General features: G+C 60.5%; 99 protein-coding genes, 2 tRNA genes, 4 pseudogenes and 1 riboswitch (1 of these 106 running past the window's edge). Of the genes and pseudogenes, 69 read left to right on the top strand and 36 right to left on the bottom strand.

From position 1 onward, the window contains the following. The 4 genes in view from BFP95_RS07415 to BFP95_RS07400 are tightly spaced (at most 53 nt apart) and all read left to right on the top strand, a layout consistent with a single transcriptional unit that may run on beyond the window. Positions 1–367 carry the 3' portion of a PIG-L deacetylase family protein gene (locus BFP95_RS07415; protein ID WP_065909703.1) on the top strand. It extends 1,019 nt beyond the left edge of the window, so the window shows 367 of its 1,386 coding nt (coding positions 1,020–1,386); its start codon lies off the left edge, out of view; it ends in the stop codon at positions 365–367. Continuing rightward, positions 367–1,323, top strand: coding sequence for a glycosyltransferase family protein (locus BFP95_RS07410; RefSeq protein WP_065909701.1), 957 nt, complete (start codon positions 367–369; stop codon positions 1,321–1,323). The genes BFP95_RS07415 and BFP95_RS07410 overlap by 1 nt, the downstream gene beginning before the upstream one ends. A gap of 53 nt (positions 1,324–1,376) precedes the next feature. Next, positions 1,377–2,138 (top strand): glycosyltransferase family 2 protein, encoded by a 762-nt coding sequence (locus tag BFP95_RS07405; RefSeq protein WP_065875254.1) that lies wholly within the window; start codon positions 1,377–1,379, stop codon positions 2,136–2,138. Between the two features lie 46 nt (positions 2,139–2,184). After that, entirely contained in the window at positions 2,185–3,270 is a 1,086-nt protein-coding gene (locus BFP95_RS07400) for a glycosyltransferase (RefSeq protein ID WP_065879879.1), read from the top strand. Here the strand turns inward: BFP95_RS07400 and BFP95_RS07395 are convergent. Continuing rightward, a complete protein-coding gene (locus tag BFP95_RS07395) occupies positions 3,259–3,825 on the bottom strand; it encodes a toluene tolerance protein (protein WP_175402998.1) in 567 nt (188 codons plus the stop codon). The two genes, BFP95_RS07400 and BFP95_RS07395, sit on opposite strands and share 12 nt — an antisense overlap. A gap of 148 nt (positions 3,826–3,973) precedes the next feature. Here BFP95_RS07395 and BFP95_RS07390 point away from each other — a divergent pair, with 148 nt between their 5' ends. From BFP95_RS07390 to BFP95_RS07365, 6 genes are all read left to right on the top strand, one after another. Then, positions 3,974–5,152 (top strand): O-antigen ligase family protein, encoded by a 1,179-nt coding sequence (locus BFP95_RS07390; RefSeq protein ID WP_065879882.1) that lies wholly within the window; start codon positions 3,974–3,976, stop codon positions 5,150–5,152. A gap of 9 nt (positions 5,153–5,161) precedes the next feature. Continuing rightward, entirely contained in the window at positions 5,162–6,970 is a 1,809-nt protein-coding gene (gene msbA / locus BFP95_RS07385) for a lipid A export permease/ATP-binding protein MsbA (protein WP_065875250.1), read from the top strand. Between the two features lie 153 nt (positions 6,971–7,123). After that, on the top strand, positions 7,124–7,828 hold the full coding sequence (locus BFP95_RS07380) for a sulfotransferase family 2 domain-containing protein (RefSeq protein WP_065875249.1): 705 nt from the start codon (positions 7,124–7,126) through the stop codon (positions 7,826–7,828). Beyond that, positions 7,821–8,429, top strand: coding sequence for an adenylyl-sulfate kinase (gene cysC, locus BFP95_RS07375; RefSeq protein WP_065889117.1), 609 nt, complete (start codon positions 7,821–7,823; stop codon positions 8,427–8,429). Before BFP95_RS07380 ends, cysC begins: the two co-directional genes overlap by 8 nt. Before the next feature lie 103 nt (positions 8,430–8,532). Then, positions 8,533–9,957 (top strand): bifunctional D-glycero-beta-D-manno-heptose-7-phosphate kinase/D-glycero-beta-D-manno-heptose 1-phosphate adenylyltransferase HldE, encoded by a 1,425-nt coding sequence (gene hldE / locus BFP95_RS07370; protein WP_065879885.1) that lies wholly within the window; start codon positions 8,533–8,535, stop codon positions 9,955–9,957. Then, positions 9,950–10,876, top strand: a complete 927-nt coding sequence (locus tag BFP95_RS07365; RefSeq protein ID WP_065909699.1) for an NAD-dependent epimerase/dehydratase family protein — start codon at positions 9,950–9,952, stop codon at positions 10,874–10,876. Before hldE ends, BFP95_RS07365 begins: the two co-directional genes overlap by 8 nt. 213 nt (positions 10,877–11,089) lie before the next feature. On the opposite strand, the gene BFP95_RS07360 is transcribed toward BFP95_RS07365, so the two are convergent. From BFP95_RS07360 to BFP95_RS07345, 4 genes are all read right to left on the bottom strand, one after another. Next, complete coding sequence (locus BFP95_RS07360; protein WP_065875245.1) at positions 11,090–12,049, bottom strand: metal ABC transporter ATPase; 960 nt, start codon at positions 12,047–12,049, stop codon at positions 11,090–11,092. Between the two features lie 41 nt (positions 12,050–12,090). Continuing rightward, positions 12,091–12,903, bottom strand: coding sequence for an aldo/keto reductase (locus BFP95_RS07355; protein ID WP_065875244.1), 813 nt, complete (start codon positions 12,901–12,903; stop codon positions 12,091–12,093). After that, entirely contained in the window at positions 12,900–14,075 is a 1,176-nt protein-coding gene (locus tag BFP95_RS07350) for an NAD(P)/FAD-dependent oxidoreductase (RefSeq protein ID WP_065909698.1), read from the bottom strand. Before BFP95_RS07350 ends, BFP95_RS07355 begins: the two co-directional genes overlap by 4 nt. A 120-nt stretch (positions 14,076–14,195) precedes the next feature. Beyond that, on the bottom strand, positions 14,196–14,531 hold the full coding sequence (locus tag BFP95_RS07345) for a DMT family transporter (RefSeq protein ID WP_049710328.1): 336 nt from the start codon (positions 14,529–14,531) through the stop codon (positions 14,196–14,198). Between the two features lie 102 nt (positions 14,532–14,633). On the opposite strand from BFP95_RS07345, the gene BFP95_RS07340 reads away from it, so the two are divergent. Together BFP95_RS07340 and waaA are read left to right on the top strand one after the other, a co-directional pair. Further along, positions 14,634–15,524, top strand: coding sequence for a LysR family transcriptional regulator (locus BFP95_RS07340; RefSeq protein WP_049710327.1), 891 nt, complete (start codon positions 14,634–14,636; stop codon positions 15,522–15,524). A gap of 23 nt (positions 15,525–15,547) precedes the next feature. Further along, positions 15,548–16,825: a lipid IV(A) 3-deoxy-D-manno-octulosonic acid transferase gene (waaA, locus tag BFP95_RS07335; protein WP_065909696.1), complete on the top strand. Its 1,278-nt coding sequence runs from the start codon at positions 15,548–15,550 to the stop codon at positions 16,823–16,825. Between the two features lie 121 nt (positions 16,826–16,946). On the opposite strand, the gene BFP95_RS07330 is transcribed toward waaA, so the two are convergent. Continuing rightward, positions 16,947–18,386 carry a TolC family outer membrane protein gene (locus BFP95_RS07330; protein ID WP_049710325.1) on the bottom strand — a complete coding sequence of 480 codons (1,440 nt, stop codon included), beginning with the start codon at positions 18,384–18,386 and terminating at the stop codon, positions 16,947–16,949. A gap of 195 nt (positions 18,387–18,581) precedes the next feature. Next, positions 18,582–18,687: riboswitch (TPP riboswitch) on the top strand. A 149-nt stretch (positions 18,688–18,836) separates the two neighbouring features. On the opposite strand from BFP95_RS07330, the gene thiC reads away from it, so the two are divergent. Continuing rightward, positions 18,837–20,741, top strand: a complete 1,905-nt coding sequence (gene thiC / locus BFP95_RS07325; RefSeq protein ID WP_065909694.1) for a phosphomethylpyrimidine synthase ThiC — start codon at positions 18,837–18,839, stop codon at positions 20,739–20,741. Positions 20,742–20,907: 166 nt separating this feature from the next. Next, positions 20,908–22,197 carry a putative hydroxymethylpyrimidine transporter CytX gene (gene cytX, locus BFP95_RS07320; protein ID WP_065889113.1) on the top strand — a complete coding sequence of 430 codons (1,290 nt, stop codon included), beginning with the start codon at positions 20,908–20,910 and terminating at the stop codon, positions 22,195–22,197. Here the strand turns inward: cytX and BFP95_RS07315 are convergent. After that, positions 22,166–22,903, bottom strand: coding sequence for an RsiV family protein (locus BFP95_RS07315; RefSeq protein ID WP_065889111.1), 738 nt, complete (start codon positions 22,901–22,903; stop codon positions 22,166–22,168). The two genes, cytX and BFP95_RS07315, sit on opposite strands and share 32 nt — an antisense overlap. 190 nt (positions 22,904–23,093) lie before the next feature. Here BFP95_RS07315 and BFP95_RS07310 point away from each other — a divergent pair, with 190 nt between their 5' ends. The 8 genes from BFP95_RS07310 (at position 23,094) to BFP95_RS07275 (ending at position 32,046) form a co-directional block, all read left to right on the top strand. Continuing rightward, a complete protein-coding gene (locus tag BFP95_RS07310) occupies positions 23,094–23,711 on the top strand; it encodes an NUDIX domain-containing protein (protein WP_065889109.1) in 618 nt (205 codons plus the stop codon). After that, positions 23,702–24,151 (top strand): DUF1249 domain-containing protein, encoded by a 450-nt coding sequence (locus tag BFP95_RS07305; RefSeq protein ID WP_012721893.1) that lies wholly within the window; start codon positions 23,702–23,704, stop codon positions 24,149–24,151. Before BFP95_RS07310 ends, BFP95_RS07305 begins: the two co-directional genes overlap by 10 nt. A gap of 97 nt (positions 24,152–24,248) precedes the next feature. Further along, positions 24,249–25,064: a 3',5'-cyclic-AMP phosphodiesterase gene (gene cpdA, locus BFP95_RS07300; protein WP_065874375.1), complete on the top strand. Its 816-nt coding sequence runs from the start codon at positions 24,249–24,251 to the stop codon at positions 25,062–25,064. A 204-nt stretch (positions 25,065–25,268) separates the two neighbouring features. Then, entirely contained in the window at positions 25,269–25,877 is a 609-nt protein-coding gene (locus tag BFP95_RS07295) for a YqiA/YcfP family alpha/beta fold hydrolase (protein WP_065879899.1), read from the top strand. A 44-nt stretch (positions 25,878–25,921) separates the two neighbouring features. Then, positions 25,922–27,826, top strand: coding sequence for a DNA topoisomerase IV subunit B (gene parE / locus BFP95_RS07290; protein ID WP_049710318.1), 1,905 nt, complete (start codon positions 25,922–25,924; stop codon positions 27,824–27,826). Next, positions 27,826–28,821 (top strand): esterase-like activity of phytase family protein, encoded by a 996-nt coding sequence (locus BFP95_RS07285; RefSeq protein ID WP_065874373.1) that lies wholly within the window; start codon positions 27,826–27,828, stop codon positions 28,819–28,821. Before parE ends, BFP95_RS07285 begins: the two co-directional genes overlap by 1 nt. A 73-nt stretch (positions 28,822–28,894) precedes the next feature. Further along, positions 28,895–31,159, top strand: a complete 2,265-nt coding sequence (parC, locus tag BFP95_RS07280) for a DNA topoisomerase IV subunit A (protein ID WP_065879901.1) — start codon at positions 28,895–28,897, stop codon at positions 31,157–31,159. A 176-nt stretch (positions 31,160–31,335) separates the two neighbouring features. After that, positions 31,336–32,046 (top strand): PqiC family protein, encoded by a 711-nt coding sequence (locus BFP95_RS07275; protein WP_065874371.1) that lies wholly within the window; start codon positions 31,336–31,338, stop codon positions 32,044–32,046. 191 nt (positions 32,047–32,237) lie between these two features. Here BFP95_RS07275 and BFP95_RS07270 read toward each other — a convergent pair whose 3' ends face one another. Beyond that, a complete protein-coding gene (locus BFP95_RS07270; protein WP_049710314.1) occupies positions 32,238–33,740 on the bottom strand; it encodes an AhpA/YtjB family protein in 1,503 nt (500 codons plus the stop codon). Between the two features lie 133 nt (positions 33,741–33,873). Between BFP95_RS07270 and serB the strand changes: the two genes are divergently transcribed. Further along, positions 33,874–35,088 (top strand): phosphoserine phosphatase SerB, encoded by a 1,215-nt coding sequence (gene serB / locus BFP95_RS07265; protein WP_027604912.1) that lies wholly within the window; start codon positions 33,874–33,876, stop codon positions 35,086–35,088. Positions 35,089–35,210: 122 nt separating this feature from the next. Here serB and asd read toward each other — a convergent pair whose 3' ends face one another. From asd to BFP95_RS07250, 3 genes are read right to left on the bottom strand one after another with little or no spacing between them, the layout of a single operon-like run. Further along, the gene (gene asd / locus BFP95_RS07260) at positions 35,211–36,071 is read right to left on the bottom strand and encodes an archaetidylserine decarboxylase (protein ID WP_065889104.1); all 861 of its coding nucleotides are present in this window, start codon (positions 36,069–36,071) and stop codon (positions 35,211–35,213) included. Positions 36,072–36,086: 15 nt separating this feature from the next. Then, a complete protein-coding gene (locus tag BFP95_RS07255; protein ID WP_065879902.1) occupies positions 36,087–36,902 on the bottom strand; it encodes a rhodanese-like domain-containing protein in 816 nt (271 codons plus the stop codon). A 57-nt stretch (positions 36,903–36,959) separates the two neighbouring features. Beyond that, positions 36,960–38,495: an HDOD domain-containing protein gene (locus BFP95_RS07250; protein ID WP_065874381.1), complete on the bottom strand. Its 1,536-nt coding sequence runs from the start codon at positions 38,493–38,495 to the stop codon at positions 36,960–36,962. Between the two features lie 166 nt (positions 38,496–38,661). On the opposite strand from BFP95_RS07250, the gene motA reads away from it, so the two are divergent. Both motA and motB read left to right on the top strand, forming a co-directional pair. Then, complete coding sequence (gene motA, locus BFP95_RS07245) at positions 38,662–39,513, top strand: flagellar motor stator protein MotA (protein WP_049710310.1); 852 nt, start codon at positions 38,662–38,664, stop codon at positions 39,511–39,513. Positions 39,514–39,516: 3 nt separating this feature from the next. Then, positions 39,517–40,536, top strand: a complete 1,020-nt coding sequence (gene motB / locus BFP95_RS07240) for a flagellar motor protein MotB (RefSeq protein ID WP_065909692.1) — start codon at positions 39,517–39,519, stop codon at positions 40,534–40,536. 63 nt (positions 40,537–40,599) lie between these two features. Here motB and rsgA read toward each other — a convergent pair whose 3' ends face one another. Beyond that, positions 40,600–41,631, bottom strand: a complete 1,032-nt coding sequence (rsgA, locus tag BFP95_RS07235; protein ID WP_065909689.1) for a small ribosomal subunit biogenesis GTPase RsgA — start codon at positions 41,629–41,631, stop codon at positions 40,600–40,602. Positions 41,632–41,740: 109 nt separating this feature from the next. Here rsgA and orn point away from each other — a divergent pair, with 109 nt between their 5' ends. Both orn and BFP95_RS07225 read left to right on the top strand, forming a co-directional pair. Further along, entirely contained in the window at positions 41,741–42,283 is a 543-nt protein-coding gene (gene orn / locus BFP95_RS07230; RefSeq protein ID WP_003171343.1) for an oligoribonuclease, read from the top strand. A gap of 160 nt (positions 42,284–42,443) precedes the next feature. After that, positions 42,444–43,061 carry a trimeric intracellular cation channel family protein gene (locus BFP95_RS07225; RefSeq protein WP_175403002.1) on the top strand — a complete coding sequence of 206 codons (618 nt, stop codon included), beginning with the start codon at positions 42,444–42,446 and terminating at the stop codon, positions 43,059–43,061. Here the strand turns inward: BFP95_RS07225 and queG are convergent. Continuing rightward, on the bottom strand, positions 43,058–44,122 hold the full coding sequence (queG, locus tag BFP95_RS07220) for a tRNA epoxyqueuosine(34) reductase QueG (RefSeq protein ID WP_065909687.1): 1,065 nt from the start codon (positions 44,120–44,122) through the stop codon (positions 43,058–43,060). The genes BFP95_RS07225 and queG overlap by 4 nt on opposite strands. Before the next feature lie 63 nt (positions 44,123–44,185). Between queG and BFP95_RS07215 the strand changes: the two genes are divergently transcribed. From BFP95_RS07215 to BFP95_RS07160, 12 genes are all read left to right on the top strand, one after another. Then, on the top strand, positions 44,186–45,046 hold the full coding sequence (locus tag BFP95_RS07215; protein WP_065909685.1) for an NAD(P)H-hydrate dehydratase: 861 nt from the start codon (positions 44,186–44,188) through the stop codon (positions 45,044–45,046). After that, entirely contained in the window at positions 45,034–45,504 is a 471-nt protein-coding gene (gene tsaE / locus BFP95_RS07210; RefSeq protein ID WP_065874365.1) for a tRNA (adenosine(37)-N6)-threonylcarbamoyltransferase complex ATPase subunit type 1 TsaE, read from the top strand. Before BFP95_RS07215 ends, tsaE begins: the two co-directional genes overlap by 13 nt. Positions 45,505–45,519: 15 nt before the next feature. Then, positions 45,520–46,941, top strand: coding sequence for an N-acetylmuramoyl-L-alanine amidase (locus tag BFP95_RS07205; RefSeq protein ID WP_065874364.1), 1,422 nt, complete (start codon positions 45,520–45,522; stop codon positions 46,939–46,941). After that, positions 46,941–48,857 carry a DNA mismatch repair endonuclease MutL gene (gene mutL, locus BFP95_RS07200; RefSeq protein WP_065874363.1) on the top strand — a complete coding sequence of 639 codons (1,917 nt, stop codon included), beginning with the start codon at positions 46,941–46,943 and terminating at the stop codon, positions 48,855–48,857. The genes BFP95_RS07205 and mutL overlap by 1 nt, the downstream gene beginning before the upstream one ends. Then, positions 48,857–49,828, top strand: coding sequence for a tRNA (adenosine(37)-N6)-dimethylallyltransferase MiaA (gene miaA, locus BFP95_RS07195; RefSeq protein WP_065874362.1), 972 nt, complete (start codon positions 48,857–48,859; stop codon positions 49,826–49,828). Before mutL ends, miaA begins: the two co-directional genes overlap by 1 nt. A 94-nt stretch (positions 49,829–49,922) precedes the next feature. After that, positions 49,923–50,183: an RNA chaperone Hfq gene (hfq, locus tag BFP95_RS07190; RefSeq protein ID WP_049710299.1), complete on the top strand. Its 261-nt coding sequence runs from the start codon at positions 49,923–49,925 to the stop codon at positions 50,181–50,183. A 12-nt stretch (positions 50,184–50,195) separates the two neighbouring features. Beyond that, on the top strand, positions 50,196–51,497 hold the full coding sequence (gene hflX, locus BFP95_RS07185; protein WP_065909683.1) for a ribosome rescue GTPase HflX: 1,302 nt from the start codon (positions 50,196–50,198) through the stop codon (positions 51,495–51,497). Between the two features lie 96 nt (positions 51,498–51,593). After that, positions 51,594–52,769, top strand: a complete 1,176-nt coding sequence (gene hflK, locus BFP95_RS07180) for an FtsH protease activity modulator HflK (RefSeq protein ID WP_065874360.1) — start codon at positions 51,594–51,596, stop codon at positions 52,767–52,769. Then, on the top strand, positions 52,769–53,635 hold the full coding sequence (gene hflC, locus BFP95_RS07175; RefSeq protein WP_010213607.1) for a protease modulator HflC: 867 nt from the start codon (positions 52,769–52,771) through the stop codon (positions 53,633–53,635). Before hflK ends, hflC begins: the two co-directional genes overlap by 1 nt. Before the next feature lie 295 nt (positions 53,636–53,930). Beyond that, positions 53,931–55,118: an ATP phosphoribosyltransferase regulatory subunit gene (locus BFP95_RS07170; RefSeq protein WP_049710297.1), complete on the top strand. Its 1,188-nt coding sequence runs from the start codon at positions 53,931–53,933 to the stop codon at positions 55,116–55,118. 54 nt (positions 55,119–55,172) lie between these two features. Beyond that, the gene (locus BFP95_RS07165) at positions 55,173–56,462 is read left to right on the top strand and encodes an adenylosuccinate synthase (RefSeq protein WP_010213605.1); all 1,290 of its coding nucleotides are present in this window, start codon (positions 55,173–55,175) and stop codon (positions 56,460–56,462) included. Positions 56,463–56,601: 139 nt separating this feature from the next. Further along, positions 56,602–58,536, top strand: a complete 1,935-nt coding sequence (locus tag BFP95_RS07160) for a methyl-accepting chemotaxis protein (RefSeq protein ID WP_065874358.1) — start codon at positions 56,602–56,604, stop codon at positions 58,534–58,536. A gap of 98 nt (positions 58,537–58,634) precedes the next feature. Here the strand turns inward: BFP95_RS07160 and BFP95_RS07155 are convergent, their stop codons facing one another. The 4 genes from BFP95_RS07155 to BFP95_RS07140 all read right to left on the bottom strand — a co-directional run bounded on the left by BFP95_RS07155 (position 58,635) and on the right by BFP95_RS07140 (position 61,710). Further along, a complete protein-coding gene (locus BFP95_RS07155; RefSeq protein WP_065909677.1) occupies positions 58,635–60,200 on the bottom strand; it encodes an ABC transporter permease in 1,566 nt (521 codons plus the stop codon). Further along, on the bottom strand, positions 60,200–61,225 hold the full coding sequence (locus BFP95_RS07150; protein WP_065909675.1) for an iron ABC transporter substrate-binding protein: 1,026 nt from the start codon (positions 61,223–61,225) through the stop codon (positions 60,200–60,202). Before BFP95_RS07150 ends, BFP95_RS07155 begins: the two co-directional genes overlap by 1 nt. Positions 61,226–61,383: 158 nt before the next feature. After that, a tRNA-Leu gene (locus BFP95_RS07145) sits at positions 61,384–61,470 on the bottom strand. Positions 61,471–61,623: 153 nt separating this feature from the next. Next, positions 61,624–61,710: transfer RNA gene (locus BFP95_RS07140), tRNA-Leu, on the bottom strand. A gap of 224 nt (positions 61,711–61,934) precedes the next feature. Here BFP95_RS07140 and rnr point away from each other — a divergent pair. The 13 genes from rnr to BFP95_RS07075 all read left to right on the top strand — a co-directional run bounded on the left by rnr (position 61,935) and on the right by BFP95_RS07075 (position 80,235). After that, the gene (rnr, locus tag BFP95_RS07135; RefSeq protein WP_065874355.1) at positions 61,935–64,571 is read left to right on the top strand and encodes a ribonuclease R; all 2,637 of its coding nucleotides are present in this window, start codon (positions 61,935–61,937) and stop codon (positions 64,569–64,571) included. After that, a complete protein-coding gene (gene rlmB, locus BFP95_RS07130) occupies positions 64,568–65,329 on the top strand; it encodes a 23S rRNA (guanosine(2251)-2'-O)-methyltransferase RlmB (protein ID WP_065889097.1) in 762 nt (253 codons plus the stop codon). The genes rnr and rlmB overlap by 4 nt, the downstream gene beginning before the upstream one ends. A 321-nt stretch (positions 65,330–65,650) precedes the next feature. Next, positions 65,651–66,073 (top strand): 30S ribosomal protein S6, encoded by a 423-nt coding sequence (gene rpsF, locus BFP95_RS07125; protein WP_003236224.1) that lies wholly within the window; start codon positions 65,651–65,653, stop codon positions 66,071–66,073. Between the two features lie 28 nt (positions 66,074–66,101). Continuing rightward, entirely contained in the window at positions 66,102–66,332 is a 231-nt protein-coding gene (gene rpsR / locus BFP95_RS07120) for a 30S ribosomal protein S18 (protein WP_002551829.1), read from the top strand. A 36-nt stretch (positions 66,333–66,368) separates the two neighbouring features. Continuing rightward, complete coding sequence (locus BFP95_RS07115) at positions 66,369–67,262, top strand: hypothetical protein (RefSeq protein WP_065889095.1); 894 nt, start codon at positions 66,369–66,371, stop codon at positions 67,260–67,262. A gap of 18 nt (positions 67,263–67,280) precedes the next feature. Continuing rightward, entirely contained in the window at positions 67,281–67,727 is a 447-nt protein-coding gene (gene rplI / locus BFP95_RS07110) for a 50S ribosomal protein L9 (RefSeq protein ID WP_003171376.1), read from the top strand. A 110-nt stretch (positions 67,728–67,837) separates the two neighbouring features. After that, positions 67,838–69,232: a replicative DNA helicase gene (dnaB, locus tag BFP95_RS07105; protein ID WP_003217484.1), complete on the top strand. Its 1,395-nt coding sequence runs from the start codon at positions 67,838–67,840 to the stop codon at positions 69,230–69,232. Positions 69,233–69,329: 97 nt separating this feature from the next. Further along, on the top strand, positions 69,330–71,630 hold the full coding sequence (locus tag BFP95_RS07100; RefSeq protein ID WP_065874352.1) for a YgiQ family radical SAM protein: 2,301 nt from the start codon (positions 69,330–69,332) through the stop codon (positions 71,628–71,630). 210 nt (positions 71,631–71,840) lie between these two features. After that, positions 71,841–72,773, top strand: a complete 933-nt coding sequence (locus tag BFP95_RS07095; RefSeq protein ID WP_065879908.1) for an NAD synthetase — start codon at positions 71,841–71,843, stop codon at positions 72,771–72,773. Then, positions 72,770–73,219 carry a hypothetical protein gene (locus tag BFP95_RS07090; RefSeq protein ID WP_065874350.1) on the top strand — a complete coding sequence of 150 codons (450 nt, stop codon included), beginning with the start codon at positions 72,770–72,772 and terminating at the stop codon, positions 73,217–73,219. Before BFP95_RS07095 ends, BFP95_RS07090 begins: the two co-directional genes overlap by 4 nt. A gap of 187 nt (positions 73,220–73,406) precedes the next feature. Further along, the gene (locus BFP95_RS07085) at positions 73,407–76,697 is read left to right on the top strand and encodes a transglutaminase family protein (protein ID WP_065874349.1); all 3,291 of its coding nucleotides are present in this window, start codon (positions 73,407–73,409) and stop codon (positions 76,695–76,697) included. A 161-nt stretch (positions 76,698–76,858) separates the two neighbouring features. After that, positions 76,859–79,345, top strand: coding sequence for a circularly permuted type 2 ATP-grasp protein (locus BFP95_RS07080; protein WP_065874348.1), 2,487 nt, complete (start codon positions 76,859–76,861; stop codon positions 79,343–79,345). Continuing rightward, positions 79,345–80,235 carry a transglutaminase family protein gene (locus BFP95_RS07075; RefSeq protein ID WP_065874347.1) on the top strand — a complete coding sequence of 297 codons (891 nt, stop codon included), beginning with the start codon at positions 79,345–79,347 and terminating at the stop codon, positions 80,233–80,235. Before BFP95_RS07080 ends, BFP95_RS07075 begins: the two co-directional genes overlap by 1 nt. 46 nt (positions 80,236–80,281) lie before the next feature. On the opposite strand, the gene BFP95_RS07070 is transcribed toward BFP95_RS07075, so the two are convergent. Continuing rightward, on the bottom strand, positions 80,282–80,464 hold the full coding sequence (locus BFP95_RS07070) for a hypothetical protein (protein WP_065909673.1): 183 nt from the start codon (positions 80,462–80,464) through the stop codon (positions 80,282–80,284). 331 nt (positions 80,465–80,795) lie between these two features. On the opposite strand from BFP95_RS07070, the gene azu reads away from it, so the two are divergent. Continuing rightward, positions 80,796–81,242 carry an azurin gene (azu, locus tag BFP95_RS07065; RefSeq protein ID WP_065874345.1) on the top strand — a complete coding sequence of 149 codons (447 nt, stop codon included), beginning with the start codon at positions 80,796–80,798 and terminating at the stop codon, positions 81,240–81,242. Between the two features lie 195 nt (positions 81,243–81,437). Here the strand turns inward: azu and nadE are convergent, their stop codons facing one another. The 3 genes from nadE to BFP95_RS07050 form a co-directional block, all read right to left on the bottom strand. Then, positions 81,438–82,265: an ammonia-dependent NAD(+) synthetase gene (gene nadE, locus BFP95_RS07060; RefSeq protein ID WP_065874344.1), complete on the bottom strand. Its 828-nt coding sequence runs from the start codon at positions 82,263–82,265 to the stop codon at positions 81,438–81,440. A gap of 3 nt (positions 82,266–82,268) precedes the next feature. Continuing rightward, positions 82,269–83,483 carry a nicotinate phosphoribosyltransferase gene (gene pncB / locus BFP95_RS07055; RefSeq protein WP_012721934.1) on the bottom strand — a complete coding sequence of 405 codons (1,215 nt, stop codon included), beginning with the start codon at positions 83,481–83,483 and terminating at the stop codon, positions 82,269–82,271. Between the two features lie 207 nt (positions 83,484–83,690). Then, positions 83,691–84,581, bottom strand: coding sequence for a LysR family transcriptional regulator (locus BFP95_RS07050; RefSeq protein ID WP_065874343.1), 891 nt, complete (start codon positions 84,579–84,581; stop codon positions 83,691–83,693). Between the two features lie 154 nt (positions 84,582–84,735). Between BFP95_RS07050 and BFP95_RS07045 the strand changes: the two genes are divergently transcribed. From BFP95_RS07045 to BFP95_RS07005, 9 genes are all read left to right on the top strand, one after another. Next, positions 84,736–86,226: an L-piperidine-6-carboxylate dehydrogenase gene (locus BFP95_RS07045; RefSeq protein ID WP_065874342.1), complete on the top strand. Its 1,491-nt coding sequence runs from the start codon at positions 84,736–84,738 to the stop codon at positions 86,224–86,226. Between the two features lie 170 nt (positions 86,227–86,396). Then, a complete protein-coding gene (locus BFP95_RS07040; protein WP_065909671.1) occupies positions 86,397–87,680 on the top strand; it encodes an L-pipecolate oxidase in 1,284 nt (427 codons plus the stop codon). 374 nt (positions 87,681–88,054) lie between these two features. Then, positions 88,055–89,191: a branched-chain amino acid ABC transporter substrate-binding protein gene (locus BFP95_RS07035; RefSeq protein ID WP_065874340.1), complete on the top strand. Its 1,137-nt coding sequence runs from the start codon at positions 88,055–88,057 to the stop codon at positions 89,189–89,191. A gap of 235 nt (positions 89,192–89,426) precedes the next feature. Beyond that, complete coding sequence (locus tag BFP95_RS07030) at positions 89,427–90,341, top strand: ABC transporter permease subunit (protein ID WP_048727385.1); 915 nt, start codon at positions 89,427–89,429, stop codon at positions 90,339–90,341. 2 nt (positions 90,342–90,343) lie between these two features. Further along, on the top strand, positions 90,344–91,621 hold the full coding sequence (gene livM / locus BFP95_RS07025) for a high-affinity branched-chain amino acid ABC transporter permease LivM (RefSeq protein ID WP_065874339.1): 1,278 nt from the start codon (positions 90,344–90,346) through the stop codon (positions 91,619–91,621). Further along, a complete protein-coding gene (locus tag BFP95_RS07020) occupies positions 91,618–92,493 on the top strand; it encodes an ABC transporter ATP-binding protein (protein WP_049710276.1) in 876 nt (291 codons plus the stop codon). Before livM ends, BFP95_RS07020 begins: the two co-directional genes overlap by 4 nt. Then, the gene (locus BFP95_RS07015) at positions 92,490–93,206 is read left to right on the top strand and encodes an ABC transporter ATP-binding protein (RefSeq protein WP_065874337.1); all 717 of its coding nucleotides are present in this window, start codon (positions 92,490–92,492) and stop codon (positions 93,204–93,206) included. The genes BFP95_RS07020 and BFP95_RS07015 overlap by 4 nt, the downstream gene beginning before the upstream one ends. Before the next feature lie 730 nt (positions 93,207–93,936). Continuing rightward, positions 93,937–94,704 (top strand): SDR family oxidoreductase, encoded by a 768-nt coding sequence (locus BFP95_RS07010; RefSeq protein ID WP_049710274.1) that lies wholly within the window; start codon positions 93,937–93,939, stop codon positions 94,702–94,704. A gap of 166 nt (positions 94,705–94,870) precedes the next feature. Further along, positions 94,871–95,776: a cation diffusion facilitator family transporter gene (locus tag BFP95_RS07005; protein WP_065874336.1), complete on the top strand. Its 906-nt coding sequence runs from the start codon at positions 94,871–94,873 to the stop codon at positions 95,774–95,776. A gap of 119 nt (positions 95,777–95,895) precedes the next feature. Here BFP95_RS07005 and BFP95_RS07000 read toward each other — a convergent pair whose 3' ends face one another. The 5 genes from BFP95_RS07000 to ureE all read right to left on the bottom strand — a co-directional run bounded on the left by BFP95_RS07000 (position 95,896) and on the right by ureE (position 99,572). Beyond that, positions 95,896–97,005 (bottom strand): AGE family epimerase/isomerase, encoded by a 1,110-nt coding sequence (locus BFP95_RS07000; RefSeq protein WP_065909670.1) that lies wholly within the window; start codon positions 97,003–97,005, stop codon positions 95,896–95,898. A gap of 173 nt (positions 97,006–97,178) precedes the next feature. Further along, the gene (locus BFP95_RS06995; protein WP_065874334.1) at positions 97,179–97,751 is read right to left on the bottom strand and encodes a HupE/UreJ family protein; all 573 of its coding nucleotides are present in this window, start codon (positions 97,749–97,751) and stop codon (positions 97,179–97,181) included. A gap of 22 nt (positions 97,752–97,773) precedes the next feature. After that, positions 97,774–98,388, bottom strand: a complete 615-nt coding sequence (gene ureG, locus BFP95_RS06990; protein WP_065874333.1) for an urease accessory protein UreG — start codon at positions 98,386–98,388, stop codon at positions 97,774–97,776. Positions 98,389–98,400: 12 nt separating this feature from the next. Next, positions 98,401–99,075 (bottom strand): urease accessory protein UreF, encoded by a 675-nt coding sequence (locus BFP95_RS06985; RefSeq protein ID WP_065874332.1) that lies wholly within the window; start codon positions 99,073–99,075, stop codon positions 98,401–98,403. Further along, entirely contained in the window at positions 99,072–99,572 is a 501-nt protein-coding gene (gene ureE, locus BFP95_RS06980) for an urease accessory protein UreE (RefSeq protein WP_010213559.1), read from the bottom strand. The genes BFP95_RS06985 and ureE overlap by 4 nt, the downstream gene beginning before the upstream one ends. Before the next feature lie 277 nt (positions 99,573–99,849). On the opposite strand from ureE, the gene BFP95_RS06975 reads away from it, so the two are divergent. Continuing rightward, complete coding sequence (locus BFP95_RS06975; RefSeq protein ID WP_065879915.1) at positions 99,850–100,347, top strand: C40 family peptidase; 498 nt, start codon at positions 99,850–99,852, stop codon at positions 100,345–100,347. Positions 100,348–100,352: 5 nt separating this feature from the next. Here BFP95_RS06975 and BFP95_RS06970 read toward each other — a convergent pair whose 3' ends face one another. Continuing rightward, on the bottom strand, positions 100,353–100,985 hold the full coding sequence (locus BFP95_RS06970) for a TetR family transcriptional regulator (protein ID WP_049710266.1): 633 nt from the start codon (positions 100,983–100,985) through the stop codon (positions 100,353–100,355). A gap of 149 nt (positions 100,986–101,134) precedes the next feature. Beyond that, positions 101,135–101,587 carry a hypothetical protein gene (locus tag BFP95_RS06965; protein WP_065874329.1) on the bottom strand — a complete coding sequence of 151 codons (453 nt, stop codon included), beginning with the start codon at positions 101,585–101,587 and terminating at the stop codon, positions 101,135–101,137. Positions 101,588–101,946: 359 nt separating this feature from the next. Between BFP95_RS06965 and BFP95_RS06960 the strand changes: the two genes are divergently transcribed. Further along, the gene (locus BFP95_RS06960; RefSeq protein WP_065889084.1) at positions 101,947–104,016 is read left to right on the top strand and encodes an AsmA family protein; all 2,070 of its coding nucleotides are present in this window, start codon (positions 101,947–101,949) and stop codon (positions 104,014–104,016) included. Between the two features lie 86 nt (positions 104,017–104,102). Here BFP95_RS06960 and BFP95_RS30275 read toward each other — a convergent pair. From BFP95_RS30275 to BFP95_RS06940, 6 genes and pseudogenes are all read right to left on the bottom strand, one after another. Beyond that, positions 104,103–104,537 (bottom strand): annotated as a pseudogene (locus tag BFP95_RS30275) (methyl-accepting chemotaxis protein); the annotation flags it as partial. Between the two features lie 102 nt (positions 104,538–104,639). Next, a pseudogene (locus BFP95_RS30270) lies at positions 104,640–105,326 on the bottom strand (PAS domain-containing protein); the annotation flags it as partial. A 160-nt stretch (positions 105,327–105,486) separates the two neighbouring features. Continuing rightward, positions 105,487–106,008 (bottom strand): annotated as a pseudogene (locus tag BFP95_RS30265) (methyl-accepting chemotaxis protein); the annotation flags it as partial. Between the two features lie 609 nt (positions 106,009–106,617). After that, a pseudogene (locus tag BFP95_RS30260) lies at positions 106,618–107,127 on the bottom strand (MCP four helix bundle domain-containing protein); the annotation flags it as partial. A 476-nt stretch (positions 107,128–107,603) separates the two neighbouring features. Further along, positions 107,604–108,134, bottom strand: a complete 531-nt coding sequence (locus tag BFP95_RS06945; protein ID WP_065874325.1) for a ferritin-like domain-containing protein — start codon at positions 108,132–108,134, stop codon at positions 107,604–107,606. 98 nt (positions 108,135–108,232) lie between these two features. Next, positions 108,233–109,132 (bottom strand): LysR substrate-binding domain-containing protein, encoded by a 900-nt coding sequence (locus BFP95_RS06940; RefSeq protein ID WP_065874324.1) that lies wholly within the window; start codon positions 109,130–109,132, stop codon positions 108,233–108,235. Between the two features lie 136 nt (positions 109,133–109,268). Between BFP95_RS06940 and BFP95_RS06935 the strand changes: the two genes are divergently transcribed. Both BFP95_RS06935 and BFP95_RS06930 read left to right on the top strand, forming a co-directional pair. Further along, a complete protein-coding gene (locus BFP95_RS06935; protein WP_065874323.1) occupies positions 109,269–109,910 on the top strand; it encodes an FMN-dependent NADH-azoreductase in 642 nt (213 codons plus the stop codon). 100 nt (positions 109,911–110,010) lie between these two features. Next, complete coding sequence (locus BFP95_RS06930; protein WP_065874322.1) at positions 110,011–110,901, top strand: esterase/lipase family protein; 891 nt, start codon at positions 110,011–110,013, stop codon at positions 110,899–110,901. A gap of 19 nt (positions 110,902–110,920) precedes the next feature. Here the strand turns inward: BFP95_RS06930 and BFP95_RS06925 are convergent, their stop codons facing one another. After that, entirely contained in the window at positions 110,921–111,796 is an 876-nt protein-coding gene (locus tag BFP95_RS06925; RefSeq protein ID WP_065879918.1) for a DMT family transporter, read from the bottom strand. A 97-nt stretch (positions 111,797–111,893) separates the two neighbouring features. Here BFP95_RS06925 and BFP95_RS06920 point away from each other — a divergent pair, with 97 nt between their 5' ends. From BFP95_RS06920 to BFP95_RS06910, 3 genes are all read left to right on the top strand, one after another. Beyond that, positions 111,894–112,682: an AraC family transcriptional regulator gene (locus BFP95_RS06920; RefSeq protein WP_065909668.1), complete on the top strand. Its 789-nt coding sequence runs from the start codon at positions 111,894–111,896 to the stop codon at positions 112,680–112,682. A gap of 70 nt (positions 112,683–112,752) precedes the next feature. Beyond that, positions 112,753–113,055, top strand: coding sequence for a PsiF family protein (locus BFP95_RS06915; RefSeq protein WP_065874319.1), 303 nt, complete (start codon positions 112,753–112,755; stop codon positions 113,053–113,055). 196 nt (positions 113,056–113,251) lie between these two features. Next, positions 113,252–114,265 carry an AI-2E family transporter gene (locus BFP95_RS06910; RefSeq protein ID WP_065874318.1) on the top strand — a complete coding sequence of 338 codons (1,014 nt, stop codon included), beginning with the start codon at positions 113,252–113,254 and terminating at the stop codon, positions 114,263–114,265. A 431-nt stretch (positions 114,266–114,696) separates the two neighbouring features. Here the strand turns inward: BFP95_RS06910 and BFP95_RS29980 are convergent. Then, positions 114,697–115,343, bottom strand: a 647-nt coding sequence (locus tag BFP95_RS29980; protein WP_256534141.1) for an Hsp70 family protein, incomplete at its 5' end; no start/stop codon positions are given.

Below are 115,343 nucleotides of genomic sequence, written 5' to 3'. Positions count from 1 at the left end.
GGAAGCCTTGCAAGGTCTTGAGTGGCAGCCAACGACAGTACTGGGCTACGCCAACCATCTGCATGACAACGACCGCTGGCCCATGGGCAACGCCGGAGCCGGTATTGCGTTGCCACCGTTGTTCGACGCGACCGTGGAGTTGCTGCCGTGCAGCCTGCCACTGACGTTGGCGCAGCAGCGTGATAAGGCCATGGCGCTGGGCATGATGCATGACTTGCAGCCGGCACCGCCGTTCAAGCGCCGTGTGCGACGCTGGTTGCAGCGGGTGTTGGCAGGTCGCGCGAAATCGCCTTACGGTGAGAACGAATTTTTCCGTAAGGCCGTACGACGGCATGAGTTGTTCTGGCGTTTGGGAAAGGATAAGTAATGAAAGTCTTGTTTCTGGTGCAGAAAGAGCAGCGCGCCATCCTCGACCGCTTGTACGAAGGTGTGGCCGAGCACTGCGAATGTGATATCCGCTGGTTGAGCAGCGATGAGCAGCGCAACCTGCGCGGTTACTTTCGGCGCGAAGTCGACGTGACCCATTACGACCGCATTGTGTTCTTCCTGCGCTTCAAGCAGGAGATCCGCCAGGCCGGGTTTATCCGCACGATCCCAAACCTGGTGATCCTCGAGCACGACGCTTACCAGAACTACATTCCCTGCAAGTACACCGGCAAGTTCAGTGCCCATTACCGTCGCTTGCCGTGGGTTCGCGTGATCAGTTCAGGCTACATGGTGACCGAGCGCCTGCGCACCGAAGGTTTCGATGCGGTGTTCGTGCCCAAGGGCTATGACCAGGCACTGCTGCAGCCCCAGGATCGTGAACGAGATATCGAACTGGCGTTTGTCGGCAGCACCAACAGCGTGGCCTATAGTGGTCGCAAGGCTCTGCTCGATGAACTGGCGCGGGTTGAACCTTTGGTGGTGACGCGCACCAAATCGGGTGAGGAATACTGCGCGACCCTCAACCGGATTCGTTTTTTCGTCAGTGCCGATGTGGGCATGGGCGAGTACATGATCAAGAACTTCGAAGCCATGGCCTGTGGTTGCGTGTTGCTGGCGTTCGATCAGGGAGCCGAGGAGAACGCGGCCCTCGGGTTTGAGGACATGGTCAATGTGGTGTTCTACCAGGACATCCCGCAGTTGCAGGAAAAACTGGCCGTGCTGCGGTCCAATCCGCAACTGGCCGCGGACATTGCGCGCAGTGGGCAGGACTTGGCCGTCGGCCAGTTCGGTTTCGCCCGTATCGGCCAGCGTATTGTCGAAGCCCTCGAGCCGCCCTTGCGGCCTCGTGCGCCGTTGAATGTGCTGGAAAGGTTACGTCTGAAGCTGGGCGTTTAATACCGGTCAGATATGGCTGCGAATAGTGGCTATGTGATATTATCGAGGCTTGAATGCAGTTCTCCGATCAAAGCGACATAACGCTCGTGGTGACCAGTTGTGGTCGCTTCGATTTATTGAAGCGGACGCTCGAGAGCTTCGATCTGTTCAATACGGCGGATATCCGCGAAGTTTTCATTACCGAAGACTCCGGCGATGAAGCCGTGCGCCTTGCGGTGCCGCCGCACTGGCACAGCCATTGCACTTTCCTGATCAACCGCCCGAAGCTTGGGCAGTTGGCATCCGTCGATTTGGCCTACGAGTCGGTCAAGACCCCCTACATATTCCATTGCGAGGATGATTGGGCGTTTTATCGACCAGGCTTTGTCGAAGACTCCAAGGCGGTACTGGAGCAGCGACCCGATATTTTGCAGGTGTGGTTGCGCAACTACGTTTACGACTTGCAGGTGCACAGCCCTTATATCCATCTGGGGCCACGTGAGGTGATTGGCGGGGTGCCGTGTTATCCCCTGCTGTCCGACAAGCCTGAGTGGCAGGGTTTTTCGTTGAATCCAGGGTTGCGGCGTATCAAGGAATATCGCTTGTGCGCGCCCTACGCCGGGTTCGAGGGTGAGAAGGGGCTATCGAAGCGTTACGCGCAGCTGAACCTGGCGGCCGTGACACTGGAAGGCGATGCGGTTTTGCACACGGGTTTCGGTTTGCATGTGGCGACGGCAGAAGAGCGCTTGACCAAGGCGCGGCGCAAGCGGCGAGAGCGGATCAAGCTGGCAGTCATGCTGGTACTGGGTGTCGGTATCGGCTGGTTGATCCATTAAGTACACGCAGAAAGCCACCACAACGCCGCAAAAGGTCATTTTTCAGATGAGTATCCTCAACATCATGTGGGCCGGTGGTTCTGCATTCGCTTCGGTGCAGAAGGTTCACCAACAGATACTTTCCCACGCCGTTTGCCGGGCACCGATCACTACCTGGTTGCTGCAAGGCGGTTCGGACGAGAGCGAGCCGGCAGTGGAATGGAACTTCTCCTCCGCCCAGCTCAAGGGTCGGCACCTGTGGAAGTTGCTGGCACCCTGGATGCGCGCGCGTTTTCAGAAGGCGCTGCCTGACGATCTGGAAGTTGTGCTACTGGACGGGGTTGGCGTGGCCCGGGTGATGTTGCCGGTGCTCAAGCACTTGCCACATGTGCGCGCCGTCGTCGTGTTCCATGGCGTCACGCGCATGCGGCGGGCAGACCAGAAGCTCTTCGAACAGTTTCCGGCTACGCAACTGACCCTGGCGGCTGTTTCGCAAACCCTGGCTCACTCGCTTGAGCGTTACCTGCAGCGACCCGTGACAGTGCTGCGCAGCGCTTTTGATCCGGTGGCGTTCCGTGCGGCTGCGCTTTCTCGGGCGCAGGCGCGGTCTCGCCTGGGCCTGACTTTGGACGACTCGCCCGTGTTGGGGGCGGTAGGCCGGCTGGTAGACGGCAAGGGTTTTGGCTGTTTGCTGGACGCGTTTGCTGGCGTGTCGGCCCAGCAGCCGGATGCGCGGCTGGTGATTATCGGCGAGGGCGCTGCGAGGCAGACCCTGGAAGCGCGTATCGAACAGCTCGGCTTGCAGGGCAAGGTTTCGTTGCCGGGCCATCTGCCGGACGCCGCGACGCTTTACCGGGCCTTCGACTGGGTCGCCATTCCGTCGACGCAAGAAGGCTTGGGGTTGATCCTGCAAGAGTCGGTGATGGCGGGCGTGCCCGTTCTGACCAGTGAATTGGCCGTATTTCGCGAGCAACTGGCGGATGCGGGCTGGTACGCGCCGTCAGACGATGTGCAGGCCTGGGGCAGTCTGATGGAGCGTGCGTTCGCCACATCTACCCAGGATGTGCTGGAGGCTCAGGCGCAAGCGCTGGCCCCGGACCAAGCCTGGAAAGATTTCAGTGAAACCTCCCAGCGCCTGTTTTCATGCCGCTAGCAACGCCTGCTCCAGTGCCTGCATTGGAAAGCGTTCGTTCAGCTTCTCGCGTGCAATATAACGTGCAAAGTGCTGCAAGTTGCGCCGTGCGAGTTCCGGGTTCAGCGGCGCGCGCAAAAAGCGCATATCCGCCACATCAATCAGCCCCATTTCGTTATCAGGTGTGACAACGATATTGCCCAGGTGCAGGGAGCGGAAGTAAATTCCCGCACCGTGCAAGCGGCGGATGAGCGCCACCAGCGGATCGAGGTTCGATTGCCAGTCAAAGCCTTCCTTGTTGGAAATCTGACGCAGCGTTTCACCCGGCAGCGGCCGATACAGCACGGCGGTCATGCCTGGCGCGGCCAGTTGAAAGAACGCGAGTACGGTCAGGGTGGGGATGCCACGCTGTTGCAATTGCGCCACGTTGTCGATGAACCGCTTGGAGTAGGGGCGCAACAGCGCTGACGAAAACAGACGCTTGCGGCGAAACAGTTTGAGGATATTCCCGTCGGCCAACAGGTAGACTTTGGGGCCGTAGCTGTCCTGTTCGAGGATTCGGGCACCTTCAATCATCGCGTTTAAATCGGCTTGGGGAAGCCTTGAACATTGCATCGTCGGAAAGCCTTGTGGGAGTCGCGGGCACAGTGATCGGTAATAATGCCGAAAGTTTTGGGTTTTAACCATGCCGGGTTGGCGGGTTGTACGTATTCAGGAGCGGGTGATGCAGGTAGGTCGTTGGGCGCAGGTATGGATGATTTTCGGGTTACTTTGGTTTTTGCTGGCGATTGCCTTCGCGCCGACCAACAAGATTTATCAACAAGGCTTGACGCTGTTTCTCTGGTTGCCGGCCATGGTGTTTGCCTGGTCGGCGCGTGAGCGCCTCAAGGAAGTCTGGCGTGAACAGCGCTGGATGTGCCTGATGATTGCGGCGCTCGCCGCCTGGGGCGCAGTCAGTTTGTCGTGGACCAATGCCGAAGACCCTTCGCGGGAGGCCAAGCGCTTGCTGTACATCGGCGTGTTCCTGCTGTTTTTCCCGGTGTTTGCCTGTGGGCAGACCGAGCGAGTCATCCGCGTGATGCAGTGGGGTGGCTTCGGGTTGGCCCTTTCTTCGCTGGTCGCGATCGTCAAGTTTTATGGCGTTGAGCATAATGTCTGGTATGCACGGCTCGAAGGGCTGGGCCAATTATCCCACCCGATTCTGGGGGCCTATGTGATAGGTCTGGCTGCCGTCTGGTTGTTGCATTGGGTGCCGCGTGGCCGCTGGATGCAAGTGGCGTGGGTGCTTTCTGTCGGGTTCCTCGGGCTTTTTGTGGTGCTGAGCCAAAGCCGCGGCGCCGCGCTGGCCCTGCTGCTGACGGTGGTGGCAATGCCGGCTTGGTGCCGAGACCGACGCACCACCGTGATCGCTATCGCGGCAGTCGTGGCGGCACTGGCGGTGTTCTTCGCCATGCAATCGCTGATGTTGGCCCGTGGCGTTTCCTACCGGCCGCAGATCTTTATGGCGGCCGTCCAGATGATCTCCGAGCATCCGTGGACCGGTTTGGGCCTGGGTGGTGATTACAAGGTATTCGCCGATAACCTCTATTTTGATCATTCCCACAATCTGTTCACTCACGTGAGCATCGAGTTGGGCCTGCCCGGCCTGCTGCTGTGGTGCGGGCTGTGGTTCGGCGTGCTCTGGCAAGCCTGGAAGGCTCGCGACACGCCTTACGGCAAGGGCATCATCGGTATGTGGATGTTTTCGTTCCTGGCGATGCAGTTCGATGCGGCCAGCCTAACGGGCACCCCGCGGGCCGAGTGGTTTATCTCGTGGCTGCCGATTGCGCTGGCCAGTGTCTTGGTCTGGGCTCGGGCCAACCCCGATGCATGTGATAAAGTTCGCGTCCTACCCAATCAGTGAGCTCGACACATGAGTGACGCACCGCCCAAAGCGGACCAGGAATCCAGCCTGAAAATTTACTTCAGGCTGCTGGGCTATGTGAAACCGTACATCGGCATGTTCATGCTGAGTATCTTGGGCTTCGTGATCTTTGCTTCCACCCAGCCGATGCTCGCCGGGATCCTCAAGTACTTTGTGGATGGCTTGAGCAATCCCGACGTGGTGTTCCTGCCCAAGATCCCACTGTTCAAGGACCTCAAGCTGCTGATGGCCGTGCCGCTGCTGATCATCCTGATCGCCGCGTGGCAAGGCCTTGGCTCTTTCCTCGGCAACTACTACCTGGCCAAGGTCTCCCTTGGCCTGGTGCATGACCTGCGCGTCCAGCTGTTCAACAAACTGTTGGTACTGCCGAATCGCTATTTTGATACGCATAACTCCGGGCACCTGATTTCCCGCATCACCTTCAACGTGACCATGGTCACCGGCGCCGCCACGGATGCGATCAAGGTCGTGATCCGTGAAGGTCTGACGGTGGTGTTCCTGTTCGGTTACCTGCTGTGGATGAACTGGAAGCTGACCCTGGTGATGCTGGCGATCCTGCCGCTGATCGCCATTATGGTCGGCAGCACCAGCAAGAAATTCCGCAAGCAGAGCAAGAAGATCCAAGTGGCAATGGGCGATGTCACCCACGTGGCCTCGGAGACCATCCAGGGTTACCGCGTGGTGCGCAGTTTCGGTGGCGAAAGCTACGAGGAACGCCGTTTTGCCGCCGCCAGCCAAAGCAACACCGACAAACAGCTGCGCATGAACAAGACCGGCGCGGTCTACACGCCGATGCTGCAACTAGTGATCTACACGGCCATGGCCACCTTGATGTTCCTGGTGCTGTTGCTGCGCGGCGACGCCACGGCGGGTGACCTGGTGGCCTACATCACCGCTGCGGGCCTGCTGCCCAAGCCGATCCGTCAGTTGTCGGAAGTCAGCTCGACGATCCAGAAAGGCGTCGCCGGTGCCGAAAGCATCTTCGAACAGCTCGATGAAGAGCCGGAAGTCGACAGCGGCACCGTGGAGCGTGATCGCGTCAGCGGTCGCCTGGACGTGCGCAACCTGAGCTTCACCTATCCGGGTGCTGAGCGCGAAGTGCTGAAGAACATCAGCTTCACGGCGGAACCTGGGCAGATGATTGCGCTGGTAGGGCGCTCAGGCAGTGGCAAGTCCACGCTGGCCAGCCTGATTCCGCGGTTTTACCACCACGAAACCGGCGAAATCCTGCTGGATGAGGTGGAGATCGAAGACTACCGCCTGCGCAACCTGCGCCGGCATGTGGCCCAAGTGACCCAGCACGTCACCCTGTTCAACGATACCGTGGCCAATAACATCGCCTACGGCGACCTGGCGGATGCACCGCGTGCCGACATCGAAAAAGCCGCCGCCGATGCCTATGCCATGGACTTCATCGCCGAACTGCCCAAAGGCCTGGACACCGAAGTCGGTGAAAACGGCGTGCTGCTCTCGGGCGGCCAGCGTCAGCGCTTGGCCATCGCCCGCGCCCTGCTGAAAAATGCCCCGTTGCTGATCCTGGACGAAGCGACTTCGGCGCTCGACACCGAGTCCGAACGCCACATTCAGGCTGCGCTGGACAAAGTCATGAAGGGCCGCACCACCCTGGTTATCGCGCACCGACTGTCCACCATCGAGAAAGCCGACATGATTCTGGTGATGGACCACGGTGAAATTGTCGAGCGGGGTACACATGTGGAACTGCTGGCCCTGGGCGGCTATTACTCGCGCCTGCACGCCATGGGCCTGGATGAGCCCATCACGGCTAACATCACCTGATGTGCCGGGGCGCGCAATGCGCCCCGGGGTTTGTATCAAGGCCCTTACACGGCTTGACCAAAGCCAAATAATTCGCAGCCTGTCGTTTGTTATGTTGGCCTTCTCGATTCGAATGACGAACGAGAGGGCTAACCTTCTTGCGTGGGTAATGGAATGTTGCAACGTCTGTTCTGGAAACTGCTTCCCAAACCTCAAAGGGTGTTTTTGCTGGGACGTTTGTCAGTGGTGGATCGCCAGGCGGTGAACAAATCGTTGTCTGGGGTGACGGCACTTCCGCCTGCTTTCGAACGACACAACTGCGTGTTTATCCATGTGCCCAAATGCGCCGGCAGCAGTGTCTGTTCGGCGTTGCTCGATGGGCGCTGGCCAGGGCATTTGCCTTATTACTGGTATCAGCAACAATTCCCCGAACATTGCCAACGCAGTTTCAAATTTGCCTTTGTGCGTGATCCGCTGGAGCGCGCCTACTCGGCCTACACCTACTTGCGCAGCAACCACATGGGCCCCCGCGACCTGCAGGCACAGGCACTGGTGTCCAGCTACCGCGACTTTGACCAATTTGTCGCCCACTGGCTGTGCCCGGAAAACCTGCGCCGCCAGCTGCACTTTGCTCCCCAGACCGACTTCCTGGTCGATCACATGGGGCAAATGGCCATGGATTTCCTGGGTCGCCAAGAGTCCCTGGAGCAAGACTTCCAGCAGCTGTGCGAGCGCCTCGGCGTAACGTCTTCGCTGCCCCATCTCAATGTTTCACTCGGGCGGCGCAGCGAGCCGGTCAGGGACTTCTGCACCCTGCGTACGCGGCGCCTGGTCCGGCGTGCCTATCAACGTGACTACGAGGTCCTGGGTTATGAATAGTCCGTCGCTCTCCCGTGGCTCTGCCTCCATTCGCCCCTTTGCCTTGTCGTTGTCGGCCGCCGCGCGCGCCGCGCTCAAGCACCAGCAGCCTTGCTGCCTGTGGCTGACAGGGTTGTCCGGGGCCGGCAAGTCGACCCTGGCCAATGCCCTGGAAGTGCAGCTCAATGAGCAAGGCCGGCATACCTTTGTGCTCGATGGCGACAACTTGCGCACGGGGTTGTGCAACGACTTGGGCATGAGCGATGCGGCGCGCAAGGAAAACATCCGGCGCATTGGCGAAGTGGCGCGACTGATGGTTGACGCGGGATTGATCGTAATCGTCTCGGCGATTTCTCCGTTCAGCGCCGATCGTGCGACTGCCAAGGCACTGTTCGGCCCGGGGCAGTTTTTCGAGGTCTACATCAGCACGCCGTTTGACGTGTGCGCGCGGCGCGATCCCAAGGGGTTATACCGTGCGGCGCTGGATGGGCGCATCAAGGCCTTCACCGGGCTGGACAGCCCTTACGAAGCGCCGCTTGCAGCCGACTGCGAAGTCAACACCGATGAGGTCGAATTGGCCGACGCGGTGGACCATATCCTGGCCGCTTTGTTTAAAAAATGAGCAGATGTCGCCTGTGATGCCTCCCGGATAAAGCTCTCGAACTAGGCGGCGCTCACCCTGTGCTAATATCGCGCCCCTGTTCATTTTGTATGTGGGTTGCTCCATGAAGTTGTCCATGCCGCGATTCGATCAAGCCCCTGTCTTGGTGGTCGGCGATGTCATGCTCGACCGTTACTGGCATGGCGGTACCTCACGGATTTCCCCTGAGGCGCCGGTACCGGTAGTCAAGGTCGAGCAAATCGAAGACCGCCCAGGCGGCGCTGCCAACGTTGCCCTTAATATTGCCGCCCTCGGCGCCCCGGCCTCCCTGGTGGGCGTGACCGGTGACGACGAAGCCGCCGACAGCCTGGCCAACAGCCTGCGCGGTGCTGGCGTGCGCGCGCTGTTCCAGCGCATCGCCCATCAGCCGACCATCGTCAAGCTGCGGGTCATGAGCCGTCACCAGCAATTGCTGCGTATTGATTTCGAAGAACCCTTCGCCACCGACGCCCTGGCCCTCAGTGGCCAGGTTGACGAGCTGCTCGAAGGCATCAAGGTGCTGGTGTTGTCGGACTACGGCAAAGGCGCCTTGAAGAACCACCAGGTATTGATCCAGGCCGCCAAGGCCAAAGGCATCCCGGTGCTGGCCGATCCCAAGGGCAAGGACTTTTCGATTTATCGTGGAGCCAGCCTGATCACGCCGAATCTCAGCGAGTTCGAAGCCATCGTCGGTGGTTGCGCCGACGAGCACGACCTGGTGACCAAGGGCGCAGCGCTGATGGCCGACCTCGACCTGGGCGCCTTGCTGGTGACCCGTGGCGAGCACGGCATGACCTTGCTGCGTCCGGGCCACCCGGCGATGCACCTGCCGGCGCGAGCGCGTGAAGTGTTCGACGTCACCGGCGCCGGCGACACCGTGATTTCCACCCTGGCCGCCTCGATTGCGGCCGGTGAAGAGCTACCGCATGCGGTGGCCCTGGCCAACCTGGCCGCGGGCATCGTGGTGGGCAAGTTGGGTACTGCTGCCATCAGCGCACCTGAATTGCGCCGTGCGATCCAGCGCTCCGAAGGCTCGGAGCGCGGCGTGCTGAGCATCGAGCAATTGCTGCTGGCGATTGACGATGCCCGTGCCCACGGCGAAAGCATTGTGTTCACCAACGGCTGCTTCGACATCTTGCACGCCGGTCATGTGACGTACCTTGAGCAGGCGAGCGCTCAAGGCGATCGCCTGATCGTTGCGGTCAACGACGACGCTTCGGTCAGCCGCCTGAAAGGCCCGGGGCGCCCGATCAACAGTGTCGACCGGCGCATGGCGGTGCTGGCAGGTCTGGGCGCAGTGGACTGGGTGATCAGCTTCCCTGAAGCGACCCCGGAAAACCTGCTGGCCCAGGTCAAGCCGGACGTGCTGGTCAAGGGTGGCGACTACTCCGTCGACCAGGTCGTGGGGGCGGATATCGTCAGCGCCTACGGCGGCACGGTCAAAGTGCTGGGCCTGGTTGAGAACAGCTCGACTACGGCTATCGTCGAGAAGATCCGCAACAATGAGTAAACGGGTACTGATCACCGGTGGTGCAGGCTTTATCGGCTCGCACCTGGTCGATGGGCTGCTCGCTAAAGGCTACAGCGTGCGGGTGCTGGATAACCTCTCCACCGGCAAGCGCAGCAACCTGCCGTTGGACGATCCGCGCGTCGAACTGCTGGAAGGTAATGTGGCCGATGCCGAGCTGGTGGCGCGTGCCGCTGTCGGCGCGGCAGCGGTGGTGCACCTGGCGGCGGTGGCCTCGGTGCAGGCATCGGTGGATGATCCGGTCAGCACGCACCAGAGCAACTTCGTCGGCACCTTGAATGTCTGCGAAGCCATGCGCAAGGCTGGCGTCAAGCGTGTGGTGTATGCCTCCAGCGCTGCCGTCTACGGCAACAATGGCGAGGGTGCTTCGATTGATGAAGAAACCACCAAGGCGCCGTTGACGCCTTATGCGTCCGACAAATTGGCCGGTGAGTATTACTTCGACTTCTACCGCCGCCAGCATGGCCTGGAGCCGGTGGTCTTCCGCTTCTTCAATATCTTCGGGCCGCGGCAGGATCCGTCATCGCCGTATTCGGGCGTGATCAGTATCTTCAGCGAACGCGTCCAGCAGGGCGTGCCGATTGCCGTGTTTGGCGATGGCGAGCAAACCCGTGACTTCATGTACGTGGAAGACCTGGTAGACGTGTTGGTTCAGGCCATTGAAGCGCCCGCCGCACCTGTGGGCGCAATCAACGTGGGCTGGAACCGCACCACCACCCTCAAGCAAGTGCTGCAAGCCCTGGAAGAAATTGTCGGCACGTTGCCGGCAGTGACTTACGGGCCGGCGCGTTCTGGGGATATCCGGCATTCGCGGGCGAACAACCAGCGGTTGTTGGCGAGCTTCACACTGCCAGAGCCTACACCGTTGAAGGTCGGTCTTGAGCGCTTGCTCAAAGGCTGAACGCAATCAATTGTGGGAGCTGGATTGGATATCCATGCAATTTTCAAAGTGGAAGTGCGTAGCAGCTGTCGAGCCCTGGCGAGGCTGCGTTTGCGGCCTGTCTGACACACCGCTGACGCAGCCTCGCCAGGGCTCGACAGCTGCTACGCAGGCTCAAGATGTGTAGCTATCAATACTCATCACAGGTCTGCCAGCTCCCACATTGGGTTCGCGTTAAGCCTTGGCTTTTTTCTTCGGCACGATTTTGCGCAGCACCCGCTTTGCCAGGCGCTTCAATTTCGATTCTTTCTCCGGCACCGCGAGCCCTTGCTGGCGCAGCCAATCCTTCCAGCGAATCCGCTCCTCACGCACCACCCAGCCTTCCTGCTGGGCGAAGCTTTCTGCGAGGTACAAACCCCGCGTGCTCGCTGGATACAGCTGGTCCTTCTTGACGGTGTACAGCTCGGCCAGGGGTTGGCCGTCTTTGAGGGGCATCAGGTACAGGTCTGGCCGCTGGCGGTCCAGGCGCGCGACCAGTTGATCACCTTCCAGGCGCTCGTCCACATGGAACAGGCTCAGGGATTTGGCTTCCTTGGGCACTTCCAGGCGCAGGTCGTAAATCAATTGCAGCGATGCGGTGGGCAAGTGCACGTAGGCGCGCGGGCGCTCGATCAACTGGGTTGTGGCACAACGCACCGGGCGGGCAGCACCGGACAAGGGGCTCAGGCGAAACGGCAGCGCTTCGCGGTAATGCAGCGCGGCGGAGTAGGGCGCCGGCAGCCAGGTGTCATTGAAGCGCCCGCTGAGCCAACCCTCCGGCGTCTCCAGCAGGCACTCTTCAGCAATTTCCTGGATGGCAGTGTGCAGCGGCAGGTTCAGTTCATGGGCGGGCACGTAGCCGGAAATCAGCTTGAGCACCACATCGCCACGGTCCTGCCGGCGTTGGCGTACCAGCACCCAGTAATCGCGGTTCTGCCAATGCAGGGTCAGGCGTACCGAAACCCCCAGGTTGGCCAGTTCCAGGGCGAAGCGCTCGGGGTCTGCCACCTCCACCGGCTTGCGCCGCTGCAGGGTCTGGGCAAAGTTGAGCGGCATGCCGACGCTCTGGTAGCTCAGGCCTTCGGGGGTGGCTTCGACGTGCAGCGGCAGTGTTTTGAAGTTGCTGGGGTTTTTTCTTATGAGCGTACGCGGCATGTCGGCTCCTTCTTGCGACGGGGTCGGCCGCGTCGGCGGCATCAGAGTTGACGAATGACTTGGGCAGCGGTCGCCACGTTATGGGCCAGGTGCAGCGGATTAATGGTCCCGACAATAGCACTGGCGACGCCGGTTTGCGCAAACAACAACGTGAAACTGGCGCGAATTGGATCCACTCCAGGCGCAAGGCAAACGTGACCACTGGCCAGGGCTTTTTTCACCAGGATGCCCTTGCCGTGTGCCGCCGCATACTCAATGACGGCTTTCTCGGCCTGTTCGTTCAAATTGTAGGTGACCATCGCGCAATCGCCCTGTTCCAGAGCCTTCACACCGCCTTCGACGGTTTTGCCGGAAAACCCGAAACCGCGAATCTTGCCTTCCTTTTTCAGCTCGGCCAGGGTTTGGTAGACCTCGCAGTCGTTGAGGATATGCAGGTCGTTGCCGTCGGAATGCACCAGCACCAGGTCGATAAAATCAGTTTCAAGGCGTTTCAGGCTGCGTTCGATCGACATCCGGGTATGAGCCGCGCTGAAGTCGTGGCTGGACGCGCCATTCTCGAATTCTTCACCGACCTTGCTGACAATCACCCAGTCCTTGCGCTGATCCCGCAGCAGCGGCCCCAGGCGTTCTTCACTCATGCCATAAGCCGGTGCGGTATCGATCAGGTTGATGCCCAGTTCACGGGCCTGACGCAACAGCATACGGGCCTCGTCGTCACCGGGAATCTGGAAACCGCTGGGGTATTTCACCCCTTGATCGCGACCCAGCTTGACGGTGCCCAGGCCCAGCGGCGAGACCAGCAGGCCGGTGCTGCCCAAGGGGCGATGCAGGTCATGCAGGGTTGGCAGGCTCATGGCAACAGTTGCTCCCAGGCAGGTACACCGATGGCGGGTTTGGGCAGGACGGGCAGTGGCTCGCTGGCGCTTGGGCGGATGCCATCACGCTCCAGGCTGTCGATCACCCGATCAGCGAAGTCAGGCGCCAACGCCAGCTTGGTCGGCCAGCCCACTAACAGGCGGCCTTGCTCGGCGATGAAGGCGTTGTCGGGGCGGGATAAGCCTGATTGCAATGGTTCGGCACGGTCGACGCGCAGGGTGGCCCATTGGGTCTGGCTCATGTCGATCCAAGGCAACAGCTGGGCAAGCTCTTTCTGCGCGGTGGCGATCTGTTCTTGCGGGGTGCGCGCCACGCCATCGGCTTCGGCAATGTCGCCGCCCATGTACCATACCCAACTGCCATCGGCCGCCGGGTGAGTGGTGACGGTGATGCGCGGCTTGGTCCCGCCGCCCAGGCAGTGGGCGTACAACGGCTTCAGGCCGGGCCCTTTGGCGATGATCATGTGCAATGGACGCTTTTGCATGGCTGGCTGGCTGAGGGCCAGCGCGGTCAGCAAATCTGCCGTGCCGGCGCCGGCGCTCAACACGATGCGCTGGGCGCGAATCGCGCGACCGTCGACCTTCAAACCCACCAGCGCGTCGCCTTCCAGCAACGGTTCAATCTGTTGCCCGGCGAGCAACCCGTCGCCGGCCAATTGTGCCAGGCGTTCGATCAGGCTCGGTACATCCACCACCAGTTCGGCCAAGCGATAGACCTTGCCTTTGAAACGGCGGTCTTGCAGGGCGGGTGGCAGGTCATCGCCCTTGACCTGGTCGACACGGCCGCGCACGGCCTTGCTGGCGAAGAAACTGGTGAGGTTGCCAGCGAGCGTGCCGGGGGACCACAGGTAATGGGCCTCGGACAGCAAGCGTACGCCGGACAAATCCAGCTCACCGTTACCTGCCAGCGCTTCACGCCAGCGGCGCGGCATATCGGCAATCGCTTCGGAAGCGCCGGTAAGGGCACCGTGCAGGGCGTATTTCGCACCGCCGTGAATGATCCCCTGGGACTTCACGCTTTGCCCGCCACCCAGGGTGGCGCTTTCCACGACCACCGTGGAAAAGCCCTGGCGGCGCAGGCGCGCATTCAGCCAGAGGCCGGCAACCCCGGCGCCGACAATCAGAACGTCGGTGGAAATAACGGATGGCATGGGCGACCTCTCTTCAAAACAAGGCGCCAAGTATACATTCTCAAGGCATGCGCACCGTAGGCGCTGTCGAGCTTCAGTGAGGCTGCGAATTCTGGATTCAGTTAAGTTTCAAGTGAACAATCAGTGCCCGGCGGTTTTCGAGAACAATTGAATGACCACCACGCCCAGTACAATCAGGCCCATTCCCAGCATCGCCGGGATATCCAGCTTTTGCCCATAAATAAACAGCGCCGCGATGCTCACCATCACAATGCCCATCCCGGCCCACACCGCGTAGGCCACGCCGACCGGTACCGTGCGCACCACCAACGTCAGCATCCAGAACGCCACGCCGTAACCGACGATCACCAGCAGCAGGGGAATTGGCGTGCTCCAGCCCTTGATGGCCTTCATCGAAACGGTGGCGATCACTTCCGAGCAGATGGCAATGGCCAAGTAGTAGTAGGCGGCGTTCATGGGTCAATCCTCGGGGTAAAGCAATCAGATAAGGCTGGCATTTTAGAGTTTTATCAGATGGGGTAAAGTCATTACCTATCCGAATTAGAGATGGGTTGAGCCATGAGCGTGCAGTGGGATCTGGAGCAGATGCGTCTGTTTGTCAGCGTCGCCGAGCAGCGTTCGTTTTCGGCGGTGGCGCGTGAGCAGCGCAAGGCCCAATCGGCCGTCAGCAATGCGATTGCCATGCTGGAGGCGGACCTGGGCGTCAGCCTGTTCGAGCGCAGCAGTGGCCGCCAACCGCGGCTGACTGAAGCCGGCAGCGTGTTGCTGGAAGAAGCGCGCGAAGTGCTGCGCCAATGTGAGCGGCTCAATGGTCGGGCGCTGTCATTGACGCGCGGCGAGGAGGCTTGTCTTCGCCTGGCCCAGGATGAAGCCATGTTGTTCCAGCCAGTCCTCGACAGCCTTGAGGCGTTGGCGGGGCGCTACCCGCTGCTGGAAGTGCAACTGTCCAGCGCCGCTCAGGGCGATGTCGCGCGCAAGCTGGTGGAGCGCAAGGCGGATCTGGGCCTGTTGTTCTATCACGACCAGATCCCCGAAGCGCTCGAGCGGCGAGTAGTCGGCAGCGTAGAGATGGTCACGGTATGCGGTGTCAATCACCCGCTGGCCAAGGAAAAGTACGTGGATTGCCAGCGCCTGGCGCAATTTCGCCAACTGCTGATGTCGACCCAGACCAGCGTTTACCCTGGCAGTGAAGCCGCCAGCCCGCTGGTGTGGCGCGCGGACAGTTTCTATGTGCTGGCCGAATGGCTGATGAGTGGCCTGGGCTGGGCCTGGCTGCCTCGGCATATCGTGCAGTACCCGACGTATCAGCAACAAATGGTCGAATTGGACAGCGAATGGACGCCGCCGGCCCTGGTGGTGGAACTGGTCTGGCGCCGCGACGAACACCTGGGTCCCGCCGCGCGCTTCCTGGCCAAACGTTTTGCTGAGTGCTTGCAGGCGATCGACTGAAAAAGCCGATAAACTCCGCCGCCATGAATAGAACTCTCTACAGCTGTCTGTTTTACCTGGCGCTGCCCTTGGTGGCTTTACGTCTGTGGCTGCGCGCGCGCAAGGCGCCGGCCTATTCCAAACGCGTCGGCGAGCGCTTTTCCTTTGGCTTGCCGGTGATGCAACCGGGCGGGATCTGGGTGCATGCGGTGTCGGTGGGCGAAAGCATCGCGGCTGCGCCAATGGTTCGGGGGTTGCTTGCGCGTTATCCAGCGCTGCCCATCACCGTCACCTGCATGACGCCTACCGGGTCTGAGCGCATCCAGGCGTTGTTCGCCAATGAGTCGCGCATTCAGCACTGCTATTTGCCGTATGACTTGCCGTGCGCGGCCAAGCGTTTCCTTGATCGCGTGCAGCCGAAACTCGCGGTGATCATGGAAACCGAGCTGTGGCCCAACCATATCCACGCCTGCGCCCAGCGCGGGATTCCGGTGGCGTTGGCGAATGCGCGGCTGTCGGCGCGCTCGGCCAAGGGGTATGCACGTTTCGCCAAGCTGACGGCGCCGATGCTGTCTGAGCTGAGCCTGTTCGCCGTACAGACGCACACCGAAGCCCAGCGCTTCCTGAGCCTGGGAGCTCGTGCGGAAACCGTCGAAGTCACCGGCTCGATCAAGTTCGACCTGACCATCGACCCCCAGTTACCGGTGCGTGCTGCTGCATTGCGCGAACAATGGGGCGCCAGCGAGCGTCCTGTGTGGATCGCCGCCAGCACCCATGAAGGTGAAGATGAGGTGGTGTTGGCTGCCCATCGCCAACTGCTCGACAGCTATCCCAACGCGTTGCTGATTCTGGTGCCGCGCCACCAGGAACGCTTCGGACCGATGTTCGAACTGTGCGAACAGCAAGGCTTTTCCACTGTGCGCCGTTCCAGTGGCGAGTCCGTCACTGCGGGCACTTCGGTTCTGCTCGGCGACACCATGGGCGAGCTGCTGTTTCTTTACGCGTTGGCCGACAGCGCGTTTGTTGGCGGCAGCCTGGTGGCGACCGGTGGGCACAATCCTTTGGAGCCGGCAGCGTTGGCCAAACCCGTGATCATGGGGCCGCACGTGTTCAACTTCCTCGAAATCACCGCAATGATGCGTGAAGCCGGGGCGCTGCGAGAGGTGGATGACGCCGAAGGATTGGCCGAAGCCGTGCGCCAGTTGTTCGAACTGCCGCAAGATGCACGCAAGATGTCCCAGGCTGGCCTCAAGGTGATGCAGGCCAACCAGGGCGCGCTCAAGCGTTTGCTGGACGGTTTGGACAAACTGCTTACCCGCTGACAACACCAATCAAATGTGGGAGCGGGCTTGCTCGCGAATGCGGTGTATCAGCACCAGATGTACTGGCTGACACACCGCATTCGCGAGCAAGCCCGCTCCCACAATTAGTTATACGGTGTGTTTAATAGCCGGGGCGAGCCTTCAACTGTTCGGCCGCGGCCTTGGCCAAATCCGGTGGCAGGAAGTCCTTGTCCGGGTTGTAGTCAACCTTGAGGTAGCGCGCCAGGTCCTGCAGATCCCCTGGGTTCAAGGTGCCCGCTGCCTGCTTCAAACGCAGGTTGTCGAGGATGTAGTCGTAGCGGCTGTTGTTGTAGTTACGCACCGAGGCGTAGAGCTGGCGCTGTGAATCCAGTACGTCAACGATATTGCGCGTCCCCACCTGATAGCCGATTTCCGTGGCTTCTACCGCGCTCTGGTTGGAGATGATCGACTGGCGGCGCGCCTGTACCTGTTCCACATCAGTGTTTACCGCACGGTGCAGGTTGCGCGTATTTTCCACCACCTGGCGGCGCAGGCCTTCGCGTTGCTGCTCGGTCTGGCCCAGGCGCGAGTAGGATTCACGCACCTGCGAGCTGGTCAGGCCGCCGCTGTAGATCGGGATGGTCAACTGCAAGCCGATGGTCCGGCGCGAGGCGTCGCCGTGATAGTCCGGGCCGAAAGCGTTGGGATTGCTGGCGCCGAGGGCATCGTTGTCACCCTTTTGGTACTGCGCCACCGCATCAAGGGTTGGAGCATGCCCGGCCTTGCGTTGCTTGAGGGTCTCTTCGGCGGCGGTGACGGCGTAGTTGCTGGCGAGGAGGTTAAGGTTCTGGCGACCTGCCGTTTCGACCCAGCTTTTGGCGTCGTTCGGTGCCGGCGGCAGCACTGGCAACGTGTGGACAATGCCCTGGATCGAGTTGTACTGACGGTTTGTCAGGGTAATCAACGCTTCGAAAGCATCATCCACCTGGCGCTGGGCGACAATGCGATTGGCGCGCGCCGTGTCATAGCTGGCCTGCGATTGCAGTACGTCAGTTTTATCCGACAGACCGACGTCGAAACGTTCGTTGGATTGGTCCAGTTGGCGTTTGAACGCAGCTTCTTCTGCTTTGGTCGTCGCCAGATTGTCCTGGGCTCGCAGCACGCTGAAGTAGCTTTCGGCGCTTTGCAGGATCAGGTTCTGTTCGGTGGCCGAGAGTTGCAGCGCTGCCTGTTCGTTGACGGCTTCAGCGGCTTGCAATTGAAACCAGCGGTCGGCACGAAATATCGGTTGGCTCAAGGTCGCGCGCCAGGAATGAGCGTCACGGTCAATCTTGGCGGCGGGCTGATCAAATTCATTGCGCACACTATTGGAATCGGCGCCAGCCGACAGGTTAGGCAGCAGCCCGGCGCGGGCCTGGGGCACCACTTCCTTCTGTGCGCCATATTGAGCGCGGGCGGCGGCCAAGTCGGCGTTGTTGTCTACAGCTTCCTGGTAGACGCTGACCAAGTCGGTTTTGGTCGACAGGGGCGCTTCAGCTGCCCAGACCATTCCGTTGGTTGCACAAGACACGGCGAGCGCCAGTGAAAGTTTGCGCAGCATGGGCAATCCCTAGATTGAATATTACGATTATAATTTGGTGCTCAAGGCTAAGACGAGTAATCCATAGCGTCAAGCCTTGAGGCAGTTGCCGAGTGTAGTGGCGCTGCCATTGCACAACAATCCTGTAATTGCGCCATTCATCACGCTGAATGCTCGGGTGTTGGCAATTTGCCCACGGCATGGTCTAGACTGGCCGCGTTCTTGTCGGGGTGCCTTGTTGGAAGGCTGAGATCGGTAAATACCGGATCCCGTTGAACCTGATCAGGTTAGCGCCTGCGTAGGGAACAAGATTTCTCGTCACCCGGCGAGTCCTCTTGTGCTTCGTCCGGGATGTTGTTCGACAATCGAACAGCGCTCGTGCGCCAAGCACAGCACTGGTTTCAGTGCGTCCATCCGTCACAGGTTCGCTCCGACAAAAATCCACCGCCTGGATAAGTTGGAGAGCCCGTGATGAGCACAGAAATAAAAAGTACAAAACTGAAAAACACCGTGTACCTGAGTGAATCGGCCAAGGTCGACTCCGGCTCCGTGCAGCCGTTTACCCGCTCGCAAAAAATCTACGTGCAGGGCACTCGCCCAGACATCCGCGTGCCGATGCGCGAAATCAGCCTGGACGTGACCCCCACCGATTTCGGCGGTGAAATCAACGCCCCCGTCGTCGTCTACGACACCTCCGGCCCCTACACCGACCCCAATGTGATCATTGATGTGCGCAAAGGCCTGGGCGATGTACGTTCGCCGTGGATCGAAGTGCGTGGCGATACCGAGCGCCTGCCCGGCCTGAGCTCGCACTTCGGCCAACAGCGTTTGAGTGATGCCGAGTTGACCGCGCTGCGCTTCGCCCACGTTAAGAACCCGCGCCGCGCCAAGGCCGGCGCCAACGTCACGCAGATGCACTACGCGCGCAAAGGCATCATCACTGCCGAGATGGAATACGTTGCCATCCGCGAAAACATGAAGCTTGAAGAAGCCCGCGCCAGTGGCCTGCTGGACCAGCAACACGCCGGCCACAGCTTTGGCGCCAGCGTACCGAAGATCATCACCCCGGAATTCGTGCGCGAAGAAATCGCCCGTGGCCGTGCAATCATCCCGGCCAACATCAACCACACCGAACTGGAACCGATGATCATCGGCCGTAACTTCCTGGTGAAGATCAACGGCAACATCGGCAACAGCGCCCTGGGTTCGTCCATCGAAGAAGAAGTGGCGAAACTGACTTGGGGCATTCGCTGGGGCTCGGACACCGTGATGGACTTGTCCACTGGCAAGCACATCCACGAAACCCGCGAGTGGATCATCCGCAACTCGCCGGTGCCGATCGGTACCGTGCCGATTTACCAGGCGCTGGAAAAAGTTGGCGGCGCCGCTGAAGACCTGACCTGGGAGCTGTTCCGCGACACGCTGATCGAGCAGGCCGAGCAGGGCGTCGATTACTTCACCATCCACGCCGGCGTGCTGCTGCGCTACGTGCCGCTGACCGCCAAGCGTGTCACCGGCATTGTGTCCCGTGGCGGCTCGATCATGGCCAAGTGGTGCCTGGCGCACCACAAAGAGAACTTCACCTACACGCATTTCGACGAAATCTGCGAAATCATGAAGGCCTATGACGTCAGCTTCTCCCTTGGCGATGGCCTGCGGCCCGGTTCGATTGCCGACGCCAACGACGCCGCGCAGTTCGGCGAGCTGGAAACCCTCGGCGAACTGACCAAGACCGCCTGGAAGCACGACGTGCAGACCATGATCGAAGGCCCCGGCCACGTGCCGATGCAGTTGATCAAGGAAAACATGGACAAGCAGCTCGAGTGCTGCGACGAAGCACCGTTCTACACACTCGGCCCGCTGACCACGGACATTGCGCCGGGTTATGACCACATCACCTCCGGCATCGGTGCGGCGATGATCGGTTGGTTCGGTTGCGCGATGCTCTGCTACGTCACGCCCAAGGAACACCTGGGTTTGCCAAACAAGGATGACGTGAAGACCGGGATCATCACCTACAAGATCGCTGCGCACGCGGCTGACCTTGCAAAAGGCCATCCAGGCGCGCAAATCCGCGATAACGCCTTGAGCAAGGCGCGCTTCGAGTTCCGCTGGGAAGACCAGTTCAACCTTGGCCTGGACCCGGACACTGCGCGTTCGTATCACGATGAAACCCTGCCGAAGGATTCGGCCAAGGTCGCGCATTTCTGCTCGATGTGCGGGCCGAAGTTCTGCTCGATGAAAATCACTCAGGAAGTGCGTGAGTACGCGGCCAACCAGCGCATTGAAGCGGTGGATGTCGATGTAGCCAAGGGCTTGGCGGAACAGGCGGAGCGGTTCAAGCAGGAAGGGAGTCAGCTGTACAAGAAGGTCTGATCCAGAGGTGGCGGTGACTGTGTCGCCGCCATCGCGGGCAAGCCCGGCTCCCACATTTAACCGAGTGGTGCACATATCTTGTGTTCACAGCAGGTCCCCTGTGGGAGTCGGGCTTGCCCGCGATAGCGATCTCCCAAACAACAAATGTTCTTCAGAGATAACACCCTTGAGCATTCAACCCAGCACCTACTCCCCGGACATCGCGGTCCCCGCTGACAAACGCGTCTTCGGCGCCCGCGACCTGTTCTCCCTCTGGTTCTCCCTCGGCATCGGCCTGATGGTCCTGCAAACCGGCGCACTGCTCGCGCCGGGCCTGGGCTTGTCCGGCTCTTTGCTGGCAATCTTCCTCGGCACCCTGGTCGGTGTGCTGTTGTTGGCCGCCGTTGGCGTGATCGGCAGTGACACCGGCCTGTCCGCCATGGCCGCCCTCAAGCTCAGCCTCGGCACCAAAGGCGCGAGCCTGCCGGCGCTGCTCAACTTGTTACAACTGATTGGCTGGGGCTCGTTCGAAATCATCGTGATGCGCGACGCTGCCAGCCTGTTGGGTACGCGGGCGTTCAGCGACGGCAGCCTGCTGGCCAGCCCGTTACTGTGGACCCTGTTTTTCGGCGGCTTGGCGACCCTGCTGGCCGTCAGCGGCCCACTGACCTTCGTGCGCCAGATTCTGCGCAAATGGGGCATCTGGCTGCTGCTCGCCGCCTGCCTGTGGCTGACCTGGAACCTGTTCGCCAAAGCCGACCTCGCTGCGCTATGGGCGCGGGCCGGTGACGGGTCTATGCCGTTTGCGGTGGGTTTTGATATTGCTATCGCCATGCCGCTGTCGTGGCTGCCGCTGATCGCCGATTACTCACGCTTCGGCAAACGCGCAAAAAGCGTGTTCGGTGGCACTGCGCTTGGATTCTTTATCGGTAATTTCTGGCTGATGAGCCTGGGCGTGGCGTACACCCTGGCATTTGCGCCGAGCGGTGAAGTGAATGCGCTATTGCTGGCGTTGGCCGGGGCTGGCCTGGGCATTCCGCTTTTATTGATTCTGTTGGATGAATCGGAAAACGCCTTTGCCGATATTCACTCGGCGGCAGTCTCCAGCGGGATATTGTTGCGCTTGAAGATCGAGCACCTGGCGTTGGCCATTGGCGTTATCTGCACCCTGATCGCCTGCTTTGCACCGTTGGCTCAGTACCAGAATTTCCTGCTATTGATCGGCTCGGTGTTTGCGCCGCTGTTTGGCGTGGTGCTGGTGGATCACTTTATCCTGCGCCGCCGCGGCCAAGGCGCAATCGCCAACCTGCGCTGGCCGGCGTTATTGGCCTGGCTGGGTGGCATCGCGACTTACCACCTGCTGGCCAATCTGTATCCGGACATCGGCGCGACCCTGCCGGCACTGGTGCTGGCAGGGCTGTTGCAGTGGATCCTGGGTCGGATCTTCAGCGGCGCGCGGGCACCAGCTCAGGCCTGAGGATGCCGTCCAGGCGCGAGTAGGGGATCTGCAGCTCGACATGGCCCAAGGCATAGGGGGCGATCGTGGTGGTCGGGTACTTGAGGATCACACCACCATAGGTCAGCGCCACGTTCGGGGTTTTCTGGAAGGGGTAGGTTTTCACAAACTCCGGCTCCAGGCTCAGGCGGGTGCTGATCAGCCAGCTGTTGTGGGCCACCTGGGCGGCTTTCCAGAACGCGTCTTCCTTGCCGGGCAGCAGCATGTCGGTCAGGGTCAGCGCCTTTTGCTGCTGGCGCGAATAGTTGATGAACGCACGGCCTGGTTCGCCGTGGGTAGCACCTTGGTCCAGGTAGCTGGACAGCTCGATGATCACCAGACCGTCATGCTGCTCCCGTACCTTGGCCTGCAAATACATGCTATTGCGCGGTGCAGCGGTGCGCAGGAACTGCTCGCTGTACGACGCAAGGCTCGTCGGCAGTGGGTCGGCTTGTGTCATTTCCAGCAGGCGCTGTTCGATCAAGGCATCCAGCTTGGGTTCTTTGGCAAAATGCACGGTGTCGATATTCACCAGCGGGCAATCGGTGCTGGCGCAGCCCGGCTTGCTTTGCTCGGTGGCGTCGCGGGTGGCTTCCAGCGGCGCGCGATAGCTCGGTTGGAACAGGCTTTGGCAGGCACCCAGGGTCAATGCGATGCAGGCCACGGAGGCGATTTTTAAAAGCGACATGTAGGGTCTTCGTCCGTCGATAAGAGCGAAATTGTGCAGCTTCGACTACCGGCAAGGCAGTCAGTTCGCCACTAAGCTGATTAGAGTGAGTTTGACGCTCGCCGTCTATCCCGGCAACTGGAAAGGGGCTGCACCAACCGGCGTGAGCGCGTTAGGATGGCGCGAATTGCACAGGCTAACGAGGAAGGATATGACGGACATTGCGAAATCGACGCCGAGCAAGATTGAAATTGTTCAGCGCGACAATGCTTTCAAGGGCTTCTATCAGCTCGACCGCCTGCAGCTGCGTCACGAGAAATTCGATGGCGGCATGAGCCGGGTGATCAACCGCGAGGTCTTTGTGCGTCATGATGCCGTGTGCGTATTGCCCTACGACCCGCAGCGCGATGAAGTGGTGTTGAACGAACAGTTTCGCGTCGGCGCCATGGGCCGTACCGACAACCCCTGGCTGATCGAAATGGTCGCCGGCCTCATCGACAAGGACGAGGAACCGGAGGAGGTTGCACACCGCGAAGCCGAAGAGGAAGCTGGGCTGACGTTCTCTGCGTTGTGGCCGATCACCAAATATTTCCCTTCGCCCGGCGGCAGTACTGAATATGTGCACTTGTACCTGGGCCGTTGCGACAGCACCGGTGTAGGTGGCGTCCATGGACTGGAAGAAGAAGCTGAAGATATCCGCGTCACCGTATGGGCTTTCGAAGATGCCCTACAAGCGGTGCGTGACGGCAAAATTTCCAACGCAGCCAGCATCATCGCCCTGCAATGGCTTGCGCTTAATCGCGCGGAAGTGAGGGGGTTATGGCAGTAAAGGCACGGGAACGTTATCGAGTCGACCTGATCGGGCTGCAAGCCGCCTGCGAGGCCAACTATGCGCGGCTGATGCGCCTGCTCCCCGACATGCGCCACGCCCCCGAGGCGCGGCGCATCGGTGTGACCCATGGCGACCAGATGCTTGGCGTGCTGGCCCTGGAAGTCATCGTCAACTGCCCGTACACCACCACCCTGCGCGTGCGCCAGGAACACAGCCTGCCATGGCTGCCGGTGCCGCAGCTGGAAGTGCAGGTCTACCACGATGCGCGCATGGCCGAAGTGATCAGCGCCGAACATGCGCGACGCTTTCGCAGCATCTATCCTTACCCCAACGTGTTCATGCACCAGCCCGATGAGAAAGCACAGCTCAATGTGTTCCTCGGTGAATGGTTGAGCCACTGCCTGGCCCTGGGCCATGAGTTCGAAGCTGTGCGGTAGATGTGAACTGCGTCTGCTTCATGGGTTTCCTCTTTGTGTCCTGCCCCAGCATAATCACGCCAAACGTCCATTCCTGTGATTGCCTTGGGAGAGCGCCTTGCCGAGCGTATCCACTGTGAGTCCTGATGCGCCAGCCTTGCTGGTGCAACTGTCCGACAGCCATTTGTTTGCCGAGACCGATGGCACGCTGCTGGGCATGAACACCCGTGAAAGCCTGCAACGGGTGATCGAGCTGGTGCACACGCAGCAGCCGCGGATTGATTTGGTGTTGGCCACGGGGGATTTGTCCCAGGACGGCACATTGGCGTCGTACCAGCAATTTCGTGACATGACCGCGCCCATCGGTGCCCCGGCCCGCTGGATCCCCGGTAATCACGATGAGCCGCAGATCATGGCCGACGCCGCCATGCACAGCGACTTGCTGGAGCCGGTGGTCGATGTCGGCAACTGGCGCGTCACCTTGCTGGACTCGGCTGTACCCGGTTCGGTACCGGGCTACCTGCAAGACCAGCAACTGCAATTGCTCGCCCAGGCCCTGAGCGAAGCACCGAGCCGGCATCATCTGGTGTGCTTTCACCATCATCCGGTGCCCATCGGTTGCGCCTGGATGGAGCCCATTGGCCTGCGCAATCCCGATGCTTTATTTGCCGTGCTCGACCGTTTTCCACAGGTACGGGCGGTGCTCTGGGGCCACGTGCACCAGGAGATCGACCGCGAGCGCAACGGCGTGCGGCTGTTGGCGTCGCCGTCCACTTGCATTCAGTTCGCGCCGGGCAGCGAGGATTTCAAGGTCAGCGAGCAGGCGCCGGGGTATCGCTGGCTACGCTTGCATGCCGACGGACGGTTGGAGACCGGCGTGGAGCGGGTCAAGGATTTCGCATTTACCGTGGACTACGGCAGCAACGGCTATTAAAAGCTGTAAACGCTGATCAAAAGTGTGGGGGCGGGCTTGCCTGCGATAGCTGCTTGCCAGCCAATACATGCAGGACTGATCCACCGCCATCGCGGGCAAGTCGGCTCCCACATTGGTTCTGCAGCGGCTGGACGATAGGGGACTCACACACCACCCCGATCCCTGTAAACTGCGCCTCTTTGGCCACGTCACGGAGAGCCCGGCATGTCCGCTTCGATCCTGTATATCCACGGCTTCAACAGCGCGCCGGCGTCCAACAAGGCCAGCCAGTTGATCACCGTGATGGATACCCTCGGCCTGGCTGACCAACTGCGCGTGCCGGCGCTGCATCACCATCCTCGTCAGGCGATTCCTCAGTTGGAAGCCGCTATCGCTGAACTGGGGCGGCCACTGCTGGTCGGCAGCTCACTCGGCGGCTACTATGCAACCCATCTTGCCGAACGCCATGGCCTCAAGGCGCTGCTGGTGAACCCAGCGGTCAGCCCCCATCGGATGTTCGACGGTTATTTGGGCACCCAAAAGAACCTCTACACCGACGAGACCTGGGAACTGACCCACGACCACGTGACGGCACTGGCCGAGCTGGAAGTCCCGGCGCCCCAGGACGCCGCGCGTTATCAGGTGTGGTTGCAGACCGGGGACGAAACCCTGGACTATCGCCTCGCCCAACAGTATTACCGGGCCTGTGCCTTGCGCATCCAGGCCGGTGGCGACCATGGTTACCAAGGGTTCGCCCAGCAATTACCGGCGCTGCTGAGCTTTGCCGGGATTGGCGCAGATCAGTATCAATCCTTCGACTTTGCAGCACTGTAAAGTCGCAGGTCATTTTTTAATCGAACGACTCACGACGAGACCCCATGGCCACTCCCAGCGCTAGCTCTTATAACGCCGACGCCATCGAAGTCCTCTCGGGCCTCGACCCGGTGCGCAAACGCCCCGGCATGTACACCGACACCAGTCGGCCGAACCACCTTGCCCAGGAAGTCATCGACAACAGCGTCGACGAAGCCTTGGCCGGGCACGCCAAGTCGGTGCACGTCATTCTCCACGCTGACCACTCCCTGGAAGTGTCCGACGATGGTCGTGGCATGCCAGTGGACATTCACCCTGAAGAAGGCGTGTCGGGCGTCGAGCTGATCCTCACCAAGCTGCACGCTGGCGGCAAGTTCTCCAACAAGAACTACCAGTTCTCCGGTGGCCTGCACGGTGTGGGTATTTCGGTGGTCAACGCCCTGTCGAACCACGTCCGGGTCAAGGTCAAGCGCGACGGCAACGAGTACGAGATGACCTTCGCCGATGGCTACAAAGCCACCGACCTGCAGGTGATCGGCACCGTTGGCAAGCGCAACACTGGCACCAGCGTGTACTTCGCGCCGGACCCGAAATACTTTGATTCGCCGAAATTTTCCATCAGCCGCCTCAAGCACGTACTTAAAGCCAAGGCTGTTCTTTGCCCAGGCCTGCTGGTGACCTTTGAAGACAAGGGCACCGGCGAGAAGGTCGAGTGGCACTACGAAGACGGCCTGCGCTCCTACCTGGAAGATTCCGTCAGCGATTTTGAGCGCCTGCCTAACGAGCCGTTCTGCGGCAGCCTGGCCGGTAATAAAGAAGCCGTCGACTGGGCGCTGCTGTGGCTGCCGGAAGGTGGCGACAGCGTGCAGGAAAGCTACGTCAACCTGATCCCGACGGCCCAGGGCGGTACCCACGTCAACGGTTTGCGCCAGGGCCTGCTGGATGCCATGCGTGAATTCTGCGAGTACCGCAGCCTGCTGCCACGCGGCGTGAAGCTGGCGCCGGAAGACGTGTGGGAGCGCATTGCGTTCGTACTGTCGATGAAGATGCAGGAGCCGCAATTCTCCGGCCAGACCAAAGAGCGCCTGTCGTCCCGTGAAGCGGCAGCGTTTGTCTCCGGTGTGGTCAAGGATGCGTTCAGCCTGTGGCTCAACGAGCACCCTGAGCTGGGCCTGGCGCTGGCGGAACTGGCGATCAACAACGCCGGCCGTCGTCTCAAGGCCAGTAAAAAGGTCGAGCGCAAGCGCATCACGGCGGGCCCGGCACTGCCGGGCAAGCTGGCCGATTGCGCGGGGCAGGACCCGATGCGCTCCGAGCTGTTCCTGGTGGAAGGTGACTCCGCCGGTGGTTCCGCCAAGCAAGCGCGGGACAAGGAGTTCCAGGCGATCCTGCCGTTGCGCGGCAAGATCCTCAACACCTGGGAAGTCGATGGCAGCGAAGTCCTGGCCAGCCAGGAAGTGCATAACATCGCCGTGGCCATCGGTGTCGACCCGGGCGCGGCCGATATCAGCCAGCTGCGCTACGGCAAGATCTGCATCCTCGCCGACGCCGACTCCGACGGCTTGCACATCGCCACGTTGCTGTGTGCACTGTTCGTCCAGCACTTCCGCCCATTGGTGGATGCCGGCCACGTCTACGTCGCCATGCCGCCGCTGTACCGTATCGACTTGGGCAAGGAAATTTACTACGCCCTGGACGAAGCCGAGCGCGATGGCATCCTCGACCGCCTAGTGGCCGAGAAGAAGCGCGGCAAGCCGCAGGTCACGCGATTCAAAGGCCTGGGTGAAATGAACCCACCGCAACTGCGCGAAACCACCATGGACCCGAACACTCGGCGCCTGGTGCAGTTGACCCTGGAAGACTACGCCGCCACGTCGGAAATGATGGACATGCTGCTGGCGAAGAAGCGCGCGCCGGACCGCAAGTCCTGGCTAGAATCCAAAGGCAACCTGGCCGAGGTGCTGGGCTGATGCGCACAGGTTTCGCCCTGGCGATCCTGATGTTGAGCGGGTTGGCGGCCACCGAGGTGGTCGCCGCGCCCGTTGCAGAGCTCAAGCTTCTCTCCGAACACCCCGTGGACGGCATGCGTGGCGGTAACCTGTCGGGCCTGGCCGTATGCGGTCACGAGCTGTGGACGGTTTCCGACCGCGATGACGACCAGATCTATCGCCTGGATATCAGCGCACCGACCTGGCAAGCCGAGGTTGTGAAGATCGACGTGCCGCCGGTGCCGGAATCCGGGCTGCCGTGGGGGTTGCGTTCGCGCACCAAGGCCGCCTCGTTCATTCGTGGCGGCGACCTGGATTTTGAAGGCATTGCCTGCGATGCCGTGGGTAATCGTTACATTGTCAGTGAGGCCCATGCGGCGGTGCTGCAAGTGCCAGTGACGGGCGCGCCTGAGTGGTTGAAGATCGCGCCGGGCATGGTGCGTGAAGCGCGGGCCAGCGGCATGTTGTTGCACTTTAATGCGTTATTCGAGGGGCTGGCGATCAATCCCGAGGGCAATCAGATTTGGCTGGCAGCCGAGCGTGAAAGACGCGGCCTGATTTCGATCAAGCGTCCGCAAAGCTTATGGGACTGTGACGGCCCCTGCGTATTGTTGAGCGAGGCCGGCCAGGAGGTACAACCGGCGCAGTTCCCTAACGCCAAGGCGGTGTCCAAGGATTTCGCCGACCTGGCGCTGTTCAACGGCAAGCTGTTCACACTGGAGCGCAATGCGTTCCAGATTTGCCGGCGCGATGCGGTCACGGCCAAGGTCGAGCTGTGCTGGTCGTTTGCCGACGAGACCCTGACGCCTGAGCGGCGTTATCCCCAGCCTTACGGCCTGGCTGAAGCCCTGGTGGTGGACGCAGAAGGTGCCTGGCTGGGCATCGACAACAATTTCGGCCCGCGTGCCGATGGTGAAAAGCGCCCCGTGGTCTATCGTTTCGCCGCCCCTGCCGGTGGTTGGAGCGCCCAGCCATGAACCGCTGTTTTTTTGAATTGACCCGGCGCAGCGGCAATTCCGCTGCGCCTTACCCGACAATGATGAGGCCCGCATGAGTGACATCCTCGCAGACAGCTTAGACGGCGTAGAACGCCGGTCGCTGGCTGACTTCACCGAAAATGCCTACCTCAACTACTCCATGTACGTGATCATGGACCGTGCCTTGCCGCATATCGGCGACGGCCTGAAGCCCGTCCAACGGCGCATCATCTACGCCATGAGTGAGTTGGGCCTGGATGCCGATTCCAAGCACAAGAAGTCGGCGCGTACCGTCGGTGACGTGCTCGGTAAGTTCCACCCCCACGGCGATTCGGCGTGCTACGAAGCCATGGTGCTGATGGCCCAGCCGTTCAGCTACCGCTACACGCTGGTGGACGGCCAGGGTAACTGGGGTGCGCCGGATGATCCCAAGTCCTTCGCCGCCATGCGATATACCGAAGCGCGCCTGTCGCGATATTCGGAAGTGTTGCTCAGTGAGCTGGGCCAGGGCACTGCGGACTGGGGGCCGAACTTTGACGGTACCCTCGACGAACCCCTGGTGTTGCCGGCACGTTTGCCGAATATCCTGCTCAATGGCACCACCGGTATTGCGGTCGGCATGGCGACCGACGTGCCGCCGCACAACCTGCGCGAAGTCGCCACGGCCTGCGTGCGTTTGCTCGACGAGCCGAAAGCCACGGTCGAGCAGCTCTGCGAGCATATCCAGGGCCCGGACTACCCGACCGAAGCGGAAATCATCACGCCGCGTGCCGACCTGCTGAAGATGTACGAAACCGGCAAAGGCTCGGTACGCATGCGCGCTGTGTACCACATTGAAGACGGCGACATTATTGTCACCGCGCTGCCGCACCAGGTGTCGGGCGCCAAGGTGCTGGAGCAGATCGCCGCGTTGATGCAGGCGAAACCGTCGAAACTGCCGCAGGTTGCCGACCTGCGTGACGAGTCTGACCACGAAAACCCATGCCGCATCGTGATCATCCCGACCAACAGCCGGGTCGACCACGAAGTGCTGATGCAGCACCTGTTCGCCAGCACGGACCTGGAGTCGAGCTATCGGGTCAACGTCAACATCATTGGCCTGGATGGCAAGCCGCAGCTGAAAAACCTGCGCAATCTGCTGGTGGAGTGGCTGGAATTCCGCGTCAACACTGTGCGCCGCCGCTTGCAATTCCGCCTGGATAAGGTCGAGCGCCGCTTGCACCTGTTGGACGGCTTGCTGATCGCCTACCTCAACCTGGATGAAGTGATCCACATCATCCGCACCGCCGAGCACCCGAAAGCCGAGTTGATCGCGCGTTTCGAGCTGAGCGAGATCCAGGCTGACTACATCCTCGACACCCGCTTGCGCCAGTTGGCGCGACTGGAAGAAATGAAGCTGCGCGACGAACAAGACGCGCTGCTCAAGGAACAAGCCAAGCTGCAAGCGCTGCTGGGCAGTGAAGCCAAGCTGAAGAAGCTGGTGCGCAGCGAGCTGATCAAAGACGCCGAAACCTATGGCGACGACCGTCGCTCGCCTATCGTGCAACGCGCCGAAGCGAAGGCTCTGACAGAGACCGAGCTGCTGCCGAACGAGAAAATTACCGTCGTTCTGTCGGAAAAGGGTTGGGTTCGCTCTGCCAAAGGGCATGATATTGATGCCACTGGCCTGTCGTACAAGGCGGGCGACGGGTTCAAGACCGCTGCCGCCGGGCGTTCCAACCAGTTTGCGGTGTTTATCGATTCTACCGGGCGCAGTTATTCGGTGCCGGCCCACACCTTGCCATCCGCTCGGGGGCAGGGCGAGCCGTTGACCGGGCGCCTTACACCGCCGCCCGGAGCGAATTTCGAGTGCGTGCTGCTGCCGGACGACGATGCGCTGTACGTGATTGCGTCAGACGCGGGTTACGGTTTTGTGGTCAAGGGTGAAGACCTGCAGGCCAAGAACAAGGCAGGCAAGGCGCTGCTGAGCCTGCCGAACAACGCCAAGGTGATCCTGCCGCGGCCGGTGGACGACCGCGAGAGCAACTGGCTGGCGTCGGTGACCACCGAAGGGCGTCTGCTGGTGTTCAAGATCAGCGACCTGCCGCAGCTGGGTAAAGGCAAGGGCAACAAGATTATTGGTATCCCCGGCGAGCGGGTTGCCAGCCGCGAAGAGTACGTGACCGACATTGCTGTCATACCAGAAGGCTCCACGCTGGTGCTGCAAGCCGGTAAACGCACCCTGTCGCTGCGCCCTGACGACCTTGAACATTACAAGGGCGAGCGCGGTCGTCGTGGTAACAAATTGCCACGTGGCTTCCAGCGAGTGGATGCTTTATTGGTGGAAACGCCTGTTTAAGGCGGTTTAGAGCCCTCGATCTACGATTTAAAGCGTAGATCGACGCTTTGGCGCTGGAGTCATGGCGCATATTCACGGATGATATGGCCTTTCCAGCGCCGGCGTGGCCGAGCGTGTTTAGGTTATTTTTAGTATTACATTGTGGTTCGCCTTGTGGCAGCCACCTGGATGGGATGATGACTGCTCCACGCCTTCCTTTTATTTTCGTGCTCGCTGGCCTTTTGGGGTTGGCGGGTTGCAGCACACATCAGCCTGTGTCGCTGTACCAGCTGGACAGCGGAAGTCCGGCTCAGCCAGCACAAAGCGCTGGCCTGGCCGTTTTGTTGGGCCCGGTGGTCGTAGCCGACTACCTGCAACGCGAAACCCTGCTGCAACGTCAAAACGACGGCAGCCTGCAAGGTTCTACCGATGGTCGCTGGGCGGGCAGTTTGTCCTCCGACATCAACCAATTGATGCTGCGCCAAGTGGCCGGGCATCTGGATAGCCAGCGTGTTGTACTCGCGCCTGCGCCCACTGGTTTTAGCCCGGATGTGCAAGTGTTGCTGACCATTACCCGGCTTGACTCTGGTACATCGCAACCGGCGATCCTCGATGCGCAATGGCGCTTGATCGACCGTCGTGGCCAGGTGCGCGATAACCGCATCGTGCATCTGCAGGAAGAACACACCGGCACCACTGCGTCCCAGGTCCAGGCCCAGGGCGTGCTGTTGCAGCATCTGGCGCAGCAATTGTCGGTGGCGCTCAAGCCGTTGGCCAATCAGCCGCCGATCGCCGAGGCACCCCGCAAGCAGAACGCCCCGACACAGGCCAAGCCGGCAGAGCCGCAGAAGCCGAAGATGCCGATGGCGGTGCCGATTCGTACAGATATGGAAGTGTTCAGGTTCTGATTTGAATCACGCACAAACAAAAAGGCCCGCTGACTCAGCGGGCCTTTTTGTTTGTGCGCGACTCAAAATGTGGGAGCGGGGTTGCTCTCGAATGCAGTGTGTCAGTCAGCGAATGCTTCAGCTGGAATACCGCCTTCGCGAGCAAGCCCGCTCCCACACAAGCCGCTCCCACAGGGATTGTGTCGTGTTGCTTATGGCTTGCGGGTCTCGTGCATCCGCGCCAACTGCCGCTCCAGCATCGACGGATACGGCTCCATCAAACGTTCCACGCAGCTGGCGCCCTCTGGGCTGGCAATCGGGCGGATACGTGCGCGTTGGCGGATCAGCGTGTCTTCGCTGATCTTGCGCTCCACCAGCAGCAAATTGCGGCTGTGTTGCGACAAGGCCAAGGCGTCCTGGGCGATCTCCGTCAGCAACAGGTCGATCTGGCTCATGCCGAACAGGTCGTCGCCTACGGTCAGGCCCAGTTGCAATTGCAGGGTAATGCCGCTGTCAGCCACTTCGATTTGCAGGGCGTGGCCCAGGGCACGCAACAGTTCACCGCAGCAGATAGCGTTGGTCAGGTAGTCCTCGCCGCTGTCTTCGCTGTGGAACAACATCAGCGTGCTGCCATCGTTCAGGGTGTGCAGTTCGCTCTGGTACAGCGAAGCGGCCTGGTCGAGGCAGTCACGGTAGCGTTCCAGCAATTCGGTCAGGCGCGCACGGGGCAGGCGACGCAATTGGTCCTGCGCACCCAGTTGCACAGCCAGTACGGCGCTGTACTGGGGTTCGGTGCTCTTGACCGGTGCCGGTTTTGGCGCGATGGCCGGGGCGCTTGCCGAGGTGTCGCGCAGGTCGGCAAACGGGTCTTCGTCGTCCAGCTCGTCTTCTTCGGCTTTGAACGCGCGGCGTGTGGCAGGCTTCAAGCCCGCTACCGGAGCGTCTTGCACTTCAAATTCGGGCTCGTCGTCGTAGTCCGTATCGTCGAACTCAGGCTCAGGTTCAACCTCACGCACTACCGGTTCCGGGGCAAAGCTGGCGTGCAGTTGGCGGGCCAGGTCGCCGATTTCATCCTGGCGGTCAGTGGCCGGGGTGTTTTCATCGATGTCCCGCAGCCAGATGCGCAGTTGCATCAGCGGTGTAGAGATGTGCCGGCCCAGGCGCAAGCTCAACGCCAGGGCCAAGGCCAGCAGGATCGCGCTGAGGATGCCCATGCTTTGCAGGCTGATGGTCATCGGCTGCTGGAATTGCTGCATGTCCAGGCTGATGCGCAGTTGGCCGGCCTTTACATCCTGAAACGTGATATTGCTCTGGTAGAGCCCTTCGGCTTCACCCAGCAGGCCGTTTTTCGGGCGCTGCCCGGCTTCGGCCATGATCCGGTTGTCCACGCTATAGATGGCCGCATGGGCCACCAGCGGGTTTTTGGTCAGGTTGTTGAGCAGCACGTTGAGGCTGAGGATGTCGTTGGACACCAGCAGCTCAGTCGCCGAGGTGGCGGTCTGGGTGGTCAGGCTCTCGCCCAGGGCGTCGGCTTGCTCGTGCATGGCCTGTTTGAACTGCAAACCCATCACGCAGGCGTAGATCACCAGGGCCAGGGCGACCAGGATCACGTTATGGCTGGCGATGCGTAATGCGATCGGTACACGGCGGTGGCGCAGTGCCCGGAAGATCAGCAGGAAGAAGTTATCGGTTTTTACTGGCGTGGGCCGGTTCACTTGCGCTCGGCTCTTGGTCCGTGAAGTTGACGCGCAGTATAGCGACAGCCCTAGGACCGGCAAAGCGCTGGCTGTGCCCGATGGTCACTGAAAGTGGGTAGAATGCGGTTTTTTTCCAGCCTGGGGGTGCGCCTTGCGCGAAATTGTCCTGATTAACATCACGGGGGAAGACCGCCCAGGTCTGACCGCAGCCATTACCGGTGTGCTGGCCCAGGGTGGTGTGAACATTCTCGACATCGGCCAAGCGGTGATCCACGACACCTTGTCGTTCGGCATTCTGGTTGAGATCCCGAGCACTGAACAGGCGTCATCGGTACTCAAGGACATCCTGTTTACGGCGTACAAGCTGGATCAACAGGTGCGTTTCACCCCCGTGTCCGAAGCTGATTACCAGCAATGGGTGGCCGGCCAGGGCAAAAAACGCCACATCGTGACCCTGTTGACCCGCAAGGTCACCGCTGAGCAATTGCAGCGTGTCAGCTCGATCACCGCGCAGTATGGTTTGAATATCGACCATATCGACCGTTTGTCGGGTCGCATGCCGCTGGACACTCCCGCTGACAAGGGCAAGGGCTGCATCGAGTTCTCCGTGCGCGGTGAGCCAGCCGACCCTCAAGCTCTGCGCGCCGAGTTCCTCAGCGTGGCGCAGGAACTGAACGTGGATATCGCTTTCCAGGAAGACTCATTGTTCCGCCGCAACCGTCGCCTGGCGGTGTTCGACATGGATTCCACGCTGATCGAAGCCGAAGTTATCGACGAGTTGGCCAAGGCTGCTGGCGTCGGCGAGCAGGTGTCGGAAATTACCGAACGCGCCATGGCCGGTGAACTCGACTTCCGCGCCAGCTTCAAGGAGCGCTTGGCGCTGCTCAAAGGCCTGGACGTCAGCGTGCTGGACTCCATCGGTGCGTCCCTGCGCCTGACCGAAGGCGCAGAAACCCTGTTCGCTGAACTCAAGCGCCTGGGCTACAAGACCGCAATCCTGTCGGGTGGCTTCACTTACTTCGCCAAGCAATTGCAGGCCAAACTGGGCATCGACTATGTGTTCGCCAACGAGCTTGAAGTGGTGGATGGCAAGGTGACTGGCGTGGCCGTGGAGCCGATTGTCGATGCACAGCGCAAGGCAGATCTGCTGAAGGAGCTGGCTCACAAGGAAGGTTTGCGTCTGGAGCAGACCATTGCGGTCGGCGACGGGGCGAATGACTTGCCGATGCTGGCGATTGCCGGGTTGGGTGTGGCGTTTCGCGCCAAGCCGTTGGTGAAGCAGTCGGCGAAGCAGGCGATTTCGACCTTGGGGTTGGATGGGGTGTTGTATCTGCTGGGCTTCCGCGATCGCGACGGTCAGCTGTAACTGAATAAATGCGGTAAAAAATGTGGGAGCGGGCTTGCTCGCGAATGCGGGGTATCAGTCGACACATCATTGACTGAACCACCGCTTTCGCGAGCAAGCCCGCTCCCACATTTGGATTTGTGTCAGGCTTTAGGTAAAGCGATGCCTTGGCCCATCTGCACAGGCGTACCTGCCACCAGCTCTTGCGCCCACGTCACCTGATCCGGCCCAAACAGCACGATCGCCGTAGAACCCAACTTGAAGCGACCCAACTCCGCGCCTTTTTCCAGATAGATCGGCGCGCGCGCCGCTTCGTCATAACGGACGGTTTTCAGTTCACGCTTCGGCGGCGTCACCAAGCCGGCCCATACGGTTTCAATCGACGCCACGATCATCGCGCCCACCAATACCACGGCCATCGGGCCGCGTTCGGTGTCGAACAGGCATACAACACGCTCGTTACGCGCAAACAGTTCCGGCACGTTTTCGGCGGTGGTCTGGTTGACCGAGAAGATGCGGCCTGGCACGTAGACCATCTCGCGCAGGGTACCGGCCAGTGGCATGTGCACCCGGTGGTAGTCCTTCGGCGACAGGTAGATGGTGGCGAAATCGCCGCCCATGAACGGCGCCGCTACAGCGGCATCGCCGCCCAGCAATTCCAGCACGCTGAAGCTGTGGCCCTTGGCCTGGAACACGCGGCCATGTTCGATCGGGCCGAGCTGGCTGACCGCGCCATCGGCTGGGCTCAACACCGCGCCTGGTGTTTGATCCAGTGGGCGCGCGCCGTCTTTCAGCGCGCGGGTGAAGAAGGCATTGAAGTGCTCGTAGGCGGTCACGTCTTCAACCAGCGCCTGGGACATGTCCACTTGATAGCGCTTGGCGAACCAGGTGGTGAAGGCATTCTTGAACCAGCGCACGCGGCACTCGGCGATGCAGCCGGCCAGGCGCGACAGCAAGTGGTGTGGCAGCAAGTACTGGCTGAGGATAAACAACTGCTTTTTCATAACTGTCCTTAAACCTTAAATCTCGACGGGGGTGTCGGGGTGGTTGCCCCATTCGCCCCAGGAACCGGCATAACCTTTGACTCGCGGATAACCGAGCGCCTTGGCCACCAGGTAGGTGAAGCCAGAGCGGTGGTGAGTCTGGCAGTGGGTGATGATTTCTTTATCTTTGGTCAGCCCGAGGCCTTCGAGGATTTGCGGCATGTCGCGTCGGATACGCAGGCTGCGTGCCGGGTCCATGCCAGCGGTCCATTCGAAGTTCACGGCACCGGGGATGTGCCCGCCTTTGGCGGCGAGGACTTTCTCACCGGAATATTCCAGCGGGCCGCGTGCGTCCCAGATGCCCAGGTCGGCAGCACCCAGGCGGCTTTGCAGGTATTCACGGGTGGCGGTGGGGCCTTCGTGCAGCGTCAGGCTGACCGGACCGCCGACGGGGGCGGGTACGTCGGTGGAGACCGGGCGTTCCTCTTCCAGCCAGGCCAGCAGGCCACCATCCAGGTAGTGGTATTTCTGATGGCCGATCACGTCGAGCATCCAGATGAACCGCCCGGCCCAGCCGCCGCCTTCGTCGTCGTAGACCACGTAGGTCGCGTCCGGGGTGTGGCCCAGTTCGCCGAACAACGTCTCCAGGTCCGCCTTGTTGGGCAGCAGGCCGGGTGCCGGCGCCTGGCCCAATTGGGTGCGCTTGGGGTCAACGAAATGCGCGCCGGGGATATGCCCTTCGGCGTAGCGGGCGGCACTGGTGAGGTCCACCAGAATCAGGTGTTCGGCATCCAGTTGACCGAGCAGGTCGCTGGGTTCGATCACCAGCGGCAAGCCAGAGAAGTCAGGCATGTGAGGTCTCCTGGTCACAAATGTTGGCGATAAAAGAGGGCGATTGTAGCGCAAGCATCAGGCGCTGCGGTTGGTAAAGCAGTGCAGGGCTTTCTCGATGCATTGGGCGGTTTTGCCGAAGGCCTGCACGGTGGTTTCCGAGAACGGTCCGCCGCCCTGGTCGGCCACCATCAGCATCACCACCTTGCCATTGCAGCTCAAGGAGCGCAGCAGCAGGTGTTCACCGGTAAACAGGCGGCGCAGGATCGGTGGCAGCAAGGCCGAGAACTGGGCGTGGTTTTCAGGGTTGAGACGCACCTGGGCGGATTTTTCCAGCAGGCGCTGCAGCAGCGTGCTGTTAACCACGTCCAGGCTCAGGTTTGTGGCGTCCTTTGGTAGGCCGTCAACCTGATGCACGCGCAAAGTGCTTTGGGCGCGGTCGGTCATCAGCAGCATGACCCGTTGCATGCCGCTGGCCACCAGGGCCTCCTTGGCGCAGGTGGTCAGGTGCATCGCGTTGGCAAAGCGGCTCGGTTCTACCAGCAGTTCTGTGCACCGTTTACGCCACACGGCCAGCGACTCGGCGGTAGGCGGCGGTGCCGGCAGCAGGCCGCGATGAATCTTCTGCACGTGCCAGGGCCAGATCAGTGACAGCGCCGGGTGCCAGAGGTCGGGCATCAGCGTGGTGCGGGCGCTGGTCACGGCTTGTTGGTGGACGTGTTGCTGTATCTCGCTCAGGGGCTGCTGCAGGTAAAGCGCAGTGAGGAGCTGCCAGCGTTCGGTGTGCGGGCAGGTCCAGGACTCTTGCGCCGACATCGCCAGGCCGTTGGCCAGCAACACGGTATTGGCCGGCTGGTTCAGCCAGCGGCGCAGGTTGGGTTCGGCGTCGAGCAATTGCTGATGGCGCAGCGGGTCATCTTCGCGGGCGATATGCAGCGCCTTGACCAGCAAGCGCCGTTCGCTCAACAGCAGCTTGTAGCCCTGGGAGACCCAAATCGGCAGGTGCCAGGCTTCGGTCAGGCCGACGCACAGGTCGAGCAGGCGTATGCCGAACAATTCCTGCTCGACCTGGCGGGCTGATTGGCCTTTATGGATAACCCGCAGCTCCCATTCTTCCAGAAGCTTGGGGTAGGCGACCGCCATCGGCCACAGCGGCGACAGAAACAGCAGGCTGCCCCAGTGAATGTCCTGCCACAGTCGTGCCAGCCGGCTGCCGAACAGGCCATTGGCTTGCTGCGAAGCGTGCTGACTTATCAACAACAGTTGGCGCAGCGCCACGGGAATCTCGCTGGCGGGCACCGAAGGCAGGCGCGCCAACAGTTCCTCGGCGCGCTTGAGGCCCAGGCGGTTGAGCGCTACTTCGAGGTTTTCCGCCGGTTCCGCCAGGCTGCCATGGGTGTGGCTGTTGGCTTCGCGCATCACGCTGAGCACGAGGGCCGGGCTGTCTTGCATCAGCTCGGCAATATCTCGTAATGAGCTGCGGCTGTCGCGGATGCCTTTGCACACGCGGTCGTGGCTGGCCTGGGGAACAGGCAGCAGCACATCGTCCAGGCGCTTGATCCAAGCGGCGAGAGAAGTAGGTTTTGCAGTTGGGACTGTCGTTTCATTAGCCATGATTGGGGCGCGATCATCACTTGCGGTCAACACGCCCGGAGCGGGCCGAACTGGCTTTTCGCCTTAACGGGCTATAGTCTGGCGCAGTTTTGCCGATAAGAGGAACAAGAGTTTTCAGTTCCCCCCAATATGTCCATGAACCCGACGGCGCAAGTACTCATCTCCTATGGCTAAAATTATCGGCATCATCGTCGTCATCGCAAGTGTGCTCGGTGGCTACGTCCTGTCCCACGGTAAAATTGCTGCGCTGGTCCAGCCCTTCGAAGTGCTGATCATCGGTGGTGCGGCGTTCGGCGCATTCTTGCAGGCGAACCCTGGCTACATGACCATGCACGTGGTCAAGAAATCCCTGGGCATGTTTGGTTCGCGCTTCACCCACACCTTCTACCTGGAGGTACTGGGGCTGGTCTACGAGATCCTCAACAAGAGCCGCCGCGAAGGCATGATGGCCATCGAGGCCGACATCGAAGACGCCTCGGCCAGTCCGATTTTCGCCAAGTACCCGGCCGTGCTCAAAGATGAGCGCATGACCGCCTACATCTGTGACTACCTGCGCATCATGTCCTCCGGCAACATGGCCCCCCATGAGTTGGAAGGCCTGTTCGACATGGAATTGTTCAGCCTGAAAGAAGAGCTGGAGCACCCGTCCCACGCCGTGACCGGCATCGCCGACGGCATGCCGGGTTTTGGTATCGTCGCGGCGGTACTCGGTATTGTTGTGACCATGGCCTCCCTGGGCGAAGGCGACCAGGCAGCCATCGGTATGCACGTGGGTGCGGCGCTGGTAGGTACCTTCTTCGGTATCCTCGCGGCCTACGGTTTCTTCGGCCCGCTGGCCACCTCGCTGGCCCATGACGCCAAGGAAGAAATCAACCTGTACGAATCGATCAAAGCCAGCCTGGTAGCCTCCGCTTCCGGCATGCCGCCCTCGCTGGCGGTGGAGTTCGGTCGCAAGGTGCTGTACCCGAAACATCGCCCAAGCTTCGCCGAGCTGGAACAAGCGGTTCGCGGTCGCTAAGCCATGGAAAACAACCAGCCGATAATCATCAAGCGCGTCAAGCGCTTCGCTGCGGGGCACCATGGTGGCGCCTGGAAAATCGCCTTCGCCGACTTTGCGACGGCGATGATGGCGTTCTTCCTGGTGCTGTGGCTGATGTCTACCGCCACGCCGGAACAGAAGATTGCCATCGCCGGCTACTTCAAAGACCCCATTGGTTTCTCGGAAAGTGGCACGCCCTTCGTGATCGACCTGGGCGGTTCGCCGCAGTTGGCGCCTGAGCGCACTATTAACCCAGAGGTCAAGACCGAAGCGCCGCAGGAAAAAATCCCGATCGAGCGCGACACTGTCGAATCCATGGCTGAGCAGGTCGAGCAAGAACGCCTTGAGCTGTTGCTGCAAGAGTTGCAGACCAAGGTTGAGGAAAACCCGCAGCTGCTGAAATTCAAGGATCAGATTTCGTTCGAAATCACGCCTGAAGGTCTGCGCATCCAGATCACCGACGCGGCCAACCGGCCGATGTTCGACTCCGGCAGTGCGCGCTTGAAGCCGTACTTTGAAGACATCCTGCTGGCCATGGCTGACACCATCAAGGCAGTGCCGAACAAAATCAGCATCAGCGGCCACACCGACGCCAAACCGTACGCGGGCCAGGGCGACTTCGGCAACTGGGAACTCTCGGCCAATCGCGCCAACGCGGCACGCCGCGCGCTGGTGGCCGGCAGCTACCCGGACCCGCAAGTGGCGCGCGTGGTGGGTTTTGCCTCCTCGCAGCTGTTTGATCATCAAGACCCGTTCAACCCGTCCAACCGCCGTATCGATATCGTGGTGCTGACCAAAAAGGCCCAGCGTGCGATTGAAGGTGATCAGCCGCCGGCGCCGCAACCCACCCCAGGCGCAGGTGCTCCGGGTGAAGTACCGGTCGACCCGAACGCCATTCCGCCAGGGCAGGAGCCGTTGCCGGCGCATGAGCTGCGTCAGAAGCTTAATTTGTTTGATGATGGTGGGGTGAAAGATCCTACGGTGCCAGGTGCGGGTTCGTAGATTTCCACATACAACAAGGCCGCGATGATCGCGGCCTTGTTGTATCTACCTTCGGGGAGCAGCTTAGTAAGTGCTCTCCGGCAGACTCGCAATAATCGACCGATAGCTGTTCATCCGCTGCTGCTGCACGCGGCCATCTTCCAGCGCCTTGAGCAATGCACAGCCAGGCTCGCGGTCGTGTTTGCAGTCGCGGAAGCGGCAGGTGCCGATTAGGTCGTTGAATTCGATGAAGCCCGCTTCCACATCGCTGCGGCTGACGTGGCCGAGGCCGAATTCACGGATGCCTGGGGAGTCGATCAGCTCACCGCCGCCGGGGAAGTGGAACAACCGCGCGGTGGTGGTGGTGTGGGTGCCCTGGCCGGACAGTTCCGACAGCGGGCCCACACGGGTGTCGACTTCCGGCAGCAGGCTGTTGACCAGCGAGGATTTACCCACGCCCGACTGACCAACGAACACGCTGATGTGCCCGTCCAACTGCTGCTGCAGCTGTTCCATGCCGTTACCGTGATGCGCCGAGACTTCCAGTACCGGGTAACCCAGCGTGCGGTAGACCGCCAGCAGCGCATTCAGCGCCGGGGCATTCTGCTCGTCGATCAGGTCGAATTTGTTCAGCAGCAACAATGGGCGAATGCCGGCATGTTCGGCTGCTACCAGATAGCGGTCGATCAGGTTGGCATGCGGCTCAGGCAACGGCGCGAATACGATCACGATCATGTCGACGTTGGCCGCTACCGGCTTGAGTTGACCACGGCTGTCGGGGCGGCGCAGTTCGGTGTTGCGCGGCAACTGGGCGACGATCACGCCGATGCCCTGGTTGCCGGCACGCCAGACCACTTTGTCGCCGGTGACCAGCGCCGGCAGGTTGGCGCGCAGGTGGCAACGGGAGACCGAGCCGGCGAGTTCGCCTTCCAGCGCCTCGACTTCGACCTGCACACCGAAGTGCGCGATCACCAGGCCCGTCTGTTCGGGCCCCAGGTCGCCGCCCTCGAGCGCTTCTACGGCGGAGGATTCACGTTTGGCGGCGCGCGCGGCGCGTTCACCTTGAATCTTTTCGATGCGCCAGTTTTGGCGACGATTGAGCTGGCGTTTGGCCATTGGTGTTCCGTGTCGATAATGCAAAGGTTTAGGTGAAACGGTCGCGAGTCTAGCACGGCGCTGCCTGCTAAACTGCGCAGCTACGCCAAGGTGCCAAGAGAATCAAGCCATGCAAAACCCACAGAACCTGATTTGGATCGATCTGGAAATGACCGGTCTGAACCCCGACACCGACGTCATCATCGAGATGGCCACGATTGTCACCGACAGCAACCTCAACACCTTGGCTGAAGGTCCGGTGATCGCCATCCACCACAGCGATGCCGTATTGGCCACCATGGACGAGTGGAACACCCGCACCCACGGTAACTCCGGCCTGACCCAGCGCGTGCGCGACAGCCGCATCAGCATGGCCGAAGCCGAAGCCGAAACCATCGCCTTCCTGGAAAAATGGGTGCCCAAGGGCAAGTCGCCGATCTGCGGTAACAGCATTTGCCAGGATCGTCGCTTCCTCTATACGCACATGAAGGGGCTGGAGAGTTACTTCCACTACCGCAACCTGGATGTGTCGACGCTTAAAGAGCTGGCTGCGCGCTGGGCGCCGGAAGTCAAAGACAGCTTCCATAAAGGCAGCACCCACTTGGCGCTGGATGATATTCGCGAGTCGATTGCAGAGTTGCAGCATTACCGTAAGCATTTCATCAAAGCCTGACCTGGCCCTGTAGTGAGCGGGCTTGTCCCGCGCTGGGCTGCGAAGCAGCCCTAATTTAGCCAACACGCATCTACAAACGGATATCATCGCCGGCTTTTGGGGGCTGCTACGCACCCCAGCGCGGGGCAAGCCCGCTCACTACAAAATCGCAAGGATCGCCATCATGCTGCTGATGCTCTACCTCATCGCCATCACCGCCGAAGCCATGACCGGGGCGCTGTCGGCCGGACGGCGTGGCATGGATTGGTTCGGCGTGGTGCTGATCGCTTGTGTGACGGCGTTGGGTGGCGGTTCGGTGCGTGACGTGCTGCTCGGGCATTACCCGCTGACCTGGGTCAAGCACCCGGAATACTTGGTGCTGACCTCCATCGCAGCACTGGTGACGATCTTTATTGCGCCGCTGATGCGCCGCCTGCGCTCGCTGTTCCTGGCGCTGGACGCCGTGGGCCTGGTGGCTTTCACGCTGATCGGCTGTATGACCGCCCTGGAAATGGGCCACGGCATGCTGGTCGCCTCGGTCAGCGGCGTGATCACCGGCGTGTTCGGCGGCATCCTGCGGGACATCTTCTGCAACGACATTCCGTTGATTTTCCGCCGCGAGTTGTATGCCAGCGTGTCGTTCCTCGCCGCCTGGTTTTACCTGCTGTGCCTTTATCTGGAACTGCCCAGTGAACAGGCAATACTCCTGACCCTGTTCAGCGGCTTTCTATTGCGCCTGCTGGCGATCCGTTTCCATTGGGAAATGCCCAAGTTCGTCTACAACGACGACGTGCACTAGCGGGTGGCGTGCTGGTTCAGCGCCCATTCCACATGTTCGCGCACCAGCTCCGACGGGTAGTCCCGCCGCGCCTTCAGGGCTTCCAGTACCGGAATGCTCGACGGCGCGTTGCCCAGGCCCACGGCGAGGTTGCGCAGCCAGCGCTCATACCCGGCGCGACGTAGCGGCGAGCCTTCGGTGCTGCTGAGGAATTTATCCTCGTCCCACATAAACAGCTCGGCCAGTTCTGCGTTATCCAGGTTGTGGCGTGGCTTGAAATCGCTTTCTGCGGTGGCGCGGGCGAAACGATTCCATGGGCAAACGATCTGACAGTCATCGCAGCCGAACACTCGGTTGCCTATCAATGGGCGCAAGTCTTCAGGAATGGCGCTTTTGAGCTCGATGGTCAGGTAGGAAATACAACGCCGCGCATCCAGCACGTAGGGGCCGACAAAGGCGTTGGTGGGGCAGATGTCCAGGCACGCGGTGCAGCGCCCGCAGTGTTCGGTGCTGTGAGGGGCGTCAACCGGTAGCGGCAGGTCGACAAACAGCTCACTCAGGAAGAAGTAGCTGCCGGCCTTGCGATTGAGCACGAGGGTGTTTTTGCCGATCCAGCCCAGCCCAGCTTGCTCGGCGATGGCTTTTTCCAGCACCGGCGCGCTGTCGACAAAGGCACGGAAACCGAAGGGGCCGATCTGCGCCTGGATGCGGTCAGCCAATTGCTGCACGCGCTTGCGGATCAGTTTGTGGTAGTCGCGGCCCAGGGCGTAGCGCGAGATGTAGGCTTTTTCCGGCTGGGCCAGCAGTTGAGCCATCTGCGTGTCGCCTGGCAGGTAATCCATGCGCAGCGAGACGACGCGCAATGTGCCCGGCACCAACTCGTCGGGGTGGGAGCGTTTGCTGCCGTGGGCGCCCATGTATTCCATCTCGCCGTGGTAGCCCGCGTCGAGCCAGCGTTGCAGGTGCTGCTCATGCTCGGCCAGGTCCAGGCCGCTGATGCCGACTTGTTGAAAGCCCAGCTCGCGGCCCCAGTCTTTGATCGATTGGGCGAGGGCGGGCAGATCGGAGGTAATGGCAGGCATGAGACACGGGAAACCACAGGTTAGATAGGTATAATTCTGCCAGACATCGGAGCTTGAAGACGCATGCCGCAGACAAAACACACAATAACCGACGTACAGACCCTGTTGCCCGGCCATTTGCCGCAACTGGCTGCGCGTTCCCCGGATGCCCATAAAGGCCAGTTCGGCCACCTGCTGGTCATTGGCGGTGACCGCGGCTTTGGCGGTGCTGCGCTGTTGAGCGCCGAAAGTGCCTTGCGCAGTGGCGCCGGCATGGTGTCCCTGGCAACGCGCCTGGAGCACGTGCCTGCTGCGTTGGCGCGTTTGCCGGAAGTCATGACCGTGGGGGTCAGCTCGGCGAATCAATTGATGGGCCTGCTGGAAAAGATCTCGGTCATCGTGATCGGGCCAGGGCTCGGTGACGCCTCCTGGGGCAAAAGCCTGCTTTCTGTTGCCGCCAACGCTAAACAGCCGCAGGTCTGGGACGCCGACGCCTTGAATCAACTCGCGAACGGCAGCGTGGCCCTGCCGGCCAACTGCGTGATCACCCCGCATCCAGGGGAGGCCGCGCGCTTGTTGGGCATTTCGACAGCCGAGGTTCAGGCCGATCGCCTTAAGGTGGCGCGCGCGTTGAGCCAGACATTCAACGCGGTGACTATCCTCAAGGGTGCTGGCAGTTTGATCGCCAGCCCGGACGGACGTGTTTCGCGATGTGACCAGGGCCACCCGGCGATGGCAACGGCAGGGCTTGGTGATGTATTGGCCGGCCTGGTGGGCGCGCTGCTGGCCCAGGGCATGCACGCCTATGAAGCAAGCTGCCTGGCCGTGTGGTTGCACGCCACGGCGGGGGATCGTCAGGGTACTTTTGGACGAGGGTTGGCTGCGAGCGATCTAATACCCGCCATTCGTCAATTGTTGGAGGAACAGTCGCCGTGCCTGAAGTAATTCTTTTCCTGGCCGATGAAGACGCCATGGTTGCCTTCGGTCAGCGCATCGCCCAGGTCACGGCCGGGGCCGGGCTGATCTTCCTCGAAGGTGATTTGGGGGCGGGCAAGACCACGTTGTCGCGGGGGATCATTCGCGGTTTGGGCCATGCGGGGGCGGTGAAGAGCCCGACGTTCACCCTGGTCGAACCCTATGAGATCGGTACGGTACGCGCCTTCCACTTCGACCTCTATCGCCTGGTTGACCCCGAAGAGCTGGAGTACATGGGCATCCGTGATTACTTCGATGAAGATGCGTTGTGCCTGATCGAGTGGCCAGATAAAGGCACAGGCTTTTTGCCAAAGCCGGACCTGACCATTACCATTACGCCGCATGAGCACGGACGTCAGTTGAAGTTGTTGCCCCAGAGCGCGCGCGGCCAGTCTTGGTGTGCGGCTTTGGCATTGGAATTCAAATAATTGGTGGGGTTAGGTATGCGCTTTCGCGCGTTGGTTGCTGTCGTGGGGGTGTTGCTTGCGGCAATGACTGTCAATGCTCTGGCTGCTTCACAGGTGAAAAGCGTTCGCCTGTGGCGAGCGCCGGATAACACGCGACTGGTGTTCGACCTGTCTGGCCCGGTCCAGCACAGCGTCTTTACCCTGACGTCGCCCGATCGCCTGGTGATCGACATCAACGGCGCGACCCTGGCCGCGCCGTTGAAGGTCTCCACTGCCAACACCCCGATTACCTCTATGCGCTCGGCCCAGCGCACGCCGACTGACCTGCGCGTGGTGATCGACCTGAAAAAGGTTGTAACGCCGAAAAGCTTCTCGCTGGCGCCAAACGCCCAATATGGCAACCGGCTGGTGGTCGACCTGTTCGACAACGCCGCCGATGCCGCGCCGCCGCCTGCTCCAACGCCAAGCGTGGCAACGGTGCCGGCAGTCCCGGTGAGCCCGTCGCAACCACAAGTCAAGCTGCCACCGCCGCCACCGGCCCCGGCTGGCAAGCGCGACATTATCGTAGTGATCGACGCCGGCCACGGCGGTGAGGACCCAGGTGCTTCCGGTTCGCGCGGCCAGCACGAGAAAGACGTGGTATTGGCCATCGCTCGTGAGCTGCAGCGCCAGGTCAATGGCATGAAAGGCTACCGCGCCGAGCTGACCCGTACCGGCGACTACTTCATTCCGTTGCGCGGCCGAACTGAAATCGCCCGTAAGAAAGGCGCCGACCTGTTTGTGTCTATTCACGCCGACGCCGCGCCCTCGACCGCTGCATTCGGTGCTTCGGTGTTTGCCCTGTCGGATCGCGGCGCTACGTCCGAAACCGCGCGTTGGTTGGCCGACAGTGAAAACCGTTCGGACTTGATCGGCGGCGCCGGCAACGTGTCCCTCGATGACAAGGACAAAATGCTCGCGGGGGTGCTGCTCGACCTGTCGATGACGGCCTCGCTGACCTCCAGCCTGAACGTCGGCCAGAAGGTCCTGAGCAACATCGGTCGAGTCACTTCGCTGCACAAGCAGCGTGTCGAGCAAGCAGGGTTCATGGTGTTGAAGTCGCCGGACATCCCGTCGATCCTGGTAGAAACCGGGTTTATCTCCAACGCCAACGAAGCCTCGAAGCTGGCCAGTGCCAGCCACCAGCAGGCCTTGGCGCGTTCCATCAGCGCCGGTATTCGCCAGTTCTTCCAGCAAAATCCACCGCCGGGCACTTACATTGCCTGGCTGCGTGATTCGGGGAAAATCGCCCAGGGCCCGCGTGACCATCGCGTGCAGCCGGGCGATACCCTGGCCATGCTGGCAGTACGTTTTCAGGTGTCGGCCGCTACCTTGCGCAGCGCCAACAATCTGAAGACGGATGAGTTGAAAGTCGGCCAGGTGTTGACCATCCCTGGCACTGAATTGGCGGCACAGTAATGAGTGAGTCCACCCTGAACAGCGGCTCGCGCATTGAGCTACTGAGCCCACGCCTTGCTAACCAGATCGCTGCCGGCGAGGTTGTTGAGCGTCCGGCGTCGGTGATCAAGGAGCTGCTGGAAAACAGCATCGACTCCGGTGCCAAGCGCATTGATGTCGATGTAGAGCAGGGCGGCGTCAAGCTGTTGCGCGTGCGTGACGATGGCAGCGGCATCTCCTCTGATGACCTGCCGCTGGCCCTGGCCCGTCACGCCACCAGTAAGATTCGCGACCTGGAAGACCTTGAGCGCGTGATGAGCCTGGGTTTTCGCGGCGAGGCCCTGGCCTCTATCAGCTCCGTAGCGCGCCTGACCCTGACTTCGCGCACCCGTGATGCTGACCAAGCCTGGCAAGTGGAAACCGAAGGCCGCGACATGGCGCCTCGGGTTCAGCCAGCAGCCCATCCGGTCGGTACATCGGTAGAGGTGCGCGACCTGTTCTTCAATACCCCAGCGCGGCGCAAATTCCTCAAGGCCGAAAAAACCGAATTCGATCACCTGCAAGAAGTCATCAAGCGCCTGGCCCTGGCCCGTTTTGATGTGGCTTTCCACCTGCGCCACAACGGCAAGACCATCCTAAGCCTGCATGAAGCTCATGATGACGCCGCGCGCGCGCGCCGGGTGTCGGCGATTTGTGGCGCGGGCTTCCTAGAGCAGGCGCTGCCGATTGAAATCGAGCGCAATGGCCTGCGGCTGTGGGGCTGGGTCGGTTTGCCGACCTTCTCCCGCAGCCAGGCGGACTTGCAATACTTCTTTGTGAACGGCCGCGCCGTGCGCGACAAACTGGTGGCCCACGCGGTGCGCCAGGCTTACCGCGACGTGCTGTTCAATGGGCGGCACCCGACGTTTGTGCTGTTCTTCGAGGTCGATCCATCGGTGGTGGACGTCAACGTGCACCCGACCAAACACGAAGTGCGCTTCCGTGATGGGCGCATGGTGCATGACTTCCTCTACGGCACCTTGCACCGCACCTTGGGTGACGTGCGCCCGGATGATCAACTGTCGGCACCGATTGTGACGGCGATGGTCCGCCCAAGCGGCCCGGAAGCGGGTGAGTTCGGCCCTCAGGGCGAAATGAGCCTGGCGGCAAACCTGCTGCAATCGCCACAGCCGCAGCCGTCGTACACCACGCCGGGTTCTGGCTCGGGTGCGGGTTACCAGTACCAATACACGCCACGCCCGCAGTCGGCAGTGCCGGTGGCCGAAGCCCAGGCGGCATATCGCGAGTTTTTCGCGCCGCTGCCCGGTGCCGAGCCTGGCGCTGCTGTGGCCTTGCCGGAGGGCGGCGGTGATATTCCTCCGTTGGGTTATGCGTTGGCGCAGCTCAAGGGCATCTACATTCTTGCGGAAAACGCCCACGGCCTCGTGCTGGTGGACATGCACGCCGCCCATGAGCGGATCATGTACGAGCGCCTCAAGATTGCCATGGCCAGCGAAGGCCTCAGCGGCCAGCCGCTGCTGGTGCCGGAATCCCTGGCGGTCAGCCAGCGTGAGGCTGATTGTGCCGAAGAGCACCATGCTGTATTCCAGAAGCTGGGCTTTGAATTGCAACGCCTGGGGCCGGAAACCCTGGCCATCCGCCAGATTCCCGCGTTGCTCAAGCAGGCTGAGGCCAACCGTTTGGTCGCCGACGTACTGGCGGACCTGATGGAATACGGCACCAGCGACCGCATCCAGGCGCATATCAACGAACTGCTCGGCACCATGGCCTGCCACGGTGCCATCCGCGCCAACCGCCGCCTGGCCCTTCCGGAAATGAACGGCCTGCTGCGCGACATGGAAAACACCGAGCGCAGCGGCCAATGCAACCATGGCCGACCGACCTGGACCCAAATGGGCCTGGACGATCTGGACAAACTATTCTTGCGCGGCCGTTGATGAGCGCCTTGCCCCCCGCGATCTTCCTGATGGGCCCAACGGCCGCCGGCAAGACCGACCTGGCCATCGAGCTGACCAAGGTGCTGCCGTGCGAGCTGATCAGTGTCGATTCTGCCCTGGTTTACCGGGACATGGACATTGGCACCGCGAAGCCATCCAAAGCGCTGTTGGCTGAGTACCCGCATCGTTTGATCGACATTATTGATCCCTCCGAAAGCTACTCGGCGGCGGATTTCCGTGCCGACGCCCTGGCGGCCATGGCCGAAATCACCGCGCGCGGCAATATTCCGCTGCTGGTGGGCGGCACGATGCTCTATTACAAGGCTTTGCAGGAAGGTCTGGCGGACATGCCACCGGCCGACGCCCTGGTGCGCGCCGAACTTGAGGAAGAGGCTGTACGCCTTGGCTGGCAAGCCCTGCACGACCAGTTGGCGGCTGTGGACCCGGTATCTGCTGCACGCATCCACCCCAATGACCCACAGCGCCTCACGCGGGCTCTGGAAGTCTGGCGTGTCAGCGGCCAGACCATGACTGAACATCGGCTGAAACAAAGTGCGCAAAGTGCTGACGCAGGCGCATCTGGACAGCCACAATTACCCTATACTGTGGCGAATCTGGCCATCGCTCCGGCAAATCGCCAGGTGCTGCATGATCGAATTGCACAAAGATTCACAATTATGTTGGAACAGGGGTTTGTCGACGAGGTCGTAGCACTGCGTTCCAGAGGTGACCTGCATCCAGGGTTGCCTTCGATACGTGCTGTAGGCTATCGCCAAGTCTGGGATCATCTGGATGGCAAGCTGACGTCAGCCGAAATGCAGGAGCGCGGCATCATTGCCACGCGCCAATTGGCGAAACGCCAGTTCACCTGGTTGCGCAGCTGGAGCGACTTGCACTGGCTGGACAGCCTGGACAGCGACAATCTGTCACGCGCCTTGAAATACTTGGGAACGGTCTCCATATTGAGCTGAGTCCTTGCAATAGCCGTCTATCCTTGGGGGTGTGACGGCCATAAGCTATCTATTTTCCGATTTTTTATTATTGATCCTTAAAGGAGTGCGGCACATGTCAAAAGGGCATTCGCTACAAGACCCTTACTTGAATACTTTACGTAAAGAGAAAGTGGGGGTTTCTATCTATCTGGTCAACGGTATCAAGCTGCAAGGCACGATCGAGTCGTTCGACCAGTTCGTGATCCTGCTGAAAAACACCGTCAGCCAGATGGTCTACAAGCACGCTATCTCGACAGTCGTCCCTGTTCGTCCAATCCGTCTGCCTAGCGCAGCAGGTGAAGATGCAGTTGACGCTGAGCCAGGTAACGCCTGATAGGAGTCTCCTTTGTTCTTTGAGCGCCACGGTGGTGGTGAGCGGGTAATCCTCGTTCACTTGGATGGACAGGACCCTGAGGCGCGCGAAGATCCGCAGGAGTTTCAGGAGTTGGCAAATTCGGCCGGCGCCGAGACCGTTGCGTTTTTTAACGTGCCGCGTCATCGGCCAACCGCCAAATACCTGATCGGCAGCGGCAAGGTCGAGGAACTTCGCGACCTGGTCCACGCTGAAGAAGCCGATCTGGTGATCTTCAATCACGTCCTCACGCCCAGTCAGGAACGTAACCTCGAACGTGTTTTCGAGTGTCGCGTGATCGACCGTACCGGTCTGATTCTGGATATTTTCGCCCAGCGCGCCCGTACCCATGAAGGCAAGCTCCAGGTTGAACTGGCCCAGCTTGACCACATGAGCACCCGGCTGGTTCGCGGCTGGACTCACCTTGAGCGTCAGGGTGGCGGTATCGGCATGCGTGGCCCGGGTGAGACCCAACTCGAAACCGACCGACGTCTGCTGCGGGTTCGCCTGCGTCAGATCAAGGGTCGCCTCGAGAAGGTGCGCAGCCAGCGCGAGCAATCGCGACGTGGCCGTTCCCGTGCGGATATCCCCACCGTGTCGCTGGTGGGCTATACCAACGCAGGCAAATCCACACTCTTCAACAACGTGACGAAATCGGACGTATACGCGGCCGACCAACTGTTCGCGACCCTCGACCCCACCTTGCGCCGTCTGGATCTGGACGACCTGGGGCCGATTGTCCTGGCCGATACCGTGGGTTTCATTCGTCACCTGCCGCACAAGCTGGTTGAAGCATTTCGGTCTACGCTCGAAGAGTCGAGCAATTCCGACCTGCTGTTGCACGTGATCGATGCGGCTGAACCGGATCGCATGTTGCAGATTGAACAGGTGATGCTGGTGCTGGGCGAGATTGGTGCCCAGGACTTGCCGATCCTTGAGGTCTATAACAAACTCGATTTGCTTGAAGGCGTTGAGCCACAAATCCAGCGCGACGAGAACGGCAAGCCCCAGCGGGTCTGGCTGTCGGCGCGTGATGGCAGTGGTCTTGAGTTGCTTGAACAAGCCATTGCCGAATTGCTCGGCGGCGATTTGTTCGTTGGCACCTTGCGCTTGCCGCAGCGTTTTGCTCGACTGCGTGCACAGTTTTTCGAATTGGGCGCGGTACAGAAAGAAGAACACGACGAAGAGGGTGTCAGCTTGCTGGCCGTTCGATTGCCGCGCTCGGAGCTGAATCGGCTGGTCAGCCGTGAAGGTGTTGTACCGGCAGAGTTCCTCGAACAACACACTTTGCAATAAAAGCCTCCCAAAGCGGTTGTGCCGCAGTGGCAGGCATTCTGTAGCATTGGTCGGCGCGCCGTGGGTGCGTCTTTGCTTTATCAGATGGAGAGCGCTATGGCTTGGAATGAGCCGGGTGGCAACTCGAATAATCAGGATCCTTGGGGTGGTAAACGCCGCAATAATGGCGACCGCAAGGGGCCACCAGATCTCGACGAGGCCTTCCGAAAGCTGCAGGAAAGCCTGAATGGGTTGTTCGGTGGTGGGAAAAAACGTGGTGGTGACGACGGCGGTCGCACAAGCAAGGGCGGTGGCTATGGCCTGCTGGGCCTGGGTCTTGTCGTGCTGGCGGCCGTATGGCTGTACAGCGCCGTTTACGTGGTGGACGAGCAGGAGCAAGCCGTGGTGCTGCGCTTCGGCAAGTACTACGAAACCGTAGGCCCGGGCCTGAACATCTACTTCCCGCCGATCGATAAAAAGTACATGGAGAATGTCACGCGTGAGCGTGCCTACACCAAGCAGGGCCAGATGCTGACCGAAGACGAGAACATCGTCGAAGTGCCGCTGACCGTGCAGTACAAGATCAGCAACCTGCAGGACTTCGTGCTGAACGTCGACCAGCCGGAAATCAGCCTGCAACACGCCACTGAAAGTGCCCTGCGCCACGTCGTCGGTTCTACCGCGATGGACCAGGTGCTGACCGAAGGTCGTGAATTGATGGCCAGCGAAATCAAGGAGCGCCTGCAACGGTTCCTCGATACCTATCGCACCGGCATCACTGTCACCCAGGTGAACGTACAGAGCGCAGCTGCACCGCGTGAAGTGCAGGAAGCCTTCGATGACGTGATCCGCGCTCGTGAAGATGAGCAGCGTTCGCGCAACCAGGCTGAAACCTACGCCAACGGCGTCGTGCCGGAAGCCCGTGGTCAGGCCCAGCGTATCCTTGAGGATGCCAATGGTTACCGCGACGAAGTGGTCTCCCGTGCCAAGGGTGAGGCGGATCGCTTTACCAAGTTGGTCGCCGAGTACCGCAAGGCGCCGGAAGTTACCCGTGAGCGTCTGTACCTGGACACCATGCAGGAAGTCTTCAGCAACACCAGCAAGGTTCTCGTGACCGGCAGCAAAGGTGGGCAGAACAACCTGCTGTACCTGCCGTTGGACAAGATGATCGAAGGTGGTCGTAGCAGCACCAGCACACCGTCCACCGGTTCCAATGCTGCTGCCAATGAAGCGAGCGCCCGTGCGGCCGCTGACTTGCTGCAACAGCAAACACGTACCAGGGAGAGTCGTTGATGAGCAATAAATCGCTGACCGCCCTGATTGTGGGCGTCGTCGTGGTCATCGCTGCCTGGAACTGCTTCTACATCGTGGCTCAGACCGAGCGTGCGGTGCTGCTGCAATTCGGTCGCGTGGTCCAGGCGGATGTCCAGCCGGGCTTGCATGTGAAAGTCCCCTACGTCAACCAGGTGCGTAAGTTCGACGCCCGCCTGATGACGCTGGATGCACCGACACAGCGCTTCCTGACCCTGGAAAAGAAAGCCGTGATGGTTGACGCCTACGCCAAGTGGCGCGTCAAGGATGCCGAACGCTTCTACACCGCGACCTCCGGCCTCAAGCAGATTGCGGACGAGCGTTTGTCGCGCCGTCTGGAGTCGGGCCTGCGTGACCAGTTTGGTAAGCGCACGCTGCACGAGGTGGTATCCGGTGAGCGTGACGCGCTGATGGCTGACATCACGCGTTCGTTGAACACGATGGCGGAAAAAGAGCTCGGCATCGAAGTGGTTGATGTTCGGGTCAAGGCCATTGATCTGCCAAAAGAAGTGAACCGCAGCGTGTTCGAGCGTATGAGCACCGAGCGTGAGCGTGAAGCGCGTGAGCACCGCGCCAAGGGTAACGAGCTGGCGGAAGGTATCCGTGCGGATGCTGATCGTCAGCGCCGCGTACTGTTGGCTGAAGCTTACCGTGAGTCTGAAGAGGCCCGCGGTGATGGCGATGCTCAAGCGGCGGCGATCTACGCCAAGGCTTACGGCCAGGATCAGGAGTTCTACGCGTTCTACCGTAGCCTGCGTGCCTACCGTGAAAGCTTCGCGAACAAAACCGACGTCATGGTGCTGGACCCAAGCAGCGACTTCTTCCGCTACCTGGAAAAGTCCAAGTAACCAGCCTGTGATTCTGTAGGTGTCACTCCCGTCGGGCGGCTAAAACGCCTGGCGGGGTGATCCTTTCAGAAAACGGGTGTATGATGCGGCAGCCGGGAAATTCCCGGCTTTTTTGCGTCTGCATGTTTGATTCGGCAGGCGTGACAGGTTTTTCGAGGAAAGTGCCCGACGAGGCCGGTGATAGGTCGTTCGTCACGTCGTTCTTGCGCGTGGTTTATGCAAGGGGGCGGGTATTTTCTGCTCTACTCAAGGCTCGGCTGACGGCTGGCCGCCCGGATCATAGGGGAATGGCGTAATGGCAACGGTAGACCGCTGGCTGCTGCCAGATGGCATCGAAGAAGTACTGCCACCGGAGGCTGCGCGCATTGAAGTAGCGCGCCGCCAGGTGTTGGATCTGTTCCAGAGCTGGGGTTACGAGTTTGTCGTGACCCCCCATATCGAGTACCTGGAATCCCTGCTGACCGGCGCGGGCCAGGACCTGGATCTGCGCACCTTCAAAGTCATCGACCCGCAATCGGGCCGGCAAATGGGCTTTCGTGCCGACATCACGCCGCAAGTGGCGCGCATCGATGCGCACACCCTGCGCCGCGAAGGCCCGAGCCGCCTGTGCTACGCCGGCAGCGTGCTGCATGCGCAACCGCGTGCACTGTCGTCTTCGCGAAGCCCGATCCAATTGGGTGCCGAGTTGTACGGTGATGCCAGCCCGAGCAGCGACGTTGAGGTGATCAGCTTGATGCTGGCCATGCTGCAACTGGCTGACGTACCGGATGTCCACATGGACCTGGGCCACGTGGGTATCTACCGTGGCCTGGCCCGTGCGGCCGGTTTGTCCGGTGAAGTGGAACAACAGTTGTTCGATGCCCTGCAACGCAAGGCCATCGATGAAGTGATTGCCCTGACCGCTGGCGTGCCTGCCGATCTGGCCGACATGCTGCGTGCGCTGGTGAACCTGTGTGGTGGCCGTGAAGTGCTGGTAGCTGCGCGTGAGCGCCTGGCCAATGCGCCGGCGCCGGTACTGGCTGCACTGGATGACGTGCTGGCCATCGCCGAGCAACTGTCGGCGCGCTTCCCGCAGTTGCCGCTGTATTTTGACCTGGGTGAGTTGCGCGGCTACCACTACCACACCGGTGTGGTGTTCGCGGTATTTGTACCGGGTGTTGGCCAAGCCATCGCCCAAGGCGGTCGTTATGACGATATCGGCGCAGATTTCGGTCGTGCGCGTCCGGCCACCGGTTTTTCCACCGATTTGAAAACCCTGGTGACCCTGGGGCGTGCTGAGGTCGAGCTGCCGTCTGGTGGCATCTGGATGCCCGACAGTACGGACGCAGCACTCTGGCAGCAGGTTTGCCAGTTGCGCAGTGAGGGTCAGCGTGTTGTCCAGGCCTTGCCTGGTCAGCCATTGGCCGCCGCCCGTGAAGCGGACTGCGACCGGCAATTGATTCTGCAGAACGGGCTTTGGCAAGTATCGCCACTGGCTTCTTGAGTTTTCCTGCCGGCCATCGCCGGCACCAAGTTTGCGCGAATGAGGACAAGTGTTATGGGTAAGAATGTCGTAGTCCTGGGCACCCAATGGGGTGATGAGGGCAAAGGCAAGATCGTTGATCTGCTGACCGAACATGCTGCCGCCGTAGTGCGCTACCAAGGTGGCCACAACGCTGGCCACACCCTGGTCATCGATGGCGAAAAAACCGTCTTGCACCTGATCCCCTCGGGTGTACTGCGCGAAGGCGTGCAGTGCCTGATCGGCAACGGCGTGGTGGTTGCACCTGACGCACTGTTGCGCGAGATCACCAAGCTGGAAGAGAAAGGCGTACCGGTGCGCGAGCGCCTGCGTATCAGCCCGTCCTGCCCGCTGATCCTGTCCTTCCACGTGGCGCTGGACCAGGCCCGCGAAAAGGCCCGTGGCGAGCTGAAGATCGGTACTACCGGTCGCGGTATCGGCCCAGCGTATGAAGACAAGGTTGCTCGTCGTGGCCTGCGTGTTGGCGACCTGCTGAACATGCCGCGCTTCGAAGACAAGCTGCGTGAACTGGTGGATTACCACAACTTCATGCTGGTGGGTTACTACAAAGAGCCGGCCATCGAGTTTGAAAAGACCCTGGCCGAGTGTAAGGAATACGCTGAGCTGCTCAAGCCGCTGATGCTGGACGTGACGGCTGAGTTGCACGACCTGCGTCGCGCTGGCAAGGACATCATGTTCGAAGGCGCCCAAGGCTCCCTGCTTGACATCGACCATGGCACCTACCCGTACGTGACGAGCTCCAACACCACCGCGGGCGGCGTTGCGACCGGCTCGGGCGTTGGTCCTATGTTCCTGGACTACATCCTGGGCATCACCAAGGCTTACACCACCCGTGTAGGTTCGGGTCCATTCCCGACTGAGCTGTTCGACGAAGTCGGTGCGCACTTGGCCAAACAAGGTCACGAGTTCGGCGCAACCACCGGCCGTGCTCGTCGTTGTGGCTGGTTCGACGCCGTTATCCTGCGTCGCGCTATCGATGTGAACAGCATCTCGGGCATCTGCCTGACCAAGCTGGACGTACTCGACGGCTTGGAAACCATCAATATCTGCATCGGCTATAAAGATGCAGAGGGGAAGGACGTTGCCCCGACTGACGCTGACAGCTACGTGGGCCTGCAGCCTGTGTACGAAGAAGTGCCGGGCTGGACCGAATCGACCGTGGGTGCCAAAACCCTCGAAGAGCTGCCAGCTAACGCCCGTGCCTACATCAAGCGTGTTGAAGAGCTGATCGGCGCACCGATCGACATTATTTCGACAGGTCCGGACCGCAACGAAACCATCGTTCTGCGTCACCCGTTCGCTTAATAAGCTGTTGATGTAAAAAGCAAAGGGCTCCCCAGGGAGCCCTTTGTCGTTTCTGTCGCTTTAGCGGCACGACCCTTGCTTCGGTTCTCTCTTTCGCGGTGCTATCAAATTAATGGCGCCCGTGGTCGAGGGATTCCCGATGTCTGCCGTTCTCTCATTGTTACAAAGCCGTCTGTTGCGGCCGGTGTTCGTTACCCTAGGTATCGCCCTTTTGGTGCAAGTGCTGGTAGCGGTTGCTCTCACACGCAGCACGGTTACGGCGCTGGAGGCTGATCTGGGCAATCGCCTGGGTATCGACAGCCAGAAACTGTCTGGCGAATTGGCGCAGGCGGGTAAAGAAGTCACGTCCAGTCTGGATAGCTTGTCTACCAGCACCCGTCAGCGTCTGACAGCAGGGCTTTCGACCCGCCTGCAGGAAGAGCAGAAGCAACTGCGTGCGACCCTGGAAAAAGACCTGCAAGACTCCGCCAATGATATGGCGCAACTGCTGGCCTCGGTGGCGCCTCGCGCCATGTGGGACAGCGACGTACCGACGCTGTCGGAGTTTGCGCGCCGTGCGCAGCGCAATCCCAACGTGCTATTTGTAGTTTATGACGACGCCGCGGGTGAGCATTTGACCCGCTACCTGAATCGCGAGAATCCGATCAATCAGGCACTGCTGGCTAAGGGGGCGGGTGATCGCGCGTTGGATAAGGTGCTCGACGCGGCCAAGTCCGACCCTTCCGTGTACTACGTCGAGGCGTCTATCAGCCCCAATGGGGTAGAAATTGGCAAAGTCCGCATGGGCGTTTCGACCGCGTCGGTTGAAGCCGACCTGCAGGCATTGGACAAGCGTTTCGCCGCGCTGATTGCCAGCGGCGATCAACTGGTCGGCGACAGCCTCAAAGGCGCGGCGGCTGACAGCGCGGCCGCCATGGGCGCCCGTTTGCAATCCGCGCAAGCCACGGCCACCCAGATGACCGCCAATACCACCAGCGCCGTTCAGGACGCTGCTGGCACCTTGCGCTGGCGCATCGGCATGGGCCTCGCACTGGTCGGTCTTGGCGTATTGTTGCTGATCGCTATCGTGCTGGGTCGCCGTGTCGTCAACCGTTTGAAGCTGCTGATCGCAGCCATGGATGACCTGGCGGCGGGCGAGGGCGACCTCACCAAGCGTGTGCAGATCAGCAGCAAGGACGAAATCGGCGACATGGCCTCGGCGGTCAATCGCTTTGTGGATAAGTTGCAGCCCATCGTCCGCGAGGCGGGGGATGTGGCCCAGCGTACCGGGGTGGAAATCGGCGCCATGACCTTGCGCAATGCCGGTGCTGATGCAGCGGCGGGCTTGCAGCGTGATGAAGTGGCCGAGAGCTTGCGCGCGCTGTCGCAGATGGCAGACGAAGCACAAGCCGAAAGCCATGCGATGCAGGCGGCGTTGCAGCAGGTGGTGGATATTCGCCAGGCCACGGATGAGAACTCGCGGACTTCGGCGGAGGTCGGCAGTTTGATTGAGGCGCTGGCGGGCCAGGTGCAGGCAGGCTCCCAAGTGATTGAGCGTCTGGCCCAGCAAAGCGAGCAGATCGAGGTGGTGCTGACCGTGATTCACGGCATCGCCGAGCAAACCAACCTGCTGGCGCTCAATGCGGCGATCGAAGCGGCCCGCGCGGGTGAGACCGGTCGCGGCTTTGCCGTGGTGGCAGACGAAGTGCGCGCGCTGGCGAGTAAAACCCAAAGCTCCACCGGTGATATCCAGGCGCATATCGTGGCGTTGCAGCAGGGCGCTCGTGAGGCGGTGGAAACTATCGGCAAGGCCGGGCGCCAGGCCAATGAAGGTTTGCTGGTGCTGCGCGATAGCGTGCGCTTGCAGCAGACGGTGCAGGCCTCGGTGGAGCAGGTGCATGCGGCGATTGGCTTGGCGACGCGCGCGGCTGAGCATCAGGCGCAGGGCGCGCATGCGGTGCGTGGTCGCGTTGAAGTGATCCATGCCCAGGCTGAGCGTGCGGCGCAGGCGGTCGTGGAAACGACCGCGAGTGGCAAGGTGCTGGATGGGTTGGCGGCGCAGTTGAAGGCGAGCCTGGGGCAGTTTCGGGCCTGAGGTTGTCTGGTCCGGCCTCATCGCAGGCAGGCCAGCTCCCACACTTTGAATTGTGAACCCATTCAAATGTGGGAGTCGGCTTGCCCGCGATAGCGGTCTCAGCGGCTCAAATACATCCGAGTCGTTAACAGATACACCGGCAACCCCGACACCAGAATCAACAGCGCCGCATAGGGCGCCGCCGCCGCAAACTCAACATTCGAAGTATGCGCCCACACCGCCGTCGCCAATGTATTCAACCCTGTCGGGCTGAGCAGCAACGTCGCCGTCAACTCCTTCATCGCATCCAGAAACACCAGCGCAAACGCTGCACCCAGTGCCGGGAAAATAATCGGCAACGTCACTCGGCAAAACGCACTGAACGACGACGCCCCCAGCGTACGCGCAGCCTCTTCCAGTTGTGGCGCGGCCTTGTTCAGTGCCGTACGAATCGGCGCCTGGGCCAGAGGCAAAAACAACAGCGCATAAGCGATCAATAACAAGGCCGACGTTTGATACAGCGCCGGCACGTAATGCAGGGCGAAATACACCAGCGTCAGCGCAACCACCAGGCCGGGCAGGGCGTGCAGCAGATACGGCAGGCGCTCGGCCCAGATTGCCAGTTGGCCTTTGTAACGCACCACTAGCAGGCCCACTGGCACCGCCAATACTAAGCACAGCGCCGCACCGCCGAGAGAAAGTGCCAACGAAGACAGCAGCGCTTCACTGATCTCGGCCACCGGGAATGCGGCGGAAGAGCCCACTGCCAACCAGTAACCGAGCATCCCCAGCGGTATGCCGCTGCCGATGATCGCCAGTACCAGGCAATACGCCTGGCCCAGATGCGCCCACTTACCTAATCGAACCTGTTCGGCATGCCGCGCCGCGCCTTGGCCTATGCGCACATGTCGGCCCTTGCCGCGCACGCGCAACTCCAACCACAACAGCGTCAGGCACATCACCAGAAGCACTGCCGAGAGCATCGCGGCGTTGGCATTGCTGAATTCCAGTTCGAATTGTTGATAGATCGCGGTGGTAAAAGTCTGCAGCCCAATAATCGACAGCGCGCCGAACTCCACCAGCATGTGCAGCGCGATCAACAGTGCTCCGGCCAGCAGCGATGGCCACAGCAAAGGCAATGTGACGCGAAAGAACACGCCCCAGCGATTCAGCCCCAGGGTGCGGGCCGACTCTTCCAGTGAGGGATCAAGGTTGCGCAGCGTCGCCGCCACTGGCAAAAACACCAGCGGGTATTTCGACAAGCTCATCACCAGGATCGCGCCGCCGAGCCCTTCGAAGTTGGCGCTCAGCGAGACCCAGGTAAAGCTGCTGACAAATGCCGGTACCGCAAACGGCAGGCACAAAATCACGCCCCAGATGCGTCGCCCCGGCAGGTTGCTGCGCTCCAGCAGCCAGGCCAGGGACAGGCCGATCACGCCGCATGCCAGCGTCACGCCGACCATCAGCGCCAGGGTGTTGCGCAGCAGTCCGAACACGTACGGGCGCCACAGCAGGTGCACCGCTTCCGCCCAGCCGGCCTGCCAGGCCTTGAGCCCGACATACGCCAACGGCAGCAGGCTCAGGCCAACCAGCAACAGCACGGGCAGCAACAGCCAGATTGACGGGCGCTTGCGCCTTGGACTGAAACCCCTGCGCGTGGCAGGGGCGGATAGCGATGGGTTCATCAGTTCAAGCCAACGTCACGTTCCAGGTCCAGGGCTTCTTCGGCGTTGCCCAAGTCGGCAGGGGTGACTTTCGGCGGTTGCAGCTCATTGAAAGGCTTGAGGCCACGATTGGATTCCATGCCTTTGCGCAGCGGGTACTCAGCCGAGGTGTTGGTGATCACGCGTTGGCCTTCTTCACTGGCCATGAATGCCAACAGTTGCTGCGCTTCCTTGGGGTGCTTGCTGGATTTCAGCGCTGCAGCCGAAGACACGGTGATCAGGCCGCCGGCATCACCATTGGTGAAGTAGTGCAACTGGGAGTCCAGGTTGGTTTTTTCTTTCTTCAGCGCGAACCAGTAGTAGTTGTTCACCAGCACCGTGGCCACTTCGCCGTTCTCCACGGCTTTGAGGGCGACCATGTTATTGCTGTACACCTTGCCGAAGGCGCGCAGGCCGGTCAGCCATTCTTCGGCGGCTTCACGACCGTGCAGCTTGATGATCGCCACGGCCTGTTCCTGGAATGCGCCACTGGTAGGCACGAAGCCAACCTTGCCTTGCCACTCGGGGCCGGCGAAATCCAATACCGATTTCGGCAGGTCTTTTTCAGCAATCAGTTTCGGGTTAAAGGCCACGACGCGGGTGCGTGCAGTCACGCCCATCCAGTCGCCATTGGCGCCAACATAATCCTTGGGCAATACGTCGAGGGTGCTGGCGTCGATCTTGGCCAGCAGGCCTTGTTCGCCGAGTTTGTTCAGTGGTGGCGATTCTTCGGTGTAGATCACGTCGGCAGGGGAGCGGTCCCCCTCTTCGACGACCTGGCTGGCCAGCTGGTTGCTGCTGCCTTTGCGCGCGTTGACGTGAATGCCGGTCTTGGCTTCGAAGGCCTTGGCGAGTTCATCGCCGACTTCTTTGTGCTGGCCGTTGTACAGGGTCAGGGAGACCTTGTCGGCGGAATAGGCGGTGGGGGAGAGCAGGGTCAGGCCTAGCAGAGTGATGGTCAGGCCACGCAGAAGGGATGTCTTGAGATGGGTATCGCGGATCATCATCCGGGTTGTTCCTCACTTGTATGCAACAAATACTTACAAGGATAAACGATAAAACTTCTCAAGTGCGGACGAGGGGGAAATCGCTGGGGAAGTTTCCACGCGATTGTTTTCAAACCCCGGAAACGAAAAAACCCGCTTTCGCGGGTTTGATCTGAATTTGGTGCCCAGGAGAAGACTCGAACTTCCACGACCTTGCGATCACCAGCACCTGAAGCTGGCGTGTCTACCAATTTCACCACCTGGGCATTATCAAGCAACGTTGCCGCTGTCGATGGGGCGAACTATACGGCGGGGTTTTTGATCTGTAAACCCCTGATTCGAAAAAATAAATCGAGTTTTGCTTTAAAAATCAAAGACCTGAAACGAAAAAACCCGCTTTCGCGGGTTTGATCTGAATTTGGTGCCCAGGAGAAGACTCGAACTTCCACGACCTTGCGATCACCAGCACCTGAAGCTGGCGTGTCTACCAATTTCACCACCTGGGCAGCATCAACAACGTTGCCGTCGTCGATGGCGCGCACTATACGGAGTGGGATTTGCACTGTAAACCCCCGCTATCAAAAAAAACTGGAAAATAGCACCGACGGGCGTGCAAGCTGTATTTCGGAAGCTGTAAAGTGCTTTTAACGGCTTGTTCGTGCCTGAAATTTCCCGTTTCAATACGCGTATGCCAAACTAACCCGTATATAGACAAGGTGAAAACTCTCTAATGGCCGATTGGCAGTCCCTCGATCCCGAGGCCGCTCGTGAAGCGGAAAAATATGAAAACCCTATTCCTAGCCGTGAACTGATCCTGGCGCATCTCGCCGATCGGGGTTCGCCTGCTAGCCGTGAGCAACTGGTTGAAGAGTTCGGTCTGACCACCGAAGACCAGCTCGAAGCCCTGCGCCGCCGTTTGCGTGCCATGGAGCGCGACGCTCAACTGATCTACACCCGCCGTGGCACCTACGCGCCTGTGGATAAGCTCGACCTGATACTGGGCCGCATTGCCGGCCATCGTGACGGTTTCGGCTTCCTGATTCCGGACGACGGCAGCGACGACCTGTTCATGAGCCCGGCGCAAATGCGCCTGGTGTTCGATGGCGACCGTGCCCTGGCCCGCGTTTCCGGCCTGGACCGTCGTGGTCGCCGCGAAGGTGTGATCGTTGAAGTGGTGTCCCGCGCCCACGAGTCCATTGTCGGCCGTTACTTCGAAGAAGGCGGTATCGGCTTTGTTGTGCCGGATAACCCGAAGGTCCAGCAGGAAGTGCTGATTACCCCGGGCCGCAATGGCGCCGCCAAGGTCGGTCAGTTCGTCGAGGTGAAAATCACCCACTGGCCAACCCCGCGCTTCCAGCCACAGGGCGATATCGTTGAAGTGGTCGGCAACTACATGGCGCCGGGCATGGAAATCGACGTTGCGCTGCGCACCTACGATATTCCTCACGTTTGGCCTGACGCGGTGCTGAAAGAAGCCGCCAAGCTCAAGCCGGTAGTTGAAGAAAAAGACAAAGAAAAACGCATCGACCTGCGTCATCTGCCGTTCGTCACCATCGACGGCGAAGATGCCCGCGACTTCGACGATGCGGTTTACTGCGAAGCCAAGCCTGGCAAGCTGCGCCTGTTCTCCGGCGGCTGGAAGCTGTTTGTCGCCATTGCCGATGTGTCCAGCTACGTGAAGATCGGTTCGGCCCTGGACAACGAAGCCCAGGTGCGCGGCAACTCGGTGTACTTCCCTGAGCGCGTGATCCCGATGCTGCCTGAGCAGCTGTCCAACGGCCTGTGCTCCCTGAACCCGAAAGTCGACCGTTTGGCCATGGTGTGCGAGATGACTATCTCGAAAACCGGCGAAATGACCGACTACCAGTTCTATGAGGCGGTGATCCACTCCCAGGCGCGCCTGACCTACAACAAGGTCAGCACCATCCTGGAAACGCCGAAAACCAGCGAAGCCAAGGCCCTGCGTACCGAATACGCCGGTGTGGTTCCGCACCTCAAGCAGCTCTATGCACTGTACAAGGTGCTGCTGGGTGCCCGTCACGTACGTGGCGCGATCGATTTTGAAACCCAGGAAACCCGAATTGTCTTCGGTTCCGAGCGCAAGATCGCCGCGATCACCCCGACCACGCGTAACGATGCTCACAAGCTGATCGAGGAATGCATGCTGGCGGCCAACGTGGCCACTGCTGAATTCCTGAAAAAGCACGAAATCCCTGCGCTCTACCGCGTGCACGACGGTCCGCCGCCGGAGCGTCTGGAGAAGTTGCGTGCGTTCCTCGGTGAGCTGGGCCTGTCCCTGCACAAAGGCAAAGATGGCCCATCGCCGAAGGATTACCAGGCGCTGCTCGCGAGCATCAAGGACCGTCCGGATTACCACGTGATCCAGACCGTGATGCTGCGTTCCCTGAGCCAAGCGGTGTACAGCGCTGATAACCAAGGCCACTTCGGTCTGAATTACGAAGCCTATACCCACTTCACTTCACCCATTCGCCGTTACCCGGACCTGCTCACGCACCGTGCGATCCGTAGCGTGATCCATTCCAAGCAAAACACCCCGCACGTCAAGCGTGCCGGTGCGATGACCATTCCGAAGGCGCGGATCTATCCGTACGACGAAGCTGCGTTGGAACAGTTGGGCGAGCAATGCTCCATGAGCGAGCGCCGTGCCGACGAAGCCACCCGTGACGTAGTGAACTGGCTCAAGTGCGAGTTCATGAAGGATCGCGTGGGCGAGTCGTTCCCGGGTGTGATCACTGCGGTGACTGGCTTTGGTCTGTTCGTTGAGCTGACCGATATCTACGTCGAGGGTCTGGTGCATGTCACCGCCTTACCGGGTGACTACTACCACTTTGACCCTGTGCATCACCGCCTGGCGGGCGAGCGCACCGGTCGTAGCTTCCGCTTGGGTGATACGGTTGAAGTGCAGGTCATGCGCGTCGACCTCGACGAGCGCAAGATCGACTTCGGTATGCCCGAAAAGCCTGCCGAGGCGCCGGGCAGCCGTAAAAAACGTGGCAGCGAGCCTGCTGCGCCAGCCAGCAAGGGCAGAGGCACTTCCGCGAAAGCGGTAGCCGCCGAGCCTGCGTCAGCCAAGGCGGGTCGTCGCTCGTCTAGCAAGGAAAAGGCTCCTGAGGCCTACCGCCCAAGCGACGCAGCGGCGAAAAACGCCGAATTGCGCAAGAGCCGCGAGTTGAAGCAGCAGTTGCTCAACGAAGCCAAAAGCGGTGGTAAAGCGGCGTCTGGGGGAAAGTCTCGCGGGGACGAAAATCCGTCGAGCAAGCCAAGTAAACACCGTAAAGGCCCGCCCAAAGCGGGTTCGGCCCCCGCGAAAAGCGGTGGATCGCGCAAACCTAAGGCCAAGTCATGAGTCTGGAAAAAATCTACGGCGTGCACGCCGTAGAAGCACTGCTGCGTCACCACCCTAAGCGCGTCAAGCAAGTGTGGCTGGCAGAAGGTCGCAGCGAGCCACGCGTGCAAGCGCTGGTCGAGCTGGCCACCCAAAACAAGGTGGCTATCGGTCAGGCTGAGCGTCGTGAAATGGACGTGTGGGTTGAGGGTGTTCACCAAGGCGTGGTTGCAGACGTCAGTCCGAGCCAGGTCTGGGGCGAAGCCATGCTCGACGAGCTGCTTGACCGTACCGAAGGTGCCCCGCTGTTGCTGGTGCTGGACGGCGTGACCGACCCGCATAACCTCGGCGCTTGCCTGCGTTCGGCGGATGCTGCCGGCGCGCTGGCAGTGATTGTGCCTAAAGACAAGTCGGCCACCCTGACGCCAGTCGTGCGTAAAGTGGCCTGCGGCGCGGCGGAAGTGATTCCGCTGGTGGCTGTGACCAACCTGGCGCGCACCCTGGAGAAACTCCAGCAGCGTGGCCTGTGGATCGTGGGTACGGCAGGCGAGGCTGAGGTCAGCATTTATGACCAAGACCTCACCGGCCCGACCATTTTGATCATGGGCGCCGAAGGTAAGGGCATGCGTCGCCTGACCCGCGAGCACTGCGATTACCTGGTGCATTTGCCGATGGCTGGCAGTGTCAGCAGTCTGAACGTTTCGGTCGCGACCGGCGTGTGCCTGTTTGAAGCCCAGCGCCAGCGTGGCGCCAAGGCTAAGACCAAGCCCAAGAAGTAATCCGGCTTGGCGCAGTTCAAAATGTGGGAGCTGGCTTGCCTGCGATAGCATCACTTCGGTATCACTGATACACCGAGGTGCCTGCATCGCGGGCAAGCCCGACTCCCACACAAGCCCGCTCCCCCATTTGCTGTGTGGTGGTTGGAGGATTGTTCAAATAATCACCAATCACCTTGCGCCCTTCCTCCCCCTTCTCTACAATTGCGCCCCTTGCCTTCCTGGCGGGCACCGATGTGCCTCCCTTTGGCAAGATCCATAAGTGTCATTCACTCCTTGTCTGACCGTTTTTGAGCGGCAGGCTACAACCCGTAAGGAGCATTCATGCGTCATTACGAAATCATCTTTTTGGTCCACCCGGATCAAAGCGAGCAAGTCGGCGGCATGGTAGAGCGTTACACCAAGCTGATCGAAGAAGACGGCGGCAAAATCCACCGTCTGGAAGATTGGGGCCGTCGTCAACTGGCCTACGCAATCAACAATGTTCACAAGGCTCACTACGTGATGCTGAACGTTGAGTGCACTGGCAAGGCCCTGGCCGAGCTGGAAGACAACTTCCGCTACAACGATGCAGTGATCCGTAACCTGGTCATCCGTCGCGAAGAAGCCGTTACCGGCCAATCCGAGATGCTCAAGGCTGAAGAAAACCGCAGTGAGCGCCGTGAGCGTCGCGACCGTCCTGAGCACGAAGGCGCTGATAGCGCTGATAGTGATGACAGCGACAACAGCGATAACGCTGACGAGTAATCCACGGACCTTTTAAGGAGCCTATCAAATGGCACGTTTCTTCCGTCGTCGTAAATTCTGCCGCTTCACCGCTGAAGACGTGAAAGAGATCGATTACAAAGATCTCAACACTCTGAAAGCCTACGTATCCGAGACCGGCAAAATCGTTCCAAGCCGTATCACCGGTACCAAAGCACGTTATCAGCGTCAGCTGGCCACCGCTATCAAGCGCGCCCGCTTCCTGGCCCTGCTGGCCTACACCGACAGCCACGGCCGCTGAGACCGGGCAGTCGACAAGTAGTAAGGGATTGAATGCATGCGCGCCTTAGCTGAGTTCATCATGCGCGGTCGTGTGCAGGCCACTCTGGTAGTGGCTGGATGTGCAGCATTGCCGTTGTTGTATTGGTTGGGTGCTGCCGCTGGATGCCTTGTGCTCCTGCGGCGCGGTTTGCAGGGCGCCGTTGGCGTCCTGGCCCTGGGAGTGTTGGCCGCCTTGATCTGGTGGCTGCAACTGGGCGAACCCAAGGTACTTCTGGTACTGCTGGGGTCGTCGAGCCTTGCGTTGGTTTTGCGCGCAAGTGAGTCCTGGGTCCGCACGCTGCTGGTCAGCGTGGCATTGGGATTGGTGTTTTCGGTGTTGATTGACGCGGCTTTCCGCCCGCAAATCGAGGCGCTGTCGCAAGAGATCGTCAAGATCCTGCCGATGGCCCTCGGGGAACTCTACCAGCAGCTGTCGGTAGATGAGCGAGCGCGACTGGCAACACTGATTGCACCGGCCCTGATCGGCCTGATGGCGGTAATGATGCAGATCGTCAGCTTGTTGAGCCTGATGCTTGGGCGATATTGGCAGGCGTTGTTGTACAACCCGGGTGGTTTTGGTCGCGAGTTTCGCAGTATCAGAATTCCCGTGGGCCCGGCGATGTTGCTGCTTGCACTCATGGTTATCGGACCGAACCTTGGTTCGCAGATGGCCTTGATGGTGCTGTTTTGCAGCGTACCGCTGATGTTCGCCGGACTGGCCCTGATTCACGGGCTGGTCGCGCAGAAGCGTCTGGCCAAGTTTTGGCTGGTGGGGTTGTACGTAACGATGTTGCTGTTCATGCAGCTGATCTATCCGTTACTCGTGGTTCTGGCCATTGTCGACGGCCTGATTGATTTTCGCGGTCGTCTGGCGCCGAAAGACGCCGATAACGCGAACGGTGAAGGTTAAAAGTTAGAGGATTTTCACATGCAACTGATCCTTCTGGAAAAAGTCGCCAACCTGGGCAACCTGGGCGACAAAGTGAACGTTAAGGCCGGCTACGGTCGTAACTACCTGCTGCCATACGGCAAAGCCACCGCTGCAACCGCTGCCAACCTGGCTGCGTTTGAAGAGCGTCGTGCTGAGCTGGAAAAAGCAGCAGCAGACAAAAAAGCTTCGGCCGAAACTCGCGCTGCCCAACTGGCTGAGCTGGAAGTGACTATCACTGCCACCGCCGGTGACGAAGGCAAGCTGTTCGGTTCGATCGGCACCCACGACATCGCTGATGCACTGACCGCCTCCGGCGTTGAAGTGCAGAAGAGCGAAGTTCGTCTGCCGAACGGCACCATCCGCAACGTAGGCGAATTCGACGTAGCCGTGCACCTGCACGCCGAAGTTGAAGCCACCGTACGCGTTGTCGTGGTAGCAGCTTAAGCAAGACCCAACTGGCTGGCACCTTGCGTGACAGCCGGTTAACATCGGGCACGATCCTGTTCACAGGTCGTGCCTTTTGTTTTTTTACATACCCCTAATTCCAAGTGGCCATGAACGATATTTCAGCTCCCGAGCAATACGATCTGCAAACCGCTGCCCTGAAGGTGCCGCCGCACTCCATCGAGGCCGAACAGGCCGTGCTCGGTGGTTTGATGCTGGACAACAACGCCTGGGAGCGCGTGCTGGATCAAGTCTCGGACGGTGACTTCTATCGCCATGACCACCGCCTGATCTTCCGCGCCATCGCTAAGCTGGCCGATCAGAACTCCCCCATCGACGTCGTGACCCTTGCCGAACAATTGGACAAGGAAGGCCAGACCTCGCAAGTGGGTGGTCTCGGCTACCTTGGTGAGCTCGCAAAAAACACCCCGTCGGTCGCCAACATCAAGGCCTATGCGCAGATCGTCCGCGCGCGGGCAACGTTGCGTCAATTGATCGGCATTGCCACTGAAATCGCTGACAGTGCCTTCAACCCGGAAGGGCGTACAGCCGAGGAGATCCTCGACGAAGCCGAGCGGCAGATCTTCCAGATCGCCGAAGCGCGGCCGAAAACCGGCGGCCCGGTCAGCGTCAACGACCTGTTGACCAAAGCCATCGACCGTATCGATACCCTGTTCAACACCGACAACGCGATCACCGGCCTGTCCACCGGCTACACCGACCTGGACGGCATGACCAGTGGCTTGCAACCGGCTGACTTGATCATCGTCGCGGGCCGTCCGTCCATGGGTAAAACCACCTTTGCGATGAACCTGGTGGAAAACGCCGTTCTGCGCAGTGACAAGGCGGTACTGGTTTACTCCCTGGAGATGCCAGGTGAATCGCTGATCATGCGGATGCTTTCATCCCTGGGCCGCATCGACCAGACCAAAGTGCGTGCCGGTCGCCTGGAAGACGATGACTGGCCGCGACTGACCTCGGCCGTCAACCTGCTCAACGACCGTAAGCTGTTCATCGATGACACCGCCGGTATCAGCCCTTCGGAAATGCGCGCGCGCACTCGGCGCTTGGTGCGCGAGCACGGCGACATCGCCCTGATCATGATCGACTACCTGCAGTTGATGCAGATCCCCGGCTCCAGCGGTGACAGCCGAACCAACGAGATTTCCGAGATTTCTCGCTCGTTGAAAGCCCTGGCCAAGGAGTTCAACTGCCCAGTGGTGGCGCTGTCGCAGCTCAACCGCTCCCTGGAGCAACGGCCCAACAAGCGCCCGATCAACTCTGACTTGCGGGAATCCGGAGCGATCGAGCAGGATGCTGACGTGATCATGTTCGTGTACCGCGACGAGGTGTATCACCCGGAAACCGAGCACAAGGGCATCGCCGAAATCATCATCGGCAAGCAGCGTAACGGCCCGATCGGCACCACGCGCCTGGCGTTTATCGGTAAATACACTCGGTTCGAAAACCTTGCGCCAGGCAGTTACAACTTCGAAGACGAGTAAATGAGCGCCTCCAATTCCGACTGCAAAGGTCGGAATTGGTCAAATTTTGTGCTATATTCCGCGCCCGCGATTTTTCATCTCAACACCGGTCACCGTCATGCAAACAGCCAAGCCGTTATTTGACTATCCCAAGTACTGGGCCGAATGTTTCGGTCCTGCGCCATTCCTGCCAATGAGCAGGGAGGAGATGGATCAGCTTGGCTGGGATTCCTGCGACATCATCATCGTCACCGGTGATGCCTACGTCGACCATCCGTCGTTCGGCATGGCGATCATCGGCCGGCTGCTGGAGTCCCAGGGCTTCCGTGTCGGGATCATTGCGCAGCCGAACTGGCAGTCCAAAGACGACTTCATGAAGCTCGGCGAGCCGAACCTGTTCTTCGGCGTCGCGGCCGGCAACATGGACTCGATGATCAACCGCTACACCGCCGACAAGAAAATCCGCTCCGACGACGCCTACACCCCAGGCGGCATGGCCGGCAAACGCCCGGACCGCGCCAGCCTGGTGTACAGCCAGCGTTGCAAGGAAGCCTACAAGAACGTGCCGATCGTGCTCGGTGGCATCGAAGCCTCCCTGCGCCGCATCGCCCACTACGACTACTGGCAGGACCGCGTGCGTAACTCGATCCTGATCGACGCCACCGCCGACATCCTGTTGTACGGCAACGCCGAGCGCGCAATTGTCGAAGTTGCCCAGCGCCTGTCGTGGGGCCACAAGATTGAAGACATCACTGACGTGCGCGGCACTGCGTTCATTCGCCGTGACACGCCGGCAGGCTGGTACGAAGTGGACTCCACGCGTATCGACCGTCCGGGCAAGATCGATAAGATCATCAACCCGTACGTGAACACCCAGGACACCCAGGCTTGCGCCATTGAGCAGGAAAAAGGTCCGGTTGATGATCCGGACGAAGCCAAGGTCGTGCAGATCCTGGCCAGCCCGCGCATGACCCGCGACAAAACCGTAATCCGCCTGCCGTCGGTGGAAAAAGTCCGTGGCGACGCGGTGCTCTACGCCCACGCCAACCGCGTGCTGCACCTGGAAACCAACCCAGGCAACGCCCGCGCCCTGGTGCAGAAGCACGGTGAAGTGGACGTGTGGTTCAACCCGCCGCCCATTCCCATGACCACCGAAGAAATGGACTACGTGTTTGGCATGCCTTACGCCCGTGTCCCGCACCCGGTGTACGGCAAGGAAAAGATTCCGGCCTACGACATGATCCGCTTCTCGGTGAACATCATGCGTGGTTGCTTTGGCGGCTGCACCTTCTGCTCGATCACCGAGCACGAAGGCCGCATCATCCAGAACCGTTCCGAAGAGTCGATCATTCGCGAGATCGAAGAGATCCGCGACAAGGTCCCGGGCTTCACCGGGGTGATCTCCGACCTCGGTGGCCCGACCGCGAACATGTACCGCATCGCCTGCAAGAGCCCGGAAATCGAATCCGCGTGCCGCAAGCCGTCGTGCGTGTTCCCTGGCATCTGCCCGAACTTGAACACTGACCATTCGTCGTTGATCCAGCTGTACCGCAGCGCCCGTGCGTTGCCGGGTGTGAAGAAGATCCTGATCGCCTCCGGCCTGCGCTACGACCTCGCCGTCGAGTCGCCGGAGTACGTCAAGGAGCTGGTCACCCACCACGTCGGTGGCTACCTCAAGATCGCCCCGGAACACACCGAGGAAGGTCCGCTCAACCAGATGATGAAGCCGGGCATTGGCAGCTATGACAAGTTCAAGCGCATGTTCGAGAAGTACACCAAGGAAGCGGGCAAGGAGCAGTACCTGATCCCGTACTTCATCGCTGCCCACCCCGGCACCACCGATGAAGACATGATGAACCTGGCCCTGTGGCTCAAGCGCAATGACTTCCGCGCCGACCAGGTGCAGGCGTTCTACCCGTCGCCGATGGCCACCGCCACCGCGATGTACCACTCGGGCAAGAACCCGCTGCGCAAGGTCACCTACAAAAGCGACGCGGTGACCATCGTCAAGAGCGAAGAGCAGCGCCGCCTGCACAAGGCGTTCCTGCGCTACCACGACCCGAAAGGCTGGCCGATGCTGCGTGAAGCGCTGACCCGCATGGGCCGTGCCGACCTGATCGGGCCGGGCAAGGAGCAACTGATCCCGCTGCACCAGCCGTCTACCGACAGCTACCAGAGCGCGCGTCGCAAAAACTCGACGCCGGCCGGCAGCCACAAGGTCGCCAAGGAAACCACCAAGATCCTCACCCAGCACACCGGCTTGCCACCGCGCGGCAGCGACGGCAGCAACCCGTGGGACAAGCGTGAACAAGCCAAGGCTGCGGCCATGGCACGCAACAAACAGGCGGCTAAAGAGCGCACCGACGCGGCCAAGGGCAAAGGCAAGAAGCCTGCGCGCAAGCCAGTCGTGCCGCGTTGATCGTAGCCTGAAAATGCAAAACGCCAGCCTCGTGCTGGCGTTTTGCTTTCTATTCGGTGGCGAGCCTGTTTGTTAAGGTGGCGACCATTAAATCGCCTTCGCGGGCAAGCCCGCTCCCACATTTTGATTTGCGAATACTCAAGTGTGGGAGCGGGCTTGCTCGCGAAGGCGTCGGCTCAGCCACCACCTATTTCAAGGAAGAACACCCCCATGGGCAACCCCCCGGCCGGTATCGGCATGGACTCCAACCGCTCCCAATTCATGGCGCGCCAGCGCATCGAGAGCCAGATCAACCTGCCGCGCCTGTTTGCGGCCATTGACGCTGACCCCGGCATTGTCGGCGCAGGTGTCGTGTATATCGATGCCGATTTCAACGTGATCACCCTGCGCGAGTTCAGGCCCATCTGCAGCATCAGGCCCAAGCGCATTATTTTGCGCGAGGCGCAGAAGTACATTTCGCCTGCGCAGTTTGTGGAACAAGTAAAGACCGATCCTCGGGAAGGACGCCTTCAAAAAGAGGCGTTTGATATGGGTCTTTCCTGTGGTGCGGCGGTAATCGGCTGGATCGTGGTGTTCAGCGGCAGTGTTGCGGTACCGTTCACGGCAGGTGCCAGTGCATTTGTGGTCGGCATTGGTATCACGGCGGCGCTGGCCAGCAGCGCGCAATGTGGGTTTGGCGTGGCGCGTACGTATAACGAAGTGCTTGATCCTGATGCCAATGACCGTATGGACGACGCCGAATGGTACGGCGCCGTTTCACCTATCCTTGACGCGGCCTCTTTGGTGGGCATCGGCACGGGTGCGTTGACCACCGTCAGGCTGCTCAAGGCCAACAAGGCCGCAGCATTGGGCAAGAGTTGGTACGAACTGCTCAAGGGCCTGAGCCGTCAGGAACGCAAGAAGTTGACCAAGGAACTGCTTAGCCTCAGGGACCCAAGCCTGACGCCCAAGCTACTCAAATTGCAGCAGCGCGCCGGCAAGCTGACAAAGAGCTACAGTTCCACGGAGATCCGTCATGCCACTTTGACCCAACTCAAGGATGCCTTGGGCGGGCTCTTGGGTATCTGGGGCAGCTATAGAACGGGTCACGTAGGCACTGCCGAGACCATTGCCATTGGCCTGTACGAGGACTTGACGGAATGAACGGCTTCCCCGAGATGGGCAGTTTCCTCGCCCGCTATTTCCCCGTGTTCATGGGGACGATTTTCATGGCGATCTTCTCCGGCTCAGCCTCGGTCTCCATGGCTGGCGTGACCTATTTGCGCGGTCTTGATCCCGCGCTCAAGGCCAACTATTCAGTAGGCGCGATACTGGCGCTAGTGGCGGTGCTGGTCTTTGGCAACGTCATGATCGCACGCGGCTATCCCTGGGCTACGCGGCTGGTGGCGGCTTACTTGGGCGCTTGTCTGTTGTTCGTACTGCCAATGATTCAATACGATCTCAACAAGCTGGTCTATGGCTCGGCTGTCCTCTTTCCGCTGTTGGGGTTACTGCTGCTCAATAGCAAACGCCACCGCGAAATGCGCAAAAAACTGTCCGAGATACGCCACCTGCGCCAAGCCGTAATCGCAAAGCGCAAAACCCGGTGATTGGGTAGATTCGCCACCCATCCTCACATTAACGCCACAAATATGTGCGGCGCCTGCACCACGACACCACCGTTGGCGCCGTTTTGGTGCTGTACTGCACCGGGTCCCACGATAAAGCGCAATGACGGCCGCTCTGGCATAAGTCTTGCGCGCTTTGTTTCCATGCCCTGGCTCGCAGGAGGCCGCCGTGTCGATTCATGTCGCGTTGCACCACGTTACGCATTACCGCTACGACCGCGCGGTCGAACTCGGCCCGCAGATTGTGCGTCTACGCCCGGCGGCCCACAGCCGCACGCGGATCTTGTCCTACGCGCTGAAAGTGCTGCCCGAGCAGCATTTCATCAACTGGCAGCAAGACCCCCAGGGCAATTACCTGGCGCGGCTGGTGTTTCCGGAAAAGACCAATGAGCTGCGCATCGAGGTCGACCTGGTCGCCGAGATGGCGGTGTTCAACCCGTTCGACTTTTTCCTTGAGCCCTACGCCGAAAAAATCCCCTTCAGCTACGCCGCCGATGAGCAGCGCGAGCTGGCGCCGTACCTGGAAACCTTGCCGCTGACGCCAAGGTTTGCCGCTTACCTGGCCGGCATCGACCGCACGCCGCTGCCTGCCGTGGATTTTCTGGTCGCCCTCAACCAGCGCCTGGCCGCCGATATCGGTTACCTGATCCGCATGGAGCCGGGCGTTCAGACCCCGGAGTTCACCCTGGAGAACGCCTCTGGCTCCTGTCGCGATTCGGCCTGGCTGCTGGTGCAACTACTGCGCAACCTCGGCTTGGCGGCGCGGTTTGTGTCCGGTTATTTGATCCAGCTGACTGCTGACGTCAAAGCGCTCGATGGCCCGTCCGGTACCGAAGTGGACTTCACCGACCTGCACGCCTGGTGCGAAGTGTATCTGCCCGGCGCTGGCTGGATCGGCCTGGATGCCACTTCCGGGCTGTTTGCTGGTGAAGGCCACATACCGTTGGCCTGTAGTCCCGATCCATCTTCAGCGGCGCCGATCAGTGGGTTGGTGGAACCGTGTGAGTGCGAATTCACCCACGAGATGTCGGTGGAGCGGATTTGGGAGGCGCCGCGCGTCACCAAGCCCTACACCGAAGAACAATGGCTGGCGATCCAGGCCCTGGGCCGGCAGATCGATGGCGACCTGCTCAAGGACGATGTACGCCTGACCATGGGCGGCGAGCCGACCTTCGTCTCCATCGACGACCCCGACGGCGCCGAGTGGAACACCGCCGCGCTCGGGCCGGACAAGCGTCGCCTGTCCGCCGAGCTGTTTCAGCGTATGCGCAAACACTACGCGCCCAAGGGCCTGGTGCACTTCGGGCAGGGTAAGTGGTACCCCGGCGAACAACTGCCGCGTTGGTCGCTCAATTGCTACTGGCGCCGTGACGGTGTGCCGATCTGGCACAACAGCGCGCTGATTGCCGATGAGCAGGAGGATTACGGCGCGGACGGCGTCATGGCTGGGCGCTTCCTGGCCAGTGTCGCCGAGCGTCTGAAGCTGCCGGCGCGTTTTGTGTTCCCGGCCTTCGAAGACAATTTCTACTACCTGTGGCGCGAAGGCGCGCTGCCGCAAAACGTCACCGCCCAGGACCCGCGCCTGAGCGACGACCTGGAGCGCGAACGCCTGCGCAAAGTGTTCAGCCAGGGCCTGGATAAAGTCATCGGCCAAGTGCTGCCGCTGGCGCGTACGGCAGCGAATGACCGCTGGCAGAGTGGTCGTTGGTACCTGCGCGATAACCATTGCCGCCTGGTGCCAGGGGATTCGCCGCTGGGCTACCGCCTGCCGTTGGCCTCGCAACCTTGGGTCACGGCGGCGGAATATCCGTTTGTGCATCCCACTGATCCCAACCAGGATCAGCCGGAACTGCCGACCACCACCCAGCTGCAAAGCCATGGTGAACCCGCGCCCAGCGACGAGCGTGTGCCAAAGGTCGACGAGTCTGCGGACTGGCTGACGCGCACGGCGCTCTGTGCCGAGGCACGGGAAGGTCGGCTGTATCTGTTTATGCCGCCGCTTGAGCGCGTCGAAGACTATCTGGAACTGGTGGCTGCCATCGAAGCTACCGCCGAAGAACTGCATTGCCCGGTATTGCTGGAAGGCTACGAGCCGCCGGCTGATACACGCCTGAGCAACTTCCGCGTCACGCCGGACCCAGGTGTGATTGAGGTCAACGTGCAGCCATCCGCCACCTGGGATGAGCTGGTGGAACGCACCGAATTCCTCTACGAAGAGGCGCGGCAAACCCGGCTCACCACCGAGAAATTCATGATCGACGGGCGCCACACCGGCACCGGTGGGGGTAACCACTTTGTGCTCGGTGGCGCCACGCCCAAGGACTCACCCTTCCTGCGCCGGCCCGACCTGCTGCGCAGTCTGATCAGCTATTGGCATAACCATCCCTCCTTGTCCTACCTGTTTTCCGGGCTGTTTATAGGCCCGACCTCCCAGGCGCCACGGGTGGACGAGGCGCGCAACGACGCGCTGTACGAACTGGAAATCGCTTTCGCGCAAATGCCGGAGCCCGGCGAAGAGTGCCCGCCCTGGTTGGTGGACCGCCTGCTGCGCAACCTGCTGATCGATGTGACGGGCAACACCCACCGCGCCGAATTCTGCATCGACAAACTCTACTCGCCGGATGGCGCCACCGGCCGCCTGGGCCTGCTGGAATTGCGTGCATTTGAGATGCCGCCCCATGCGCGCATGAGCCTGACCCAACAATTGCTGCTGCGCGCCTTGGTCGCACGTTTCTGGCGCGAACCCTATGCACCGCCGAAACTGGCGCGCTGGGGCACCGAGCTGCACGACCGTTTCCTGTTGCCGCATTTCATCGAGCAAGACTTTGCCGACGTGATCGTCGAACTCAACGCCGCCGGTTACCCGCTACGCGCCGAATGGTTTGCCGCGCATCTGGGGTTCCGTTTCCCCAAAGTCGGCGACTATGCCGTCAGCGGTATCGAACTGGAGCTGCGCCAGGCCCTGGAACCCTGGCATGTGCTGGGCGAGGAGGGCGCCGTGGGCGGCACGGTGCGTTATGTCGATTCGTCCCTTGAGCGCCTTCAGGTGAAAGTGACCGGGCTGCCGCCGCAACGCTACCTGCTGACCTGCAACGGCATTCCGGTGCCCTTGCAACCCACCGGGCGAGTCGGCGAGTTTGTGGCCGGCGTGCGTTATCGCGCCTGGCAGCCGGCCAACTGCCTGCAACCGACCATCGCGGTGCATGCGCCGTTGGTGTTCGATTTGCTGGATACCTGGATGCAACGCTCGCTGGGCGGCTGCCAGTACCATGTCGCCCATCCGGGCGGGCGCAATTACGACAGCTTGCCAGTGAATGCCAATGAAGCGGAAAGCCGGCGCATGGCGAGGTTTTTCCGGTTGGGGCATAGCCCTGGGACGCTTCCGGTGCCGGCAGTCGTCATCAACGATGAGTTGCCGATGACCTTGGACTTGCGGCGTTTCCCCAATAAAAATGACTAAACGCCGGTCCAGAATGTGGGAGCTGGCTTGCCTGCGATAGCGATTTATCAGTCACCAACACTGTCGACTGAACCACCGCCATCGCAGGCAAGCCAGCTCCCACATTAGATCGTAGTGAATTTGAATTAAACTGTGGCCCCCTTGCCTCTGCCGAGCGTTCCATGTCCGATTTGCTCGACCGTTACCCGCTGACCGCGGGCACCTATCACGAACTGCTGGACGACGGCGGCGCGGTGCGTGCGCATTGGCAGCGCCTGCTCGACCACCTGCAACGCAGCACACCCGCGCAACTGGCCCAACGCCAGGCGCTGCTGACCCGGCAGATCCAGGAAAACGGCGTGACCTATAATGTCTACGCCGACCCCAAGGGCGCCGACCGCCCATGGGAGCTTGACCTGTTGCCCCACGTGCTCGCAGCCGATGAGTGGCAGCACCTGTCGGCCGGTATTGCCCAGCGTGCACGGCTGCTCAATGCCGTGCTGGCCGACCTTTATGGCCCGCAGCGCCTAATCAAGGAAGGCTTGCTGCCGGCCGAGCTGGTGTTTGGGCACAACAACTTCCTGTGGCCGTGCCAAGGCATCCAACCGCCGGACGGCGCGTTTCTGCACCTGTACGCCGTGGACCTGGCGCGCACCCCGGATGGCCGCTGGTGGGTCACCGCCGACCGCACACAGGCGCCGTCGGGTGCTGGCTACGCGCTGGAGAACCGCACCATCGTGTCCCGCGCGTTCCCGGACCTGTACCGCGATCTGCAAGTGCAGCACCTCACGGGGTTCTTCCGTACGCTCCAGGAAACCTTGGTCCGACAGGCGCCGGGGGATGATCAACAGCCTCTGATCGTTCTGCTCACGCCGGGCCGATTCAACGAAAGTTACTTTGAACACCTCTACCTTGCCCGCCAACTCGGCTACCCGCTGGTGGAAGGCGGCGACCTCACCGTGCGTGACAGCACGGTGTTCCTGAAAACCCTCAGCGGCCTGCGCCGGGTGCACGCAATCATGCGTCGTCTCGACGACGACTTCTGCGACCCGCTGGAGCTGCGCACCGATTCAGCCCTTGGCGTCCCCGGTCTGCTCGATGCGGTGCGCCAAGGCAATGTGTTGGTGGCCAATGCGTTGGGCAGCGGTGTGCTGGAGTCGCCCGGTTTGCTCGGCTTCCTGCCGAAGATCAACGAATTTCTGTTCGGTGAAGCACTGATCCTGCCGTCCATTGCCACGTGGTGGTGCGGTGAAGCGCCGGTGCTGGCCGAGGCTCTGGAAAAGTTGCCGGAGCTGCTGATAAAACCGGCTTTCCCGTCGCAAAGTTTCGCGCCGGTATTCGGCCGTGACCTGAACGACGAAGAGCGCCAAGCCCTGGCCGAACGCATGCGCGCGCGGCCGTACGCCTACGTCGCCCAGGAACTGGCGCAATTGTCCCAGGCGCCGGTGTGGCACACCGTGGATGACCACCTGCAACATCGCGCCATCGGCATGCGTGTTTATGCCGTGGCCAGCGCCGACGGTTATCGCGTGCTTCCCGGCGGCCTGACCCGCGTGGCCGCCGAGGCCGATGCCGAAGTGGTGTCGATGCAACGCGGAGGCGCCAGCAAAGACACCTGGGTGCTCGGCGAACGCGCAGCCGGTAGCGAACACTGGCGTGCGCAACGCGCCATTGGTGCCCATGACCTGGTGCGCCGCGATCCGTATCTGCCGTCGCGGGTGGTGGAAAACCTGTTCTGGTTTGGTCGTTACTGCGAGCGCTGCGATGACAGCGCGCGCTGGTTGCGCGTTGTGCTGGCGCGGTATGTCGATGGCGATGACGCGTTGGCCTTGCAGGCGGCCGTCGAATTGGGCGAAAACCTGCGGCTGCTGCCGGAAGAGGGCGAATTGCCGGAGCGGCTGCTCGCAGCCTTGCTCGGTGATGACTGGCCCTCGAGCCTGCGCGCCAACCTGCAACGCTTGCAGTGGGCGGCGTCCCAGGTGCGCGGCAAGTTATCCCGGGAAAACTGGCAGGCGCTGGTAGAGCTGCAACGCGAAGCCCTGGAGCTGGAAAGCGAGGCGCCGGACTTTGGTGAATTGCTGGACTTCCTCAACCGCCTGGTGATGTCCCTGGCGGCGCTGTCCGGGTTTGCCCTGGACGACATGACCCGCGATGAAGGCTGGCGTTTTTTGATGATGGGCCGGCGCATCGAGCGTCTGCAATTTCTCAGCAGCAGCCTTGCCGCATTCTTGCGGGGCGTGGCGGTGTTCGATCAGGCCGGGCTGGAGTGGTTGCTGGAGCTGGGCAACAGCAGCATCACCTATCGCTCGCGCTACCTGGCGGTGCCGCAGTTGATCCCGGTGCTCGACCTGTTGCTGCTGGACGAGCAGAACCCGCATGCGGTGTTGTTCCAGCTCAAACTGGTCAGCCGTACCCTGCGACGTCTCAACGACGATTTCGGTGTACCCCGGGAAACAGGTCTCGCGCCGTTGGTGGAGCGCCTGTCGCGTTTCGACCTGGGCTGCCTGGAGAACCCCCTGTTTGGCGAATCCAGCGTGCGTGCCGCGTTGGATGGCCTGGCCGACCTGCTGCAAGCGGTGGCCGATGAAAGTGGCCAAGTGTCGGATCGCCTGGCCTTGCGCCACTTTGCCCATGTGGATGATGTCAGCCAACAAACGGTGTCGGTGTGATGAGTGCGCGCTACCAGATTTTCCACGATACCCATTATCACTACGACAGCCCGGTGTCCTTGGCCCAGCAGTTGGCGCATCTGTGGCCACGGCCGTGCGCCTGGCAGCGTTGCAGCTCGCAGCAGCTGGAGATCAGCCCGGAGCCGACGTCGCGCCGCGATGAACTGGATGTGTTCGGCAACCCGATCACCCGCCTTGCGTTCGAACGTCCCCATGATGAATTGCTGGTGAATGCCGGGCTGACCGTGGAAGTGCTGGCGCGACCGGTGCTGGATTTCCAACAATCGCCGGCCTGGGACCAGACCCGCGACAGCCTGACCTACAGCTGCCATCCCATGTCCCTTGAGTTGATCGAAGCCTGCCGCTATCGCTTCGAATCGCCCTACGTGCACTTGAAGCAAACGTTCGTGGAGTTCTCCGAAAGCTGTTTCCCGCCTGGTCAGCCGTTGCTGCTGGGCGTGCAGGCGCTGATGGAAAAGATCTTCAGCGAATTCACCTTCGATGCCGAGGCCACCCAGGTCGCGACGCCGTTGGTGGAAGTGCTGGAGCGCCGGCGCGGTGTGTGCCAGGACTTTGCTCACCTGATGTTGGCGTGCCTGCGCTCGCGGGGCCTGGCGGCGCGCTATATCAGTGGCTACCTGCTCACCCAGCCACCCCCCGGCCAGCCACGGCTGATCGGCGCCGATGCGTCCCACGCGTGGGTCTCGGTGTATTGCCCGGTATCAGGTTGGGTGGATTTTGATCCGACAAACAATGTGCAGCCGGCTCTGGAGCACATCACCCTGGCCTGGGGCCGGGATTTTTCCGATGTGTCGCCGTTGCGAGGGGTGATTCTGGGGGGAGGGAGCCATGACCCGGAGGTTCGGGTGACGGTGATGCCGCTGGAGTAGAGGTGGATTGTGCCGAGCCGGTCTGGCCGGCTCAGCACAAAGGAAATTATTCAGCCGGATCTTTCGGTGTTTCCGTTTCGTCTACTGCCACTGCACCTTCCGCATCCGGGTTCAGTGCGCCCGCTTCTTCGTCAGCAGCGGCTTTCTTGCGTTGCAGTTTTTCCTCTTTCTTCTGTTCCTTGGCCAAGTCTCTCTGACGTTTGGCGAAGGAGTAATTAGGTTTGGCCATGGGCGATCCTCTAAGGTCGAAGGTGAGGGTGGGCGGCGCGCAGCTGCCTTGGGTCGCTATGGTAGCAGCTTAGCAGCGCGCTTGGGCCTCACTTACCGCAGGCGTAGGCAGCCAGCAGGCCGTTGAACAGTTGGTTGAGGTGCATGGCGTAGGCTCCAAGGGGAATGAGCCGATCATAGGCAGGTGCCGGTACTTTGGCTGGTAGATTGTGTTGATAGGTCTGATAGCCTAAAGTTGTATACAATCTGTTGATTCAGATCATAAGAATTTCGGCCTGCTTGAGGCACCCTTGTCGCAATACGCTTTTTTAAACCCTGCCTTGGAGATTCACATGTTTGCCAAACTCGTTGCTGTTTCCCTGCTCACTCTGGCGAGCGGCCAGTTGCTTGCTGCAGAGTGCAAGGTCACCGTCGACTCCACTGACCAGATGTCCTTCAATACCAAAGCCATCGAAATTGACAAGAGCTGCAAGACCTTCACCGTCGAGCTGACTCACTCCGGCAACCTGCCGAAAAACGTCATGGGCCACAACTGGGTGCTGACCAGTGCCGCCAACATGCAGCCAGTTGCCACTGACGGCATGGCCGCCGGCATCGACAAAGACTACTTGAAGCCAGGTGACGATCGCATCATCGCCCACACCAAGATCATCGGTGCTGGCGAGAAAGACGCGGTAACCTTCGACGTGTCGAAGCTGGCCGCCGGTACTGATTACGCGTTCTTCTGCTCGTTCCCGGGCCACATCTCGATGATGAAAGGTACTGTGACCGTTAAGTAAGCCGACGCCGGTCGAAAAAAAAGCGCCCCGAAGGGCGCTTTTTTGTGGGCGGTCAGTTGAACCGAGTCATCGTTCATCGCAGTCAAGCCAGCTCCCACATTCAACCGCATTCTCATGCTGGAACCCGGTCAACTGTGGGAGCTGGCTTGCCTGCGATAGCGGTCTAACAGTCAACACAAGCCTATCTGGCTCACCTCACGGCGCAAACGGCATCACCCGCTTGTGCTCAGTCTTGCGATACGTCTCACAGATAATCCGGAACGCTTCCTCGCGCACCGGCTCGCCGTGCAGGAACGCATCGATCTCGGTGTAGGTCACGCCATGTGACGCTTCGTCCGGCTTGCCCGGCGAGAGGTCTTCCAGGTCCGCCGTCGGTACTTTCTCCACCAACGACTCAGGCGCACCAAAGTGCCGTGCAATCGCGCGCACCTGGTTCTTCACCAGCCCGCTCAATGGCGCCAGATCGCACGCGCCGTCACCAAACTTGGTGAAAAAGCCCATCACCGCTTCTGCCGCATGGTCGGTGCCAATCACCAGCCCACCGGCCGCGCCGGCGATGGTGTACTGCGCCACCATGCGCATGCGCGCCTTGGTGTTGCCCAGCACGAAATCGCGGGACACCGAAGCCTTGCCTTCAAACGCCGCCACTTCATTGGCCAGGGCTTTCACCGCCGGGCCGATGTTCACGGTGTGGCGCTCGTCCGGTTCGATAAAGTCCACCGAGGCCTGGGCGTCGATTTCGTCGAACTGGGTTTCGTAGGGCAGGCGCACGGCGATAAAACGGTAGGCGTCATCCCCGGTGCTGGCGCGCAGTTCCTGCATCGCGCGTTGGGCCAACAGGCCGGCGGTCAGGGAGTCGACGCCACCGCTGATGCCCAGCACCAACGCTTTGAGCCCGGAATTGCGCAGGCAGTCCTGGATAAAGGTCACGCGCCGGGCAACCTCGGCCTCGAGGGCTGCCGGGTCTTTGAACGGCGCTTGGACCTTGAGCTGTTCAGCAATCTCACGCTGTACGGCTTGCATGATTCACTCCTTGCTAGAGATGGCAGGTACTTTGAAAACATGACGCAAATAGGCGACGAAATTCGGGTCGGTGCAGTGGGTCTTGCCCGCTTCATCGGAAATCTTCGCGACGGGCTGGCCATTGCAGGCGGTCATTTTAAGCACGATGCTCATCGGCTCGACACCTGGAATGTCGCAGGTCAGGTTGGTGCCAATGCCAAAGCTCACATTGATCCGACCCCGCAGTGCGCGGAATATCTCCAGGGCCTTGGGCAATGACAGGCTGTCGGAGAACACCAGGGTCTTGCTCATCGGCTCGATACCCAGCTTATGATAATGGGCGATGGCTTTTTCCGCCCATTGCACCGGGTCGCCGGAGTCATGGCGCAGGCCGTCGAACAGCTTGGCGAAGTACAAATCGAAGTCGCCGAGGAACGCGTCGGTGGTGATGCAATCGGTCAGGGCAATGCCCAGCAGCCCACGGTACTCGCGGACCCAGCAATCGAGTGCGGCGATCTGGCTGTCGATCAGGCGCGGGCCGAGTTGCTGGTGGGCCATGATCCATTCGTGGGCCATGGTGCCGAGCGGTTTCATATCGAATTCGCGGGCCAGGTGCACGTTGCTGGTGCCGACAAAACGCCCTGGGAAATCATGCTTGAGCACGCTGACCACTTCTTCCTGCACGCGGTACGAGAAGCGCCGGCGCGTGCCGAAGTCGGCCACTTGCAGCTCCGACAACTCGTCGCTGCTGGCATTTGCCGTCAGCCAGTCGAACTTGCGGTACAGCTGCTCGCGCGCCTGTTCGAGGATCACAGTCTGATAGCGGTAGCGGTTACGCACTTCGCTGACGATGGCCAGCATTGGCACTTCAAACAGAATCACATGCAGCCAGGGCCCGCGCAGGCGGATAAACAACTCGCCGTTCTCGATGCCGGTCTGCACATAGCGCAGATTGAAGCGGAACAGCCCGAGAAAGCGCAGAAAGTCCGGCTTCATGAAGCTGATGCGTTCCAGGAAACCCAACTGGTCCGGGCTCAGGCTCAGCTCGGCGAGGCGTTCGATCTGGTAGCGGATCTCCGCCAGGTATGGGCGCAGGTCTTCGCTGTTTCGGCAACGAAACTCCCATTCAACTTCCACGTTGGGGTAGTTGTGCAGCACCGCCTGCATCATGGTCAGCTTGTAGAAGTCGGTGTCGAGCAGGTTCTGCACGATGCGATCGGCAAACACACTCTCGCTCATAACGGGAATCTCCAGACGGGTCGGCAATGGGCGCCGACCTTTACGCACAATTAGGGAAGAGGGCTAGTGGCGCATAGACCTGTGTTGTTTTGCCAGTGATTTTTTTGCCAAGGCCACCGGCGCTTTCGCGAGCAAGCCCGCTCCCACACTTGGAATGCATTTCAAACTGTGGGAGCGGGCTTGCTCGCGAAAGCGATATACCAGGCACTAAATAACCTGCTCCATCATCCACTTCACAAATTCGCGCACCTTGGGCACTTCCGCCGAATGCTCCGGATACGCCAGGAAATACGCATCCTGACTCGGCATTGCGTGCTGCCAAGGGATCACCAGCTTGCCATCCGCCAGTTCCTCTTCCACCAGAAAGCGCGGCAGCAAGGCCACGCCACAGCCGACCTGGGCCGCACGAATGCACATATAAAAGGTGTCAAAACGCGGTCCGTGATAGCTGTGCTCGGTGTGGAAGCCCTGGCTGGCAAACCAGTCATGCCACCCCTGGGGCCGTGAGGCGTTTTGCAGCAGGACCAGGTCGCTGAGTTGCGTGGGATCGGTGAACGGCTGCGCGGGCAGGCTTTCGGGGGCGCACACCGGCACCAGCTCTTCGCTGAACAATTTCAGACTCTCGGTGCCGGGGCGTGAGCCCTGGCCAAAGTAGAAGGCCATGTCGGCCTTGCCTTGCAGCAGCTCGTCCGGCTCCTGCTCGTTGCACAGGTCCAGGTGGATCTGCGGATGACGCAGGCGCCAGCCCTTGAGGCGCGGTACCAGCCAGCGCGCGCCAAAGGTGTAGGGCGTAGACACCCGCAACACTTCGGTCTCGCCGCCGTAGGAACGCAGGTAGTGGGTGGACATCTCCACCTGCGTGAGGATCTTGCGCACCTCCACCAGGTACAGGTCGCCCGCTGGCGTCATCTGCAAGCGGCGGCGCACCCGGCGAAACAGCAGGTGTTGCAACAACTCTTCCAACTGCGCCACCTGCTTGCTCACCGCGCTCTGCGTGAGGTTCAGTTCCTCGGCGGCGCGGGTGAAACTCAGGTGGCGGGTGGCGGCTTCGAAACACTGCAAGGCAGTGATCGAGGGCAAATGTCTTTTATTGAGCACGGCACGCCTCTTTTTATTCTTTGCATGAATAAACGGAATGATATCTCGCCTAATCGTCGTTTGTTGGCAAGTCTTCGGCCAGCTACAAATAAGCTCTGGATCGCCGTGTCTGTCGGCGGCGCAATTTTCTGTTTGCAGATTGAAGGAGTAACCCATGGTTGCCGCATTGCTTGATCGTCTCGGGGTAAACCCGGCGCTGTACCAGTCGGGGAAACAACCCGTGCATTCGCCGATCGATGGCAGCCGTATCGGCAGCGTGAACTGGGAAGGTGCCGCCGAGGTGGAGCAACAGGTCAGTCGCGCCGAGCATGCATTCGAGGCCTGGCGCAACGTGCCGGCACCACGCCGCGGCGAACTGGTGCGTCAGTTCGGTGATGTGTTGCGCGAGTACAAGGCCGACCTCGGCGAGCTGGTGTCCTGGGAAGCCGGCAAGATCACCCAGGAAGGCCTGGGTGAAGTGCAGGAAATGATCGACATCTGCGACTTCGCCGTCGGCCTGTCGCGCCAGCTGTACGGTTTGACCATCGCCTCCGAACGCCCGGGCCACCATATGCGTGAAACCTGGCACCCGCTGGGCGTGGTCGGCGTGATCAGCGCCTTCAACTTCCCGGTCGCCGTGTGGGCGTGGAACACCACCCTGGCGCTGGTGTGCGGCAACGCGGTGATCTGGAAACCCTCGGAAAAGACCCCGCTTACCGCGCTGGCTTGCCAGGCGCTGTTCGAGCGTGTGTTGAAGAAATTCGACGGCGCGCCCGAGTACCTCAGCCAAGTGATCATCGGCGGCCGCGACGCCGGCGCCGCGCTGGTGGATGACCCGCGCGTCGGGTTGATCAGCGCCACCGGCAGCACCCGCATGGGCCGCGAAGTGGCACCGAAAGTCGCCGCACGGTTTGCCCGCAGCATCCTGGAGCTGGGCGGCAACAACGCAATGATCCTCGGCCCAAGCGCCGACCTGGACATGGCCGTGCGCGCCATCCTGTTCAGCGCGGTCGGCACGGCCGGCCAGCGTTGCACCACCCTACGCCGGCTGATCGCCCACGAGTCGGTGAAGGAGGAAATCGTCACCCGCCTCAAGGCCGCCTATTCCAAGGTGCGCATCGGCCACCCGCTGGAAGGCAACCTGATCGGCCCACTGATCGACAAACACGGCTTCGAGAACATGCAGGACGCCCTGGAGCAAGCCTTGAGCGAAGGCGGCAAGGTGTTCGGCGGCAAGCGCCAACTGCAAGACACATTCCCTAACGCCTACTACGTGTCGCCGGCCATCGTGGAAATGCCCGAGCAAAGCGACGTGGTGTGCACTGAAACGTTCGCGCCGATTCTTTACGTGATTGGCTACACCGATTTCGCTGAAGCCCTGCGTCTGAACAACGCCGTGCCTCAAGGTTTGTCGTCATGCATCTTCACTACCGATGTGCGCGAAGCCGAGCAGTTCATGTCGGCCGTGGGCAGTGACTGCGGCATCGCCAACGTCAACATCGGCCCGAGCGGCGCGGAAATCGGCGGCGCGTTTGGCGGTGAGAAAGAAACGGGCGGTGGGCGTGAATCGGGTTCGGATGCGTGGCGCGGGTATATGCGTCGGCAGACCAATACGGTGAACTACTCGTTGGAACTGCCATTGGCCCAGGGTATTACCTTCGACTGATCTCTCAGTCGGAGTGAGGTCAGAATGTGGGAGCTGGCTTGCCTGCGATAGCATCACTTCGGTCTAGCTGATACACCGAGGTGCCTGCATCGCAGGCAAGCCAGCTCCCACCGTTGATTGGGTTTACAACCCTGAAACTGTTGTTTGTTAGGTCTCATCGGAGTCTGGCAATGGCACTGCGCGAAACATGTTTGTGGGAACACCTCACCCCTGGCCGGCCAAACCGCGCCGCGCTCAAGGGCGACGTCAAGGTGGATGTGTGCGTGATCGGCGCCGGGATCACCGGGCTGTCGGCGGCCATCCACTTGCTGGAACAGGGTAAAAGCGTTGCCGTGCTGGAGGCCCATCGCACCGGCCACGGCGGTTCGGGGCGCAACGTCGGGCTGGTCAATGCCGGGATGTGGATCCCGCCGGATGATATCGAGGCCGGTTTCGGCGAGGCGGTGGGCAGCCAGCTCAACCGCATGCTGGGGGCGGCGCCGTCGCTGGTGTTCAGCCTGATCGACAAATACAACATCGATTGCCAATTGCGCCGCGAGGGCACGTTGCACATGGCGCACAACGCCCGTGGCGAAGCGGATTTGCGCAGTCGTGAAGAACAATGGAAACGCCGGGGCGCGCCGGTGGAATTGCTCACCGGCCAAGCCTGCGAGCAAGCCACTGGCACTAAGAAAATCGCTGCCGCCTTGCTGGATCGGCGCGCCGGCACCTTGAATCCAATGGCTTACACCAGTGGTTTGGCGAATGCGGCTGTCGGCCTTGGTGGGCAGTTGTTCGACCATTCCCCAGTCACCCAGCTCGAACGCCAAGGTGCGCACTGGTCGGTGCAGACTGCCCAGGGCTCAGTGCAGGCTGCACAGGTGGTCATCGCCTCAAATGCCTACACCGAAGGCGAATGGACCGAGCTGCGGCGCAATTTCTTCCCCGGTTACTACTACCAGGTCGCGTCGGCCCCGCTGACGGGGGACGCCGCCCAGCAAATCCTCCCCGGCGGCCAAGGTTCGTGGGATACGCGCCAGGTGCTGAGCAGCATTCGCCGCGATGCCGATGGCCGCCTGTTGCTCGGTAGCCTGGGCAACGGAAACCAGAAACCGGCTTGGTTCCTCGAGGCGTGGGCCGATCGGGTGCAGCAGCATTACTTCCCGTACCTCAAATCGGTGCAGTGGGAATACACCTGGACCGGCTGCATTGCCTTCACTCCGGACCACTTGATGCGCCTGTTCGAGCCCGCCCCCGGCCTGGTGGCAGTAACGGGCTATAACGGGCGCGGCGTGACCACCGGCAGCGTGGTCGGCAAGGCGTTCGCCGACTACGTGTGTCACCAGAATCCACAGGCCTTGCCGATTCCTTTCGCGCCTATGCAACCGCTGGCCGGGGTCGGTCTGCGCAGCTGTCTTTATGAAGCCGGTTTTTCGCTGTATCACGCGGGCCAATGCCTGAGGATCGTGATCTGATCAGCGAAATACCGCTCAAAAGCCGGCATTTTCTTAGCGGGCTACTAATCTGTATTGGTGCAAGTCGTAGCAGTCACGCACTGTAAATGTGCAGTTCCGTTACGCCGTTTGTTACAGCGGTAGGAACTGTCGTTTATGGGGTTGGTTGCAGGTGCGACCTGTCGAGGTTGTACTTTTTCGATCCATTGGTTGCACCTTCTGATGTTAGACGGTTGCACGTCCTTGCGATGGGCGCTGAAACGCCTGCAATAACAATGACACCGTGTCTTTTTGAAGAATAAAAACGTAGTGGCACGCGCCTTGCTCTGAGCTTTCAGTGAAAAGTTTGAACGCAAGTTGTCGTGCCAAAAATCAAAAATATCGGAGCACCACTCATGTCCCAGACGTTTTACAAGAAAGGTTTCCTGGCCCTCGCCGTTGCAGCGGCGCTGGGTGTTTCTGCGTTTGTTCAAGCTGATGTGAAGATTGGCGTTGCGGGGCCGATGACTGGCGCCAACGCCTCATTCGGTGAGCAGTACATGAAGGGTGCCCAAGCGGCAGCCGATGCGATCAACAAGGCCGGCGGCATTAACGGTGAGCAGATCAAGCTGGTCGCCGGCGACGATGCCTGCGAACCCAAGCAGGCCGTAGCCGTGGCCAACCGGCTGGTCGACCAGGACAAAGTGATCGGCGTGGTCGGGCACTTCTGCTCGTCGAACACCATCCCGGCGTCCGAGGTGTATAACGACGCGGGCGTGATCGCCATCACCCCAGGTTCCACCAACCCACAAGTGACCGAGCGCGGCATGAGCGCAATGTTCCGTATGTGCGGGCGTGACGACCAGCAGGGCATCGTGGCCGGCGACTATATCGTCGACGTGCTCAAGGGCAAGAAAATTGCCGTGATCAACGACAAAGACACCTACGGCAAAGGCCTGGCTGACGCCACTGCTGCCCAGTTGACCAAGCGCGGCGTCAAGCCGGTGCTGGAAGAAGGCCTGACCCGTGGCGAGAAAGACTTCAGTGCTCTGGTCACCAAAATCCGCTCTACCGGCGCTGACGTCGTGTACTTCGGCGGCCTGCACCCGGAAGCCGGTCCTTTGGTTCGCCAACTGCGTGAAGCCGGCCTGAAAGATGTGAAGTTCATGTCCGATGACGGCGTAGTGACCGACGAATTGGTCACCACCGCAGGCGGCAAGCAATACGTGGACGGCGTCTACATGACCTTTGGCGCCGACCCGCGCCTGTTGCCCGAAAGCAAGGCCGTGGTGGAAGAGTTCCGCAAAGCCGGCTACGAGCCTGAAGGCTACACCTTGTACGCCTACGCCTCGCTCCAGGCCCTGGCCGCCGGCTTCAACGGTGCCAAGTCCGACAAAGGCGAAGACGCCGCCAAGTGGCTCAAGGCCAACCCTGTGAAAACCGTGATGGGCGAGAAGACCTGGGACGCCAAGGGCGACCTGAAAGTCTCCGACTATGTGGTTTACCAGTGGGACAAGGAAGGCAAATACCACCAGTTGGAAAAACAGAAATAAGCGTAAACACGATCACTCCGGCAACACAGAGCCAATGTGGGAGCCGGGCTTGCCCGCGATGACGGACTGGCAGTCAGCACGTGTGTTGAATCTGAAACCGCTATCGCAGGCAAGCCAGCTCCCACAATGGATCGCAGTTGTCAGTCCCATCGTGTCAGGCAACAAGATCTGTCTTTTCCTCCAGAAGCGCCGCACACCCACCGGTGTGCAGGTGCTCACCGCGTGAGATTGCGTTATGGATGGTATTTTCCTGCAGCAACTGGTCAACGGCCTGACCCTCGGGTCGGTCTATGGCCTGATCGCCATCGGCTACACAATGGTCTATGGCATCATTGGCATGATCAACTTCGCCCACGGCGAGGTTTATATGATTTCCGCTTACCTCGCGGCGATCAGTCTGGCACTGCTGGCTTACTTCGGCATCGAATCCTTTCCGCTGCTCATTCTTGGCACCTTGGTCTTCACCGTCGTCGTCACCGGCGTTTACGGTTGGGTCATCGAACGTGTCGCCTACAAACCGCTGCGTAACTCCACCCGCCTGGCACCGCTGATCAGCGCCATCGGGATTTCCCTGATCCTGCAGAACTACGCGCAGATCGCCCAGGGCGCCAAGCAACAAGGTATTCCAACCTTGTTGGCAGGGGCCTGGCGTGTCGACATCGGCACCGGGTTCGTGCAGCTCACGTACACCAAGGTGTTCATCCTCGTGGCGGCGTTTGCCGGCATGGCGTTGCTGACCTACATCATCAAATACACCAAGCTCGGCCGCATGTGCCGCGCGACCCAGCAAGACCGCAAGATGGCCTCGATCCTCGGCATCAACACCGACCGGGTGATCTCCTATGTGTTTGTCATCGGTGCCGCCATGGCTGCACTGGCCGGCGTGCTGATCACCCTCAACTACGGCACCTTCGATTTCTATGCCGGCTTCATCATCGGCATCAAGGCGTTTACCGCGGCGGTACTCGGCGGCATCGGCTCCCTGCCAGGGGCGATGTTGGGCGGGATTATCCTGGGTATCTCCGAGTCGCTGTTCTCGGGGTTGATCAACTCTGACTACAAAGACGTGTTCAGTTTCTCCCTGCTGGTGGTGATTCTGATTTTCCGTCCTCAGGGCCTGCTTGGTCGCCCACTCGTGGCTAAGGTGTAAACATGTCTGCTGCCAAACCAATCGATATCAAGAAAAGTGTGGTCGATGCAGTCCTTGCCGGGCTGATTTCGTTGATCATCTTCGGGCCCATCGTTGGCGTTGTCCTCGATGGCTACAGTTTCAACTTGGAACCGGCCCGCGTCGGCGTGATGGTCGCGATTGTGATGCTCGGCCGGTTCGCCATGAGCCTGTTCCTGCAAACGCCCAAGGGTATAAGAATCCTGCAGGGATTCGAGAGCAGCGGCTCCGGCGTGCACGTACAGAAACCGGACTATAAATCGCGGCTGCGCTGGATCATTCCGGCACTGATCGTGATCGCCATCGTGTTCCCGATCTTCGCCAACAAGTACCTGCTGACCGTGGTGATCCTCGGGCTGATCTACGTGTTGCTCGGGTTGGGCCTGAACATCGTGGTAGGCCTGGCGGGCTTGCTCGACTTGGGCTACGTGGCGTTCTACGCCATCGGTGCCTACGGCCTGGCGCTGGGTTATCAATACCTGGGCCTGGGTTTCTGGACGGTGCTGCCACTGGCGGCCATCGCGGCGGCGCTGGCGGGGTGCATCCTCGGGTTTCCGGTATTACGAATGCACGGTGACTACCTGGCTATCGTGACCCTGGGCTTCGGTGAAATCATCCGCTTGGTGCTTAACAACTGGCTGTCGTTTACCGGCGGCCCGAATGGCATGCCTGTGCCGTCACCGACCTTCATGGGGTTGGAGTTCGTGCGCAAGGCCAAGGATGGCGGGGTGCCCTTTCATGAGTTCTTCGGCATCGATTACAACCCTAATTTCAAGTTCATGTTTATCTACATCGTGTTGTTCATCGTGGTGATGCTGGTGCTGTACATCAAACACCGCCTGACCCGCATGCCGGTCGGCCGTGCCTGGGAAGCCTTGCGCGAAGATGAAATCGCCTGCCGCTCCATGGGCCTGAACCACGTACTGGTGAAGCTCTCGGCGTTCACCATCGGTGCGTCGACTGCGGGCCTGGCCGGGGTGTTCTTTGCCAGCTACCAGGGCTTCGTCAACCCGTCGTCGTTTACCTTCTTCGAGTCGGCGCTGATCCTGGCCATCGTGGTCTTGGGTGGCATGGGCTCGACGGTCGGCGTGGTGATTGCGGCCTTCGTATTGACCGTCGCGCCCGAACTGCTGCGCAGCTTCTCCGAATACCGCGTGCTGCTGTTTGGCGTGTTGATGGTGGTGATGATGATCTGGCGACCGCGCGGCTTGATCCGCATCAGCCGTACCGGTGTGACACCACGTAAAGGAGTGGCGCCATGAGCAAGGAAGTCGTCCTTTCCGTTGAGCACTTGATGATGCACTTCGGTGGCATCAAAGCCTTGAGCGATGTGAGCCTCAAGGTCGAACGCAACTCGATCTTCGCCCTGATCGGCCCCAACGGCGCCGGCAAGACCACGGTATTCAACTGCCTCACCGGCTTCTACAAAGCCAGCGGCGGCAAGATTGAACTCAATGTGCGTGGTAAGCAGACAAACGTGATCCAACTGCTCGGCGAGCGCTTCAAAGCCGTCGACTTTGTGTCGCCGAAAAGTTTCCTCAGTCGGGTGTACTACAAGATGTTCGGCGGCACCCACCTGGTGAACCGTGCTGGCCTGGCGCGAACCTTCCAGAACATTCGCCTGTTCAAGGAAATGTCGGTGGTGGAAAACCTGCTGGTGGCCCAGCACATGTGGGTCAACCGCAATATGCTCGCGGGTATCCTCAACACCAAGGGCTACCGCAAAGCCGAAAGCGATGCCCTTGACCACGCTTTCTACTGGCTGGAAGTGGTGGACCTGGTGGACTGTGCCAACCGCCTGGCCGGCGAACTTTCCTACGGCCAGCAGCGCCGCCTGGAGATCGCTCGCGCCATGTGCACGCGGCCGCAGATCATCTGCCTCGATGAGCCGGCAGCGGGCCTCAACCCCCAGGAAACCGAAGCCCTCAGCGCGATGATTCGCCTGCTGCGCGACGAACACGACCTCACGGTCGTGCTGATCGAACACGACATGGGCATGGTGATGAGTATTTCCGACCACATCGTGGTGCTGGACCACGGCAACGTGATCGCCGAAGGCGGGCCGGAAGCGATCCGCAACGACCCGAAAGTGATTGCCGCCTACCTGGGCGCCGACGAAGAGGAGCTGGTATGAGCGGACCTATCCTCGAAATGAAGGACCTGGACGTGTACTACGGTCCGATCCAGGCCCTGAAAAAAGTCTCGCTGCATATCAACGAAGGCGAAACCGTCAGCCTGATCGGCTCCAACGGCGCGGGCAAGTCCACGCTGCTGATGTCGATTTTCGGCCAGCCACGGGCCGAGTCAGGGCAGATCCTCTATAACGGCGTCGACATTACCCACAAGTCGTCCCACTACATTGCCTCCAATGGTATTGCGCAGTCGCCGGAAGGGCGGCGGGTGTTCCCCGACATGACCGTCGAGGAAAACCTGCTGATGGGCACCATCCCGATTGGCGACAAGTTCGCCCAGGAAGACATGCAGCGCATGTTCGAGCTGTTCCCACGGCTCAAGGAACGGCGTACCCAGCGGGCCATGACCATGTCCGGTGGCGAGCAGCAAATGCTCGCCATCGCCCGCGCGTTGATGAGTCGTCCAAAGTTGTTGCTGCTGGACGAACCTAGCCTGGGGCTGGCGCCAATTGTGGTGAAGCAGATCTTCTCGACCCTGCGCGAGTTGGCGGCGACCGGGATGACTATTTTCCTGGTGGAGCAGAACGCCAACCATGCGCTGCGTCTGTCGGATCGGGCGTATGTGATGGTTAACGGTGAGATTCGCCTGACGGGTACTGGTAAGGAATTGTTGGTCAACGAGGAAGTGCGCAACGCCTACCTCGGCGGCCACTGATCTAAATAACGACGCAGCACCCACTGTGGGAGCCCACATAAAAGCGGCTCCCGCAGTCTTTTTAGTGCTATCCACAGACCGTTCTGGAAATTGTGGAAAACAAATCCAGCCGCCCTCTAAAGCGCGACATATAGCCGCCGCAAATCCCTGTTTTGTCACAGTTTTGACTTGTCCCCATCCACTGTGGAACCGGCTGTGGGTAACGTGGGAGTAGCTGGCTGAAAGCCTTTAAAACCGTGGCTTGTAGCGAGTCGGTTGTTTTTTGATCAGCGGCTTTTTCGCGACCGCCCGAGGGCTTTGTCAACCTGTTTAAAGACACAGGTATATGACCGAAATATGTCCCGCCAGCCTGTGGATAAGTCTGTGACTAAACTCTGGAAAGACGGCCGCAGAGGCCGGAATGACTGGCCTGGAGCCATCGTTCTGATTTCCCGCCTGTCGATGGGTCTACATACGGCCCGTCTAAGGTCAAGCAAAAAACTTTCTAAAACCCCCTGTAACCCTTGTGTACAGAGGCCTGGAGCTTTTTGCACTTGCCCCCAAAGACTGTGGGCGCAGTTGTGGATAACCTGCGTGCATATGGCTGCACGCCACGGTTCATAAGGCTTTGCGTGCAATGGTTAAAAAGTGATCAGCTGCACATGAAGTTATGCGCTTAGCGGTTGCCGCCACCGCGGCGTAAGGGCATTCTGCTGGCAACTTTTTTCCCGATGCCCGCAAGGAGAACACCATGTCCGACACGCTGTTTATTACTGGCGCAACCTCAGGTTTCGGCGAAGCCTGTGCTCGTCGTTTTGCCGACGCTGGCTGGAAACTGGTGCTGACTGGCCGGCGTGCCGACCGCCTGAATGCGCTGGTCGAAGAGCTTTCAAAGCAGACCGAAGTGCATGGCCTGGTTGTGGACGTGCGTGACCGCAAGGGCATGGAAGACGCCATCGCCAACCTGCCGCCGTCGTTCGCGAAGCTGCGCGGGCTGATCAACAACGCCGGCCTGGCCGTGGGCACTGACCCGGCGCCCAAGTGCAGCCTCGACGATTGGGAAACCATGGTCGACACCAACATCAAGGGCTTGTTGACCACCACCAGCCTGCTGCTGCCGCGCCTGATCGCGCATGGCCGTGGCGCCGGGATCATCAACCTGGGCTCCATCGCCGGCAGCTACCCGTACCCGGGCAGCCATGTGTATGGCGGCTCCAAGGCGTTTGTTAAGCAGTTCTCGCTGAACCTGCGCTGCGACCTGCAAGGTACCGGCGTGCGCGTGACCAACATCGAGCCAGGCCTGTGCGAGAGCGAGTTTTCGTTGGTGCGCTTTGGTGGTGACCAGGCGCGGTATGACGCGACGTATGCCGGTGCCGAGCCGATTCAGCCGCAGGATATTGCGGACACGATCTTCTGGGTCATGAATACGCCGGCGCATGTGAATATCAACCGGTTGGAGTTGATGCCGGTGAGCCAAACATGGGCTGGGTTTGCGATTGAGCGCGGCGCTAAAGCCTGATTTTGTAGTGAGCGGGCTTGCCCCGCGCGAGGCATGCTCGCTCACTACACATTTCATTGTCAGCCGCCAAATAGGCAGCAAATCGGCCAAAACACGGCATAAGGTACACTCCACCTCTGAAAACCCCTCCGCACTGTGCGGTTTTAAGGTTTTGACAGGAGGAAATGTGAGTAACCGAGGTGAGCAGTCACTGCTCAAACAATCGACCATCCTGATGTTCGCGGTAGCGATCGCCGGGATTGTCACGGGTGTGGTATCTGGCGCCCAATCCATTCTGTTCGACGGCTTTTTCTCGCTGATCGCCACCGCCATCAAGGTGTTGATGCTGATCACGGCCAAGCTGATCGCCAAGAAAAGCAACGAGCGCTTCCAGTTCGGCTATTGGCACCTGGAGCCCATGGTGTTGCTGATCGAAGGCAGTTTCCTGTTGCTGATCGCCATTTATGCGTTCCTCAACGGCGTGTTCGGCATTATCAATGGCGGGCGTGAGATCGAGTTGGGGCTGGTGATCCTCTACGCGGCGGTGTTTACCGTCGTCGAATTCGCCTACTTCTTTTACGTGCGCTATCGCAATCGCACGCTGAAATCATCGCTGATCCAGTTCGACAACATCAGTTGGCTGGTGGACGCGATGCTCTCGGTGGGCTTGCTGATCAGCTTTCTGGCGGCACTGCTGCTCAAGTCCCAGGGCTATGGCGAGTGGGCGGTGTATGTCGACCCGTTGATCCTGATCCTGCTGGCCCTGAGCATGCTGGCGCCGGCGTTCAAGATCCTGCGCCCGGCGTTGCGCGAGGTGCTGGGGATTGCCCCGGACCACCTGGATGACAAAGTGCGCGAAGTGATGGACGCGGCACAGGCCAAGCATGGTTTCGACGACTACGTGTCCTACGTGCAAAAACACGGGCGGGCGCGGTTTATCGAGATTCATGTGGTGCTGCCGGCGGATTATCCGGTGGATAACGTTGCGACCCTGGACGGGCTGCGCGAAGAGATATCCACAGGGCTCGGCACGCCGGATGCGGCGCGCTGGCTGACGATCAGTTTTACGGGGGATCGTAAGTGGATTGCGTGAGGGCAGTTAGACCGAGGTGAAGCCTTCGCGAGCAAGCCCGCTCCCACATTCGACCGCATTCACATGTTGGAACACGGTCAAGTGTGGGAGCGGGCTTGCTCGCGAAGAGGCCCTGAAAATCAGCCGAGAGACCGGATCAGACCCTGATAGCAAGTCGCCAAATGATAAGGCGTAGTCGACGGCATATCCCGTCGACTCACGACGCCCTCGGCATCCAGGCATTCATTCCAACCCTTTTCATGCAAGAAGTGCTGTTGCAGCGCGAGCAGTTGGCGCTGTAGCACCGCTTCGCTGCCTGGCCGCAAGGTCAGTGCCCGCAGGTATTCGGCCTGGGCCCAGATACGTTGAGTGCCGTCGCGTACCGTGCCGTCCAGCGCCAGCATGCCGCTGACCGCGCCGCTTACGTTATCCACACCCTGTTGCTCGGCGTAGGCGAAAGCCCGGGTCAGCGACGCATGCAGCGGCGTACCGCGCAGTACATCTGACGATTCCAGCAAAAAGAACCACTCGAACTGGTGTCCCGGTTCGAACCAGTTATCCATAGCGCCCAGCGGTTTTTCCATCATCACGCCGTGCTGGCGGTCGATGAAGCGCTGTTGCATGGCTGTCGCCAGTGCCAGCAGGGCTGCCCGCACGCGGGCGTCTTCACGCACCGCGAGGGTGGCGAGGAACCCTTCGGCCAAGTGCATCAATGGGTTTTGCAGCGGGCCGGATTCAAGCGATGACCAGTTGCGCTCCAGCACGGCTTCATACAGGCCGTCGCCTGTGGAAAACCGCTCGGCGACCACTTCCAGGGCCGCATTGAGCACCGATTCCACCAGCGGCGCACGCACCTTGGCCCAGTAATGGGCGCAGGCGAAGATGATGAAGGCGTGGGTGTAGAGGTCTTTGCGCTGGTCGAGCGGCTGGCCGGCGGGATCAATGCTGTAGAACCAGCCGCCGTGCTCGGCGTCATGGAAGTGCTGTTGCAGTGAACGGAACAGAACCGCTGCGCGCTCCTCGGCGAAGGCTGCGCCAGGCTCGCCGATCAGGCTGGCAAACAGGTACAGCTGCCGCGCGCAGGCCATGGCGCGGTAGCGTTGTGGGGGCAGCGGCCGGTGATCGGCATCCAGCGCCTCATAGGGCAGTGCCAGCTCGGCGTTCCAGCCCGGGCCTTGCCAGAGCGGTACGATCAGGCTGTGGAAGTGCGTGAGCACGGTGTTCAAGGAGGGTTGGGAAGCGCTGGGCATTGGCTGGCGTCGTCACGGCAGGGGTGTAGGCGCGCATGGTATCAGGCTTGGGTTGTGTGGTGTCTTTGAGACCGCCATCGCAGGCAAGCCAGCTCCCACAGTTTGATGTGCGAACCCAATCAAACGTGGGAGCTGGCTTGCCTGCGAAGAGGCCCTTACAAACGCAACAAAATTCAGCCCGCCAGCAGCCAAACCCCAGTCGCCGCCGACGCCGCCCCTGCAACCCGCACCAACGGCGCCGCAGCCGCCGGCAGGAAGCGCACTACTGCATAACCCGCCGCGTGCAACACGGCCGTTGCGCCTACAAAACCAGCCGCATACGCCCAAGGGTTGGACATGTCCGGCAGCTCCAAACCGTGCGCGACGCCGTGAAACAGCGCGAACAATGCCGTCGCCCCCACCGCCACAAACAACGGCGGTCGCACCGCCAGCGCCACCGCCAGGCCCAGTGCCAGCACCGACGCGGCAATCCCGCTTTCCAGCGCCGGCAATGCCAAGCCCTCAAAACCCAGCACGCCGCCAATCAGCATGGTGCCCACAAAAGTGCACGGCAGTGCCCAGCGGGCGGCGCCTTTTTGTTGGGCGGCCCACAAGCCGACGGCCACCATGGCCAACAAGTGGTCAATGCCACCCAGGGGGTGGCTGATGCCGGCCACCAGGCCGTTGTCGCCGTGGCCCGGGTGAGCGAAGGCGAGGGCGGGGGCCAGCAGCAGGGCGGCGGCGGTGAAAAGTTTCTTGAGGCTCATAAACGGGCTCCTTGGGGGTTGGTCAGGCGGCGGTCAGCAGGCCTTGGCGTTCGATAAAGGCGACGATGTCATCCAGGCCGACACCGGTTTTCTGGTTGCTGAACACAAAGGGTTTACCGTTGCGCATGCGCTGGGTGTCGCTGTTCATCAACTCCAGCGAGGCGCCCACCAGCGGTGCCAGGTCGATCTTGTTGATCACCAGCAGGTCGGATTTGCAAATACCAGGCCCGCCCTTGCGTGGCAGCTTGTCGCCGGCTGACACATCGATTACGTAGATGGTCAGGTCCGACAGCTCGGGGCTGAAGGTGGCCGAAAGGTTGTCGCCGCCGGACTCCACCAGGATCAGGTCCAGGCCGGGGAAACGGCGGTTGAGCTGATCCACGGCTTCGAGGTTGATCGAGGCGTCTTCACGGATCGCCGTGTGCGGGCAGCCACCGGTTTCCACGCCGATGATGCGCTCGGGTGCCAAGGCTTGGTTACGCACCAGGAAATCGGCGTCTTCGCGGGTATAGATGTCGTTGGTGACTACTGCCAGGTTGTAGCGGTCACGCAGCGCCAGGCACAGCGCCAGGGTCAGGGCCGTCTTGCCGGAGCCCACCGGGCCGCCGATACCAACACGCAAAGGTTGTGAGTTCATGTAGGTGTTCTCCTAGGAACGGAACAGGCGGCTGTACTGGCGCTCGTGGGCCATGCACGCCAGGGACAGGCCGAAAGCGGCGCTGCCGAAATGGGTAGGGTCGATGCGGCTGGCGTCCTGCTGGGCTTGTTGCAGCAGCGGCAGCAGTTCGCTCGTCAGGCGCTGGGCGGCTTGCTGGCCCAGGGGCAGGGTTTTCATCAGCACGGCCAGTTGGTTTTCCAGCCAGCTCCACAACCACGCGGCGAGGGCATCGGCGGGGCTGATGCTCCAGGCGCGGGCGGCCAGGGCCCAGCCCAGGGCCAGATGCGGCTCGGTGCACCGCTCAAGAAATGCGCGGGCGGCGTCGTCCAGTTCCGGCAAGCCGCTGAGTAATTGCTGCAGCGAGTAGCCCATCTGCCGGCTCTCCTGATACAGCTCGCGGGTCTCGCGGCTGGCGCGATGCTCATCACACCATTGCGCCAGGCGCGGCCAATCCTCATCAAAGGCCGCTTGGCAGTGCGCGAGCAGCAACGGTGCTTCGAAACGCGCGAGGTTGAGCAGCAACTGATCGCTGATCCAGCGTCGTGCAGTGGCCGCATCATTGACGCGACCGTTCTCCACCGCCATTTCCAGGCCCTGGGAATAGCTGTAGCCGCCAATCGGCAATTGCGGACTGGCCAGACGCAGCAGCGCCCAGGCTGGGTTCATAGACGCACGCCGAACTGATGCAGCTTGGGTGGGTAGTTGAAATCTTCATCGCCATGGCGCGAGTGATGGTGGCCGCCGCCGTAAGCGCCGTGCTCCGGCTGGAATGGCGCTTCAATAGTTGCGGTCTGCGCGCCCAGCTGTTCGAGCATGGCCTTGAGCACATAGTCGTCCAGCAGGCGTAGCCAGCCGTCCCCTACCTGCAACGCCACATGGCGGTTACCCAGGTGATACGCCGCGCGAGTCAGTTCAAATGCGCTGCTGCAGGTGACGTGCAGCAAATGTTCAGGCCGGGCGCATACGCGTACGACGCGTCCGTCTTCAGCCTGTAGGAATTCGCCATCGTGCAGCGGCGGCTGGCCGCGCTCCAGGAAAAGGCCGACGTCTTCACCGTCGGCACTGAAACAGCGCAGGCGACTTTTGCTGCGTGCTTCGAAATTCAGCAGCAACTCGGCGGCCCAGAGGGCTTGAGGGGCGATTCGTCGGTGGATCACCAGCATCAGGAAGCTTCCAGCTATGAGCGATGAAACAGCTAGAGCAAGGGCCTTGCCAATGTCGATAGAGAGTAGGAATTGCCTGTAGGCAAGGACGATGGCGCCACTAAATGGAGCGAGGAGCAATTCTCTGTGTGCGCCAAAGTGGTGCGTATTTTTATAGGTTGCACGCGTGGTGGGCGTTTTCAGATTTTCCCTACAGGGTATGAGGATTCGGCGTTCATCAAGTTACCTGCAAGATCATTAGCCTGTGCGCCGTGTTTAATCTACCGCGACGTTCATCATGTTCAAGTCATTTTGTTGTCTGGTTATTGTCAGTCTGTCTCTCGCTCTTTCATCGGCTTCGGCCAATCTGAACTCCCATCCCTCTTTCACCGCGTCACCCAAAGAAGCGTCTATCGAGGATGTGGTCGACCGTGCCCACGAACTGTTAGGTACGCCTTACAAATGGGGCGGTACCTCGGCAGAGCAGGGTTTCGATTGCAGCAGCCTGCTGGTGTATCTGTTCAAGACTCAAGCCAATATCCGAATACCGCGCACCACGGCGGCAATGCAACGTTCGACGGCCGCGACCATCAAGCGCAACTCGCTCCAGCCCGGCGATGCGGTGTTTTTCAAAGGAAACGGTAGCGGCCAGGTCAGCCATGTGGGCCTTTATATAGGCGAGGGCAAATTTATCCATTCACCGCGCAGCGGCAAAAACATCCGTATCGATTCGCTGAGCAACCGCTATTGGAACAAGCACTACACCACGGCCAAGCGTTTCCATTCGGCAGGCTAATTGCGTTATTCGGTGCTGCCCAGGCCTTGCCAGTGCTTCAAACCGATAAAGATAAAGCGCAATTGCTGGGTGATTTTCGCCTGCGGCGTGAGGTGGGCGGGCAGGGCGTGGGCTGGCGGGTCGATGATGTCGGGAAGGGTGGCGAACACACTTTTGACGATCAAGTCCGCCATCACGTGCAAGCCTTCAGCGTCCAGGTGCTGCAGTTTGGGCATGAAAGTGAGGTCAGCCGCCAGGTCGCGAGTGATGTCTTCGCGCAGCGCCGCGATGGCTTGGCGCACGGCGAGGCAGCCGCCGTATTGCTCGCGGGCGAGGAACAGGAATTGCGAACGGTTGGCCGAAACCACATCGAGAAAGATCCGCACGGAGGCATCGATAATGCCGCCCATCACGAATTCGTTGTGGCGCACCAGGCGGATCGTAGCGCGAAAGGTCTGGCCGACTTCACTCACCAACACGAGGCCAAGCTGGTCCATGTCGGCAAAATGGCGATAAAAACCGGTGGGCACGATGCCAGCTGTCTTCGCCACTTCGCGCAGGCTCAGGCTACCAAACCCACGGCCACATTCCATCAGATGGCGGGCTGCGTCCATCAAGGCGAGGCGGGTCTGTTGCTTTTGTTCGGCGCGGGGCAGCATGGGCGGGCAGGCTTTGTTGGCAAGTACAGCGACGCACTCTAGCAAAACAGCTTTGCCGGCGTCGAACTTGGCGGGGAAGTACGTGACGCGATCTACAGGAAAGCAAAAGCCCGATCGACGGATCGGGCTTTTTTCTGGGCCACCACGGGTTAGCTCTGTGCTTGATGCAGTTCTTGCAGACGGTCAGCACCGCCCTCAGCAACACCTTCGGTGTAGGCGCGTTCGTTGGCTTGTTCAGCACCGCCTTCAACCAGGCCTTTTTGTTCCAGGCGATCACGGCCACCTTCGGCGACAGCATTGCGTTCCAGCAGGCGATCCGCACCACCTTCAACCAGACCTTTCTGTTCCAGGCGGTCGCGGCCATTTTCGGTCAGGCCTTCGGTGTAAGCGCGTTTGTTGGCTTGCTCCGAACCATTTTCAGCAACAGCGCCTTTGGCGTAGTCACGGTTCTCTTCTTCTTGCGAGCCGCTGCGCGCTACGGTCTGGCTGAAATGCACCGCGTCGGCTTTGACTTGTGGGGTGGCCTGTTCAACGGCTGGCAGGGCAAAGGCACTGGAAGCCAGGATGGACAACAGGACGGTAGCGAGTACTTGGCGTTTCATGATGGGTTGCTCCTTGGGAGGGCGATAAAGTGGGTACAGGGCTAATGCTACTCTCGATAAGTCGATATAAAAGTTCATAAACACAATGGTAATAATCAACAGAATTGATTGTTCTGGGCGGAGGCTCTAGATCGGGCCTCTCAAGCACGCGGTTTTGCACCGGTGTGGGTATTTTCGACACGCACATGGGTAACAATGGTGCGCTGTCGTAGGGGGATTCTGTCGAAGTGGTCAGAAATTGAGGTTTTTCCCGGCAAATGGCCGATTGGGTTAAACCCCCAAGCGGTTTGCCAGTCGTAGTCGTATAAGCTGTCCATAAAGGCTGTGACCCAGCCAGTCGTATTCAGGAGTCCTGTGCAATGACGCGCACTCGTAAAATCGTCGCTTGGTGCTGCGCCAGCTTCGTTCTGTTAATCGCCGTGGTGGTATTGGTTCTGGTGTTCTTCGACTGGAACCGCATCAAGCCGCCCCTCAATGCCAAGGTTTCCGAAGAGCTGCATCGACCGTTTGCCATCAACGGCAACCTGGCGGTGGTGTGGGCGCGTGAGCCCGACGAAGGCGGTTGGCGCGCCTGGGTGCCGTGGCCCCATGTGATTGCCGAAGACCTGACCCTGGGCAACCCCGACTGGTCGAAAACCCCGCAAATGGTCACGCTTAAAAAGGTCGAATTGCGCATTTCGCCGCTGGCGTTGCTGGTGCAGCGCGTGGTGATCCCGCGCATTGACCTCACTGAGCCGAGTGCGCAATTGCAGCGTCTGGCCGACGGCCGCGCCAACTGGACCTTCAAGTTCGACCCCAAGGACCCGAACGCCGAACCCTCCAACTGGGTGGTGGACATCGGCGCTATCGGCTTCGACAAAGGCCACGTGACCCTCGACGACCAGACCCTCAAGACCCAGCTGGATGTCATCATCGACCCGCTGGGCAAACCCGTGCCCTTTGGTGAAATCGTTGGCGACGCCGATGCCAAGAAGGCTTTGGAAAAAGGCTCGGCGCCGCAGGACTATGCGTTTGGCCTCAAGGTCAAAGGCCAGTACCACGGCCAGAAACTCGACGGCACCGGCAAAATCGGCGGCCTGCTGGCGTTGCAAGACGCGGCCAAGCCGTTTCCGTTGCAGGCTCAGGTCAAGATTGCCGACACCAGCATCGCCCTGGCCGGCACCCTCACGGATCCGCTGAATCTGGGTGCCCTAGACCTGCGCCTGAAACTCGCAGGTTCCAGCCTGGGCAACCTCTACCCACTGACCGGCGTGACCCTGCCGGATTCGCCGGCCTATTCCACCGATGGTCACCTGATCGCCAAGCTGCACGAAGCCAGCGGCGCCTCGTTCCGCTACGAAAACTTCAACGGCAAGATCGGTAACAGCGATATTCACGGTAGCCTTGGCTACGTCGCCAGCCAGCCGCGCCCCAAACTCAGCGGCGCGTTGGTGTCCAACCAACTGCTGATGACCGACCTCGCGCCCCTGATCGGCGCCGACTCGAATGCCAAGCAAAAAGCCCGTGGCGGCGACAGCAAACAACCCGCGACCAAAGTGCTGCCGGTGGAAGAGTTCCGCACCGAGCGCTGGCGTGTCATGGATGCCGATGTGGAGTTCACCGGCAAGCGCATCGTGCACAGTGCCGATCTGCCCTTCACCGACCTCTACACCCATGTGGTGCTCAATGACGGCGAACTGAGCCTGGAGCCCCTGCGTTTCGGCGTGGCCGGCGGCAAGCTGGATGCACAGATTCGCCTGAACGGGCGCACCGCACCGATGGAAGGTCGCGCCAAACTGACTGCGCGTAACTTCAAGCTCAAGCAGTTGTTCCCGACATTCGAACCGATGAAAACCAGCTTTGGTGAGCTCAACGGCGACGCCGACATTTCCGGTCGCGGCAACTCCGTGGCGGCACTGCTGGGCACCTCCAATGGTGACCTGAAGATGCTGATCAACGACGGCGCCATCAGCCGTGGTCTGATGGAAATCGCCGGGCTTAATGTGGGCAACTACGTGGTGGGCCGACTGTTTGGCGACAAGGAAGTGAAGATCAATTGCGCCGCGGCGGACTTCGGCATCAAGACTGGCCTGGCGACGACGCGGTTGTTTGTGTTTGATACCGAGAACGCCATTATCTATATCGATGGCACGGCGAACATGGCCACGGAGCAACTGGACTTGACCATCAACCCCGAATCGAAAGGTTTCCGACTGTTCTCCCTGCGTTCACCGCTGTACGTCAACGGGCCGTTTATCAAGCCGAATGCCGGTGTGAAAGCCATTCCTCTGGCGCTGCGTGGCGCGGGCATGGTGGCGCTGGGTGTGATCGCAGGGCCTGCGGCCGGTTTGCTGGCATTGATCGCACCCAGCGCCGACGCGCCTAACCAGTGCGCACCTTTGCTGCAACAGATGCGGGAAGGCAAAGCACCGAAAACAGTCAAAGGGTGATTGCTGAAAATCACCCACTTGCCCATTAATCAAACGATGTGTCGCAACAGCGCTAGCGAACATTCTGCGCCAGCGGTGTTGCGACCCTAGGCAATCTGGGTCGCAAACCTGCCCACCGCATCGACCACTCGTTTGGCGCCATCCTGAATCTCAACAATGACGTGGCCCGCCTGGGTGGCGAGTTCAAGACCTTGCTCTGCCTGGGATTTGCTGTTTGCCATCTCGGCGACGGTCTCATCCACCAGCTTCTGGTTCTGCAAGACAACCGATGCAATTTCTTCGGTAGCCGTGCTGGTACGCCCAGCCAATTGCCGAACCTCATCCGCCACGACCGCAAAACCGCGCCCCTGCTCACCTGCGCGCGCGGCTTCAATCGCAGCGTTCAATGCCAGCAAGTTGGTTTGCTGGGCAATACTACTGATCGTCTGGATGATCGAGCTGATCAACAATGACTGCTTGCCGAGCGCTTCAACGCCGCCAGAGGCCGCCTGCATATCAACGGCGACTTTACGCATGGTGTGCATCGTGTCGTTAACCACGACGGCGCCGCGCTGAGCCGTCACGTCAGTCTGCTGGGAGATTTCAAATGCAGTTTGGGCGGCTTCACTGACGGCTTGTTCACGGGCCACCTGGTCGGTGACCACCGTTGCAAACTTAACGACCTTGCAGAGTGTGCCTTCGGTGTCGTACACCGGGTTATAAGTCGCCTCCAGCCATACAGTCTGACCGCGACTGTCCATTCGTTCGAAGCGGCCAGCAACAAATTCACCCTTGTTCAGCGTTGACCAAAAATCCTTGTAGTTCTGCGACGAAGCTTCTTCTGGCTTGCAGAAAATACGGTGGTGACTGCCTTTCGCTTGGCTCAAGTTGTAGCCCATGGCTTTTAAAAACTGCTCATTCGCCATGAGCACATGCCCGGATAGATCGAACTCGATCACCGCCGTCGAACGCAGCAGCGCGTCAATGAACGAGGCGTTTTCCGAGGCTTTTTCTACGCGGGACGTAATGTTGGTCGCATAGCAAGCGATATGACTTAACCGGCCAGTCGCCTCGGTTATGGGCTGCCAATGAGCATGAATCCACACTAACGAACCGTCAGCATGCAGGTAACGGTATTCGTCAGAGATCGATTTACCTGCGGCGACGGCGGCTCGAAAGTTGTGAAAGCACGGCAGCTTGGAGACGTACTGGGGAACGATATCGGCCATGGCACGGCCCAGAAGCTGATTCTGGGTGTAGCCCAAGGCCTGTGCGAAATTGTCGTTGCAGGCGGTAATTTTAAATGTCGAATCGATACTCAGCGTCAGCATTTCATGGCTGAGTCCATCACGCAGTTGGCGCAGCTGCGCCAGCTCGGCTGTCTGAGATTGAAGCTGGTTCTTGATTTTGGTATTGAACATGGGAAAACCGCCTGTTGGGTCTTGATAAGGCTATCGGCAAAGTCAGCAGCTTGTTGGTCCTTTGCGACGCCTAAGCAGCGCTGAAGAACGCAACTTTCGCAGTAAGGCGATCCGCCAACTGCGCGAGTTCCATGCTCGCCGTTGCCACCTGGCGTGAGCCAGTGGCGGACTGCACGGTGGATGCGTGAATACGGTTGATGTTTTGCGCCACGTCTTCGGCCACGCTGTTCTGCTGCGAGGAGGCACTGGCGATTTGGGCGTTCATGTCGCTGATCGCACCCACCTGCTCGCTGATCTTGGCTAACGCACTCTGCGCCCTACGGGTTTGCGCCACGGTTTGGCTTGCCAGCTCGCAGCTGTCACGCATGGTTTGCGAGGCGGTTTCAGTGCCCACTTGCAGCGTGCTGATCATCTCCCGAATTTCCTCGGTCGACCGCTGAGTCCGGTTGGCCAGCGAGCGCACCTCATCGGCGACTACCGCAAACCCGCGCCCATGCTCTCCAGCCCGCGCGGCCTCAATGGCGGCGTTCAGGGCCAGCAAGTTGGTTTGCGCAGCGATGGAGTTGATAACATCGATCACTGACTCGATCTTTTCGCTGTGTTTGGACACCTGGTTCACAGTGCCTGTGGTCTGCTCCAGCGTGACGGCCAGTTGTTCGATGGCCAGTGTGGTGCTAGCCACCAATCGATTGCCGCTTTCCACTTCTATATCAGCCAACCGGGAAGCCTCAGCTGCCTGCGCGGCATACCCTGAGACTTCATTCACCGTTGCCGCCATTTGCGTGATGGCGGTGGCCACCTGCTCGGCTTCACGGGTTTGCAGGCTGATCTGGTCATTGTTGGCCGAGGAAGTGGCAGACAATTGAGTCGACGAGTGATTGACCTCTTGGGCCGCCCTGCGCACTTGCTGGATAGTCTCTGCCAGGTGGCTAAGTGCGTCTTTCAATACGCCCATCACGCTATTGGGGTACTTCGTGGCTATCGTCTGGTTCAGATCACCCGCTGCCAACCGCGCGATGGCCAATGCAACTTCCGTAGGCTCTGCGCCCAGCGTGGAGTTGACGAAGCGAATAATTACCGCCGACAACATAATGCTCAACAACAGGGCAATGCCGGTCGCGATGATCATCAGCGTACTGAACTGGCTGGCGGTTGCTTGCACCGCGCCAAGCTTCGCCTTGATTGACGCCTCTTCATAGTCGATCAGCGCATTCACGCGCTTGAGCCACTCGCTGTATTCCAAAGACGTTTGACGCATCAGCAGCGCTTGGGCGCCCGGAATATCGCCCGCTTGGCGCAGGGAGATTATGGCCTGGGTAGATGCCAGGGTTTGTTGTTCGATGGCCTTGATGGCGCTCAGTAATCGAACCTCTTCGGCGGTGACGCGGGTGCCCTTGAACAGCTGGTCCATAGGGGCCGCCGAGTCGGAGTAGGCCTTTTCCAGGGCTCGAATCTCATCCAAGTGTTTTTCCAGGTCCGCGTTGTTCGCCACCAGCACTGCATCCCGGATCGCAATGGCTCGGTTATGCACGCTGCCGCGGAAATTGATTGCGTAGCGCTGTACCTTCGCAGCGTTTTCGCTGACGTCGCCCAAGGTGGAATCAATAAACGCCACGCGCTGAATGCCGATGGCAGTGATCACTACAAGAAGCGCCAGGATGGCCGCGAAGCTAAGCCCTATACGTGTGGCCAACGAAAGCGTTTTCTTCATGGCTAGCTCGGAAATTCGCCCTGCACTGGGCTGAGTTGATGCGGATGACGCGAATGGCGCTATTAGCCGCTCACGTTGAGTTCATTGACGATACGTCGGTGCAATAAGGGCCATCCAGTTAGCAATACTCACTGCATTGATAGCTATGTGCTATCGGGCAGGGTCGCCGAGCAGGCTCCATCAAAAAACTAAATTCACAGCGGCGTGGGTGCCCGTTGTCAGCGATGGATTTTGAGCCTATCGTGCCATTAAACTTATACAGGATGCATATCATTGTACAAGAATTAGCGGTGACCACTGACGCTTTATTTTGATGGTGAGTGCCCACTTTGCGCTCGAGAATCAGTTGCGCGGCGATGTGGCGTCAGCCTCGCTGTAGTGGCACTTTCTGATGCGTCACGGTAACCGCCCACACAGACAAAAAGGGCGCGCTGGTTATCCAGCGCGCCCTTTTTGGTATTCCGGTTTTTTTGGTATTACAGGCTTTCGAGAATATCCGCCATGTCGTCGGCGTGCTCTTCTTCCTGGGCCAGGATTTCCTCGAAGAGACGGCGCGTGGTCGGATCTTTGTCACCGATGTACTGGATGATTTCACGGTAGCTGTCCACCGCGATCCTTTCGGCCACCAGGTCTTCGTAGACCATTTCCTTCAAGCTGTTACCTGCCACGTATTGAGCGTGGGAGTTTTTCGACAGCAGATCCGGGTTGAACTCCGGTTCGCCGCCCAACTGCACGATGCGCTCGGCGAGTTTGTCGGCGTGCTCGGCTTCCTGGGTGGCGTGCTCGAGGAACTCTTCTGCGGCTACATGGGCTTTGACGCCGCTGGCCATGAAGTAATGGCGCTTGTAGCGCAGTACGCAGACCAGTTCGGTCGCGAGCGAGCCGTTGAGCAAGCGGATGATTTCTTCGCGGTCGGCGTCGTAGCCTTCGGTCACGGCACCGTTTTCGACGTTCTGGCGGGCGCGTTGGCGCAGGGTTGCTACGTCAGTCAAGTTTGCTTCAGTCATCTCAATCTCCTGGTGCTAATCCGGTTTTACGCCACGCTCTACCGGCGTGATCGCTCCAAGTTGTGAGTGTTGGCTGCAGCAAAAAGTTTTATCGGATTTCACAAGGCGTGCCCGGACAGCCTGACTTCCTCCTGCATCCACTGGAAAAACGCCCGTACCGGCGGGTGACGCTCACGGCCCGGTACACACAGCGCGCTGTAACCGGCACCGCCTACGCTGATCTGTGGTTGGAAAGGCACCAGCAAGCCCGTGGCAATGCTCTCCGACACCAGAATATTGCTGGCCAGGACCAAGCCCTGACCGGCGATGGCCGCTTGCAGCGCGTAGTGTTCTTCGTCGTATTCACGCAGTGCCGGCGCGTCCTCCAACCAGCGTTCCCCGGCCTTTTCACACCAGGCTTGCCACCCCAGGGCATAGAGCCTGGAGTTGTGCCAGCGCACGCTGATCAGCGTCGGCACCTGCGTGTGGGCCAGCGCCACTTGTTCGGGGGAGCCGTACACCGCAAATCGCTCATCGAACAGGCACAGGCCGTAGAGGTTGGGGTAGTCATCGAGGCTGTAGCGGATTACCAGATCGACGCTGGCGTCTTGCTGCAGGTCAACGACGTCGCACTGGGTATCCAGGCGCAGGTTGATCCCCGGATGAGCGGCATAAAAACGTCCCAGCCGCGGCACCAGCCATAACGCGGCAAAGGCCGGCGTGGTGGACAGGGTAAGGTGCCCAGCGCTGCGTTGTGGGCGTAAGGTGTCAACGCTTTGCGCCACATCCAGCAAGGCGCCGTGCAGGCTGTGGAACAGCCGTTCGCCACACGCCGTCAGGCGTACCTGGCGCGGTAGGCGCTCGAACAGCGGCACCCCTAGCCAGGTTTCCAGGCTGCGTATCTGGTGGGACACCGCTGTGGGCGTGACCGACAACTCCTGGGCCGCCGCCTTGAAGCTCAGCAGACGCGACGCCGATTCAAAGGTGCGCAGGGCAGTGAGGGGCAACGAGGCAAACATTCTGGCTCCATGGATGAATTCAATTCATCCAGATCAACTATTGCTCATTTGTTGGAAGCTGCGTGCAGCACTAGATTTGCAGGCAAGAGCAGCGACCATACAGGTTGCCTGAGTCTAACGCGCGAAGGTCCTACAGATGAAAAAAATGCTAGTTGTCCATGCCAGTCCCCGGGGCGAACGCTCTCACTCCCGGCGCCTGGCCGAATCGTTCCTGGACGTGTGGCAGGCCGCCAACCCTGGTGCGCAGATCACCCGTCGCGAAGTCGGCCGGGCCTTCATTCCCCACGTCAACGAAGCGTTTGTGGCGGCGAATTTCTACCCCGAACCGCACTCTCTGCCCCGGGTCATGAAAGCTGACCTGCAGCTGAGCGATGAACTGGTCGGCGAGTTGATCGACCATGAAATCCTGGTGATTTCCATGCCCCTGTATAACTTCGGCGTACCCAGCGGTCTCAAGGCTTGGATTGACCAGATCGTGCGCATGGGCCTGACCTTTGACATCACTCAAGACAGCCAAGGTATCGCGCAGTACCAGCCTTTGCTCAAAGGCAAGCGTGCATTGATCATTACTAGCCGAGGCGGTAATGGGTTTGGTCCGGGTGGCGAATATGAATGGATGAACCATGCCGATCCGCACCTGCGCACCGTGCTGGGTTATATCGGTATTGACGATGTGCGGGTGATCGCCGCCGAGGGTGAAGAGTCGGACAAGAGCGTTTTCCTGCGTGCCTGCGAGGAGGCCGAACGCCAGTTGCACGATCTGGCCGGGCATTTTTAAAGAGCCCGCGTGTCACGGATTGGTCATGGTGCGGTCATGTCGATTTATGCAGTGTTGGTCTAGGATGGATTTATCGTACTGAGACCAGGATGTCTGCTCCATGCCCCACTCCCTTGCCACGCGTTATCCCCTGGTGCTGGTGCCTGGCATGCTCGGGTTCGTGCGCCTGGGGCTGTTCCCGTACTGGTACGGTATCGTCCCGGCACTGCGTGCGGGTGGCGCCCAGGTGTATCCCGTGCAGGTGGCACCGCTCGATTCCAGTGAAGTGCGCGGCGAGCAATTGCTGGTGCAGATCGAGCGCATCCGCCGCGAGACCGGGGCCGACAAGGTCAACCTGATCGGCCACAGCCAGGGCTCGCTCACCGCGCGATATGCGGCGGCCAAGCGACCGGAGTGGGTGGCGTCGGTGACGTCGGTGGCTGGGCCTAATCATGGCTCGGAGCTGGCCGACCATATCCACACCCATTATCCCGTCGACGGCGCCAAGGGCCGGATCATGAGCGCGCTGTTTCACCTGGTCGCCTGGGTGATGGGCGTGCTGGAAACCGGCTATCGCGGTCCGCGCTTCAAGGCGGATCTGCAGGCGTCCCATAGGTCCCTGACCAGTGCGGGGGTGGCGCTGTTCAATCAGCAATATCCACAAGGATTGCCCGAGACCTGGGGCGGGCAGGGCGCCGAAGAGGTCAATGGGGTGCGCTATTACTCGTGGTCCGGCACCTTGCAGCCGGGCATCACTGACCGTGGCCGTAACCTGTTCGACGGTACGCACCGCAGTTGCCGTTTGTTCGCCCGCAGCTTTGTGCGGGAAAAGGGCCAGTGCGATGGCATGGTCGGGCGCTACAGCTCACACCTGGGGGTGGTGATCGGTGATGACTACCCCTTGGACCATTTCGATATCGTCAACCAATCGCTGGGTCTGGTGGGTAAGGGGGCCGAGCCTATTCGGTTGTTTGTCGAGCATGCACAAAGGCTTAAGGCTGCTGGGGTGTAACTGTGGGAGCAGGCTGTGTTCAGGCAGTACTGACGGGGGTAGTCCAACGCTCCGACAAAATCACCCCGCCCAACGTCAGCAAGCCGCCCACCAGGTGGTACAGCGCCAACTCTTCCTTCAACACCACCGCTGCAATCAGCGCGGTAATCAACGGCAGCAGGTTGAAAAACAGCGTGGTGCGGCTCGGGCCCAAGGTCTTCACCGAATGCATCCACGCCAGCGGCGCCAGCATCGAGGCCAGCAGGCACGCATACAGCACCAGCGGAATATTCGCCCAGCCAAGGCCGGCTTTTGCCGAGAACAGGAACAGCGGAAACAGCACCACCACGGCCACCAGCACCTGCAAATACAGCAACACCAGTGGTGGCAGGCGCAGTTGCCATTTTTTCAGCAGGGTGCTGTAGACCGCGTAGGCCAGGGTGGCGACCAGCATCATGCCGTCACCCAGGTTGACCCCGTGTTGCAGCAGTGCGCCCAGGCTGCCCGCCGACACCACCACGACTACGCCGGCAAACGACAGCACGGCACCGGTCAATGCGCCGTAGGTCAGGCGCTGGCCAAGGCTGATGATGGCCGCCGTGAGTGCCATCAACGGCATCAGCGACAGAATGATGCCCATATTGGTGGCGGTGGTTAGCGAGGCGGCGTAGTACGCGAGGCTCTGGTACACCGCCATGCCGAGCACGCCGAGGATGAAGATCTTGCCCAGGTTCGGGCGGATCAACGGCCAGTTGTCAATCACCGGCTTGAGCATGAACGGCGTAAACAGCAGCGCGGCCAGTAACCAGCGGTAAAACCCGATTTCAGCGGGGAAGATCGAACCCACCGCCAGCTTGTTGACCACGGTGTTGCCGGCCCAGATAAAAATGGCCAGCAGGGGATAAGCGTATTGCATCGAAAGAAACCAGGCGTGTTGATGAGGCAGGATTATCCCTTGTCTGGATTGAAGCTTATACTGCGATCCAGACAAATGACCTCTGTATCCAGACAATATGGCCAAGCACAACGTACGCCTTCAGGATTTCCCCCAACTGCCCAGTCCGGTGTACTTCCGCTATTCGGATTTCGCCCCGGACACCGAATGCACCCCACACCAGCATTTCTGGGGCTCGCTGGATTACTCCGCCAGCGGCGTGATGCGCATGGAAGTGGCCGGCAGCCGCTTCATGTCACCGCCGCAATACGCGGTGTGGGTGCCGCCGCACACCGAACACAGTTCCTACAACGCCGAGGCGATTGTCTACCACTCGGTGGGCCTTGCCCCGGAACTCTGCGAGGAACTGCCGCAACAGCCTTGCACCCTGGCCATCAGCGATATCCTCAAGGCCATCCTTCGCGACTTCGCACAGCGCGACGTAAATATGCCGCAGAGCGCATCCGATATCCGCCTGGCCCAAGTGCTGGTGGACCAGCTCAAACAGGCGCCGATCCACGAGTGCTTCCTGCCCTACGCCCGCCACCCTGGGGTGCTCGGCGTATTGGAAGGCATGCAGGCCGACCCCGCAGACAACCGCCCCCTGGCGCATTGGGCCGAGCAGGTACACGTGAGCGAACGCACCCTGGCGCGTCAGTTTGTGCGCGAACTCGGCATGAGCTTTGGTGAATGGCGCCAGCGCCTGCGCTACCTGGCGGCCATCGAAGCCCTCGACAGCGAGCGCAGCGTGCAACATGTGGCATTCGACTTGGGCTACAGCACCGCCTCGGCCTTTATCGCCATGTTCCAACGCCAGGCGGGTTGTACCCCGGAGCAGTATCGGCGGACGCATATACGCAGTCGGTGAAGATGTAACAGGTTTTGACTACACTGCTGGAAGGCCGTGCCCTCCGGCACGGTAACAGGGAGAAAACTCCATGAAGATGCTGCGAATTCCGCTGTTGATGATGGGCCTGCTGCTGTGTTCCCAGGGCTTTGCCGCCACCGCCCAGCAAAACAAAATGACCACCTGCAACGCTGAAGCCTCCACCAAGACGCTCAAGGGCGACGAGCGCAAGGCCTTCATGAAAACCTGCCTGTCGGCCCCGGCGGCCAACGACGCCAAGACCCTGACCCCGCAGCAGCAGAAGATGAAGGATTGCAATGCATCGGCGAAAACCAAGGCGCTGACGGGCGATGCGCGTAAAACCTACATGAGTACTTGCCTGAAAGGCAGCTGAGTGCGCGAATCCCCCTGTGGGAGCGGGCTTGCTCGCGAAAGCAGTTTTTCGTTCAACACATCAGTGACTGAACCACCGCATTCGCGAGCAAGCCCGCTCCCACACTGACCGTGTTCACAACACTAAGACCTCTCGCTTGATTTCCCCAAGGCTGGCAGACTGCCCATCCTTTAACGCCGTTCGTTTTTGAGGCTGTATGCCAACGTTTTCTCAGCGTCATGTGTTGTTGCTGGCCAGCTACATCATCATTTTCGGCGGGTTGCTGCTGGTACTGCCGCTCAAATTGCTGCCCAGTCTGCTGGCGGGTCTGTTGGTGTTTGAACTGGTCAACATGCTCACCCCCCAACTGCAACGGCTGATCGAAGGCCGGCGCGCGCGTTGGCTGGCGGTGGCTCTGCTTGGCACCCTGATCGTCAGCGTGCTGACCCTGATCTTTGCTGGCGCCATCAGCTTCCTGCTCCACGAAGCGGAAAATCCCGGAGCTTCCCTCGACAAATTCATGGGCGTGGTCGACCGCGCGCGCGGCCAACTGCCGCCGTTTCTCGATGCTTACCTGCCCGCCAGCGCCGCCGAATTCCGCGTGGCCATCGGCGATTGGCTGAGCAAACACCTGAGCGAACTGCAGCTTGTTGGTAAGGATGCCGCGCATATGTTCGTCACCCTGCTGATCGGCATGGTGCTCGGCGCGATCATCGCCTTGCAGCGCGTGCCCGACCTGACCAAACGCAAACCCCTGGCCGCCGCCCTGTTTGATCGCCTGCACTTGCTGGTCCAGGCCTTTCGCAACATTGTTTTCGCCCAGATCAAAATCGCCGCACTCAACACCGCCTTCACCGCCGTGTTCCTCGCCGTGGTGCTGCCGCTGTGCGGGATTCACCTGCCGCTGACCAAAACCCTGATCGTGCTCACCTTCCTGCTCGGCTTGCTGCCGGTGATCGGCAACCTGATGTCCAACACCCTGATCACCATCGTCGCGCTGTCGCTGTCGATCTGGGTAGCAGTGGCGGCGTTGGGGTATCTGATTGTTATCCACAAGGTCGAGTACTTCCTCAACGCGCGGATCGTGGGTGGGCAAATCAGTGCCAAATCGTGGGAACTGTTGCTGGCGATGCTGGTGTTTGAAGCCGCGTTTGGTTTGCCGGGGGTGGTGGCGGGGCCGATTTATTATGCGTATTTGAAGAGTGAGCTGAAGCTGGGCGGGATGGTCTAGGAATGCTGTCCAAAGGCTTGGTGTTCGTTGCACTGGCGCTGCTTGCCGGGTGTGCGCCCTCGCATTCCGCATGGGTATCCAGTCGAGATGGCTCGAATGGCACCCCGATGGACTCACATATCCGTACTATCTGCTCCCAATCACCTGGGAAATGCTCGGATTCGTTCTGGTCGCCCGTCAATCAGAACCGAGTGTTTGACCGCGTTGTGGAAGAGGGTCAGGGCAAGCGCTACTACATCACGTGGATACGTGACTGCCGTTATTCCGTTTGGGTGGATGAAAACAGGGTGGTCAAGTCCTGGCGGTATGAGACGGAAAATACCGGAAGTTGCTACATTTTCTAGGTCTGGTGCGCGATGGACGCAGATCAAAATGTGGGAGCGGGCAACCCCCCCACATTAGTCATGCTGTGTTGGCGACAAAGGGGCAGATCAGCAGCCGTATCGCTTGCTCGCCTCAATCGCCAACCCACTGCCGATGCTGCCAAAGATATTCCCTTCCACATGCCGCGCATTCGGCAACATCGCCGAAATGCTATGGCGCAGTGCCGGAATCCCGCTGGAACCGCCGGTAAAGAACACCGTGTCCACCTGCGCCACACTGACCGATGCATCGTCGAGCAACTGCGTGACACTGCCGCGCACGCGCTCCAGCAAGCCATCGATGGCCGACTCGAACAGTGCTCGGCTCAGCGCTACGCTCAGCCCCGGCTCAACCCGGTCCAGCGCTACATGGCGGCTGTCTTCATGGGTCAGCTGGATCTTGGTTTCTTCCACTTCCATCGCCAACCAGTGCCCGGCGCGCTGTTCGATCAGCTTGAACAGGCGATCGATACCACCGGTGTCCTCGATGTCATAGCGCATGCTGCCCAACGCCAGCTGGGATTTCTGCGAGTACACCGAGTTGATGGTGTGCCAGGTGGCCAGGTTCATGTGATGGCTGGTGGGCATGTAGGCGCCACTTTTCATGCGGCTGCCGTAACCGAACAGCGGCATCATGCCTTGCAGGCTCAGTTGCTTGTCGAAGTCGGTACCGCCGATGTGCACGCCGCCGGTGGCGAGGATGTCATCGTGGCGGT

The sequence above is a fragment of the Pseudomonas sp. 58 R 12 genome (genome assembly GCF_900005865.1).
GTDB classification, from domain to species: domain Bacteria; phylum Pseudomonadota; class Gammaproteobacteria; order Pseudomonadales; family Pseudomonadaceae; genus Aquipseudomonas; species Aquipseudomonas tritici.
Note: the sequence above shows the minus strand (reverse complement) of the source record. Positions and strands in the feature narration are given on the sequence as shown.

Excerpts from the sequence above, each read along its gene's own strand:
- BFP95_RS07410 (WP_065909701.1), top strand. The coding sequence starts at position 367 with ATGAAAGTCTTGTTTCTGGTGCAGAAAGAGCAGCGCGCCATCCTCGAC.
- BFP95_RS07405 (WP_065875254.1), top strand. The coding sequence starts at position 1,377 with ATGCAGTTCTCCGATCAAAGCGACATAACGCTCGTGGTGACCAGTTGT.
- BFP95_RS07400 (WP_065879879.1), top strand. The coding sequence starts at position 2,185 with ATGAGTATCCTCAACATCATGTGGGCCGGTGGTTCTGCATTCGCTTCG.
- BFP95_RS07395 (WP_175402998.1), bottom strand. The coding sequence starts at position 3,825 with ATGATTGAAGGTGCCCGAATCCTCGAACAGGACAGCTACGGCCCCAAA.
- BFP95_RS07390 (WP_065879882.1), top strand. The coding sequence starts at position 3,974 with ATGCAGGTAGGTCGTTGGGCGCAGGTATGGATGATTTTCGGGTTACTT.
- msbA (WP_065875250.1), top strand. The coding sequence starts at position 5,162 with ATGAGTGACGCACCGCCCAAAGCGGACCAGGAATCCAGCCTGAAAATT.
- BFP95_RS07380 (WP_065875249.1), top strand. The coding sequence starts at position 7,124 with ATGTTGCAACGTCTGTTCTGGAAACTGCTTCCCAAACCTCAAAGGGTG.
- cysC (WP_065889117.1), top strand. The coding sequence starts at position 7,821 with ATGAATAGTCCGTCGCTCTCCCGTGGCTCTGCCTCCATTCGCCCCTTT.
- hldE (WP_065879885.1), top strand. The coding sequence starts at position 8,533 with ATGAAGTTGTCCATGCCGCGATTCGATCAAGCCCCTGTCTTGGTGGTC.
- BFP95_RS07365 (WP_065909699.1), top strand. The coding sequence starts at position 9,950 with ATGAGTAAACGGGTACTGATCACCGGTGGTGCAGGCTTTATCGGCTCG.
- BFP95_RS07360 (WP_065875245.1), bottom strand. The coding sequence starts at position 12,049 with ATGCCGCGTACGCTCATAAGAAAAAACCCCAGCAACTTCAAAACACTG.
- BFP95_RS07355 (WP_065875244.1), bottom strand. The coding sequence starts at position 12,903 with ATGAGCCTGCCAACCCTGCATGACCTGCATCGCCCCTTGGGCAGCACC.
- BFP95_RS07350 (WP_065909698.1), bottom strand. The coding sequence starts at position 14,075 with ATGCCATCCGTTATTTCCACCGACGTTCTGATTGTCGGCGCCGGGGTT.
- BFP95_RS07345 (WP_049710328.1), bottom strand. The coding sequence starts at position 14,531 with ATGAACGCCGCCTACTACTACTTGGCCATTGCCATCTGCTCGGAAGTG.
- BFP95_RS07340 (WP_049710327.1), top strand. The coding sequence starts at position 14,634 with ATGAGCGTGCAGTGGGATCTGGAGCAGATGCGTCTGTTTGTCAGCGTC.
- waaA (WP_065909696.1), top strand. The coding sequence starts at position 15,548 with ATGAATAGAACTCTCTACAGCTGTCTGTTTTACCTGGCGCTGCCCTTG.
- BFP95_RS07330 (WP_049710325.1), bottom strand. The coding sequence starts at position 18,386 with ATGCTGCGCAAACTTTCACTGGCGCTCGCCGTGTCTTGTGCAACCAAC.
- thiC (WP_065909694.1), top strand. The coding sequence starts at position 18,837 with ATGAGCACAGAAATAAAAAGTACAAAACTGAAAAACACCGTGTACCTG.
- BFP95_RS07315 (WP_065889111.1), bottom strand. The coding sequence starts at position 22,903 with ATGTCGCTTTTAAAAATCGCCTCCGTGGCCTGCATCGCATTGACCCTG.
- BFP95_RS07310 (WP_065889109.1), top strand. The coding sequence starts at position 23,094 with ATGACGGACATTGCGAAATCGACGCCGAGCAAGATTGAAATTGTTCAG.
- BFP95_RS07305 (WP_012721893.1), top strand. The coding sequence starts at position 23,702 with ATGGCAGTAAAGGCACGGGAACGTTATCGAGTCGACCTGATCGGGCTG.
- BFP95_RS07295 (WP_065879899.1), top strand. The coding sequence starts at position 25,269 with ATGTCCGCTTCGATCCTGTATATCCACGGCTTCAACAGCGCGCCGGCG.
- parE (WP_049710318.1), top strand. The coding sequence starts at position 25,922 with ATGGCCACTCCCAGCGCTAGCTCTTATAACGCCGACGCCATCGAAGTC.
- BFP95_RS07285 (WP_065874373.1), top strand. The coding sequence starts at position 27,826 with ATGCGCACAGGTTTCGCCCTGGCGATCCTGATGTTGAGCGGGTTGGCG.
- parC (WP_065879901.1), top strand. The coding sequence starts at position 28,895 with ATGAGTGACATCCTCGCAGACAGCTTAGACGGCGTAGAACGCCGGTCG.
- BFP95_RS07275 (WP_065874371.1), top strand. The coding sequence starts at position 31,336 with ATGACTGCTCCACGCCTTCCTTTTATTTTCGTGCTCGCTGGCCTTTTG.
- asd (WP_065889104.1), bottom strand. The coding sequence starts at position 36,071 with ATGAAAAAGCAGTTGTTTATCCTCAGCCAGTACTTGCTGCCACACCAC.
- BFP95_RS07255 (WP_065879902.1), bottom strand. The coding sequence starts at position 36,902 with ATGCCTGACTTCTCTGGCTTGCCGCTGGTGATCGAACCCAGCGACCTG.
- BFP95_RS07250 (WP_065874381.1), bottom strand. The coding sequence starts at position 38,495 with ATGGCTAATGAAACGACAGTCCCAACTGCAAAACCTACTTCTCTCGCC.
- motA (WP_049710310.1), top strand. The coding sequence starts at position 38,662 with ATGGCTAAAATTATCGGCATCATCGTCGTCATCGCAAGTGTGCTCGGT.
- motB (WP_065909692.1), top strand. The coding sequence starts at position 39,517 with ATGGAAAACAACCAGCCGATAATCATCAAGCGCGTCAAGCGCTTCGCT.
- rsgA (WP_065909689.1), bottom strand. The coding sequence starts at position 41,631 with ATGGCCAAACGCCAGCTCAATCGTCGCCAAAACTGGCGCATCGAAAAG.
- orn (WP_003171343.1), top strand. The coding sequence starts at position 41,741 with ATGCAAAACCCACAGAACCTGATTTGGATCGATCTGGAAATGACCGGT.
- queG (WP_065909687.1), bottom strand. The coding sequence starts at position 44,122 with ATGCCTGCCATTACCTCCGATCTGCCCGCCCTCGCCCAATCGATCAAA.
- BFP95_RS07215 (WP_065909685.1), top strand. The coding sequence starts at position 44,186 with ATGCCGCAGACAAAACACACAATAACCGACGTACAGACCCTGTTGCCC.
- BFP95_RS07205 (WP_065874364.1), top strand. The coding sequence starts at position 45,520 with ATGCGCTTTCGCGCGTTGGTTGCTGTCGTGGGGGTGTTGCTTGCGGCA.
- mutL (WP_065874363.1), top strand. The coding sequence starts at position 46,941 with ATGAGTGAGTCCACCCTGAACAGCGGCTCGCGCATTGAGCTACTGAGC.
- miaA (WP_065874362.1), top strand. The coding sequence starts at position 48,857 with ATGAGCGCCTTGCCCCCCGCGATCTTCCTGATGGGCCCAACGGCCGCC.
- hfq (WP_049710299.1), top strand. The coding sequence starts at position 49,923 with ATGTCAAAAGGGCATTCGCTACAAGACCCTTACTTGAATACTTTACGT.
- hflK (WP_065874360.1), top strand. The coding sequence starts at position 51,594 with ATGGCTTGGAATGAGCCGGGTGGCAACTCGAATAATCAGGATCCTTGG.
- hflC (WP_010213607.1), top strand. The coding sequence starts at position 52,769 with ATGAGCAATAAATCGCTGACCGCCCTGATTGTGGGCGTCGTCGTGGTC.
- BFP95_RS07170 (WP_049710297.1), top strand. The coding sequence starts at position 53,931 with ATGGCAACGGTAGACCGCTGGCTGCTGCCAGATGGCATCGAAGAAGTA.
- BFP95_RS07165 (WP_010213605.1), top strand. The coding sequence starts at position 55,173 with ATGGGTAAGAATGTCGTAGTCCTGGGCACCCAATGGGGTGATGAGGGC.
- BFP95_RS07160 (WP_065874358.1), top strand. The coding sequence starts at position 56,602 with ATGTCTGCCGTTCTCTCATTGTTACAAAGCCGTCTGTTGCGGCCGGTG.
- BFP95_RS07155 (WP_065909677.1), bottom strand. The coding sequence starts at position 60,200 with ATGAACCCATCGCTATCCGCCCCTGCCACGCGCAGGGGTTTCAGTCCA.
- BFP95_RS07150 (WP_065909675.1), bottom strand. The coding sequence starts at position 61,225 with ATGATGATCCGCGATACCCATCTCAAGACATCCCTTCTGCGTGGCCTG.
- rnr (WP_065874355.1), top strand. The coding sequence starts at position 61,935 with ATGGCCGATTGGCAGTCCCTCGATCCCGAGGCCGCTCGTGAAGCGGAA.
- rlmB (WP_065889097.1), top strand. The coding sequence starts at position 64,568 with ATGAGTCTGGAAAAAATCTACGGCGTGCACGCCGTAGAAGCACTGCTG.
- rpsF (WP_003236224.1), top strand. The coding sequence starts at position 65,651 with ATGCGTCATTACGAAATCATCTTTTTGGTCCACCCGGATCAAAGCGAG.
- rpsR (WP_002551829.1), top strand. The coding sequence starts at position 66,102 with ATGGCACGTTTCTTCCGTCGTCGTAAATTCTGCCGCTTCACCGCTGAA.
- BFP95_RS07115 (WP_065889095.1), top strand. The coding sequence starts at position 66,369 with ATGCGCGCCTTAGCTGAGTTCATCATGCGCGGTCGTGTGCAGGCCACT.
- rplI (WP_003171376.1), top strand. The coding sequence starts at position 67,281 with ATGCAACTGATCCTTCTGGAAAAAGTCGCCAACCTGGGCAACCTGGGC.
- dnaB (WP_003217484.1), top strand. The coding sequence starts at position 67,838 with ATGAACGATATTTCAGCTCCCGAGCAATACGATCTGCAAACCGCTGCC.
- BFP95_RS07100 (WP_065874352.1), top strand. The coding sequence starts at position 69,330 with ATGCAAACAGCCAAGCCGTTATTTGACTATCCCAAGTACTGGGCCGAA.
- BFP95_RS07095 (WP_065879908.1), top strand. The coding sequence starts at position 71,841 with ATGGGCAACCCCCCGGCCGGTATCGGCATGGACTCCAACCGCTCCCAA.
- BFP95_RS07090 (WP_065874350.1), top strand. The coding sequence starts at position 72,770 with ATGAACGGCTTCCCCGAGATGGGCAGTTTCCTCGCCCGCTATTTCCCC.
- BFP95_RS07080 (WP_065874348.1), top strand. The coding sequence starts at position 76,859 with ATGTCCGATTTGCTCGACCGTTACCCGCTGACCGCGGGCACCTATCAC.
- BFP95_RS07075 (WP_065874347.1), top strand. The coding sequence starts at position 79,345 with ATGAGTGCGCGCTACCAGATTTTCCACGATACCCATTATCACTACGAC.
- BFP95_RS07070 (WP_065909673.1), bottom strand. The coding sequence starts at position 80,464 with ATGGCCAAACCTAATTACTCCTTCGCCAAACGTCAGAGAGACTTGGCC.
- azu (WP_065874345.1), top strand. The coding sequence starts at position 80,796 with ATGTTTGCCAAACTCGTTGCTGTTTCCCTGCTCACTCTGGCGAGCGGC.
- nadE (WP_065874344.1), bottom strand. The coding sequence starts at position 82,265 with ATGCAAGCCGTACAGCGTGAGATTGCTGAACAGCTCAAGGTCCAAGCG.
- pncB (WP_012721934.1), bottom strand. The coding sequence starts at position 83,483 with ATGAGCGAGAGTGTGTTTGCCGATCGCATCGTGCAGAACCTGCTCGAC.
- BFP95_RS07045 (WP_065874342.1), top strand. The coding sequence starts at position 84,736 with ATGGTTGCCGCATTGCTTGATCGTCTCGGGGTAAACCCGGCGCTGTAC.
- BFP95_RS07040 (WP_065909671.1), top strand. The coding sequence starts at position 86,397 with ATGGCACTGCGCGAAACATGTTTGTGGGAACACCTCACCCCTGGCCGG.
- BFP95_RS07035 (WP_065874340.1), top strand. The coding sequence starts at position 88,055 with ATGTCCCAGACGTTTTACAAGAAAGGTTTCCTGGCCCTCGCCGTTGCA.
- BFP95_RS07030 (WP_048727385.1), top strand. The coding sequence starts at position 89,427 with ATGGATGGTATTTTCCTGCAGCAACTGGTCAACGGCCTGACCCTCGGG.
- livM (WP_065874339.1), top strand. The coding sequence starts at position 90,344 with ATGTCTGCTGCCAAACCAATCGATATCAAGAAAAGTGTGGTCGATGCA.
- BFP95_RS07020 (WP_049710276.1), top strand. The coding sequence starts at position 91,618 with ATGAGCAAGGAAGTCGTCCTTTCCGTTGAGCACTTGATGATGCACTTC.
- BFP95_RS07015 (WP_065874337.1), top strand. The coding sequence starts at position 92,490 with ATGAGCGGACCTATCCTCGAAATGAAGGACCTGGACGTGTACTACGGT.
- BFP95_RS07010 (WP_049710274.1), top strand. The coding sequence starts at position 93,937 with ATGTCCGACACGCTGTTTATTACTGGCGCAACCTCAGGTTTCGGCGAA.
- BFP95_RS07000 (WP_065909670.1), bottom strand. The coding sequence starts at position 97,005 with ATGCCCAGCGCTTCCCAACCCTCCTTGAACACCGTGCTCACGCACTTC.
- BFP95_RS06995 (WP_065874334.1), bottom strand. The coding sequence starts at position 97,751 with ATGAGCCTCAAGAAACTTTTCACCGCCGCCGCCCTGCTGCTGGCCCCC.
- ureG (WP_065874333.1), bottom strand. The coding sequence starts at position 98,388 with ATGAACTCACAACCTTTGCGTGTTGGTATCGGCGGCCCGGTGGGCTCC.
- BFP95_RS06985 (WP_065874332.1), bottom strand. The coding sequence starts at position 99,075 with ATGAACCCAGCCTGGGCGCTGCTGCGTCTGGCCAGTCCGCAATTGCCG.
- ureE (WP_010213559.1), bottom strand. The coding sequence starts at position 99,572 with ATGCTGGTGATCCACCGACGAATCGCCCCTCAAGCCCTCTGGGCCGCC.
- BFP95_RS06975 (WP_065879915.1), top strand. The coding sequence starts at position 99,850 with ATGTTCAAGTCATTTTGTTGTCTGGTTATTGTCAGTCTGTCTCTCGCT.
- BFP95_RS06970 (WP_049710266.1), bottom strand. The coding sequence starts at position 100,985 with ATGCTGCCCCGCGCCGAACAAAAGCAACAGACCCGCCTCGCCTTGATG.
- BFP95_RS06965 (WP_065874329.1), bottom strand. The coding sequence starts at position 101,587 with ATGAAACGCCAAGTACTCGCTACCGTCCTGTTGTCCATCCTGGCTTCC.
- BFP95_RS06960 (WP_065889084.1), top strand. The coding sequence starts at position 101,947 with ATGACGCGCACTCGTAAAATCGTCGCTTGGTGCTGCGCCAGCTTCGTT.
- BFP95_RS06945 (WP_065874325.1), bottom strand. The coding sequence starts at position 108,134 with ATGACTGAAGCAAACTTGACTGACGTAGCAACCCTGCGCCAACGCGCC.
- BFP95_RS06940 (WP_065874324.1), bottom strand. The coding sequence starts at position 109,132 with ATGTTTGCCTCGTTGCCCCTCACTGCCCTGCGCACCTTTGAATCGGCG.
- BFP95_RS06935 (WP_065874323.1), top strand. The coding sequence starts at position 109,269 with ATGAAAAAAATGCTAGTTGTCCATGCCAGTCCCCGGGGCGAACGCTCT.
- BFP95_RS06930 (WP_065874322.1), top strand. The coding sequence starts at position 110,011 with ATGCCCCACTCCCTTGCCACGCGTTATCCCCTGGTGCTGGTGCCTGGC.
- BFP95_RS06925 (WP_065879918.1), bottom strand. The coding sequence starts at position 111,796 with ATGCAATACGCTTATCCCCTGCTGGCCATTTTTATCTGGGCCGGCAAC.
- BFP95_RS06920 (WP_065909668.1), top strand. The coding sequence starts at position 111,894 with ATGGCCAAGCACAACGTACGCCTTCAGGATTTCCCCCAACTGCCCAGT.
- BFP95_RS06915 (WP_065874319.1), top strand. The coding sequence starts at position 112,753 with ATGAAGATGCTGCGAATTCCGCTGTTGATGATGGGCCTGCTGCTGTGT.
- BFP95_RS06910 (WP_065874318.1), top strand. The coding sequence starts at position 113,252 with ATGCCAACGTTTTCTCAGCGTCATGTGTTGTTGCTGGCCAGCTACATC.